This is a genomic window from Streptomyces sp. CC208A, assembly GCF_030010625.1.
Classification (GTDB): Bacteria; Actinomycetota; Actinomycetes; order Streptomycetales; family Streptomycetaceae; genus Streptomyces.
The window spans coordinates 56,217-169,216 of the sequence record NZ_JASCXN010000007.1 but is presented as its reverse complement, the minus strand read 5'-3'; the positions used below and the strand labels follow the sequence as shown (position 1 = coordinate 169,216).

Below are 113,000 nucleotides of genomic sequence, written 5' to 3'. Positions count from 1 at the left end.
GCAGCCGGTCCCGGTAGCTCCGCTTCAGCGCGGAGCTGCTGACCACCCCGCCGCGCCCGGCCCGGCCGTGCGCCCAGGCGCCGATGGCGTCGAGCCACGGCTCCCGGTCGGCGTCGTCCAGCGGCACGCCGGCCGACATCTTGGCCACGTTCGCCGCCGGGTGGAAGTCGTCGCCCTCCGCGTAGGGGAGGCCGAGTGCCTCGGCGACCAGCGGGCCGATCGTCGTCTTGCCGGTCCCGGCGACGCCCATGACGACGACGACCGGGGGAGCGGTGGGGCGGGAAGTGGTGCTCATGGGGGTGCCTCGCTGTCCTCTTCGACATCGGCGCCGTCCCGGCTGCCTCGCTGCCTTCACGACGTCGATCCGTCGCGCTCATGAAACCCATGGAGTACGACGTATTCAAGAGTCTGTGACATAAAAGTCGTACTTTTGATTCCCGAGGTGATCACCCGCGCGCCCCCGCATAGGCTGAGCCCCATGACGACACCGGCCCAGGGGCTCCACGCGCACGTCCTCGCCACCCTGGGCCTCGCCATCACCGCGGGGGAGTACCCGCCCGGCACCGTGCTGCGCACCGACGAGCTCGCCCAGCGCTTCGACGTCTCCCGGACCGTCGTCCGCGAGGTCGTCCGCGTCCTGGAGTCGATGCGCCTGGTGGAGTCCCGTCGCCGCGTCGGCGTCACGGTCCTGCCCACCGCGAGCTGGAACGTGTACGACCCCCAGGTCATCCGCTGGCGGCTCGCCGGCGCCGACCGCCCCCGCCAGCTCCGCTCCCTCACCGTGCTGCGCTCCGCCGTCGAACCCGTCGCGGCCGGTCTCGCCGCCCTGAACGCCACCCCCGCCCAGTGCCGCGAACTCACCGAGCAGGCCCTCGGCATGGTCGCCACCTCGCGCGGCCGGCAGCTGGAGGCGTACCTGGTCCACGACATCGCCTTCCACCGGATCGTCCTCGACGCCTCGGGGAACGAGATGTTCGCCCGCCTCGGCGACGTCGTCGCCGAGGTCCTCACCGGCCGCACCCACCACCACGTGATGTTCGAGGACCCCGACCCGGCCGCCGTCACCCTCCACGTCCAGGTCGCCGAGGCCGTCCGCGAACAGGACGCGGCCCGCGCCGAGGCGCTGACCCGCGAGATCGCCGTCGGCGCGCTCAAGGAGCTCGACGTCCTCGCCCCGTAGCGCGGGGGACGACTCCGCCTTACCCCCGCGTAACCTCTGAACTAGCTCAAATCAGGGCGTTCAGTGAATTCGATCACAGTCAGTGAGTGGTCCTTACCGTGAGGATGTCGGCTGGCCGCCCCGGGGTGACCCCCGCGAAGGGGCTCCGGGAGCCGGCCGGGTACCGCACAGACCCTCCTCACGAAGGCGAACAACTTCATGACTGACCGCGTCATCGCGGCCGAGCCGCTGTCCGCCGCTCCGGCGGACCCGGCCGCCTCCCCCCACGTGGACGCAGGCGACGCCGGATACCGCAAGGACCTCAAGTCCCGGCACATCAACATGATCGCCATCGGCGGCGCCATCGGCACCGGGCTCTTCCTCGGCGCCGGCGGCCGCATGGCCAGCGCCGGCCCCTCGCTCTTCATCGCGTACGCGGTCTGCGGCGTCTTCGCCTTCCTCGTGGTCCGGGCCCTCGGCGAGCTGGTGCTCTACCGCCCGTCCTCCGGCGCCTTCGTCTCCTACGCCCGCGAGTTCATGGGCGAGAAGGGCGCCTACACGGCCGGCTGGCTCTACTTCCTCAACTGGTCGACCACCGCCGTCGCCGACATCACCGCCGCGGCCACCTACGCCCACTTCTGGTCGATGTTCAGCGACGTCCCGCAGTGGATCCTCGCCCTGATCGCCCTCGCGGTCGTCCTCGCCGCCAACCTCATCTCGGTGAAGTACTTCGGCGAGATGGAGTTCTGGTTCGCCATCATCAAGGTCGCCGCGCTCGTCGCCTTCATGCTCGTCGGCATCTTCCTCGTCGTCACCTCGCACGACGTCGGCGGCTCCACCCCCGGCCTCGCCAACATCGCCGACCACGGCGGCATCTTCCCCAACGGCATGATGCCGATGCTCCTGCTCATCCAGGGCGTCGTCTTCGCCTACGCCTCCGTCGAGCTGTGCGGCGTCGCCGCCGGCGAGACCGAGAACCCCGAGAAGATCATGCCGAAGGCGATCAACTCGATCATGTGGCGCGTCGGCCTCTTCTACGTCGGCTCGGTGATCCTGCTCGCGCTGATCCTCCCGTACACCGCCTACTCCGCCGACCAGAGCCCCTTCGTCACCGTCTTCGACAAGCTCGGCGTCCCCGGCGCCGCCGGTGTGATGAACCTCGTCGTCCTCACCGCCGCCCTCTCCAGCCTCAACTCCGGCCTGTACTCCACCGGCCGCATCCTGCGCTCCATGTCGCTGGCCGGCTCCGCGCCCAAGTTCACCGGCGTCATGAACAAGGGCGGCGTGCCCTACGGCGGCATCCTGCTCACCGCGGGCTTCGGCGTCGTCGGCGTCGTCCTCAACGCCAGGATGCCCGAGGACGCCTTCGAACTGGTCCTGAACTTCGCCTCCATCGGCATCATCGGCACCTGGGCGATGATCATGATCTGCTCGCTGCTCTTCGTCCGCCGCTCCGAGCAGGGCAGGCTCGTCCGCCCCTCCTACCGGCTGCCCTGGGCCCCGTACACCCAGATCGTGACCCTGCTCTTCCTCGGCTCCGTCCTGGTCCTGATGTGGATGGACGGCGGCATCAGCCGCACCACCGTCAACTGCCTGCCGCTCATCGCCGCGGCCCTCGTCGGCGGCTGGTTCCTGGTCCGCGGCCGGGTCCGGCAGACCGCCGGCACCCGCGACTGAGCGACCCGACCGAGCGGCTGAGCGGCCCCGGCCGGGCGCTCCTCCCCTCGACTCCCCCCACGGGAGCGGCGGACCCCCGCAGGCAAGACCTGCGGGGGTCTCGCCTTTTATCAGGAGATAGTGGTACGCAGGAGGTTCACAAGATCCTCTCGGCCGAAGGGAAGCCAGCGATGCCACAGCACGTGCGGGGGGTCGTCGCCCCCGGCCGGAACGAGCCGGTGCGGATCGAGACCGTCGTCGTCCCCGACCCGGGCCCCGGCGAGGCCGTCGTGAAGATCCAGGCCTGCGGCGTCTGCCACACCGACCTCCACTACAAGCAGGGCGGGATCAACGACGACTTCCCCTTCCTCCTCGGCCACGAGGCCGCGGGAACCGTCGAGTCCGTCGGCGAGGGCGTCACCGACGTCGCCCCCGGCGACTACGTGATCCTCAACTGGCGGGCCGTCTGCGGCCAGTGCCGCGCCTGCCGCCGCGGCCGCCCCTGGTACTGCTTCGACACCCACAACGCGCGGCAGCGGATGACGCTGCTCGACGGCACGGAGCTCTCCCCGGCCCTCGGCATCGGCGCCTTCGCCGAGAAGACCCTCGTCGCCGCCGGCCAGTGCACCAAGGTCGACCCGGCCGTCGCCCCCGAGATCGCCGGCCTCCTCGGCTGCGGCGTGATGGCCGGCATCGGCGCCGCGATCAACACCGGGAACGTCTCCCGCGGCGACACCGTCGCCGTCATCGGCTGCGGAGGCGTGGGCGACGCCGCGATCGTCGGCGCCCGCCTCGCCGGCGCCGCGAGGATCATCGCCGTCGACATCGACGAGCGGAAACTGGCCAAGGCGAAGGAGATGGGCGCCACCCACACCGTCGACTCCCGTACCGCCGACCCCGTCGAGGCGATCCGCGAACTCACCGGCGGCTTCGGCGCCGACGTCGTCATCGAGGCCGTCGGCCGCCCGGAGACGTACCGGCAGGCCTTCTACGCCCGCGACCTCGCCGGCACCGTCGTCCTCGTCGGCGTCCCCACCCCCGAGATGAAGCTCGAACTCCCGCTCCTCGACGTCTTCGGCCGCGGCGGCTCCCTCACGTCCTCCTGGTACGGCGACTGCCTGCCGTCCCGCGACTTCCCGATGCTCATCGACCTGCACCGGCAGGGCCGCGTCGACCTCGGCGCCTTCGTCACCGAGACCATCGCCCTCGACGAGGTCGAGAAGGCCTTCGCCCGCATGCACGACGGCGACGTGCTGCGCTCGGTGGTGGTGCTGTGATGACCGCCCGCATCGACCACCTGGTCACCTCCGGCACCTTCAGCCTCGACGGCTCCACGTGGGACGTCGACAACAACGTCTGGATCGTCGGCGACGACACCGAGGCGATCGTCGTCGACGCCGCCCACGACCCCGCCGCGATCCTCACCGCCCTCGACGGCCGCACCCTGCGCGCCATCGTCTGCACCCACGCCCACGACGACCACGTCGGCGCGGCCCCCGCGCTCGCCGCCGCCACCGGCGCCCGCATCCTGCTCCACCCCGCCGACCAGCCGCTGTGGAAGCTCACCCACCCCGACCACACCCCCGACGGCGAACTCGCCGACGGACAGGTCCTCACCATCGCCGGCACCGACCTGAAGGTCCTCCACACCCCCGGCCACGCCCCCGGGGCGGTCTGCCTGTACGCCCCCGACCTGGGCACCGTCTTCACCGGCGACACCCTCTTCCAGGGCGGCCCCGGCGCCACCGGCCGGTCCTTCTCCGACTTCCCGACGATCGTCGACTCGATCCGCGAGAAGCTCCTCACGCTCCCCCCGGAGACGACCGTCCGCACCGGCCACGGCGACTCCACCACCATCGGCGAGGAGGCCCCGCACCTGGAGGAATGGCTCAGCCGAGGCCACTGAGCGAACCGAGCACATCGAGCGAGCCGAGCGAGAGGCGGCTCTCGAACCGCCTCTCCTCACCCGTGAACGGGTCGGCGAACTCCAGCGTCCGCGCGAGCAGCCGCAGCGGCCGCCGGTAGTCCTCCGGCCCGTCCTCCCGCACCACCGGATAGAGCGGATCGTCCAGGATCGGCAGCCCCAGCGCGTTCATGTGCACCCGCAGCTGATGCGTCCGCCCGGTCTCCGGCAGCAGCCGGTACCGCCCGAGCCCGCCCCGCCGCTCCACCAGCTCGATCCGGCTCACCGCGTTCGGCTCGCCCGGCACCTCCCGGGCGGCCGGCACCCCCCGCTCCTTCTCGATCCGGCTCCGCACCGTCACCGGCAGCCCCACCCCGGGGTCGTACGGCGCCACCGCCTCGTACTCCTTGCGTACCCGCCGCTCCTTGAACAGCAGCTGGTACGCCCCCCGGTCCTCGGGCCGCACCACGAACAGCACCAGGCCCGCCGTCAGCCGGTCGAGCCGGTGCGCCGGCTGGAGCGCCGGCAGCCCGAGCCCGGCCCGCAGCCGCGCCAGCGCCGTCTGCGTCACATGCCGCCCGCGCGGGGTCGTCGCCAGGAAGTGCGGCTTGTCCGCGACCACGATCCGCTCGTCCCGGCGCACGATCCCGATCTCGAACGGCACCGGTTCCTCGACCGGCAGGTCCCGGTGGAACCACAGCCACCGCCCCGGCTCGTACGGCTCCGAGCCCGCCGCCGCCCGCCCGTCGGCCCCCACGAACCGCCCCGCGTCCAGCATCGCGCCGATCCGCTCCGCACCGACCGCCGCCCCGTACCGCCCGAGCAGATACGCCCCCACGGTCGGCCAGGCCCCCTCCGGATCCTCCGGCAGCCGGATCCGTACCGGATCGATCCCCTCACGCTGCGGCAGCGGCGCGACCGGCACCCGCTTCCTTCTCACCGCTCCGCCTCACCACGGTCCGACATACGCCGAAGTCCCGGCCGATAGAGCTCGACCGGGACTTCTTCTGGTGTCCGAGGGGGGACTTGAACCCCCACGCCCGATAAAGGGCACTAGCACCTCAAGCTAGCGCGTCTGCCATTCCGCCACCCGGACAGGGTGTGTGTCTCGCGGCTCTGGGCCGTTCCGACGAGGGAAACCATAGCAAACAATCGGGGTGGCCGATCACCACCCCCCTCGCCCGCCGGACACCCTTGCGCCGCCTGGGCGGGGGCGCGGGAGGATGGGACGACCAGCAGAGCAGGCACAGGGGGCACGTCGTGGGAGGAAGCAGCGTGAGCGAGTCGAACACCGGCCGGACCGTCTCGGGCGAGGACGAGGTCGTCGACCTCTGCCGGGACCTCATCCGCATCGACACCAGCAACTACGGAGACCACTCCGGCCCCGGGGAGCGCGCCGCGGCCGAGTACGTCGCGGAGAAGCTCGCCGAGGTGGGGCTCGAACCGAGGATCATCGAGTCCCACAAGGGCCGGGCCTCCACCGTGGCCCGCATCGAGGGCGAGGACCCCTCCCGTCCGGCGCTGCTCATCCACGGGCACACCGACGTCGTGCCGGCCGACGCCGCCGACTGGACCCACCACCCCTTCTCCGGCGAGGTCGCCGACGGCTGCGTGTGGGGCCGCGGCGCCGTCGACATGAAGGACATGGACGCGATGACTCTCGCGGTCGTCCGCGACCGGCTGCGCAGCGGCCGCAAGCCCCCGCGCGACGTCGTCCTCGCCTTCCTCGCCGACGAGGAGGCCGGCGGCACCTACGGCGCCCGCCACCTCGTCGACCGGCACCGGGACCTCTTCGACGGCGTCACCGAGGCGATCGGCGAGGTCGGCGGCTTCTCCTTCACCGTCAACGAGAACCTGCGGCTCTACCTGGTCGAGACGGCCCAGAAGGGCATGCACTGGATGCGGCTCACCGTCGAGGGCACGGCCGGGCACGGCTCGATGACCAACTCCGACAACGCGATCACCGAACTGTGCGAGGCCGTCGGCCGGCTCGGCCGCCACCAGTGGCCGGTCCGCGTGACCAAGACCGTCCGCAGTTTCCTCGACGAGCTGTCCGACGCGCTCGGCACCCCGCTCGACCCCGAGGACATGGACGCCACCCTCGCCAAGCTCGGCGGCATCGCCAAGATGGTCGGCGCCACCCTGCGCAACTCCGCCGCCCCCACCATGCTCGGCGCCGGCTACAAGGTGAACGTGATCCCCGGCCAGGCCACCGCCCACGTCGACGGCCGCTTCCTGCCCGGCTACGAGGAGGAGTTCCTCGCCGACCTCGACCGGATCCTCGGCCCCAAGGTGAAGCGGGAGGACGTGCACGGCGACAAGGCCCTGGAGACCAGCTTCGACGGCGCCCTCGTCGACGCCATGCAGCTCGCCCTGCGCGCCGAGGACCCGATCGCCCGCGCCGTCCCGTACATGCTCTCCGGCGGCACCGACGCCAAGTCCTTCGACGACCTCGGCATCCGCTGCTTCGGCTTCGCCCCGCTCCAGCTGCCGCCGGACCTTGACTTCGCCGGCATGTTCCACGGCGTCGACGAGCGCGTCCCGGTCGACGGCCTGAAGTTCGGCGTGCGCGTCCTGGACCGTTTCCTCGACGCCTGCTGACCGGAGGGCCACCGAATTCGACCGTCCGTTTGCCCGTGCCCGGAAAGAGTGAATGACCCCGGGGGCTCGTAGCCCCCTCCCTTCCCCCTCGTTACAGGTGATGCGGTCCGCGGCTGGGTCCGCATTGTCAACTAGGAGGAATAATGATCAAGAAGGTCGTCGCTGCTGCGGCTGCCACGGGCGGTCTGGTTCTCGCGGGTGCGGGCATGGCCGTCGCCGACGCCGGTGCCCAGGGTGCGGCCATCGGTTCCCCCGGTGTCCTCTCGGGCAACGTCGTGCAGGTCCCGGTCCACGTGCCGGTCAACGTCTGCGGCAACACGGTCTCCGTGATCGGGCTGCTGAACCCCGCCTTCGGCAACACCTGCGTCAACGCCTGACGTTGTGCCCCGCCCCCTGAGGGGGTGAGCCGGTCCGGCCCCGGAGTGCGTGCCATGCACTCCGGGGCCGGTGGCCATTCCGCCCCGGGCACGGGCCCGGTGGCCCTCAACCCAAGCCGATCAGGCGAATGCCGAGAAGGCAGGTAAGCAAGCTATGCGACAGGTCACGCGCAAGAGCCTCATCACCGTCGCGGCGGCCGGAGGCGTCTTCGCGCTCGGCGGCGGTCTCGCTCAGGCGGATTCCGCCGCGAACGGTACGGCCGCGAACTCACCCGGCGTCGCGTCCGGGAACACCGTGCAGGTCCCGGTCCACGCCCCGATCAACGCCTGCGGCAACACCGTCAACGTCATCGGGGTGCTCAACCCGGCGATGGGCAACTCCTGCGCGAACATCCCCGCGCAGGCCGGCGCCGGCGCGTCCGGCGACGCGCACGCGAGCGACTCCCCGGGCGTGGCCTCCGGCAACACCGTGGTGGTGCCGGTCGACGTCCCCGTCAACGCGTGCGGCAACAGCGTCACGGGCATCGGCCTCGGCAACCCGGCCGCGGGCAACGACTGCGCCAACGCCGGGAACCCCGACACCGGCTACGGCGAGGAGGAGCCCGGCGGCTACGGCGAGGAGCCGGGCGGCTACGGGGAGACCCCGGAGACTCCCCGTACGCCGGAGACCCCCCGTACGCCGGAGACCCCCGGAACCCCCGGTACGCCGGAGACCCCGGGCACGCCCGGTACGCCGGAGACCCCCGGCACCCCTGGCACGCCGGAGACCCCGGGTACGCCCAGTACTCCGGGTACGCCCGGCACTCCCGGTGTGCCGCCCGGTCCGGGAGGCGGTGAGAACCACCCGGGCCCGCAGCTCACGCCGCCGCCGGCCACCCCGGACGCCCTCGCCGAGACCGGCTCGTCCGCGCCGCTCGGCGTGATCGTGCCGGCCGCCGCGGGGATGCTGCTGGCGGGCTCGCTGGTCTACCGCCGCTCCCGCCGCGGCGCCTGAGCCGTCCCGCCGACGGAACGCGAAGGGGCCCCGCATCGCGCGGGGCCCCTTTCACGTCCGTCACCAGGTGGCGCGGAGCTGACGGATGATCCGCCGCTTCAGCCGCACTCTGCGGCTGCCGTCCCGGCGCAGGGTGAGTCGGTCCAACTCCCAGTGCCCGTACTCGGCATGGTCGGTCAGAAGCCGCGCGGTCTCCTTTCGGGAGAGTCCGCGCGGCACGTACACGTCGACAAATTCGTATTCCGGCATCGCATCTATTGTGCGGGCACGGGCCCGGTACGGATAGCGTCTGTCCCATGTCTGATGCTGCGCAGCCCACCGCTGCCGAGGTACGTGCCGCCGCAGAGGCGGTCAAGACCGCACTGGACCGTCACCTCGCGGCGGTCGAACGCCGCACGGGAGACGACGACCCGGCGGTGTACGAGGCGTTCAACGCCCTCGCCACGGCCGCCGAGACCTATGACGAACTCCTCTACGACCGCTACGACGAGGTGACCCCCTTCGAGATCCCGGGGGCCGACGACGGGCTGCCGCCCTACGCCGGACCTGACGAACCACACGCTCTGAGCGTGCTGATCCGCCGCGACTACGCCGTGGCGGAGCCGCGGCGGCTGGTGGCCCAGGCCCGGCGCGTCACCGACCTCGACCACGACGAGGACGGGCCCCGCGGCACCGCCGCCGCGCTCGGGGTCCTCTTCGGGGAGTACGAGCCCGACGAGATCGCCTCCCGGCACAAGGAGTTCGGTCTGGAGGAGGGCGACTCCACGCTCTGGGTCACCGCGGCCGGGGACCTCCCGGAGCCGGGGGAGTGGCTGGCCGCCCCCTTCGAGCAGGCCGACCCGGAGCGGATCGTCTGCCGCTTCGACATCAGCTCCGTCTTCGACGACGAGGAGGACGACGAGGGCGACGACGAGACGGTCGGCGGCGCGGGGGGCCGAGGCACCGGCCGCTGACACGTACCGGGGAGGACGCCGGAGGGCTGGAACATCACGCGTGGATGTTCCAGCCCTCCGGCGTCCTCGCGGCGACCCTACTCCTCCTCGCCGGCGGCCAGCAGGCCCACCAGGAGCGGCCGCAGCCGGGTCGTCCGGGCCGGGGCGGGGACCTCGGCCACCGCGCGCGGCAGCGCCTGGTCCACTCCGTGGACCACCGACAGATGGCGCTCCGCGCGGCCGAAGGCCGTGTAGACCCACGGCCGGCTCAGCCCCGGCGCCGCGTCGCCCGGCAGCACCACGACCGCCGCGGGCCACCGCCCGCCGGCCGCCTGGTGCGCGGTCAGCGCCCAGCCGTGCCGCAGCGCCGACTCCACCCGTTCCTTCGGTACGACGACCTCGCCGTCCGGGGTACGCAGCCGCAGGCCCTCGGCGTCGGCCCCGAGGACCGTGCCCGTCACCGTCCGGCCGGGCACCGGCGCGTACGCCACCCGGTCGCCCGGGTCGTAGCCGCCGAAGCGGCCCGGACCCGGGTTCAGCCGCTGCTTCAGCGCCGTGTTCAGCGCTCGGGTCCCGGCCGCGCCGCCGTGGCCGACCGTGATCACCCGGGTCTGCTCGGCGGTCAGCCCGAAGGCGCGCGGCACCGAGTCCGCGACCAGCTGGACCGTGCGGTGCACGGCCTCGCCCGCGTCCCGCACCGGGACGATCACGACCTCCTTGCCGGGGGCCTCGACCTGGTTCAGCTCACCGATGCCGATGCCCGAGACCAGCTCGCCCAGCGGCCCCGGGTCGGGCCGGCGGGAGGCCACCCGGGGGCAGACGCGGGCCGCGAGCGCGTCCGCGAACACCGCGCCGGGACCGGCCGCCCCGAGGACCTCCGGATCGCCGCCGAGGACCAGCCGGCAGCCGTCCGGCAGGGCCTCGACGAGCATCGCGCCCGTCTCCACGTCCAGCTGGGGGGCGTCGAGGACCACCAGCAGGTCCAGGGCGAGGAAACCCTCCTCGTCCCGGCCGGGGCCGGCCGTCCCGGAGAGCAGCGCGGCGAGCGGCACCACCGTCCCGGCGGCGCGCTCCTCGTCGGTCGGCCGCTCCGGGTCGTGCACGGTGACCAGGACGCGCAGCCCGCGCTCCCGCGCGGTGGCCGCCAGGGCCATCGGCTCGGCGCGGGCGGCCTCGCCGCCGGTGTGCAGCACCAGACCGTGGCCCCCGACGGCCCGCTCCAGCTCGCCGCCGTCCCACTCCTCGGCGGTGACCGTGCGCACCAGGCGGGCCAGTCCGTCGGCGAGGCTCTCCTCGGCCAGCGCGTACCGGTCGAGGCCGAGCAGCGGGGGCTCCGCCGGACCGCCGTCCGCCGCGCGGTCCTCCTCGGACTCCTCCAGGGCTTCGTCGTCCTCCTGCGGCTCCTCTTCCTGGAAGAGCAGGACGGCGCCCTCGGAGACCGCGGTTCCGACGGCCTTCTCCGGGTCGGGGACCCCGTGCCCGGCGAGCCCGGTCCGTACCTCCTCGGCGGTGAGCGCGGTGTGGCCCTGGAGAGCCGCCCGGTCAAGCAGCCACACCGTCAGGGCGACCGCGCGGCGCGGGTCGTCCGGGCCGCAGGCCCCGCCGAGCAGCGCCCGCGCGAAGCCGTCGGCCTGCTCAGGACGCACCCCGGCGACGGCCAGCAGCCGCCACGGGTCCTCGGCCAGGGCCTCGGCGGCCTGCTCGCCGAGCGCGGCGGCGACCCGCCCGGCCAGTGCCTCGGGCGCGCCGCCGCGGGCCAGCACCTCGCGGATCCCGGCCAGCGCCCCCGCCGTGGGCGCGGACGGCGCCGCCGGGGCGGGCGGAGGGACGGGCGCCTCGGGCCGCGCGGGCCGGGGCGGCTCGGGCGCCGGCGCGAAGAAGGCGCCGCCGGACGCGGAACCGCCCTCCACGGCCCGCACGGCGGCGAGCAGGTCGGCGGCGGTGCCGCTCAGCTTCGCCCCGCCCACCACGGGCCCGGACTTCTCGGCCTTCCGCGCCTCGATCCTGGCCCGCAGCTCCCGCTGGGCCGCCAGCTCGGCCTCCGCCTCGCTCAGCTCCGGTGCCGCCTCCTCGGCGGCCGCGCCGCCCTCGCCGGCGGTCTCCGGCTCGGCGGACGGTGCCCCGTCCTCGTGGGCCACGTCCTCGGGTGCCTCGGGCACGGTCTCCCCGGCAGGCTCGGTCACAAGGTGCTCCAGTCGTGATCCGGATAGCGGTGCACGGGCGCGGACACATCGTCCAAAGCCCGGCAGATCTCGTCAGGAAGACTAAGGCCCTCCACCGACAGTGCCGCCGTGAGCTGGTGTGCCGTGCGCGCGCCGATGATCGGGGCGGTGACGCCGGGCCGGTCGCGGACCCAGGCGAGCGCCACGTGCAGGGGGCTGGTGGCGAGCCCGTCGGCGGCGGTGCTGACCGCCTCCACGATCCGGCTCGCGGCCTCGTCGAGGTACGGCTCCACGAACGGCGCCAGCGCCTCCGACGCGCCCCGGGAGTCGGCCGGGGTGCCGCTCCGGTACTTGCCGGTGAGCACCCCGCGACCCAGCGGGGAGGACGGAAGCAGTCCTATGCCGAGGTCGATCGCGGCGGGCAGCACCTCCCGCTCGACGCCCCGCTGGAGCAGCGAGTACTCGAGCTGGGCGCCGGCGAGCCGGGTCCGGTCGCCGGCCAGCTGCCAGGTGCCGGCCTTGGCGAGCTGCCAGCCGCAGAAGTTCGCCACGCCCGCGTAGCGCGCCCGCCCGCTGCGTACGGCGATGTCGAGCGCCTGGAGCGACTCCTCCAGCGGTGTGTACGGGTCGTAGGCGTGCAGCTGCCACAGGTCCACGTGGTCCGTGCCGAGCCGGGCGAGGGAGGCGTCGAGGGCGGCGAGCAGGTGGCCGCGCGACCCGTCGGTGCGCCGGTCCGGGTCCGGGACGCTGCCCGCCTTGGTCGACAGGATCAGGTCCTGCCGCGGCACGAGCCGCTCCATCAGCCGTCCGAGCAGATACTCCGCCTCGCCGCCGCCGTACACGTCGGCGGTGTCCACGAGCGTGCCGCCCGCGTCCCAGAACGCCCGCAGCTGCTCGCCGGCGTCGTGCTCGTCGGTGTCCCGCCCCCAGGTGAGCGTGCCGAGCCCGATGCGCGAGACGCGCAGGCCGGTACGTCCGAGATGCCTCTGCTCCATGGGCGGGACATTACTGGCCAGGGCACCACGCGGAGAGACCCTGTGGAGGGAACCTGTGGACAGAACCCGCGGACGACGGCGTGGCGGACGGCTCCTGACGGATCGGGGGACCGCGCGCTAGAGTCCGGAGCGAGAGACGTTACCGATGGGTAAGGGGTGCGTGGAATGCGGCTCGGCATCAACCTCGGCTACTGGGGCGCCGGCATGGACGGCGACAACCTGGCCGTCGCCCAGGAGGCCGACCGCCTCGGCTACGACGTCTGCTGGGCGGCGGAGGCGTACGGCTCGGACGCGCCGACCGTGCTCTCCTGGGTCGCCGCGAAGACCGACCGGATCGACGTCGGCTCGGCGATCATGCAGATCCCGGCCCGCCAGCCCGCGATGACGGCGATGACCGCCGCCACCCTGGACTCGCTCTCCGGCGGCCGCTTCCGCCTCGGCCTCGGCGTCTCCGGCCCGCAGGTCTCCGAGGGCTGGTACGGCGTGAAGTTCGACAAGCCGCTCGCCCGCACCCGCGAGTACGTGGAGATCGTCCGCAAGGCGATGTCCCGCGAGCGCCTCACCCACGAGGGCGAGCACTGGACGCTGCCGCTGCCCGGCGGCCCCGGCAAGCCGATCAAGCTGACCGTCCACCCGCAGCGCGAGCACATCCCGCTGTACATCGCCGCGATCGGCCCGAAGAACCTGGAGCAGACCGGCGAGATCGCCGACGGCGCCCTGCTGATCTTCCCCTCCGCCGACCACCTGGAGGAGACCGCCCTGCGCCACCTCCGGGCGGGCCGCGAGAAGGCCGGCCTGACCATGGAGGGCTTCGACGTCTGCCCGACGCTGCCGCTCGCCCTCGGCGAGGACGTCGACGCGCTCGCCGACGTCTTCCGCCCGTACACCGCCCTCTACGTGGGCGGCATGGGCAGCCGCAAGCAGAACTTCTACAACCAGCTCGCCCAGCGCATGGGGTACGAGAAGGAGGCCGCCGAGATCCAGGACAAGTACCTGGCCGGTGACAAGGAGGGCGCCGCGGCCGCCGTGCCCCGCACCCTCATCGACCAGACCGCCCTGCTCGGCACCGTGGACCGGATCGCCGACCGGATGGCCGCCTACGCGGCGGCCGGCGTCACCACCCTGACGCTCGCCCCGGCGGGCTTCACCCTCGACGAGCGCCTCGCCGCCCTGCGCGCCGGCGTCGACGCCCTGGAGCGGGCCGGCCTGGCGTAGGGGAGTCCCCACGGCCGTGGTGGGGGCTCGGGGGTCTTCCCCGCCACGGCCGTCATGCCGTTCAACGCGCCGCCGCGCCCCCGGTTACGGCCCGGCGGCTCACTCTTTCGGCCGATACCCGCGAGCCCTCCTGTTGCCCGCCGTCCCGGACCGCATTTGACTCGGTCTCGCCGGGCCCGCGGAGTGCGGGCGTCCGCATGGAGGTGGCAGCGATGCTCACGGCCAAGAGCCTGTTCCAGGAAATCATCGACGACGACGACGCCTTCCGGCTCTTCTGCTCGATCGCCGCCAGCGGCGAGTCGCAGGGCGGCTGGGAGAACGCCCGGATCGCGGCCCTCGTCGCCCCCGGCATGCGGGACCTCGCGCCCAAGATCGTCCGGCACGGGGCGGACGAGGACAAGCACGGCCGGATCTTCAAGGCCCTCCTGAAGAAGCGGGGCCTCGAACCCGTCCCCGTACCGCCCGAGACCGACTACACGATGCTCCTCGAACGGCGCGGCATCGGGCTCGCCCACGAGAAGCTGCGCGGCGACGAGCCCCTGACCGAACAGGACGTCGTCGTCTACCTCGCCCACAGCCGGGTCACCGAGCAGCGCGCCGCCGACCAGATGGACATGCTCGTCACGTACTTCGGCGACCATCCGGAGCTGGGCAAGGCCATCCACATGATCGACAACGACGAGGCCAACCACCTCGCCTACTGCCACGAGGAGCTGTTGCGGCTCGCCCGCGCGGGCCACGGCCGGCTCATCCAGAACACCCTGCGCGAGTCGGCGCTCGCCGAGATCCAGGTCTACCGCGACGTCAGCCTCGCCGTGATGCGCCACATGGGCCGCATCCTGGGCTGGTCCAGGGCCAAGAACACGGCCCTCGCCGCCGGCATCCACGGCATGTACGCGTACGAGCGCGCCGCCGGCTGGCACCGGATGATCGGCCTGCGGATGCCCGAACGGCTCGACGCCCTCGGCGGCCCGGCGACCCCCGCCCCCGCCTTCTGACACGGCCCGGGCACGGCGCGGCCGGATCGGAGCCGGTCGCGCTCAGAGCCAGTCGCGCCGCTTGAACAGCCGGTACAGGCCCACCTCGATCCCCGCCATCACCGCGATCACCGTGGGGTACGACCACATCCAGTGCAGCTCCGGCATGTGCTCGAAGTTCATGCCGTAGATCCCCGCCACCATTGTCGGGACGGCCGCCATCGCCGCCCACGCCGAGATCTTCCGCATGTCGTCGTTCTGCCGCACCCCCATCTGCGCGAGGTGCGCCGACAGCACGTCCGACAGCAGCCTGTCCAACCCCTCCACCTGCTCGTTGGCCCGCACCAGGTGGTCGGTGACGTCCCGGAAGAAGGGCTGTGAGTCCTCGTCCACGAACGGCACCGCGCCCGCCGTCAGACGGGTCATCGGCCCCGTCAGCGGCCCCGTCGCCCGCCGGAACTCCAGCACCTGGCGCTTCGCCGTGTAGATCCGTTCCGCCGTGTGCGACGTACCCGTCCCGCCCGGCGCGAAGACGTCGGCCTCCAGCTCCTCCAGGTCCACCTGGAGCTCGCCCGCCACGTCCAGGTAGTGGTCCACCACGGCGTCGCTCACCGCGTAGAGCACCGCCGTGGGCCCGTGCCGCAGCACCTCCGGCTGGGTCTCCAGGCGCTTGCGCACCTCCGCCAGGGGAGCGCCCTCGCCGTGCCGGACCGTCACCACGAAGGAGTCGCCGAGGAAGAGCATCAGCTCCCCGGTGGAGACCCGGTCGCTCTCCGGCTCGTAGAGCACCGGCTTGAGCACCATGAAGAGGGAGTCGTCGTAGACCTCCAGCTTCGGTCGCTGATGGGCCTTCAAGGCGTCCTCGACGGCCAGCGGGTGCAGCGCGAACTCCGAGGCCACGTGGTCGAACTCGGCCGCCGACGGCTCGTGGAGCCCCACCCACAGGAAGGCGTCGCGGGCGTCCCGCGCCTCGGCCAGGGCCCGGGAGAGGTCGCCGGGACCCTCCCTCCGGCGTCCGTCGCGGTACAGCGCTGAGTCGACGATCACGCGCCGTATTCTCCCCCCGCCCCGTCCGCCCCGCACGCGTGCCCCCGCTCACCGTCCGCACGCGCGCGTGCGGACCGCCCGCCGAACCGCCCCGGACGCGCGCGTGCACCGTAGGCTGGCCGACATGGCCACGCTGATCCTCGTCCGGCACGGACGCTCCACCGCCAACACCTCCGGGCTGCTCGCCGGCCGCACGCCGGGCGTGGCGCTCGACGAGCGCGGCGCCGCCCAGGCCGCCGCCCTGCCCGGCCGGCTCGCCGGGGTCCCGCTCGCCGCCGCCGTCTCCAGCCCGCTCCAGCGCTGCCGCGAGACCCTCCGGCCGCTCCTGGACGCCCGCCCGGACCTCCCGCTCCACATCGAGGAGCGGATCAACGAGTGCGACTACGGCGACTGGTCCGGCCGCAAGCTCAGCGAACTCAACGACGAACCGCTCATGGAGGTCGTCCAGGCGCACGCCTCCGCCGCCGCCTTCCCCGGCGGCGAGTCCATGCGCGCCATGCAGGCCAGGGCCGTCGAGGCGGTCCGCGACTGGAACGCCCGGATCGAGGCCGAGCACGGCGAGGACGCCGTCTACGCCCTCTGCTCCCACGGCGACATCATCAAGTCCCTCGTCGCCGACGCCCTCGGCCTCCACCTGGACCTCTTCCAGCGGATCCACGTCGACCCCTGTTCGCTCACCGTGATCCGCTACACCCGCCTGAGGCCCTTCCTGGTCCGCCTCGGCGACACCGGAGACCTCGCCGCCCTGGCCTCCCGCGAGACCCCCGACACCAGTGGGGCGGCCGAGGTCGGTGGCGGTGCGGGAGCACCCTGACACCCCCGCGCAGTAGGGTGGACTCGCCGCCGTAGTACGACAGTCGACAGTCAAGGGAGCCGGGAGAGTGTCCCGTCAGGTGTTCCTCTACGACCCACCGGAGCGTTTCGTGGCCGGCACGGTCGGGCTGCCTGGCCGCCGGACGTTCTTCCTCCAGGCGTCCGCGGCCGGCCGGGTCACCAGCGTCGCCCTGGAGAAGACCCAGGTCGCCGCCCTCGCCGAGCGCATCGACGAACTCCTCGACGAGGTGCTGCGCCGCACCGGGGGCAACGCCCCGGTCCCGGCCGTCGCCCCCGCCGACAACGCCGACACGGCCCCCCTCGACACCCCCGTCGAGGAGGAGTTCCGGGTCGGCACCATGGCCCTCGCCTGGGACGGCGAGGAACAGCGCATGATCGTCGAGGCCCAGGCCCTCGTCGAACTCGACGCGGACTCCGAGGAGGACCTCGCCGCCGCTGAGGAGCGGCTGCTCCAGGACGAGGAGAACGGCCCGCCGATGCTCCGCGTCCGGCTCAGCGGCGCCCAGGCCCGCGCCTTCGCCAAGCGGGCCCTGGACGTGGTCAACGCCGGCCGCCCGCCGTGCCCGCTGTGCAGCCTCCCGCTGGACCCGGAGGGCCACGTCTGCCCCCGCCAGAACGGATACCGCCGCGGAGCATGAGCAGCAGCCCCGACTTCCCGCCGGACGCCGAGCTGCTCGCCCGCGGTGAGCTGACCGTGCGGGGACAGGTCCGCGAGGCATCCAACGCGGTGCTCTACTGCACGGTCGCGTACGAGGGCCGCGAGGCCGCCTGCGTCTACAAGCCGGTCGCGGGGGAGCGCCCCCTGTGGGACTTCCCGGACGGCACCCTCGCCGAGCGGGAGGTCGCCGCGTACGAGCTCTCCGAGGCCACCGGCTGGGGCCTGGTCCCGCCGACGGTGCTGCGGGACGGCCCGTACGGCGAGGGCATGGTCCAGCTCTGGATCGAGGCCGACCCGGACGCCCGGCTGCTCGCCCTCACCGAGGACGAGGAGGCCGGCGAGGGCTGGAAGGCGATCGGCCCCGCCGAGGTGGGGGAGGGCCGCACCGCACTCCTCGTCCACGCCGACACCCCCGCGCTGCGCCGGCTCGCCGTCCTCGACGCGGTGATGAACAACGGCGACCGCAAGGGCGGCCATCTGCTCCCCGCCCCCGGCGGCCGGCTCTACGGCATCGACCACGGCGTCTCCTTCCACGTCGAGGACAAGCTGCGCACCCTGCTGTGGGGCTGGGCGGGCCAGGAGCTCCCCGAGGAGGCCACCGCCGTCCTCACGGCGCTCTCCGGCGCGCTGGCCCCCGGCGCGCCCCTCGCCACCCGGCTGGGGGAACTGCTCACGGCCGCCGAGGTGTCCGCCGTACGGGGCCGGGTGGCGGCGCTGCTGGCCTCCGGGCTCCACCCGGAACCCTCCGGGCAGTGGCCCCCGATCCCCTGGCCGCCGGTCTAGGCCGAGCCTTCCGGATCCCGGGGCCACCGCTCCAGGGACCGTAAGGTTTCGGCCACAGTCCCCGGGCGGTCATCGGACCCCTGGGGGGTATGCACAGACGGCGCTCACCCGCAAGAGCGCGTGATCGGACAAGATCCCGGATCCGGTTCGTATCCGGAACAGCTGTCCGGTTACGCTCGGGGACATGCATGCCTGGCCCGCTTCCGAGGTCCCCGCCCTTCCCGGCAAGGGCCGCGACCTCCGGATCCACGACACCGCGACCGGCGGACGAGTGACCCTCGCTCCCGGCCCCGTCGCCCGTATCTACGTCTGCGGCATCACGCCCTACGACGCGACCCACATGGGTCACGCGGCGACCTACAACGCGTTCGACCTCGTGCAGCGCGTGTGGCTCGACACCAAGCGGCAGGTGCACTACGTCCAGAACGTCACGGACGTGGACGACCCGCTCCTGGAGCGCGCCCTCCGTGACGACATCGACTGGGTCGCCCTCGCCGAGAAGGAGACCGCCCTCTTCCGCGAGGACATGACCGCCCTGCGGATGCTGCCACCGCGCCACTACGTCGGCGCGGTGGAGTCGATACCCTCCATCGTCCCCCTGGTCGAGCGGCTCCGGGACTCCGGCGCCGCCTACGAGCTCGACGGCGACATCTACTTCTCGGTCGAGGCCGACCCGCACTTCGGCGAGGTCTCGCACTACGACACCGAGCTGATGCGGCACCTCTCCGCCGAGCGCGGCGGCGACCCCGACCGGCCCGGCAAGAAGAACCCGCTCGACCCGATGCTGTGGATGGCCGCCCGCGAGGGCGAGCCCAGCTGGGACGGCGGCAGCCTCGGTCCCGGCCGCCCCGGCTGGCACATCGAGTGCGTCGCCATCGCCCTCGACCACATCGGCATGGGCTTCGACGTGCAGGGCGGCGGTTCCGACCTGATCTTCCCGCACCACGAGATGGGCGCCTCGCACGCCCAGACCCTCACCGGCGAGTTCCCCATGGCCAAGGCGTACGTACACGCCGGCATGGTCGCTCTGCACGGCGAGAAGATGTCCAAGTCCAAGGGCAACCTGGTCTTCGTCTCCGCGCTCCGCCGCGAGGGCGTCGACCCGGTCGCCATCCGGCTCGCCCTCCTCTCCCACCACTACCGCGCCGACTGGGAGTGGACCGACCAGGTCCTCCAGGACGCCGTCGACCGCCTCGGCCGCTGGCGCGCCGCGGTCTCCCGGCCCGACGGCCCGTCCGCCGACGCCCTCGTCGAGGAGGTCCGCGAGGCGCTCGCCGACGACCTCGACGCCCCGGCCGCGCTCGCCGCGGTCGACCGCTGGGCCGCCCGCCAGGAGGCGGACGGCGGCACCGACGAGTCCGCCCCCGGCCTCGTCTCCCGCACGGTCGACGCGCTCCTCGGCGTCGCGCTGTAAGCAGGCGGGCGCGCTGTAAGCAGGTGGGAAAAGAGAGGGAGGGACGGCCTCGGCCGTCCCTCCCTCTTTTCGCCCTCTTCGACCTCAGTCCTCGTCGCCCTCGCCGGGCTCCTCGGACCCCTCGCTCTCCTCAGGCCGCCCGGGCTGCTCCGGCTTCGGCGGGCGGGGCCGTCCGCTGCCCGGATCCCGCAGGTACGAGGTGTCCCCGCTCTCCGTCGCCACCCCCGGACCGGTCACCGGGCCCGGTCCCGTACCCGGCTCGCGCCGCCGCAGATAGCGCTCGAACTCGCGGGCGATCGCCTCGCCCGACGCCTCCGGCAGCTCCGCGGTGTCCCGGGCCTCCTCCAGCGTCTGCACGTACTCGGCGACCTCGCTGTCCTCCGCCGCCAGCTGGTCCACGCCCAGCTGCCACGCCCGCGCGTCCTCGGGCAGCTCGCCCAGCGGGATCCGCAGCCCGATCAGGTCCTCAAGGCGGTTGAGGAGCGCCAGCGTCGCCTTCGGGTTCGGCGGCTGGGACACGTAGTGCGGAACCGCCGCCCACAGGCTCACCGCCGGCACGCCCGCGTGGGTGCACGCCTCCTGGAGGATGCCGACGATCCCCGTCGGGCCCTCGTACCGGGTCTCCTCCAGGTCCATCGTCCGCGCCAGGTCCGGATCGGAGGTGACGCCGCTGACCGGCACCGGGCGGGTGTGCGGGGTGTCGCCGAGCAGCGCGCCGAGGATCACCACCATCTCCACGCCGAGTTCGTGGGCGAAGCCCAGCAGCTCGTTGCAGAAGGAGCGCCAGCGCATCGAGGGCTCGATGCCGCGCACCAGGACCAGGTCGCGCGGCTTCTCGCCGCCGACCCGGACCACCGAGAGCCGGGTCGTCGGCCAGGTGATCTTCCGGACGCCGTTCTCCAGGAACACCGTCGGGCGGTTGACCTGGAAGTCGTAGTAGTCCTCGGCGTCGAGCGCCGCGAAGACCTCGCCCTTCCATTCCCGGTCCAGATGAGCGACCGCGGTGGAGGCGGCGTCGCCGGCGTCGTTCCAGCCCTCGAACGCGGCCACCATGACCGGGTCGATCAGCTCGGGCATCCCCTCGAGCTCGATCACCCAGCGCCTCCTTCTTCGAAGTTCGTGTCGTACGGACCAACCTTACGGCTTTCCGGTCGCCCGGCCGCAGCCTTCGGGCGCGCCCGAAAACCCTTGCGGCCTTGATCGACTACCCACGAACCGGGCCCCGCACACGGCCCGCGGGACGGCACGCGAGAGGGGCGGTCCTCTCCCTCCCCGGAGAAGACCGCCCCTCGGTCCGTGGCGGCTACTCGGCGCGCAGCATCGCGTCGACCTCGGCGCGGATCTCGTCGGTGGCGAGACCGCGGATGGTCAGGGTGGTGCGGCGGCGCAGCACGTCGTCGGCCGTCTCGGCCCACTCGTGGTCGCGGGCGTAGGCGACCTGCGCCCAGATCTCGGGCGCGTCCGGGTGGATCCGGCGGGCCAGTTCGGGGTTCTCGTTCGCCATGCGGGCGATGTCGAAGGAGAGCGAACCGTAGTGCGTGGCCAGGTGCTTGGCGGTGTCGGCGGCCATCCGGGGGCCGGGGGCCGGGCCGTCGACGAGCAGCCGGTGGGCGACCGCGTTGGGGTTGGCGATGCCGGGCAGCGGCAGCCGCTTCGGAAGCGCGGAGACCGGCTCGTAGTCCTCGCCGAGCGGGTGGCCGGGCAGCGACTCCAGCTTCTTCATGATGGTGCGGCCGATGTGGCGGAAGGTGGTCCACTTGCCGCCGGCCACCGACAGCATCCCGCCGCGGCCCTCGGTGACGACCGTCTCGCGCTTGGCCTTGGAGGTGTCGCCGGGACCGCCCGGGAGCACCCGCAGACCGGCGAAGGCGTAGGTGATGAGGGAGCGGTCGAGCTGCTGGTCGCGGATGGAGAAGGCGGCCTCGTCCAGGATCTGGGCGATGTCCTTGTCGTTGACCGCGACCTCGCCCGGGTCGCCCTCGTACTCCTCGTCGGTGGTGCCGAGCAGGAGCATGTCCTCCCAGGGGAGGGCGAAGGTGATCCGGTACTTGTCGATCGGGGTGGCGAGCGCGGCCTTCCACGGAGCGGTCCGCTTGAGGACCAGGTGGGCGCCCTTGGAGAGGCGGATGGACGGGGCCGCGTTGGGGTCCTCCATCTTCCGCAGGTGGTCGACCCAGGGGCCGGTGGCGTTGAGGACGAGCCGCGCGGTGACGCCGAACTCCTCGCCGGACAGCCGGTCCCTGAGCTCGGCGCCGGTGACCCGGCCCTGGGTGAAGCGGAGCCCGGTGACCTCGGCGTGGTTGAGGACGACGGCGCCGGCGTCGACGGCCGCGCGGACCGTCATGAGCGCCATGCGGGCGTCGTTCATCTGGTCGTCGCCGTAGACGGCGACCGCCTTGAGGTTGTCGGTGCGCAGCTCGGGCACGTCCTGCGCCGCCTTGGCGGGGGAGAGGAGGTGGCCGACGCCGTCGCCGAAGGCGGAGAGGGCGGAGTACGCGAAGACTCCGGCGCCCAGCTTGGCGGCGCCGTGCGGGCCGCCCTTGTAGACGGGCAGGTAGAAGGTGAGCGGGTTGGACAGGTGGGGGGCGACCTGGCGGGAGACGGCGCGCCGCTCGAAGTGGTTCTCGGCGACGAGCTTCACGGCGCCGGTCTGCAGGTAACGCAGGCCGCCGTGGAGGAGCTTGGAGGAGGCCGAGGAGGTGGCGCCGGCGAAGTCGCCGGCGTCCACCAGGGCCACCCGCAGACCGGCCTGCGCGGCGTGCCAGGCGGTGGAGATGCCCAGGATGCCGCCACCGATCACCAGGAGGTCGTACGTCGCCTTGGCAAGCTGCTCTCTGGTCTCGGCGCGGGTCGGAAGCGAACCGGCGGCCGGGTGCGTTCCGAGGGCGGGGACGGTCTGCGGGGTGGTCATCTCGGTCTACTCCTCGTCACTTCTCTTCTTCGAGCCAGCCCATGGAGCGCTCCACGGCCTTGAGCCAGTTCTTGTACTCGCTGTCGCGCTTGTCGGCGTCCATGCGCGGGGTCCACTCCGCGGCACGGCGCCAGTTGGCGCGCAGGGCGTCGGTGTCGGGCCAGAAGCCGACGGCGAGACCGGCGGCGTAGGCGGCACCGAGGCAGGTGGTCTCGGCGACCATGGGGCGCACCACGGGGGCGTCCAGGAAGTCCGAGAGGGTCTGCATCAGCAGGTTGTTGGAGGTCATGCCGCCGTCGACCTTGAGCGCGGTCAGCTCGACGCCGGAGTCCTTGGTCATGGCGTCGGTGATCTCGCGGGTCTGCCAGGCGGTGGCCTCCAGGACGGCACGGGCGATGTGCGCCTTGGTGACGTACCGGGTGAGGCCGGCGATCACACCGCGGGCGTCGGAGCGCCAGTACGGGGCGAAGAGGCCGGAGAAGGCGGGCACGAAGTAGGCGCCGCCGTTGTCCTCCACCGAGGAGGCCAGGGTCTCGATCTCGGCGGCGGACTTGATCAGGCCCATCTGGTCGCGCATCCACTGGACGAGCGAGCCGGTGACGGCGATGGAGCCCTCCAGGGCGTAGACCGGCTTCTGGTCGCCGATCTGGTAGCCGACCGTGGTCAGCAGGCCGCTGTAGGAGTTGATGATCTTGTCACCGGTGTTCATCAGCATGAAGGTGCCGGTGCCGTACGTGGACTTGGCCTCGCCCTCGGCGAAGCAGGTCTGGCCGAAGAGGGCGGCCTGCTGGTCGCCGAGCGCGGAGGCGACGGGGACGCCGTCGAGGATGCCGCCCTTGACCGTGCCGTAGACCTCGGCGGAGGAGCGGATCTCGGGGAGGACGGCGGCGGGGATGTCGATGGACTGCAGGATCCGCTCGTCCCAGGCCATCTCGTGGAGGTTCATCAGGAGGGTGCGGGAGGCGTTGGTGACGTCGGTGACGTGGACGCCGCCCTGGGTGCCGCCGGTGAGGTTCCAGATGACCCAGGAGTCCATGGTGCCGAAGAGGATGTCGCCGCGCTCGGCGCGCTCGCGCAGGCCCTCGACGTTGTCGAGGAGCCAGCGGACCTTGGGGCCGGAGAAGTAGGAGGCGAGCGGGAGGCCGGTCTCGCGGCGGAAGCGGTCCTGGCCGACGTTGCGGCCGAGCTCCTTGCAGAGGGCGTCGGTGCGGGTGTCCTGCCAGACGAGCGCGTTGTGGACGGGCTCGCCGGTGTTCTTGTCCCACATCAGCGTGGTCTCGCGCTGGTTGGTGATGCCGATGGCCTTGACGTCGGCGGCGGTGATGCCGGCCTTGACGATGGCGCCGGCGACGACCTCCTGGACGTTGGTCCAGATCTCGGTGGCGTCGTGCTCGACCCAGCCCGGCTTCGGGAAGATCTGCTCGTGCTCCTTCTGGTCGACCGAGACGATCCGGCCGTCCTTGTCGAAGACGATGCAGCGGGAAGAGGTGGTGCCCTGGTCGATCGCGGCGATGAACGGCCCCGCGCCGTGGGATGCGGTGGCGGCGGTGTGTGCGTCGGTCACGGTGTGCTCCAAGGGAAGTCTGGAAGAAGGACGGCTCAGGCGAACGCGATGTTGTAGATACCCGCGGCGAGGGAGCCACCCACCAGGGGGCCGACCACCGGGATCCAGGCGTAGCTCCAGTCGGATCCGCCCTTGTTGGGCAGCGGGAGCAGGGCGTGCACGATGCGCGGACCGAGGTCGCGGGCGGGGTTGATGGCGTAACCGGTCGGGCCGCCGAGCGAGAGGCCGATGCCGACCACGACGAGCGCGGTGATCAGGGCGCCGAGCACGCCGAGGCCCTTGCCGCTGTCGTTCAGGCCCTGGGTGAGCACCGCGAGGACCAGCACGGCCGTGCCGATGATCTCGGTGGCCAGGTTCTGCCAGACGACCCGGATCTCCGGGCCGGTGGAGAAGACGCCGAGCACCGGACCGGCGCCGCCGTTGTCGTGCGGGCCTTCGACGGCCTTCTTCGCGGGGTCGCCCACGATCTCCGGGTCGGTCAGATGGGCCTGGAACTGGCCGTAGTACGCGATCCAGACGAGGAAGGCACCGAGCATGGCGCCCAGCAGCTGGCCGGCGAAGTAGACCGGGACGTTGCTCCAGTCCCCGTCCTTGATCGCGATGCCGACGGTGACCGCCGGGTTGAGATGGGCGCCCGAGAGGGAACCGGTCATGTAGACGGCGGTCATGACCGCGAAGCCCCACCCGAAGGTGATCGCGAGCCAGCCGGCGTTCTGCGCCTTGGAGCGCTTGAGCACGACGGCGGCCACCACGCCACCGCCGAGCAGGATGAGTACGGCGGTCCCGATGACCTCGCCGATGAAGATGTCGGAGCTGGACACCCGCGACTCCTTTGTCCTACGTCCAGGGGAAGGCGGACCCCGGTTCGGCCCGGGGGTCCGCGCCCTCGTGTGAGGGCGTCCACGGCCCTTGGCACTGCCCCACTCTAGCGTGTATTGCCGGTAGGTGTTCGACAATGCCGACCGATGAACGGAAGTTTTGCCCCGGGGTTAACAGCACGTCAAGGGTCTGGGAAACGAAAAACCCGCCGATAACGCGATCGTTACCGACGGGTTCGCTCTCCGTACGGGCCGGTTCACCGGACCCGGTGGCGCGGGCTCAGAAGCGGCCCGCCCCCAGGTCCCTGGAGACCGCCCGGGCGCAGTCCCGCACCGCCGCCACCAGCTCCGGGCGCAGCTCGCCGCCCGGACAGACCCGCTCCACCGCCCCGGTGACCGCCACCGCGCCCACCGGCATCCGGCGCCGGTCGTGGATCGGTGCCGCCACCGAGGCCACGCCCTCCCAGGTCTCCTCCACGTCCGCCGCCCAGCCGCGCGCCCGCGTCATGTCGAGCAGCGACTCGAAGTCCTCCAGGCCCGTGACCGTACGCGGCGTGAACGGCTCCCGCGCCACCTCCACGGCCTCGCTGTGCGCCACCGGGTCGTACGCCGACAGCACCTTCCCGAGCGCCGTGGAGTGCAGCGGCTGCATCGCCCCCACCTCCAGGACCTGGCGGCTGTCGTCCGGCCGGAAGACGTGGTGCACGATCAGCACGCCCTGCTGGTGCAGCACCCCCAGGTGCACGCTCTCCCCGCTGGACCGCGCCAGGTCGTCCGTCCACACCAGCGCTCGCGCCCGCAGCTCGTGCACGTCCAGATAGCTGTTGCCGAGCCGCAGCAGCTCGGCGCCCAGCTGGTACCGGCCCGAGGCCGCGTCCTGCTCCACGAAGCCCTCCGCCTGGAGGGTGCGCAGGATGCCGTGGGCCGTGCCCTTGGCCAGTCCCAGCGAGGACGCGATGTCGGACAGGCCGAGCCGGCGCTCGCCGCCCGCGAGCAGTCGCAGCATGGCCGCCGCCCGTTCAAGCGACTGGATGTTCTTCGCCATGGCCCGGCCCTTCTCCCTCACGTACCGCACACATATCGATGTTCGACAATGCTGAACACTATCGGTCGATGCCGACCTTGCTTCGCACCTGACAGTGTCCTCGAAGAAGGGGCCTTACCGGGAGTCCTCGCACACAGGATGCCGTCCGCCACGTGGGACGCCGTGTCCGCCCCGGTCGAACCATGGTTACGCTGGGCCCGTGCACCCTGCGCCCAGGGTGCAAAGCCGACAGCCGTCGCATTCCAGGGAGCCCCTTCATGGCCTCGTCGCCCACCCCTTCCGTCTCCGCCGACAGCCGGAGCCGCGCCGCCGCCCTCCGCGAAGCCCTCGCCAGCCGCGTGGTCGTCGCCGACGGAGCCATGGGCACCATGCTCCAGGCCCAGGAGCCCACCCTGGAGGACTTCCAGCAGCTGGAAGGCTGCAACGAGATCCTCAGCCTCACCCGGCCCGACATCGTCGCCTCCGTCCACCGCGAGTACTTCGCCGCCGGTGTCGACTGCGTCGAGACCAACACCTTCGGCGCCAACCACGCGGCCCTGGGGGAGTACGACATCTCCCACCGCGTCCACGAGCTGTCCGAGGCCGGCGCCCGGGTGGCCCGCGAGGTCGCCGACGAGTTCACCGCCGCCGACGGCCGCCAGCGCTGGGTCCTCGGCTCCATCGGCCCCGGCACCAAGCTGCCGACCCTCGGCCACGCCCCGTACACCGTCCTGCGCGACGCCTACCAGCAGAACGCCGAGGGCCTGCTCACCGGTGGCGCCGACGCGCTCATCGTGGAGACGACGCAGGACCTGCTCCAGACGAAGGCGTCCGTCATCGGCGCCCGCCGCGCCCTTGAGGCGCTCGGTGTGGATGTGCCGCTGATCGTCTCGGTGACGGTGGAGACGACGGGCACGATGCTGCTCGGCTCCGAGATCGGGGCGGCGCTGACGGCGCTGGAGCCGCTCGGCATCGACATGATCGGCCTGAACTGCGCCACGGGTCCGGCCGAGATGAGCGAGCACCTGCGCTACCTGGCGCGCAACGCCCGCATCCCGCTGTCGGTGATGCCCAACGCCGGCCTGCCGGTGCTCACCTCCGACGGCGCGCACTACCCGCTCTCACCGGCCGAGCTCGCCGACGCCCAGGAGGCCTTCGTCCGCGACTACGGCCTCTCCCTGGTCGGCGGCTGCTGCGGTACGACCCCCGAGCACCTGCGCCAGGTCGTCGAGCGCGTCCGCGACCTCACGCCCGCCCCGCGCGACCCGCGCCCCGAGCCCGGCGCCGCCTCGCTCTACCAGACCGTGCCGTTCCGGCAGGACACCTCGTACCTGGCGATCGGGGAGCGGACGAACGCGAACGGGTCGAAGAAGTTCCGCGAGGCCATGCTCGACGGGCGCTGGGACGACTGCGTGGAGATGGCCCGGGACCAGATCCGCGAGGGCGCGCACATGCTGGACCTGTGCGTGGACTACGTCGGCCGGGACGGCGTGGCCGACATGGAGGAGCTGGCCGGCCGCTTCGCCACCGCCTCCACCCTGCCCATCGTGCTCGACTCCACCGAGGTGGAGGTGATCCGGGCCGGCCTGGAGAAGCTGGGCGGCCGGGCGGTCATCAACTCGGTCAACTACGAGGACGGCGACGGCCCCGACTCCCGCTTCGCCAAGGTCACCCGCCTGGCCCAGGAACACGGCGCGGCGCTGATCGCGCTGACCATCGACGAGGAGGGCCAGGCCCGCACGGTCGAGAAGAAGGTGGAGATCGCCGAGCGGCTGATCGCCGACCTGACCGGCAACTGGGGCATCCGCGAGTCCGACATCCTCATCGACACCCTGACCTTCACCATCTGCACCGGCCAGGAGGAGTCCCGGGGCGACGGCATCGCGACGATCGAGGCCATCCGCGAGCTCAAGCGCCGCCACCCCGAGGTGCAGACCACCCTCGGCCTGTCGAACATCTCCTTCGGCCTCAACCCGGCCGCCCGGATCCTGCTCAACTCCGTCTTCCTCGACGAGTGCGTCAAGGCCGGCCTGGACTCCGCGATCGTCCACGCCAGCAAGATCCTGCCGATCGCCCGCTTCGACGACGAACAGGTCACCACCGCTCTGGACCTGATCTACGACCGGCGCGCGGAGGGCTATGACCCGCTGCAGAAGCTGATGGCCCTGTTCGAGGGCGCCACCGCCAAGTCGCTGAAGGCGGGCAAGGCCGAGGAGCTGGCGGCGCTGCCGCTGGAGGAGCGGCTCAAGCGGCGGATCATCGACGGCGAGAAGAACGGCCTGGAGGCCGACCTCGACGAGGCGCTGACCACCACGCCGGCCCTCGACATCGTCAACAACACCCTCCTTGACGGCATGAAGGTGGTCGGCGAGCTGTTCGGCTCCGGCCAGATGCAGCTGCCGTTCGTGCTGCAGTCGGCCGAGGTGATGAAGACCGCGGTCGCCCACCTCGAACCCCACATGGAGAAGTCCGACGCCGAGGGCAAGGGCACCATCGTGCTCGCCACCGTCCGCGGGGACGTGCACGACATCGGCAAGAACCTCGTCGACATCATCCTGTCCAACAACGGCTACAACGTCGTCAACCTCGGCATCAAGCAGCCCGTCTCCGCCATCCTGGAGGCCGCCGAGGAACACCGGGCCGATGTCATCGGCATGTCCGGCCTGCTGGTCAAGTCCACGGTGATCATGAAGGAGAACCTGGAGGAGCTCAACCAGCGCGAGCTGGCCGCCAAGTACCCCGTCATCCTCGGCGGCGCCGCCCTCACCCGGGCCTACGTCGAACAGGACCTCCACGAGCTCTACCAGGGCGAGGTCCGCTACGCCCGCGACGCCTTCGAGGGCCTCCGCCTCATGGACGCGCTCGTCGCCGTCAAGCGCGGCGTCCCCGGAGCCGTACTCCCCGAACTGAAGCAGCGCCGGGTCGCCAAGGGCGCCGCCGCCCTCCAGGTCGACGAGCCCGAGCCCGGCGGCCGCTCCGACGTCGCCACCGACAACCCCGTGCCCACCCCGCCGTTCTGGGGCACCCGCGTGGTCAAGGGCATCCCGCTCAAGGAGTACGCCTCCTGGCTCGACGAGGGTGCCCTCTTCAAGGGCCAGTGGGGCCTCAAGCAGAACCGGGCCGGCGACGGACCGACGTACGAGGAGCTGGTGGAGACCGAGGGCCGGCCGCGGCTGCGCGGCTGGCTGGAGCGGCTGCACACCGGGAACCTCCTTGAGGCGGCCGTCGTGCACGGCTACTTCCCGTGCGTCTCCAAGGGCGACGACCTGATCATCCTGGACGAGGCCGGCAACGAGCGGACCCGCTTCACCTTCCCCCGCCAGCGCCGCGGCCGCCGCCTCTGCCTCGCGGACTTCTTCCGCCCCGAGGAGTCCGGCGAGACCGACGTCGTCGGGCTCCAGGTCGTCACCGTCGGCTCGAAGATCGGCGAGGCCACCGCCGAGCTCTTCGCCTCCGACTCCTACCGCGACTACCTGGAGCTGCACGGCCTGTCCGTGCAGCTGGCGGAGGCGCTCGCCGAGTACTGGCACGCGCGCGTGCGCGCCGAGCTGGGCTTCGGCGGCGAGGACCCCCAGCACATCGAGGACATGTTCGACCTCAAGTACCGCGGTGCCCGCTTCTCGCTCGGCTACGGCGCCTGCCCCGACCTCGAGGACCGGGCGAAGATCGCCGAACTCCTGCGGCCGGAGCGGATCGGTGTGCACCTCTCGGAGGAGTTCCAGCTCCACCCCGAGCAGTCCACCGACGCCATCGTCATCCACCACCCCGAGGCGAAGTACTTCAACGCCCGGTGACCGGTCGCTGACGCTCGGGCGCAAATATCCGCGCCCGCGGTGATCGCGACGTACACTTGTCGGTCCAGTGCAGGCCGGTCCTCCTCCCCGTACCGGGAGTGGGGGCCGGCCTTTCCGTCTCTCCATGGAGGTGTGCCGGATGACCAGTACGGTCCCCGCGTCCCTGTTCAACGCCGATGGCAGCTCCGCCCTCCAAGCGGTCTTCCTCGACATGGACGGGACCCTCGTCGACACGGAGGGCTTCTGGTGGGACGCCGAGGTCGAGGTCTTCGCCGAGCTCGGACACCGCCTCGACGAGGCGTGGCGGGACATCGTGGTCGGCGGCCCCATGACCCGCAGCGCCGGGTACCTCATCGAGGCCACCGGCGCCGACATCACCCTCGCCGAGCTGACCGTGCTGCTCAACGAGCGGTTCGAGCAGCGCATCACCCGCGGCGTCCCGCTCATGCCCGGCGCCGAGCGGCTCCTCGCCGAACTCGCCCGCCACTCCGTCCCCACCGCCCTCGTCTCCGCCTCCCACCGGCGGATCATCGACCGCGTCCTGGAGTCCGTCGGCCGCGACCGCTTCCACCTCACCGTCGCCGGCGACGAGGTCGGCCGCACCAAGCCCCACCCGGAGCCCTATCTGACCGCCGCCCGCGGCGTCGGCGCCGACCCCGCCCTGTGCGCCGTCATCGAGGACACCGCGACCGGTGTCGCCGCCGCCGAGGCGGCCGGCTGCCGGGTCGTCGCCGTGCCCTCCGTCGCGCCGATCCCCGCCCTGCCCGGCCGGGTCGTGGTCCGCTCGCTCGAAGAGGTCGACGTGCCGTTCCTGCGGACCCTCGTCTCAGGAATCTGATCCCGCCCGAGATCCATCCGCCCGAGATCCATTTGAGCTTTCCCTGAGCTTTCCCCGGCATTCCCCGCAGGCGATTTCCGTGCGTACGCGCGCGCGTACTCCACGCGTTCTCCCCCGCTTTCCGTCACGCTTCCGTCGCGCCTCTGTCGCGCAATGGGTTCAGGCCATCACTCGAATTTCCGCCACGTGACCTTGGTCACCCAGCGTGCGCGCCGAGGGGTGGCCTGACCCCCTCTCCCACCCGGAACGCGAACGCCCGACGCCCCCTTGTGTCCTGGTTCGGCCGCTCCCGTCCCTCTCGTGTGCCGCATGACTATCGAAGCGGACGCATCCATGATCACCCTGCGATTACCCTCCACCGGCCACCCCGTCCGGCAATAGCGGCGCCGCCCACTAATCTTTCGCGAGTACTTCGCCGCTATCACCGCGTGCTCCGGCGCATACCCCCGTCGCCGAGAACACAGGACCGATCGCAACTTCCCGGCCCGATCGCTCCCGCCCCGACCGGGCGGCCAGCGGCGGAGTGTCGTCGTGACCGCTGTACCCCAGGCCGGCTGAGGAGAACGTCCCTTGATGAACCGCAAGACCTTGGTGCTGCCGGCCGTGGCCGGACTGCTCGCCCCGCTGCTCGCCGCGTGCGGCACGGGAGAGGGCGACAGAGCCATCGTCGTCGGAACCACCGACCAGTTCGTCGCCACCGAAGAGGCCCCCGCCCCCCTCGACCCGGCCTACGCCTACGACACCGGTGCCTGGAACATCCTCCGCCAGACCGTGCAGACCCTGGTCCACGTCCCCCGCGGCGGCGGCGAGCCCGTCCCCGAGGCCGCCGAGAGCTGCGGCTTCTCCGACACCGCCAGCGAGAGCTACCGCTGCGTGCTGCGCCCCGGCCTCACCTTCGCCGACGGCACCCCCGTCACCGCCGAGGACGTCAAGTTCTCCATCGACCGGGTCCGGAAGATCAACTCCGACAACGGCGCCGCCGGCCTCCTGTCGACCGTCGACACCGTCGAGACCAAGGGCGACCGCGAGGTCGTCTTCCACCTCAACGCCCCCGACGCCACCTTCCCGTACAAGCTCTCCACCCCCGTCGCCGGCATCCTCAGCAAGGACAAGTACGCCGCCGACGAGCTCCGCGAGGGCTTCCAGGTCGACGGCTCCGGCCCGTACACCCTCAAGGCCGAGCAGGAGGGCGACCAGGCCACCCGCTTCGTCTTCTCCCGCAACCCCCACTACAAGGGCGACGTCACGCTCCGCAACGAGCGGGTCGAGCTCCGCGCCTACGCCGACGCCGGCACCATGGGCAAGGCCCTGGAGAGCAAGGACATCGACATGATGGCCCGCTCCCTCTCCCAGGAGCAGATCCGCGACCTCACCGAGAGCCCCACCGACGGCATCCGCGTCTCCGAGGTCCCCGGCCTGGAGATCCGCTACCTCGGCTTCAACACCAAGGCCCCCGCCGTCGAGGAGAAGGCCGTCCGTCAGGCCATGGCCGCAGTCGTCGACCGCGGCGCCCTCGTCAACCGGGTGTACGGCCCCACCGCCGAGCCGCTCTACTCGCTGATCCCCTCCAGCATCACCGGCCACGCCACCCCCTTCTACGAGGAGTACGGCGAGGGCGACGCCGAGCGCGGCGCCGCCATCCTCCGGAAGGCCGGCGTGAAGACCCCGGTCAAGCTCACCCTCCACTACACCACCGACCACTACGGCGCCGAGACCGCCCAGGAGTTCGAGACGCTGAAGAACCAGCTCGTCGCGAGCGAACTCTTCGACGTCACCGTCAAGGGCTCCGCCTGGTCCGAGTTCCGGCCCGCCCAGAGGCGCGGCGACTACGCCGTCTACGGCCTCGGCTGGTTCCCCGACTACCCGGACCCGGACAACTACGTCGCGCCCTTCCTCGACAGCGGCAACTTCCTCGGCACCCCCTACGTCAACAAGACCGTCCGCGAGCAGCTCATCCCGCGCTCCCGCCGACAGGCCGACCGCACCGCCGCGAACCCCGTCTACCGGCAGATCCAGAAGATCGTCGCCCAGGACGTGCCCGTCCTGCCGCTCTGGCAGGGCAAGCAGTACGTCGCCGCCCGCGACGACATCAACGGTGTCGAGTACGCCCTCAACACCTCCTCGGACCTGCTGCTCTGGGAGCTGAGCCGCGGCACCACCGCCTGACCCCTTCGTTGTACCGGCCGCGCAGCAACGCGCGGCCGGCCTGGCAAGAGATCAAGAGGCAAGTTCAGTGAAGACGCACCACAAGTGGCTGACCGCCCCGCTCGCAGCGGGCCTCTCCGCCGCCCTCCTCGGCGGTTGCGGCACCGAGCAGGGAACGGGCTCGGGCGGCGCCGACTCCGTCCGGGTCGGCATGTCCGACGAGATCCTGGCGACCGACCCCGCCGCCGGTTACGACCCCGGCTCCTGGCTGCTGTTCAACAACGTCTTCCAGTCCCTCCTGGCCTTCCCGAAGGGCGGCTCCCTGCCCGAGCCCGAGGCCGCCGAGAAGTGCGGCTTCGACGAGGGCAGCACCGTCTACACCTGCACCCTCCGCCCCGGCCTGAAGTTCTCCAACGGCAACCCGCTCACCTCCGAGGACGTCAAGTTCTCCTTCGAGCGCGCCCTGAAGATCGCCGACCCCGACGGGCCGGAGCCGCTGCTCTCCACCATCGACACCATCGAGACCCCCGACGAGCGGACCGTCGTCTTCCGCCTCAAGGTCCCGGACGCCACCTTCCCCAGCAAGATCGCCTCCGGCGCCGGCTCCATCGTCGACCACCGCGAGTACCCCGCCGACGCGCTCCGCACCGACGGCAAGGCCGTCGGCTCCGGCCCGTACAAGCTGGACTCCTTCAGCGACACCGAGGCCGTCTTCTCCGCCAACACCGGCTACCAGGGCACCGCGACGCGCCGCAACGACCGCGTCACCCTCAAGCTCTACGGCGGCGACCGCACCGCCCTCGCCAAGGCCTTCGCCGACGGCGAGGTCGACGTCGCCTACCGAGGCCTGTCCGACGCCGACATCGCCGATCTGGAGGCCTCCACCGGCGACCGCAACGTCCAGGTCGTCCAGGGCAGCAGCGCCGAGGTCCAGCACCTCGTCTTCAACATGAAGGACCCGGTCGCCGGCAAGCTCGCCGTCCGCAAGGCGATAGCCCACCTCGTCGACCGCGACGCCCTCGTCGAGGACATCTACAAGTCGACCGCCACGCCGCTCTACTCGATCGTCCCGGCCGGCATCAACGGCCACAACACCGCCTTCTTCGACACCTACGGCAGCCCCGACGCCGCCAAGGCCAAGAAGGCCCTGCGCGACGCCGGCATCAAGGACAAGATCACCCTCACCCTCTGGTCCACCCCCAGCCGCTACGGCCCCTCCACCGATGCCGAGCTGAAGGCCATCGCCGCCCAGCTCAACGCCAGCGGCCTCTTCACGGCCGACGTCAAGTCCGTCCCCTTCGACCAGTACGAGAAGGACATCGAAGCCGGCAAGTACGGCGTCTACGTCAAGGGCTGGGTCCCCGACTACCCCGACGCCGACAACTTCACCGCCCCGTTCTTCGGCGAGGGCAACGTCCTCTCCAACCACTACGAGAACACCGAGATCACCGGCACCCTCCTGCCGAAGACCGCCGCCACCGCCGACCGCTCCGCCACCGACAAGGAGTACGGCGAGATCCAGGACGCCGTCGCCGAGGAACTCCCCCTCATCCCGCTCTGGCAGGGCAAGCAGTACGCCGTCTCCCGCGAGGGCGTCACCGGCCTCGAATGGACCCTCGACGCCTCGACCGTCTTCCGCTTCTGGGAGATCCGCAAGAGCTGACCCCCGAGGGAGTACGCGAGAGGGCCCGGCGCACGTCGAACGCGCCGGGCCCTCCGCCGTACCGCCGTCCGCTACTGGCCGTTGCCGCCCGGACGCACCAGACCGCTCTCGTACGCGTACACCGCCGCCTGCACCCGGTCGCGCAGGCCCAGCTTGGTCAGCACATGCCCCACGTGCGTCTTCACCGTCGTCTCGCTGACGAACAGATCCGCCGCGATCTCCGCGTTCGAAAGCCCGCGGGCCACCAGCTTCAGCACCTCCACCTCACGGTCGGTCAGCGTGCCCAGCGTGTCCGGCACCTGCTCCTCACCCGTCGGCAGATGCGCCGAGTACTTGTCGAGCAGCCGCCGCGTGATCGACGGGGCCAGCATCGCCTCGCCCGCAGCCACCACCCGGATCGCCTGCACCAGCTCGTTCGCCGGGGCGTCCTTCAGGAGGAAGCCGCTCGCCCCCGCCCGCAGCGCCTCCACCACGTACTCGTCCAGGTCGAAGGTGGTCAGCACCAGCACCTTCGCCGGCCCGTCCCGGCCCGGCCCCGTGATCTGCCGGGTCGCCTCCACCCCGTCCATCCGCGGCATCCGGATGTCCATCAACACCACATCAGGCTGAAGCGCCCGCACCTGCTCCAGCGCCTGCAGACCGTCACCGGCCTCACCCACCACCGCGATGTCCTGCTCCGCCTCCAGAATCATCCGGAAACCGGTGCGCAGCAGCGGCTGGTCGTCGACCAGAAGGACGCGAATCGTCACAGGGGCTCCTTCACGAGGCGGGCCGGTCGCCGCCCATTCTGCCCTGCCCCGATTCGCCCGACTCCGGCGGGCGCGCGGAGACGATCTCCAGCGGGTACGCCGGGGGAGTCCCCCCGAACTCCGGGCAGACCGCCTGGTGATCGCACCAGCCGCACAGCTTCGTCGGCCGCGGCCGCCAGTCGCCCGTCTCCGTCGCCACCCGGATCGCGTCCCACAGCGCCAGCAGCTTCCGCTCCACCCGCCGCAGGTCCGCCTCCACCGGGTCGTACGTCAGCACGTCCCCGCTGCCCAGGTAGACCAGTTGCAGCCGGCGCGGGATCACACCCTTCAGCCGCCATACCACGAGCGCGTAGAACGTCATCTGGAACAGCGCGCCCTCGCTGTACTCCGGCCGCGGCGCCTTCCCCGTCTTGTAGTCGACGATCCGCACCTCGCCCGTCGGCGCCACGTCCACCCGGTCGATCACCCCGCGCAGCCGCAGCCCCGACTCCAGCTCCGTCTCCACGAACAGCTCGCGCTCGGCCGGCTCGAGACGCGCCGGATCCTCCAGCGTGAACCAGCGCTCCACCAGCGCCTCGGCCTCCGCCAGCCACTGGCCGAGACGCTCGCCCGCCGGATCGTCCGCGAACAGCTCGCCCAGCTCCGGCCGCGACGCGAGCAGCCGGTCCCACTGGCCCGGCACCATCGCCTTCGCCCGCGGCACCGTCCGCTCCGCCGCCGGATCGTCGAAGAGCCGCTCCAGGACCGCGTGCACCAGAATCCCCCGCGTGGCCGCCGCACTCGGCTTCTCCGGCAGCCGGTCGATCACCCGGAACCGGTACAACAGAGGGCACTGCATGAAGTCGCTCGCCCGCGACGGCGACAACGCCACGGGCGCCCGGGGCCCCTCCGGGAGCCGCTCGCTCGTACTCATGACACAGACCCTACGACCCGCCACCGACACCGAGCCGCATACCATCGAGACATGACCCGTCGCGCAGCATGATCGACCCGTGACGCACGGCGCGGTCGCCCCGGCGACGAGAGGAACCCGTGAACCAGGACGAGCCCAAGCCGCAGCGGACCGAGGAACCCGGCGGCGGGATCCTCATGGGCCGGCCCTTCGGCGTGCCCGTCTACGTCGCCCCCAGCTGGTTCCTCGTCGCCGCCCTCATCACCTGGGTCTTCGGCGACCAGATCGAGCGGGTCCTGCCCGAGCTCGGCGCCGCCCGCTACCTCGTCTCCCTCTTCTTCGCCGTCGCCTTCTACGCCTCCGTCCTCGTCCACGAACTCGCCCACACCCTCGCCGCCCTCCGCTTCAAACTCCCCGTGCGGCGCATCCAGCTCCAGTTCTTCGGCGGCGTCTCCGAGATCGAGAAGGAGTCCGAGACCCCCGGCCGCGAGTTCGTCCTCGCCTTCGTCGGCCCCCTCCTCTCCCTCGCCCTCGCCGGCCTCTTCCACCTCGCCATGCAGGCCGTCGAACCCGGCACCGTGCCCGGCGTCCTCCTCGCCGGCCTGATGATCTCCAACCTCATCGTCGCGGTCTTCAACCTGCTCCCCGGCCTCCCCCTCGACGGCGGCCGGATGCTCCGTGCCGTCGTCTGGAAGATCACCGGCAAGCCCATGAGCGGCACCATCGCCGCCGCCTGGGTCGGCCGCGCGCTCGCCGTCACCGTCCTCATCGGCCTCCCCCTCCTCACCCGCACCGGCTGGCTCGGCAACTCCACCGCCGACATCGACGGCTTCACCACCGTCACCGACGCCCTCCTCGCCGCCATCCTGGCCGCCATCATCTGGACCGGCGCCGGCAACAGCCTCCGCATGGCCCGCCTCCGCGAGCACCTCCCCGAGCTCCGCGCCCGCGCCCTCACCCGCCGTGCCATCCCCGTCGGACCCGACACCCCCCTCTCCGAGGCCCTCCGCCGCGCCAACGAGGCCGGCGCCCGCGCCCTCGTCGTCGTCGACGGCACCGGAGACCCCACCGGCATCGTCCGCGAGGCCGCCATCGCCGCCGTGCCCCAGCACCGCCGCCCCTGGGTCGCCGTCTCCGCCCTCACCCAGGACCTCGGCCCCGGTATGCGCGTCCCCGCCGAGCTCACCGGCCAGCCCCTCCTCGACCACCTCCGGGCCACCCCCGCCACCGAGTACCTCGTCGTCGAGGGGACGGGCGAGATCTACGGAGTCCTCTCCACCACCGACGTCGAACGCGCCTTCGTGAAGGCCATGGCACGACCCTCTTCGTGACACCGGTACACCGGTACACCGGTACACCGGCTTCCGAGCCGAAGGAGCGCGCCGGCACCGAAAGGGAGAGCGCGCGCAGGCCGCGAGGGACGAGCGGCCGAGCACGGTCGACCGTCGGCGCCGGCTGGAGCGCGCGGGAGGGGAGGACGCCCTTGATAAGGTGCTCACATGTCCGAACCGACCGGTGCCGCCCGCCGACGCGGGCCCTTCAAGGTCGGGGACCAGGTTCAGCTGACCGACCCCAAGGGCCGCCACTACACGTTCACGCTCGAAGAGGGAAAGAACTTCCACACCCACAAGGGTTCCTTCCCCCACGACGAGCTGATCGGCGCTCCCGAGGGCAGCGTTGTCCGCACCACCGGAAACGTCGCCTACCTCGCGCTGCGCCCCCTGCTCCCCGACTACGTCCTGTCCATGCCCCGCGGCGCCGCCGTGGTCTACCCGAAGGACGCGGGACAGATCCTCGCCTTCGCCGACATCTTCCCCGGCGCACGCGTCGTGGAGGCCGGTGTGGGTTCCGGCTCGCTCAGCAGCTTCCTGCTCCGCGCCATCGGCGACAGCGGCATGCTGCACTCCTACGAGCGCCGCGAGGACTTCGCCGAGATCGCGAAGGGCAACGTCGAGCGCTACTTCGGCGGCCCCCACCCGGCGTGGCAGCTGACCGTCGGCGACCTCCAGGACAACCTGACCGACACCGACGTCGACCGGGTCATCCTCGACATGCTCGCCCCGTGGGAGTGCCTGGAGGCCGTCTCCAAGGCCCTCGTCCCCGGCGGCATCCTCTGCTGCTACGTGGCCACCACCACCCAGCTCGCCCGCACCGTGGAGTCCATCCGCGAGATCGGCTGCTACGCCGAGCCGCAGCCCTGGGAGTCCATGATCCGCAACTGGCACGTCGAGGGCCTGGCCGTCCGCCCCGATCACCGCATGATCGGCCACACCGGCTTCCTCGTCACCGCCCGCCGCCTCGCGGACGGCGTCGAGCCCCCGATGCGCCGCCGCCGCCCCGCCAAGGGCGCGTACGGCGAGGACTACGAAGGCCCCAACAAGGGCTGACACACCGACAGCGACACGGCGACGCCGCCGCCCCTTCCACCCCGCCACGCGGGGAACCGGGCGGCGGCGTCGCCGCGTTCGGCACCCCTGTCCGACCACCCCGGCTGTTCCGCCGCCCTGTGACGTGTGGCACGATGCCCGCAACCCCTCGGCACGACCCTCACAGGAGACGTCTCGCGTGCAGCCCTCCGCCGCCCCGGACCCCGTGGACCTCGCACACACCCACGCCCGGCCGCTGCACTGGCTGGCCACCGCCACCGCGACCGCCGCGGTCGTCGCCCTCGCCGGAGCCCTGACGCCCCGCACCGCCGAAGCCGGCTCCGCGACCGCCGCCTCCGCCCCCGCGGCCCCCGGCCCCGCCGCCGCACCCGACGCCGGAACGGCCGACTACCCGATCCCATGCGGGGGAGCGCCCCACCGGATCGCCCAGCGCGCCACCGGTGACCTGGACGGCGACGGGAAGCCCGAGACGATTGCGGTCGTACACTGCGAAGCCGGATCCGGAACCCCGCCCGCCGGCCTGTACGTCCTCACCCACGGCCGCGGCGACACCGCCTCCGCGCGCGTGGTGGCCACCCTCGTCGACCCGCGCGAGCAGCGCAGCGTCACCGGTCTGGCGATCCGTGACGGCGCCGTCCGCGCCACCCTGCTCGGCTACTCGTCCCCCGACGTCCCCAGCTGCTGCCCCGACGAGAAGGAGCAGGTCACCTGGGAGTGGACCGGCGGCGCCTTCGTCCGCTCCACGGGCGCGGCCGCGCGGGGCGCCTGACGCGTCACTCCGCGTCGGGGCCGTACACCTCCACGCCGTCCCGGACCCGCCGCACGTGGATGCAGTCGCCCGGGCACTCCTTCGCCGAGTCCACCACGTCCTGGAGCAGCGGCAGCGGCACCGGGGTCGTCGCCCCGGCCTCCTGGAGCAGCTCGTCGTCCGCGCTCTTCACATACGCGAGCCCGTCGATGTCCAGTTCGAAGACCTCGGGAGCGTACTGCGCGCAGATCCCGTCCCCGGTGCACAGGTCCTGGTCGATCCAGACCTCCAGGGCCTCCTCGGCCCCGGCGGCCGGCGCCTCGTGCTGCACGCTCATCTCTTCTGCCGTTTCTGCTCCGCGGACAATTGGGGCCGCCACCGACGGGTGTTGACCGGTAACGACGATACAACTGCCCGCTTTCGGAGCGTGAAGGGTGGGTATTCCCCTGGCGAGAGGGGAAGCGCAAGGGTGAAGATCGGACACGCCCCGGAGTCTTTTTGATCTAGGGGTTTCAATCATCACCCACGCAGGTAGGGTCAGGATGCGTCCAGCTCCCCTTGGAGGAGGTGAGGACCGTGGCAGCCCACGACGACGACATCAACCGCGGCATCCGGCCGGGGCGGGGGTCTGAAGACCCTGCCGGCCAGGTTGCCTATCTCGAGCAGGAAATCGCCGTCCTGCGCCGCAAGCTCGCCGACTCTCCGCGACACACGAGGATTCTCGAAGAGCGGATCGTCGAGCTGCAGACCAACCTGGCCGGCGTGTCCGCGCAGAACGAAAGGCTGGCGAACACGCTCCGTGAGGCGCGCGACCAGATCGTGGCCCTCAAGGAGGAGGTCGACCGGCTCGCGCAGCCGCCGGCCGGCTTCGGTGTCTTCCTGCAGGCGAACGAGGACGGCACGTGCGACATCATCACCGGGGGCCGCAAGCTCCGGGTGAACGTGAGCCCCAGCGTCGAGCTCGAAGAGCTCCGGCGCGGCCAGGAAGTCATGCTCAACGAGGCGCTCAACGTGGTCGAGGCCATGGAGTTCGAGCGTTCCGGGGACATCGTCACCCTCAAGGAGATCCTGGAGGACGGCGAGCGCGCCCTGGTGATCGGGCACACCGACGAGGAGCGGGTGGTGAGGCTCGCCGAGCCTCTGCTGGACGTCACCATCCGCCCCGGCGACGCCCTGCTCTTCGACCCCAGGTCCGGCTACGTCTACGAGGTCGTCCCGAAGAGCGAGGTCGAGGAGCTCGTCCTCGAAGAGGTCCCGGACGTCGACTACGACAAGATCGGCGGTCTGGGCAACCAGATCGAGCTGATCCGCGACGCGGTCGAGCTCCCGTACCTCTACCCCGACCTGTTCAAGGAGCACGAACTGCGGCCGCCCAAGGGCATCCTGCTCTACGGGCCGCCCGGCTGCGGCAAGACGCTCATCGCCAAGGCCGTCGCCAACTCCCTGGCCAAGAAGGTCGCCGAGGTCACCGGCCGGCCCGCGGGGAAGTCCTACTTCCTCAACATCAAGGGCCCCGAACTCCTCAACAAGTACGTGGGCGAGACCGAGCGGCACATCCGCCTGGTCTTCCAGCGGGCCCGCGAGAAGGCGAGCGAAGGCACCCCCGTCATCGTCTTCTTCGACGAGATGGAGTCGCTCTTCCGCACCCGCGGATCCGGCGTCAGCTCGGACGTGGAGAACACCATCGTCCCCCAGCTGCTCGCCGAGATCGACGGCGTCGAGGGCCTGGAGAACGTGATCGTGATCGGCGCCTCCAACCGCGAGGACATGATCGACCCCGCGATCCTGAGGCCCGGCCGGCTCGACGTCAAGATCAAGATCGAGCGCCCGGACGCCGAGGCCGCGAAGGACATCTTCGCGAAGTACCTCACCGCCAACCTTCCGCTCCACCCGGACGACGTCTCCGAGCACAGCGGCTCCAAGGCCGCCGCCGCCCAGGGAATGATCCAGTCCGTCGTCGAGCAGATGTACGCCGAGTCCGAGGAGAACCGCTTCCTCGAAGTCACGTACGCCAACGGTGACAAGGAAGTCCTCTACTTCAAGGACTTCAACTCCGGCGCGATGATCCAGAACATCGTCGACCGGGCCAAGAAGATGGCCATCAAGGCATTCCTCGACCACAACCAGAAGGGCATCCGCGTCTCCCACCTCCTCCAGGCCTGCGTGGACGAGTTCAAGGAGAACGAGGACCTGCCGAACACCACAAACCCGGACGACTGGGCCCGGATCTCCGGAAAGAAGGGCGAGCGGATCGTCTTCATCCGCACCCTCGTCACCGGAAAGCAGGGCGCGGACACCGGACGCTCCATCGACACGGTGGCCAACACCGGTCAGTACCTGTAAAAGCGCACACCGGCTGCGGATGTCCGGAAACCGGGCATCCGCAGCCGTCGCATTCACCCAGGAAAAACTTCCGGCCACGCCGGGAAATACCGTAAGTGATCTCCCCACCAGCGCGGAGCCGTCCTAGGCTCTTCGGTACCGCCGAGTCGCGCACTGAGCGCCGCCGGGCAAGGAGGGCCGCATGACCGTACGGCGAGTAATGGGCATCGAGACGGAGTACGGGATCTCCGTTCCCGGACACCCGAACGCCAATGCCATGCTCACCTCGTCCCAGATCGTCAACGCCTACGCCGCGGCGATGCACCGGGCGCGCCGCGCCCGCTGGGACTTCGAGGAGGAGAACCCGCTGCGGGACGCCCGCGGCTTCGACCTCGCCCGCGAGGCCGCCGACTCCAGCCAGCTCACCGACGAGGACATCGGCCTGGCCAACGTGATCCTCACCAACGGCGCCCGGCTCTATGTGGACCACGCCCACCCCGAGTACAGCGCCCCCGAGGTCACCAACCCGCGCGACGCCGTCCTCTGGGACAAGGCCGGCGAGCGGATCATGGCCGAGGCCGCCGAGCGCGCCGCCCAGCTCCCCGGCGCCCAGCCCATCCACCTCTACAAGAACAACACCGACAACAAGGGCGCCTCCTACGGCACGCACGAGAACTACCTGATGAAGCGGGAGACCCCCTTCTCGGACATCGTGCGCCACCTGACGCCCTTCTTCGTCTCCCGCCAGGTCGTCACCGGCGCCGGCCGGGTCGGCATCGGCCAGGACGGCCGGGAGAACGGCTTCCAGATCAGCCAGCGCGCCGACTACTTCGAGGTCGAGGTCGGCCTGGAGACCACGCTCAAGCGGCCCATCATCAACACCCGCGACGAGCCGCACGCCGACGCCGAGAAGTACCGCAGGCTGCACGTGATCATCGGGGACGCCAACCTCTCCGAGATCTCCACCTACCTCAAGCTGGGCACCACCGCCCTCGTCCTCTCCATGATCGAGGACGGCTTCATCACCGTCGACCTCGCCGTCGACCAGCCCGTCCGCACCCTCCACCACGTCTCGCACGACCCCTCGCTCCAGTACCTGATCACGCTGCGCAGCGGCCGGACACTCACCGCGGTGCAACTCCAGATGGAGTACTTCGAGCTGGCCAGGAAGTACGTGGACGAGCGGTACGGGACGGACGCCGACGAGCAGACCAAGGACGTCCTGTCCCGCTGGGAGGACGTGCTCGGCCGGCTGGAGAACGACCCGATGAGCCTCGCCGGCGAGCTGGACTGGATCGCCAAGCGGGAGCTCATGGAGGGCTACCGGCGCCGTGACGGCCTGGACTGGGACGCGGCCCGGCTGCACCTGGTCGACCTCCAGTACGCGGACGTACGGCCCGAGAAGGGCCTGTACAACCGCCTGGTGAGCCGCGGGCGGATGAAGCGGCTCCTGGACGAGTCCGAGGTGGAGCGGGCCGAGACGGCGCCCCCGGAGGACACCAGGGCCTACTTCCGCGGCCGCTGCCTGGAGCAGTACGCCGACGACGTCGCCGCCGCCTCCTGGGACTCGGTGATCTTCGACCTGCCGGGCCGGGACTCGCTCCAGCGGGTCCCCACCCTGGAGCCCCTGCGCGGCACCAAGGCCCACGTGGCGGCCCTCCTGGACCGCTGCCGCACGGCGGAGGAACTCGTCAGGGTCCTTTCCGGCCACTGAGCCGGGACCCGGCCGAGACCTGAAACGGGACCGGGAAGGGGGCCTGAAACGCCCGGTCCCTGGGAATCATGGAAGCAGTGCCCGGACGTTGCGGAAATGCGGGGGCCGATGTCAGTCCCGGCTTGTAGGGTCTGATCTTGCAGGACCCGACAGCACTTGTCCGAGCGATCCGATTCGAGCGGGGTGAGGAAATGGCGACCAAGGACACCGGCGGCGGACAGCAGAAGGCGACGCGTTCCACGGAAGAGGTCGAGGAGACCACCACGGAGGCGAGCTCCGACCTCAAGGAACGCCAGGAGAAGCTGAGCGACGACGTGGACTCCGTCCTCGACGAGATCGACGACGTGCTCGAGGAGAACGCGGAGGACTTCGTGAGGTCCTTCGTGCAGAAGGGCGGCGAGTAGCCGCACCCCCCCAGTCGTTCCCGTCCCCGGAGCCCCGGAAGAAGCCGTGGGCCCGGGGACGGATGACAGGCCGTCGCACGGGTAAGGTCCGTACACAGCAATCAAGATCGGCCCGCGCGTGCCAGGGGCGGGCCCTTCTCACCCACCCGGAAGGAATCGCGTGGAAGCCAACCCTCGTAGCATCGGGCGTCTGCCGGCGGCCTTCCTGACGCCGGGCTCCTCCTCGTTCATGGACTTCCTCGCCGACCACTCGCCGGAGCTGCTCCCGGGAAACCGGAAGCTGCCGGAGGGGATCGTCGAGGCCCCGCACGGCACCACCATCGTGGCCGCGACGTTCCCGGGGGGCGTCGTGCTCGCGGGTGACCGGCGGGCCACCATGGGCAACATGATCGCGCAGCGGGACATCGAGAAGGTGTTCCCGGCCGACGAGTACTCGGCCGTCGGCATCGCCGGCACCGCCGGCCTCGCCGTCGAGATGGTCAAGCTCTTCCAGCTGGAGCTGGAGCACTTCGAGAAGGTCGAGGGCGCCACCCTCTCCCTGGAGGGCAAGGCGAACCGTCTCTCCACCATGATCCGCAGCAATCTCGGCATGGCCATGCAGGGCCTCGCCGTGGTGCCGCTCTTCGCGGGCTGGGACGAGAGCCGGGAGAAGGGCCGCATCTTCTCGTACGACGTGACCGGCGGCCGCTCCGAGGAGCACGGGTACGCCGCCACCGGCTCGGGTTCGATCTTCGCCCGCGGCTCCATGAAGAAGCTGTACCGCGAGGACCTGACCGAGCAGCAGGCGACCACGCTGGTCGTGCAGGCGCTGTACGACGCGGCGGACGACGACTCGGCGACCGGTGGCCCGGACCTGGCCCGCCGGATCTTCCCGATCGTCACCGTCATCACCGACGAGGGTTTCCGCAGGCTCTCCGAGGCGGAATCCTCCGAGCTGGCCCGTTCGGTCACCGAGCGGCGTCTGGAACAGCCGGACGGACCGCGCGCCGCCCTGCTCTGATCCGTACGTCGCCCCCTCACAGCCCAGAAGAAAGGGACGAGCGCCGGTGTCCACACCGTTCTACGTCTCCCCCCAGCAGGCCATGGCCGACCGCGCGGAGTACGCCCGCAAGGGCATCGCGCGGGGCCGCAGCCTCGTGGTCCTCCAGTACGCCGACGGCATCGTCTTCGTCGGTGAGAACCCCTCCCGCGCCCTGCACAAGTTCAGCGAGATCTATGACCGGATCGGCTTCGCCGCCGCCGGCAAGTACAACGAGTACGAGAACCTGCGGATCGGCGGCGTCCGCTACGCCGATCTGCGCGGCTACACCTACGACCGGGACGACGTCACCGCGCGCGGCCTGGCGAACGTCTACGCGCAGACGCTGGGCACCATCTTCTCCAGCGCGGGCGAGAAGCCGTACGAGGTGGAGCTGGTCGTCGCCGAGGTCGGCGAGGAGCCGGCCGGCGACCAGATCTACCGGCTGCCGCACGACGGCTCCATCGTGGACGAGCACGGCTCGGTCGCGGTGGGCGGGAACGCGGAGCAGATCAGCTCCTTCCTGGACCAGCGGCACCGGGACGGGATGTCCCTCGCCGAGGCGCTGAAGCTGGCCGTGCAGGCCCTCTCCCGGGACACCAACGGCACCGAGCGGGAGATCCCCGCGGAGCGCCTGGAGGTGGCGGTCCTGGACCGGACCCGCCCGCAGCAGCGGAAGTTCAAGCGGATCGTCGGACGCCAGCTCTCCCGGCTCCTGGAGGCGGACAACGCGGCCCTGGCGAAGACGGACGAGCCCTCGGACGAGGCGGACGAGACGTCCGAGGAGTAGGCACGGGGACGCCCGGAGGGGCCCGGTCCACCAGGACCGGGCCCCTCGGCGTTCCGGGCGGGCTCAGACGGCCGGTGCCGGGCCCGTGGAGCCGCGGGGGACCAGTTCCACGGGGAGGACGTCGGAGCGGGGCTGTTCGCCCGCGAGGACGGCGAGGAGGGCCTCCATGCCGCGGCGGCCGAACCGCTCGGCGGGCAGCCGGACCGTGGTGAGCTCCGGCTCGACCGCCGTCGCCAGGGCCATGTCGTCGAAGCCGGTGACCGACAGGTCCTCGGGGACCCGCAGTCCCAGCCGCCGCGCGGCCTTGCAGACGCCGGCCGCGAGGAGGTCGTCGTCGCAGATCACCGCCGTGGGCCGGGGCCCGGGCGCGGCGAGGGCCGGTTCGGCGATCTCCCGGGCGGCCGCCACGGTCAGCGGGGAGTGGACGGTACGCACCTCCGCGCCCCGCAGGGCGTGGGCGAGGGCCGCGGCCCGGACGTCGAAGGTCCAGGAGGGCGCCGCCGAGGCCAGGTGCAGGAAGCGGCGGTGGCCGAGGGCCAGCAGATGGGCGGTGACCAGCCGCATGCCCTCGGCGACGTCGAGGTTGACGTGGGCGGCCGCGCCGGGCCCCGCCGGGTCGCTGTCGAGCATGACCAGGGGCAGGTCGCTGCCGCGGAAGGCCTCCAGGGCGTCGGTCGCCATCGAGGAGGCCAGCACCCCGTCCAGGGCCGCAGGGGCCGAGGCGAAGGGGTCGCGGGCGGGGCCGACCCCGTCGGGGGAGGGATAGAGCACCACGCCGAAGCCGTGGTCGGCGGCGACCGCCGCCGCGCCGGTGTACACGTGGGCGAAGAACTCGTTGGTGAGGGCGGGGACCACGAGCAGCGCCGTACGGGTGCGGCCGAGGCGCAGGTTGCGGGCGGCGAGATTGGGCCGGTAGCCGAGCTCGCGAGCGGCGGCCCGGACGGTGCCGGCGGTGCGCTCCGAGACCCGGCCCCGCCACTTGTCGCCCAGGACCAGGGACACCGTGGCCTGTGATACCCCGGCCGCGCGGGCCACGTCCCGGCTGGTGGGGCGGCCGGCGGTGCTGGGCTCGGGGGTGTGCACGGGGCCTCCGCGTCGGGCGTGCTCGGTCGGTTCCGGGCCGCGGGGTGGACCCGCGTCCCGGCGCCATGGTACGTATGAACGCGGAAGTTATACGTAAAACCTCGGCGTGAGCCGACGGAGGGGAGACCGCATGGCCACCGAGGCCACGGCACACGGCGGCTACCGCGACATCCTGCGGGCGCCGCACGCGCTCCGCCTGCTCACCGGCACCCTGGTCGGCCGGCTGCCCAACGGCACAGGGCCCGTCGCCATGACCCTCTTCGTCCGCGACCAGGGCGGCGGCTACAGCCTCGCGGGCGGCCTGGTCGCCGCGTACGGCCTCGCCAACGCCGTCGGGCAGCCGCTCCTCGGCCGGGCCGTCGACCTCAAGGGCCAGCCCCGCGTCCAGTTCCCCGCCGCCGTCCTCTCCGCCCTCGGCATGGCCCTCTTCGCCCTCGCCGGCATCGGGAACCTCCCCCTCGCCTACGCCGCCGTCGTGCTCGCCGGGCTCTTCACCCCGCCCCTGGAGGGCGGTCTGCGCGCCCTGTGGCCGAGCGTCCTGGGCCGCGAGGACCGGGTCCACCGCGCGTACGCCCTCGACGCGGTCGCCCAGGAGGTCATGTTCACCGTCGGCCCGCTCCTGGTGACCCTCCTCGTCGCCCTGTGGTCGCCCGCCGCCGCCCTCCTCGTCCTCAATCTCCTCGGGGTGCTCGGCGCGCTCTCCGTCGTCCTCTCCAAGCCCTCCAGGGCCTGGCGCTCCGCGCCCCGCGAGGCCCACTGGCTCGGTGCGCTGCGCTCGCCCGGACTGCTCGCCCTGCTCGGCTCGTTCTTCTTCGTCGGCCTCGCCCTCGGCTCCATCACGGTGGCCGCCGTCGCCTACGCCGACGACCGCGGCGCCCCGTCCGTCTACGGCTGGCTGATGGCCGCCCTCGGCCTCGGCGCGCTCATCGGCGGCGTCCTCTACGGCGCCCGCCGGTGGGCGGGCGCCCCCGAACGGCGGCTGCGCGCCCTGGTGGCCCTCCTCGCGCTCTGCTATCTGCCCCTGATGCTCACCCCGGGGCCGGTCTCCATGGCCGCCCTCGCGGCCCTCTCCGGAGTCTTCCTCGCCCCCGTACTGGCCTGTGCCTTCATCGTGGTGGACCGGCACGCCCCGGCCGGCACCGTCACCGAGGCCTTCTCCTGGCTGGTCACCACCTTCGGCGTCGGTGCCGCCCTGGGCTCGGCCGCCGCGGGCCCCGCCCTCGAACTCGCCGGAACCACAGCCGGGTTCGCCGTGGCCGGCGCGGGCGGCCTGGTCGCCCTCCTGGTGCTGCTCGCCACCGGCCGGGTCCTGGACGACCCCGACGCGCCCGGACGCCGGACACGACACGCCGCGAGCGGGGGCGCCGCCGGCCCCGTACACACGGAAAAGAACGCCCTCTGACCGCCCTCTGACCGGAAAACAAGCGAAACGGGAACGCCCAACCCGGTTTCAGCACAGGCCGTCAGGCGTAATGTTCAGACATGGACCGCCGCATTTTCGGGCTGGAGAACGAGTACGGCGTCACGTGCACGTTCAGGGGACAGCGCCGACTGTCTCCTGACGAAGTGGCGCGGTACCTCTTCCGCCGAGTCGTGTCATGGGGCCGCAGCAGCAACGTCTTCCTGCGGAACGGTGCCCGTCTGTACCTCGACGTGGGTTCGCATCCGGAATACGCCACACCGGAATGCGACGACGTGATCGAACTCGTCACCCACGACAAGGCCGGCGAGCGCATTCTCGAAGGTCTGCTCGTGGACGCCGAACGCCGCCTGCACGAGGAGGGAATCGCGGGCGACGTCTATCTCTTCAAGAACAACACCGACTCCGCCGGAAACTCCTACGGCTGCCACGAGAACTATCTCGTCGCCCGCCACGGCGAGTTCTCCCGGCTCGCGGACATCCTCATCCCGTTCCTGGTCACCCGTCAGCTGATCTGCGGCGCGGGCAAGGTCCTCCAGACCCCGCGCGGCGCCGTCTACTGCGTCTCCCAGCGCGCCGAGCACATCTGGGAGGGCGTCAGCTCCGCCACCACCCGCTCCCGGCCCATCATCAACACCCGGGACGAGCCGCACGCCGACGCCGAGCGCTACCGCAGGCTCCACGTCATCGTCGGCGACTCCAACATGTCGGAGACGACCATGCTGCTCAAGGTCGGCGCCACCGACCTCGTGCTGCGCATGATCGAGGCCGGCACCGTGATGCGCGACCTGACCCTGGAGAACCCGATCCGGGCCATCCGCGAGGTCAGCCACGACATCACAGGACAGCGCAAGGTGCGCCTGGCCAGCGGCCGCGAGGCCTCCGCCCTGGAGGTGCAGCGCGAGTACTTCGAGAAGGCGTCCGACTTCGTCGACCGGCGCGGCATCCGCTCCGGCACGGTCGCCCAGGTCCTCGAACTGTGGGGCCGCACGCTCGACGCGATCGAGCAGGAGGAGCTGGACCGCATCCAGACGGAGATCGACTGGGTGATGAAGTACAAGCTCATCGAGCGGTACCGCACCAAGCACAACATGACCATGTCGAACCCGCGGGTCGCCCAGATAGACCTCGCGTACCACGACATCCACCGCCGTCGCGGGCTGTACTACCTGCTCCAGAAGAACGGGCAGGCGGCCCGGGTCTGCAACGACGTGAAGATCTTCGAGGGCAAGTCCGTGCCCCCGCAGACCACCCGCGCCCGGCTCCGCGGCGACTTCATCCGCCGGGCCCAGGAGCAGCGCCGGGACTTCACCGTCGACTGGGTCCACCTCAAGCTCAACGACCAGGCACAGCGCACGGTCCTGTGCAAGGACCCCTTCCGCTCGGTCGACGACCGGGTGGAGAAGCTGATCGCCGGGATGTAGGACGATCGGAAGAACGAACCGGGCCCCGCGCGTGTGACGCGCGGGGCCCTGGACGTCACGGGCGGGTCCCCTAGAGTGTCCGGACCACTACTGTGCCGTCTGAGATCTGAGGAACACGTGCGCCGACTTGCCGGCCTTCTCGTCGTCCCGCTGCTGCTGCTCACCACAGCGGCCTGCGGCAGCGAAACCAAGGGCTCCGATAACGCCTCGATGACCAACGGGCTCCCCTCCATCACCGCGGGCGCGAAGTTCGGCGAGAAGCCGACCCTCGCGAAGGGCGAGGGCGAACCGCCGAAGGAACTCAAGGTCAACGTCATCAGCGAGGGCGACGGCCCGGAGACCAAGGACGGCGACGCCCTCCAGGTCAACTACCTCGGTCAGACCTGGGACTCGACGACCCCCTTCGACAACAGCTTCGACCGCGGCGAGCCGTTCACCCTCACCCTCGGCGCCGGCCAGGTCATCAAGGGCTGGGACCAGGGCCTGAAGGGCCAGAAGGTCGGCAGCCGCCTGGAGATCGGCATCCCGCCGGAGCTCGGCTACGGCGAGAAGGGCTCGCCCCCGAGCATCAAGGGGGGCGCCACCCTCGTCTTCGTCGTCGACATCCTGAAGGCGACCACCATCCCGAAGTCCGCCACCGGCACCGACGTCGCCCAGGAGAACAAGGACCTGCCCAAGGTCGGCACCAACACCGACGGCAAGGCCCCCTCGCTGACCGTGCCCAAGACCGACCCGCCGGAGACGCTCGTCTCGAACTACGTCATCGAGGGCGAGGGCGAGGCCGTCAAGTCCACCGACACCCTCACCGTCCAGTACCAGGGCGTGCTCTGGAAGGACGGCAAGAAGTTCGACAGCTCCTACGACCGCGGCGCCCCGGCCACCTTCCAGCTCGCCGGCGTCATCCCGGGCTGGAGCAAGGGCCTGGAGGGCAAGAAGGTCGGCAGCCGCGTGCTGCTCGTCGTCCCGCCGGCCGACGGCTACGGCGACCAGGCCCAGGGCCCGATCCCGGCGAAGTCGACGCTCGTCTTCACCGTGGACATCCTGGCCAAGCAGTAGTCGGGTCCCCGCGCGCCCCGGCCCGCCGAGAGGTAGGTTGTCGGGGTCGCGCGGATCATCGTCCGCGCGGTTCCACCCGTATGAGGAGCACACTGCAGTGAGCATCGAGAAGCCCGAGGTCGACTTCCCGGGCGGCGAGCCGCCGGCCGACCTGGAGATCAAGGACATCTGGGAGGGCGACGGCGAGACCGCCGCCGCCGGTGACGACGTCCAGGTCCACTACGTCGGTGTCTCCTTCAGCACCGGCGAGGAGTTCGACGCCTCCTGGAACCGCGGCGCCGCGCTGCCCTTCCGGCTCGGCGTCGGCCAGGTCATCGAGGGCTGGGACAAGGGCGTCCAGGGCATGAAGGTCGGCGGCCGCCGCCAGCTGGTCATCCCCGCCCACCTCGCCTACGGCGACCGCGGCGCCGGCGGCAAGATCGCCCCCGGCGAGACGCTGATCTTCGTCTGCGACCTGATGGCCGTGAAGAAGCGCTGACCGACCCGCGCCCCTGTCGAGGGCCTCCGCCTCCATGGCGGGGGCCCTCGGCTTTTGTCCGGACACCCCGGGGCGGTACGGTCGGACGTCCGAGAACGGAACCGGGGAAGAGGGTGCAGGGCGTCGATGGCGATTGCCAAGGCCGAGCGGCTGATGAATCTCGCGCTGTGCCTGCTCGGGACGCGCCGCGCGCTCAGCAAGCGCGAGCTGCGCGGCTCCATCGAGGCGTACATGGAGGCCAGCGGCGACGAAGCCTTCAACCGCATGTTCGAGCGGGACAAGGACGATCTCCGCGAGCTCGGCCTCGTCATCGAGACCGTCGAGAACCTCGACGGCGAGACCGGCTACCTCGCCCGCCGCGACTCCAACCGCCTCCCGCCCATCACCCTGGACGCCGAGGAGGCCGCCGCGCTCGGCCTCGCCGCCAAGGTCTGGCAGCAGGCCCGCCTCGCCGGTGCGGCCAGCGGTGCCCTCCAGAAGCTGCGCGCCGCCGGCATGCCCGAGGCCGAGGACGCGTACGACCTCCACCCCAGCGCCCTCGAACCCCGTATCCCGGTCCACGAGGCCGCCTTCGAGCCGCTGATGCTCGCCTGCCGCGACCGGCGCCCCGTCGTCTTCGACTACCGCAAGGCCAACGCCGCCCGCCCCGAGCCCCGCCACGTCGAGCCCTGGACGCTGGAGTGCTGGCGCGGCCACTGGTACCTGGCCGGCTGGGACCGCGACCGGGGCGCCGAGCGCGTCTTCCGCCTCTCCCGCATCACCGGCAGGGTCCGCTCCCGGGCCGGCGCCTTCACCGCGCCCGTGCCCGACGTCGTCACCGTCCGCGAGACCGTGGAGAGCTGGGCGGGGGAGACCGCCACCCGCACCGCCCGGATCCGGCTGCGCGCCGGCTGCGGCTACCCGCTGCGGGCCCGCGCCACCGAGGTGAGCGAGGGCACCGACGGCTGGGACGAGCTGGAGATCCCGTACGGGCACGGCCTCGACGCCTGGCTCGTCGAGTTCGGTCCCGACGTCGTCGTACTGGAACCGGCCGACCTGCGGGCCGACGTGGTGGAGCGGCTGCGCGCCGTCGCCAAGGGCTGAGGGGGAGACGAACCGCATGGCTGCCAACGCGATCGACCAGACGAGGCGGATGCTCTCCCTCGTCACCTACCTCCGCGAGCGCCCCGGCGCCCACGTCGCCGACGTGGCCCGCGCCTTCGGCATCACCGAGGACGAGCTGATCTCCGACCTCGACGTGCTGCCCATGTGCGGCACCAGCTTCCGGGGCGGCGACCTGCTCGACATCGACACCGACGGCGACCGGATCTGGTGGCACAACCCCGACGATGTCGCCGAGCCGCTACGGCTCGCCGCCGACGAGGCCACCGCGCTGCTCGTCGCCGCCCGCGCCGTCGCCACCCTGCCCGGGCTGCGCGAGGGCGACCGGGACGCGCTGGTCCGCGCCACCGCCAAGCTGGAGGCCGCCGCCGGGGAGGCGGCCGGCGCCAGCGCCCGCCTGTCGGTCACCTTCGAGTCCGAGGGCGGCGTCTTCGCCGAGGTCGACCGGGCCATCTCCGAGCGCAAGCGGCTCTGGCTGCGCTACTACTCGCCGGCGCGCGACGAGCTCACCGAGCGCGAGGTCGACCCCATCCGCCTCTTCGCCGTCGGCCACACCTACATGGAGGCGTGGTGCCGGCTCTCGGAGGCGCGCCGCACCTTCCGGCTCGACCGGGTCGCCGAGATCCGGATCCTGGAGGAGGCCGCCGCGCCGCCGGAGATCGAGCTGCGGGACCTGTCCGAGGGGCTGGTCCAGCCCTCGGCCGACGACCCGGAGGTGGTGGTCGAGGTCGGCCCCGGCGGCCGCTGGGTCGCCGAGTACTACCCGCACGACCGGGCCGAGGAGCTGACCGACGGCGGGCTGCGGATCACCCTGCGCACCCCCGACCCGGCCTCGCTGAAGCGGCTCGCGCTGCGGCTCGGCAGCGACGGGCGGATCGTCTCGCCGGCGGGTCTCGCGGACTCCGCCCGGGAGGCGGCGGCCGCGGCGCTCGCCGCGTACGAGGGCGTGTGAGCCGTCCTCGTACCGTTCGCGGCGGGGGCGTGTGAGCCGTCCTCGTACCGTTCGCGGCCGGGAGGTGGCGGGTGCCATGAAGGTCCAGGGAGTACGAGGCAGAGAGAGTTGAGGGAAATGTCCGTGATGCCCGATCTGTCGGCGTCGGTGGCCCCGGTCCTCTTCAAGGCCGCCTGCCCCGACTGCCGCTGCCGCTTCGAACTCGCCGCCGGCGCCCTGCGCCTGGCCATCGGAGCCAGCCACCGCACCACCTTCTACTCCTTCACCTGCCCCGAGTGCGGCAGCGCCGTCCGCAAACCCGCCGGCGAACGCATCGTCGAACTCCTCACCGGCGGCGGCGTCCGCACCCTCCGCCTGCACACCACCGCCTGACCGGCCCCCACCCCCCAAGGGCTAGGCTCGGCACATGTTCTGGCCCATGCTCGCGATCGCCCTCGGTTTCCTCGGCATCGCCGTCCTCGGCGTCCTCGCCGTCAAGGTCTTCCTGGAGGTCCAGCGCCTCGGCCGCCAAGTGGCCGTCACCACACAGCGGATCCAGCGCGCCGCCGAGGAACTGGAGACCGCCGCCGGCGGACTGGCCCGAACCGGCCGCTCCCTCCCCTGAGTCCAGGGCCGCACACCGCGCCGATGTGGCCTGATCAGGGCCCCTCGGGCGCAATCGCGAGTACGCACGGGCATTGCCCGACGTTTACTCCTGCGGGTTACGATCGCAGACAGCGCGGTGGCCGGACGCATGTCCGACCGGCCGGGCACGCACCCATGCCGCCTCGGTGAGAAGAGAGACCACAGTCATGTTCCGTCAGATCGGTCCCCTTGAGATCAGCCTCATCCTGCTGGTCGTCGTGCTCCTCTTCGGCGCCAAGAAGCTCCCGGAGATGGCGCGCTCCCTGGGCAAGTCGGCCCGCATCCTGAAGAGCGAGGCGAAGGCGATGAAGGCGGAGGGCCAGGAGTCCGCCCCCGCCGCTCCCGCCGAGACCCCGGCCGAGCAGGCCGCCCCCGCCCCGCGCACCATCAAGGCCGCCCCCGGCGACGTCACCGGCGCCCGCCCCGTGACCGAGGCGTCGGACTCCACCCAGCGCTGACCCGCACGCGCCAGCGCTGAACCGTTCGCCCCGCACGTACGCCGCACCGCGGCCTGCCCGCACGAGATGAGGACGTGGGTTGCCCAAGTCTGCCCGCATGAAGAAGGAGAAGGATCCCGAGGGGCGGATGCCTCTCGCCGATCACCTCCGTGAGCTGCGCAACCGTCTCGCGAAGGCGATGCTGGCGATCGTCGTCACCTCCGTGGTGGCCGCGTTCTTCAGCCAGCAGCTGATGGACCTTCTGTCGTCCCCCGTACCGAAGTGTCCCCCGGACACCTCCATCTCCGACAACACGGGCGGACGCTGCGTCATCATCGCCTACCAGACCATGCTCTCCCCCTTCACCTCCACGGTGAAGGTGGTCATGCTGGCCGGCCTCATCGCCTCCACCCCGATCTGGCTCTACCAGCTCTGGGCCTTCGTCGCGCCCGGCCTCCACAAGAACGAGAAGAAGTACACGTACTGGTTCGCCGCCATCGCGGTCCCCCTCTTCGTGGCCGGCGCGTACACCGCGTACCTCATCATGCCGCTCAGCGTGCGCGTCCTCATCAGCATCACGCCCGACGTCGCGTCGAACTTCCTCTCCCTCGACGACCTCCTGGACTTCACCACCCGGATGGTCCTCGTCTTCGGCCTCGCCTTCGAGCTGCCGCTGCTGCTGATCATGCTCAACCTCACCGGCGTGGTCACCGGCAAGCGCATGGCCGGCTGGTGGCGCGCCATGGTCATGGGCACCTTCGTCTTCGGCGCCGTCGCCACCCCGTCCACCGACCCGCTCGGCATGATCGCCCTCTCCGGACCGATCATCGTCCTGTACTTCACCGCCGTCGGCATCGCGCTCCTCAACGACCGGCGACGGGCCCGCGGCAACCCCGACGCCCAGCTCTCCGACGACGAGGCCTCGGTGCTCGACCTCACCCCCGAGCCCGTCGGAGCCCCGGACCCCGGATCCGCCGCCCGCGCCCTGCCCGAGCAGGCGTCGGGCGAGTCCGACGGGGCCCGCGCCCACCGCACGAGCGGCTACGACGACATCACCTGATCCCGCCGCCGTACCGGTGATCGCGGCGGCAGGCCGATCTTGTAGGGTCCCCCCAGACTCCGTCCGGGGGGACCCGCCATGTCCAGCGACATCACGCTCTTCGTCAACCCCGCCGCCGGCCGCGGCCGCGGCGTCCACGCGGCCCGCCCCGCCGCCGACGCCCTCCGCGCCGCCGGTCACTCGGTCCGCACCCTCCTCGGCCTCGACGCCGCCGACGCCCTGCGCCGCGCCCGCGAGGCCGTCGCCGACGGCACCGGCGCCCTCGTCGCCGTCGGCGGCGACGGCATGGTCTCGCTCGCCCTCCAGGCCGTCGCCGGCACCGGCACCCCGCTCGGCGTGATCGCCGTCGGCACCGGCAACGACTTCGCCCGCTCCCTCGGCCTCCCCGTCCGCGCCCCCGCCGACGCCGCCCGCCTCACCGCCGCACTCCTCCGCGACGGCGCGGCCCGCACCGTCGACCTCGGGCGGATCACGACCCCCACCGGACCCCGCTGGTACGGCACCGTCCTCGCCTCCGGCTTCGACTCGCGGGTCAACGACCGCGGCAACCGGATGCGCCTCCCCGTCGGCCGCTTCGCGTACGACCTCGCGATCCTCGCCGAACTCGCCGCCTTCCGCGCCGTCCCCTACCGGCTCGTCCTCGACGGCGACCGCACCGTCGAGACCGACGCCACCCTCGTCGCCGTCGGCAACGGCACCTCCTACGGCGGCGGCATGCGGATCTGCGCCGGCGCACGCCTCGACGACGGCCTCCTCGACGTCACCGTCGTCGGCGACGTCGGCCGCGCCACCCTCCTCAAGGTCTTCCCCCGCGTCTACCGGGGCACCCACCTCGACCACCCCGCCGTCACCACGCACCGCGTCCGCTCGATCACCCTCCACGCCCCCGCCACCACCGGCTACGCGGACGGCGAACCGCTCGGCCCGCTCCCACTGACCGTCGAGTGCGCCCCCGGGGCCCTCACGGTCCTGGCACCGCCCCCGCTCCCGTGACCCGGCCGTGAGGCGGTCCGCGAGCCCCGTCGATCCCCTCGATAAAGATCGCGTCACTGTCAGAGGGGGCGGGTAGGCTCGATGACAAGATGACAGAGGACCTCACCCCAGCCGAGGCGTACGCCGCCGCACGCGTACGCAACGCAGAGCAGGCCACCGCACTGGCCCCCTTCCGGGAGATGTACGAGTTCGGTCTGGACCCCTTCCAGATCGAGGCGTGCCAGGCTCTCGAAGCGGGCAAGGGCGTGCTCGTCGCCGCCCCCACGGGCTCCGGCAAGACCATCGTCGGCGAGTTCGCCGTCCACCTCGCCCTCACCCAGGGCCGCAAGTGCTTCTACACGACCCCCATCAAGGCGCTGTCGAACCAGAAGTACACCGACCTCGTCAAGCGGTACGGCCCCGACAAGGTCGGCCTGCTCACCGGCGACAACAGCGTCAACGGCGACGCGCCGATCGTCGTCATGACCACCGAAGTCCTTCGCAACATGCTCTACGCGGGGTCCCAGGCCCTCTCCGGCCTCGGCTACGTGGTCATGGACGAGGTCCACTACCTCTCCGACCGCTTCCGCGGCGCCGTCTGGGAGGAAGTGATCATCCACCTCCCCGAGTCGGTCACCCTCGTCTCCCTCTCCGCCACCGTGTCCAACGCCGAGGAGTTCGGCGACTGGCTCGACACGGTCCGCGGCGACACCGAGGTCATCGTCTCCGAGAGCCGTCCCGTCCCGCTCTGGCAGCACGTCCTCGCCGGCCGCCGGATGTACGACCTCTTCGAGGAGGAGACCGACCACGGCGGCCGCGGCGCCTCCCGCCGCGAGGTCAACCCCGACCTCCTCCGCCTCGCCCGCACCGAGAACACGCGCACGTACACCCCCCGCGACCGGCGCCGCGGCAAGATGGTCCGCGAGGCCGACCGCGAGCGCGAGCGCCGCCAGCGCTCCCGCATCTGGACCCCCGGCCGCCCCGAGGTCATCGACCGGCTCGACGCCGAGGGCCTCCTCCCCGCCATCACCTTCATCTTCAGCCGCGCCGGCTGCGAGGCCGCCGTCCAGCAGTGCCTCTACGCCGGCCTGCGGCTCAACGACGACGCCGCCCGCCTCCGCGTCCGCGAGATCGTCGAGGCCCGCACCGCCGCCATCCCCGACGAGGACCTGCACGTCCTCGGCTACTACGAGTGGCTGGAGGCGCTGGAGCGCGGCATCGCCGCCCACCACGCCGGCATGCTCCCCACCTTCAAGGAGGTCGTCGAGGAGCTCTTCGTCCACGGACTCGTCAAGGCCGTCTTCGCCACCGAGACCCTCGCCCTCGGCATCAACATGCCGGCCCGCTCGGTCGTCCTGGAGAAGCTGGTCAAGTGGAACGGCGAGCAGCACGCCGACATCACCCCCGGCGAGTACACCCAGCTCACCGGACGCGCCGGCCGCCGCGGCATCGACGTCGAGGGCCACGCCGTCGTCCTCTGGCAGCGCGGCCTCGACCCGGAGCACCTCGCCGGCCTCGCCGGCACCCGCACCTATCCGCTGCGCTCCAGCTTCCGGCCCTCGTACAACATGGCGGTCAACCTGGTCGAGCAGTTCGGCCGGCACCGCTCCAGGGAACTCCTGGAGACCTCCTTCGCCCAGTTCCAGGCGGACCGCTCCGTCGTCGGCATCTCCCGCCAGGTCCAGCGCAACGAGGAGGGACTCGCGGGCTACCGCGAGGGCATGACCTGCCACCTCGGCGACTTCGAGGAGTACGCGCGGCTCCGCCGCGACCTCAAGGACCGTGAGACGGAGCTGGCCAAGCAGGGCGCCGCCCAGCGGCGCGCCCAGGCCGCCGCCTCCCTGGAGAGGCTGAAGCCCGGCGACGTCATCCACGTGCCGACGGGCAAGTTCGCAGGGCTCGCCCTCGTCCTCGACCCCGGCCTCCCGGCAGGACGCACCAACGGCCACCGGGGCTTCGAGTACCACGACGGGCCCCGGCCGCTCGTCCTCACCGCCGAGCGGCAGGTCAAGCGGCTCGCCTCCATCGACTTCCCCGTCCCGGTGGAGGCCCTGGAGCGGATGCGGATCCCCAGGACCTTCAACCCGCGCTCCCCGCAGTCCCGCCGCGACCTCGCCTCCGCGCTGCGCTCCAAGGCCGGGCACATCAACCCCGAGCGGCACCGCAAGCAGCGCTCCGGCGCCGCCGACGACCGCGAGATCGCCCGCCTGCGCACCGCCATCCGCGCCCACCCCTGCCACGGCTGCGACGAGCGCGAGGACCACGCCCGCTGGGCCGAGCGCTACCACCGCCTCCAGCGCGACACCAGACAGCTGGAGCGGCGCATCGAGGGCCGGACGAACACCATCGCCCGCACCTTCGACCGGATCGTCGCGCTCCTCACCGAACTCGACTACCTCCGCGGCGACGAGGTCACCGGCAACGGCAAGCGGCTCGCCCGGCTCTACGGCGAGCTCGACCTGCTCGCCAGCGAGTGCCTGCGCGAAGGCGTCTGGGAGGGGCTCGCCCCCGCCGAGCTCGCCGCCTGCGTCTCCGCCCTCGTCTACGAGGCCCGGCAGGCCGATGACGCCGTAGCGCCCAAGGTGCCTGGCGGTCAGGCCAAGGCGGCGCTCGGCGAGATGGTCCGCATCTGGAGCCGGCTCGACGCCCTGGAGGAGGAGTTCAAGATCAACCAGGCGGAGGGCGTGGGCCAGCGCGAGCCCGACCTCGGCTTCGCCTGGGCCGCCCACCAGTGGGCCTCCGACAAGAGCCTCGACGAGGTGCTGCGCGAGGCCGAGATGCCCGCCGGCGACTTCGTCCGCTGGTGCAAGCAGGTCATCGACGTCCTCGGACAGATCGCCGCCGCGGCACCGAAGGAGAACAGCACGGTCGCGAAGAACGCGCGCAAGGCCGTGGACGCGCTGCTGCGCGGAGTGGTGGCGTACAGCTCGGTCGGCTGACGCCTCGCCACATCCCGTGGGAAGGGCCCGTGATGGAGGACATCACGGGCCCTTCCGTACGCACCCCGCCGGTTGTCCACAGGTGGTTGTCCACAGGGCTGGCGCAGTGTCGGAGCCTTCCGCTTGCATGGACTCGCACGCAGGGAGAGCGAGTTGGGGGAGGGGACGCACATGACCACACGCGCCGACACCGATACCGGAGCCGAGATCGAACCCGATACCGGGCCCGGGGCCGGATCCGACAGCGCCACGCCGCCGGAAGGGGCCGAGGCCGGCATCACCATCGTCGAAGGACCGCGCGGAGTGCCGCTGCTCGGCAACCTCCCGGCCTTCGGCAAGGACCCCCTCGCCTTCTTCGAACGGCTGCGGGAGCGCGGCGACTTCGTCCGCTGGCGGTTCGGCGCAAGCCCCGCCCTCTTCATCGCCCACCCGGACGCCATCGGCGAACTGCTCACCGAGATCGAGCACACCTTCGACCAGCCCGACCTGGGCGTCGCCCTCCGTACCCTGCTCGGCGACGGAGTCGTCGTCGCCAAGGGGCGCGACTGGCGCCGCAAGCGCTCCCTGGTCCAGCCGTCCGTCCGCCCCAAGCAGGTCCGCTCCTACGCGGCCACCATGGCGGAGTGCGCCGTCGCCCTGGCCGACCGCTGGACCGACGGGCAGCGGGTCGACATCAAGAAGGAGATGGCCGCCCTCACCCAGCTCATCGCCGTCCGCACCGTCTTCGGGGCGGACACCGCGGCCGACGCCGAGGCGATCGGCCGGGCCATGGACGTCGCACAGCAGGAGATCGGGGCGGAGCTCAGCGGCATCGGAGCCCTCCTGCCCGACTGGGTCCCCACCCCGGGCCGGGCCCGCATCAGGAAGGCCACCGCGGTCATCGACGCCGAGGTCTCCCGCCTGGTCTCCCACCACCGCGACGGCGGCGAGGACCGCCCGGACCTCCTCAGCCGGCTCCTCACCGCCCGCGACGAGACCGGCGCCCCGCTCTCCGACCGGGAGATCAGGGACGAGACGGTCACGCTCTACGTCGGCGGCCACGAGACCACCAGCTCCACCCTCGTCTGGGCCTGGTACCTGCTCTCCCGCGACGAACGGGTGCGGCAGGCGCTGACGGAGGAACTGGACCGGGTCCTCGCCGACCACGAGCCCGGCTACGACGACTACGCGTCGCTCACCTACACCCAGGCCGTGGTCAAGGAGAGCCTGCGGCTCTACCCCACGATCTGGCTCCTCACCGGCATCGCCAAGGAGGGTGCCACCCTCGGCGGCACACCGATTCCGCCCGGCACCCGCATCTGGTCCAGCCAGTGGGCCACCCACCGCGACCCCCGCTGGTACGGCGACCCGGAGGCCTTCCGCCCCGAGCGCTGGCTCACCGACGACGAGGGCCGGCCGGCGGAGGAGATTCCCGAATACGCCTGGTACCCCTTCGGCGGCGGCCCCCGCGTCTGCCTCGGCACCCGCTTCGCCCTCGTCGAAGCGGTCCTCGTCCTCGCGACCCTGGCCCGCCGCTACCACCTGGACATCGAAGCCGAGGAGATACGCCCGGTCCCGGGCCTCACCCTCCAACCGGACCGCGAGGTACGGGCCCGGGTGCGGGCGCGGTGACACCCACGCGGTGAGACGGCGGCGCCGGAGACGTCACGGCGCTACCAGGGCGAGCGCCAGGGCCCGCAGATCATCCGCGCGCAGGACGCGGCCCCCGGAGGGAGAGGAGGGTGGCTGCCGCGGTGAGGGTGGTGAGGGCGGCTGCTGTGGTGAGGGTGGTGGTGTCGGGGTGGAGGAGGGGCTGGCCTCGGAGGGCCTGCCAGATGAGGAGGGCGAAGGTGGCGGCGTAGGCGGCCGAGGCGGTGAGGACGAGGCGGAGGCGGACCTGGGGGTCGGCGAGGCGGGGGAGGCGGGGGGCCAGGGCGGTCAGGACGAGGAGGAGCAGCGGCAGGAGTTGGAGGGCGTGCATGCCGAAGAAGTGGGCGACGCGCAGGTCGCCGCCGGTGGCGGCCCAGCCGGTGACCGGGAGCGTGGGGCCGCCGTCGGGGACGCCGACGCTGTGGGCGCCGACGATCGCCGGGTCGGTGGCGGCGCGCTGCTCGGGGGTCGGCTGGACCATCAGGAAGCCGGCGGCGGCCCCCGCGAGGGCGATCAGGGAGGAGAGGCGGACCGCCCAGGCGGTGGCGCGGTCGAGGAAGCGGGTGCGTAGCAGGAGGACGGCGATGGCCAGGGCGCCCAGCCAGAGGACCACCACGGTGAGGCCCATGGCCTGGAAGACGGCGGCGTCGAACGGGGTCTCCTGGTTGAAGTGGCTCTGCCTGCCACGGATCACTTGGAGGGTGATCAGCGCCATCTCCAGGGCGCTGGCGGTCATGACGACGGTGCCGGCCCACCAGCCGACCCGTCGGCCGCGCGGCAGGAGGCTCAGCATCCAGGCGAGCGACAGCGAGTAGGCGACGAACGAGACGGCGAACTTGAAGGGCTTCGACCAGATCGGGACACCGACGAGGATCCGGTCGTCGAAGAGGATCCCGCCCGCGCTGATCACCGCGAAGACGGCCATCGCCGCGGCGAACCAGAGCAGGGGTCGGTGCAGGCGGCCGTTGGCGGGCGGGGTCGGAGGTGTCGGGGCGGTGGTGGGCGCGGGCGTGGACGGGCGTGTGGACATACGGATCCCCCCGTAGTCAGTATGGATAGTGGCGCTTACCGCTATCTGATAGTGCCACTATCTATGATGGAGGGGAGTCCGGCAAGGCCGGGAGTGGAGTGGAAAGGTGAACACGCGGTGCGCATCGGTGAGTTGAGCCGCAGGACCGGGGTCTCGGTGCCCACGATCAAGTTCTACGTGCGGGAGGGGCTGCTCCCGGCCGGTCGGCTGACGAGCCCGAACCAGGCCGCGTACGAGGAGACGCATGTGCGGCGGCTCCGCCTGATCCGCGCCCTGATCGACGTCGGCGGGATGTCCGTGGCGGCCGTCGGCGAGGTGATCGCGGCCGTCGACGATCCCGACCGGCCCCTTCATGACCTGCTGGGCGAGGCAGCCCGACGGATCGGGCCCCACTCCGATGAAGGGGCTTCGGGGGGTGAGCCCTCCGGAGGTGAGGACGAGGACGAGGGCGGGGGCCTTGGGTCGGCCGAGGCGCGCAAGCGGGTCGAGACGCTGATCGACGAGCGGGGCTGGCGCTGTCGTACGGAGAGTCCGGCGAGTCAGGCCCTGGCGGTCGCCCTCACCGCCCTCGACTCCGTCGGCCACGGGCGGTTCGCCGAGGTGCTCGACGTCTACGCGGACGCGGCCGAACAGGTCGCCCGGGTCGACCTGGAGTACGTCGCGCACCACGTGGCCCGCGAGGATCTCGTCGAGAGCGTCGCCGTCGGCACCGTCCTCGGCGACGCGCTCTTCTCCGCGCTCCGCCGCCTCGCCCACATCGACGCCTCGGACCGCCTCTTCGGCGGCGGGGCGGAGTGAGCGCGGGGAGGGGGGAGGGAAGGGGGGAGGGGGAAGGGCGCGCCGGCCTTTCCCCCTCATGTCATGACGTCATGGTCGGTCAGGCAGCCTGCGGGGGCTCCTGCTCCCGCTCCACCTGCTCGTTCCACTCGCGCTTGATCGCGCGCCAGGCTTCGTCCGTCTTGCCCAGGCGCCAGTACCCCGAGATGGACAGGCGCTCGCGCGGTACCTGACGTTCCATGCGCAGGTGGCGGCGGAGTTCCTTCACGAAGCCGGCCTCGCCGTGGACGAAGGCGTGGACGTCGCCCGCCGGGAAGACCAGGGTGCGTACGGCCTCGACCAGGGCCTCGCCGACCGGGCGGCCCGAGCGGTGCAGCCAGGTCACCTCGACGCCCGGCGCGGTCGCGAACTTCTGCTCGTCGGCCGCGTCCTCGATCTCGACGAAGGCGTGCGCCCGCGCGCCGACGGGCAGCCGCTCCAGGGCCACCGCGATCGCCGGCAGTGCGCTCTCGTCGCCGACGAGGAGGTGCCAGTCCGCCGCCGGGTCCGGGGCGTAGCCGCCGCCGGGGCCGAGGAACCGTACCGTCTCGCCGGCCTGGGCGCGGGCCGCCCACGGGCCCGCCAGGCCCTCGTCGCCGTGGACCACGAAGTCCACGGTCAGCTCGCGCCGGTCCGGGTCCCAGGCGCGCACGGTGTAGGTGCGGGTGGTCGGCCACTGCTCGCGCGGGTACTCGGCCCGGATCCGCTCCATGTCGAAGGGCTCCGGGTAGGTCACGCCCTCGGGGGCGAAGAGCAGCTTCACGTAGTGGTCGGTGAAGGCGCCGGCGTCGAAGCCGTCGAGCCCCGGGCCGCCGAGCACGACCCGCACCATGTGCGGGGTGATCCGCTCGGTGCGCACCACGTGCGCTTCGGTGGCCCGGGGGGCCTTGCGGGCCGGCTGCTCTGCCACGGCGGACTCTCCTGACTGCCTGGGGGTGATGCGGTGCGGCACACCTGAGACTTAGGTATGCCTAAGTTAGCACCCCGCCGGTGGTCACCTTCCGGTACGGCCGCCCGCGAGCACCGGCAGCAGTCGGCCGACCGCCCCGCCGAGGCCCCAGCGGGCCGCCAGCGCCTCCAGGGCGGCGGGATCGCGCGGGGCCGCCGGAAGGGCCGGGTCGAACTCCGGCAGGAGCACGTCCCGCGCCACCCGGACCACCGTCGGCGCCACGTCCAGGTAGGCCGCCGCCTCCACGATCCCGCGCCGCTTGGCCGGGGTGAGCTTCGAGGCGGGGTCCCCGGCCGCCGCCCGCACGCCCGCCAGGTCGCCGTACTCGGTGATCAGCTGCGCGGCCGTCTTCTCGCCGATGCCCTTGACGCCGGGCAGGCCGTCGCTGGCGTCGCCGCGCAGGGCGGCGAAGTCCGCGTACTGGTCGGGCCGCACCCCGTACTTCGTGCGGATCAGCTCCGCGTCCACCAGGTCGCAGTCGCCGACGCCCTTGCGCGGGTACAGCACCCGGACCGCCCGCTCGTCGTCGACCAGTTGGAAGAGGTCCCGGTCGCCGGTGACGATGTCCACCGGGCCCTTCGCCCGCTCCGTCAACGTGCCGATGACGTCGTCCGCCTCGTACCCCGCCGCCCCGATCCGGGCGATGCCGAGCGCCGCGAGGACGTCCTCGATCACCGGCACCTGCGGGGAGAGCGTGTCCGGGATCTCCTCCTCGTCGGGGCCGGTCTCCGTCTCCTCGGCCACCCGGTGCGCCTTGTACGAGGGGATGAGGTCCACCCGCCACTGCGGCCGCCAGTCGTCGTCCCAGCAGGCCACCAGGTCGTCCGGCCGGTGGTCCTGGACCAGCCGGCCGATGAAGTCGAGCAGGCCCCGCACGGCGTTCACCGGCGTCCCGTCCGGGGCCCGGACCGAGTCCGGCACGCCGAAGTACGCGCGGAAGTAGAGGCTTGCGGTGTCCAGGAGCATCAGGCGTCGCGTCACACCCCGATCATGCCGCACCCCACCGACACCGCGGCGGAAGCGACGGGATCGCCCACGCCCGGAGACCTTGCCGACACGGAACCACCCGCGCCCGGAGACGCTCACCGAACGGGAGGGAGCGGTCGCCCGAGGTGACCGACGGCCCCCCTTCCCGGCCCCCTTCCGGCTCCCTTTCCGCCACGACGAGAAACCCCGGCCCAAAGCTGCGTAAGGTTCAGGTAACCGGCCGGTACGCGACGAGGCAGCCAGCAGAGGGAGGGAGCCGCCATGGACGAGAAGGAAGCACCCCGCGTGGGCGCGGCCGTCAAGAGGCGCCGACGGGCCCTCCAGCTCACCCTGGCCGTCGTCGCCTCCCGCAGCGGCCTCTCCGTGCCCTTCCTCAGCCAGATCGAGAACGAGCGCGCCCGCCCCAGCCGCCGCTCCCTCGAACTGGTCGCCGAAGCCCTCCAGACCACCGCCGCGGAACTCCTCGCCGTCGCCGAGGCCGCCCGCACCGTCGACGCCGTCCGTGCCGACGAGGGCGCCGAGGCCATGCCGGAGGGCGTACGGCGCCTGGTCCGCGGCCGACACCAGCTGCACGCCCTGGAGTTCACCGGCGAACAGGACGCAGGGCGTGAATTCCAGCACCGCAACGACGAGTTGCTGTACGTCGCCGACGGCGCCGCCGAGGTCGAGGCGGAGGGCCGCGCCCACCGGCTCGGCCGCGGCGACACGCTCTACCTCTCCGGCGGCGTCCGGCACCGCTGGCGCGCCACCGAGCCCGGCACCCGCCTCCTCGTCGTCGCGGTCGCCGACCACGTCGAGGTCGAGGAGGAATGACCCATGGAATGGCCCACGGAATGGCCCACGGCGTGACCCACGGCGTGACCCAGCTCAGGGGCCGGACCCCGCGGATCGTCTCCCTCGTGCCCTCCCTCACCGAGGCCGTCGCCGTCACCGCGCCCGGGCTTCTCGTCGGTGCCACCGACTGGTGCAGCCACCCCGCGGGGCTCGGCGTCGCCCGGATCGGCGGCACCAAGAACCCCGACGTGCCCGCGGTCCTCGCCCTGCGCCCCGACCTCGTCCTCGCCAACGAGGAGGAGAACCGGGCCCCCGACCTGGCCGCCCTGCAAGGCGGCGGCGCCGAGGTCCTCGTCACCGAGATCCGCACCCTCGACCAGGGGCTGACCGTCCTCGGCGACGTCCTCGCCGCCTGCGGCGCGCCCCGTCGCCCCCGCTGGCTGGCGGAGGCGGAGGACGCCTGGGCCGCCGTCGAACCGGTGGGGGAGGGGATCACCGCCGTCGTACCGGTCTGGCGGCGGCCCTGGATGGTGCTCGGCCGGGACACCTTCGCCGGCGACCTCCTCGCCCGCCTCGGCGTCCGCAACCTGTACGCGGACCACCCCGAGCGCTACCCGAAGGTCCCGCTCGACGAGCTGACCGCGGCCCGGCCGTGTCTGGTGGTGCTCCCGGACGAGCCGTACCGCTTCACCGCCGACGACGGCCCCGAGGCGTTCCCCGGGGCCGCGGCCGCGCTCGTCGACGGGCGGATGCTCACCTGGTACGGGCCGTCCCTGGCGCGGGCGCCCCGGCTCCTCGCACGGGCCCTGCGAGCAGCGCTCCGCTGACGAGACCGCGCACGGTGTGGACGCCGGCCACCAGCCAGGCCGCGGCGAGGAACGCGTACAGGGCGATGGCCAGCCAGCGGAAGGCGTCGAGGCCGGTGTGGCGGGCCAGCCCCTCGGCGCCGGTGACGCAGGTGCCGACGGGGAAGGTGAAGGCCCACCAGGTCATCGCGAAGCCCATCCCCGCGCGCCGGGCCCGCACCACCATCGCCCCGGCCAGCGCCAGCCACAGCAGCGCGAAGCCCATGACGGGCACGCCGTAGAGGACGGCGAAAGCGGCGAAGCCGTGCGCGTAGGTGCCCGGCAGCACCCCGGCGGCGGCGTCGGCGAAGCCGTTGGCGGCGGTGGTCGACTGGCCGAGCGGGCCGAGGACCAGGAAGAGCGTGGGGGTGAGGGCGAGCGGCAGCGGCCCGTCCAGGACCAGCCGGCCGAAGACGAGCGGCAGCATCACCAGGGTGGCGAGCAGGCTGATGCCGAACATCGCGTAGCAGGCGATCAGGAGGGTCTGCCGGGCCTGGCCCTCGGGCAGGTGGGGGAGGAGCAGCGGGCCGAGCGCGGCGGAGACCATGGGCGCGACGACCGGCAGCAGCCAGACCGGGGAGGCCTGCTCGATCCGGTGCCGGACCACCATCAGGTACGGCACGGCCACGGCGGCCACCAGGCCCACCGCCGTGCCGGTGGTGAACAGGACGGCGTCGAGCGTGACCGCCGCCGGCAGGCCCAACCAGTCCTTGCCGAGCGTCAGGGCGCCGCCGCCGACGGCGAGCAGCGCCATCGACAGACAGCCGTAGAAGGGCGCGGTCGCCGGATCGAGGAGGTGGGCGCGGGCCTGGTCGCGGTGGCGGAGCCAGTGCGCGGCCCTGGCCGTGAGCAGGGTCAGCAGCATCGCGAGGGAGAGCGCCCAGACGGCGGTGCAGACGGTACGGAGACCGGGCACGGTGACGGGGAGCGCGGCGCCCGCGGTGCCGACGACGGAGGTGCCCATCACGGAGGCGTACCAGTTCGGCCCGAGGTGACGGACCGAGCGGGAGACGCGGGCGCGCGGGGTGGTGGCGCCGAGGAGGGGGCGGGAGGGTGCGAGGCTTGCCATGGCTCCACCGTCGCCGTTCCGGCCCGCCCCCACCAGGGATCATGCGGCTATGACGTCATAAGCTGGCCTTATGAGCAGGGAGCATGGGGGCAGCGGGGGCGGTACGGGTCCGGAACGGGGCACGGGGGGAACGACGGCCGGGGCCGCCTTCCTGGCGACGGGAAGCGGTGGTACGAAGGCGGGCGCCGGCCGCGAGTCGGGCACCGCGCACCTCTCCCACCGCGTCCCGGACCTCGGCGCCCTCGAACTCCTCCTCGCCGTCGCCCGGCACGGCAGCCTCGGCGCCGCCGCCCGAGACGTCGGCATCACCCAGCCCGCCGCGAGCAGCCGGATCCGCTCCATGGAACGGCAGCTCGGCGTGGCGCTGGTCGACCGCTCCCCGCGCGGCTCCCGGCTCACCGACGCGGGCGCGCTGGTCACCGACTGGGCGCGGCGGATCGTGGAGTCCGCCGAGGCCTTCGACGCGGGGGTGCAGGCGCTGCGCGGGCGCCGGGACTCGCGGCTGCGGGTGGCCGCCTCGATGACGATCGCCGAGTACCTCCTTCCGGGGTGGCTGATCGCGCTGCGCGCCGAGCGCCCGGACACCGCCGTGTCGCTCCAGGCGGGGAACTCGGCGATGGTCGCGGAGCGGCTGCTCGCGGGGGAGGCGGACCTCGGGTTCGTCGAGGGCCTGGCCGTGCCGGACGGGCTCGACGGCACGGTCGTCGCCCACGACCGGCTCGCCGTGGTCACCGCGCCCTCCCACCCGTGGGCGCGCCGCCGCGGCCCGGTCGGCGCGGCCGAGCTGGCGGCGACGCCGCTGGTGCTGCGGGAGGAGGGCTCGGGCACCCGGCAGGTCCTCGACGCGGCCCTCGCCGGGCACGGCGGCCTCGCCCGCCCGCTCCTCGAACTGGCCTCCACCACCGCGGTGAAGGCGGCGGCGGTCAGCGGCGCGGGCCCGGCGGTCCTCAGCGAGCTGGCGATCGCCGAGGAGCTGTCGTCCCGCCGGCTGGTCGCCGTGCCGGTCGAGGGCGTGCGGCTCAGCCGCGATCTGCGCGCCGTCTGGCCGACGGGCCACCGCCCCACGGGCCCGGCCCGCGACCTGCTCTCCCTGACGAGGGCCCGGCCGGGCGGCTGAGGCAGGCTACAGCCGCGGCGCCCGGTGGGTGACGCGCCCGTCGACCGCCGTGAGGAGCACCGGGACGTCCGGGAGCTCCGCGGCCGGCGTGGTGAGCGGGTCGGCGGCCAGGACCGTCAGGTCGGCGCGGTGTCCGGGCGCGAGCCGGCCGGCGGTCCGCTCCTCGCCCGCCGCGTACGCCGGGCCGGTCGTCAGGCCGCGCAGCGCCTCCAGCGCGGTCAGCGCCTGCCCGGGGCCGTGCGGCGGCTGCGTGAGGTCGCGGGTCGGGCGGCGGTGCACGGCGCCGGCGAGCACGCCGAGCGGCGGGAACGGCGCGATCGGCCAGTCCGAGCCGAGGACCACGGTCGCCCCGGAGTCCACCAGGTCGCGGCAGCGCCAGGCGCGTCCGGCACGCTCCTCTCCTAGCCGGCGCGACCAGTTGTCGGTGTGGTCGGCGCGGGTGAAGTCGCAGCAGTGGGTGGGCTGCATGGAGGCGGTCACGCCCAGTGCGGCGAAGCGGCCCAGGGTGTCGTCCGGCACGGTCTCGATGTGCTCGATCCGGTGGCGCACCGCCGGGTCGCCGCCGGTCGCCCGCGCCTTCTCGACGGCGTCGAGGGCGTGGCGTACGGCCGCGTCGCCGATGGCGTGGGTCGCCGTCGGCACCCCGGCCCGGTGCAGGGCGCCGACGATCCCGGTGTACGCCTCGGGGTCCGGCCAGAAGGCGTGCGTGGACTCGCCGTGGTGGTCGGGCCTCTCCAGCCACGCGGTGCCGTTGTCGATCGTGCCGTCCATCCCTGTCTCGGCAGGGAATCCCGGCCTTTAGGCCGGAAGGGAACGCCGTCCTTGGAGCGGGGGCGCGAAGCGCCGGAGTTCGCTGCGCCTCCGCTGTGACGGTCAGGCGGGCCGCTTCTGGTTCTCGATGTAGTCCTTGACGGCCTGGAGCAGTGCGCCGCCGCAGGATCCGGCGAAGGAGGAGCCGGGATCAGAAGCGGCCGTGCTGGGTGGCGCGGTTGACGCGGCTGGTGAACTCGGCCCGCAGGTACCGGGAGCTTATGCCCTTGGGGCTGTTGACCAGGTTCGACAGGGCGACCTTCGGCGGGTGGCGCACCAGGAGGTGCACATGATCGGCCTCGCCGTTGGCCTCGATCAGGTGGGCCTCGAAGTCCTGGCAGACGTTGCGCATGATCCTTCGTAGCCTTCAAGTATGACGCCACCCGGGTGTGAATATATGAGTTTTGTTCTTGATGCGGCGATATGTGTCAAGCGTGGATACGATCTTCAGAGCTGACCGGGAGGGGGGTGGGTCGGGTGATCCGTGCGTACAAGTTCCTCATGCGGCCCACCGTGGGCCAGAGGGCCGCACTGACGGCGATGCTCGCCGACCACTGCTCGCTCTACAACGGGGCCTTGCAGGAACGCCGCGACGCCTACCGCCACAGCTCGAAGACCAGCATCAAGTACGGGCAGCAGTCCGCGCAGCTCAAGGACATCCGGGCCTTCGACCCGGAACGTCAGGGACGTTGGTCATTCTCCTCGCAGCAGGCGACGCTTCGCCGCCTGGACAAGGCGTTCGCCGCGTTCTTCCGCCGTATCGAAGCCGGGGACACGCCCGGATACCCACGCTTCCGTGGGGTCAACTGGTTCGACACCGTCGACTTCCCCAGGGACGGCGACGGCTGCCGCTGGGGCTCCACCCCGCACGACCCCGTCACCCGTGTCCGCTTCCAGGGCGTGGGTCACGTCAGGGTCAACCAGCACCGGCCGGTGGCCGGCAAGGTCAAGACCGTGTCGGTCAAGCGCGAGGGAAAGCGCTGGTACGTCGTCCTGGCCGCCGAACGGCCAGAGCCCGAGCCGCTGCCCGCGACCGGCAGCGTGGTCGGAATCGACCTGGGCATAGCCAACTTCCTCACCGACTCGAACGGTGAGTTCGTGCCCAACCCGTGTCACGGGCGCAAGGCTGCCGCGAAGCTCGAAGCCGCACAGCGGGCGCTGTCCCGCTTTCCCCGTGTGCGCCGCGACAAGCGCACGAAGAACCACCAGCGGGCCGTCCAGAAGGTTGCCGGCCTGCACCGCAAGGTCCGCCGTCAGCGCCTGGACCACGCGCACAAGACCGCGCTTGACCTCGTGCGCGAGCACGATGTCATCGCGCACGAAGACCTCAAGATCCGCAACATGGTCAAGGCGCCCGCACCCAAGCCGGACCCCGACCAGCCGGGCGGCTTCCTGCCTAACGGGGCCGCAGCCAAGACCGGACTCAACCGTTCTATCTCGGATGCCGGATGGGGGGTGTTCCTGACGATCCTGCACGCCAAGGCTGAAAGCGCTGGGCGGGAAGTGATCGCCGTGGACCCTCGCAATACCTCCCGCGAGTGCCCCGAATGCGGGCACACCGCCAAGGGGAACCGGCCCACACAAGAGAAGTTCCGCTGCGTTGGCTGCGGCCACCAGGCACGTGCTGACCACGTTGGGGCACTCAACGTTCTACGGGCCGGGCTGGTCCGTCGCGACGCCCAACCGGCATAGCGAGAAGCCACCCCCTTCAGGGGGTGGAGGAGTCACGAAGAGCTTCACGCCGGCGACCCGCCACAGGGCGCCGCCCCGGACTCGGCGGACGCCTGGTCGAAGGTGCGCGGGCCGTCGATGCCGGCGGGTGCGAGGGCGCGGTGGGAGGCGAGCGCGGAGTGCGCGTCGAAGAGCAGCAGGAAGGCGGGGACGCCGTCGAGGACGGTGCCGAGGGGGGGCGATGCCAGCCGGCTCGTCGCCGAAGACGTTCGGGTCGCGTCCCCAGGCGAACAACCAGTCGATGCAGGAGAGTTTGCGGACCTCGCGCGCGAGCGCTTCCCGTACGCCGGCGAGGTCGGCGCAGCCGGAGAGGTCGAGTCCTCCGGTCAGTTCGGCGCCGGTGACGGGGTGGAGGTGGCCGTCGACGAGGCCGGGGGCGACGACGGCGCCCTTCAGGTCGACGACGGTCGCCGCCCCGGCGAGCTCCCGTATCCTGCGGTCGTCGCCGAGCGCGGCGATCCGCCCGTCTTCGCCCACGTCGAGCGCGCTCCCCGGGAGGAAGGCCCCGGCCCCGGGGGCGAGCAGGCGGGCGGAGTGGAGGACGAGTCGGGTGGACACGGTGCGGCTCCTTGCGGTGGTGGTACGGGGAGAGTGAGCCCCTCACCTCCGTACGGCCGCCGCCACCAGGCCGCGCGCCAGCCGCGGGTCCTCGCCCATCTCCGGATGCCACTGCACCCCGAGGACCCAGGCCGGCCCCGGCAGTTCCACCGCCTCCACCGTGCCGTCCTCCGCGTACGCCGAGGGCACGAGGCCCGCGCCGAGCCGGTCCACGGCCTGGTGGTGGTAGGTCGGCACCTCGGCGGGCTCGGGGGCGAGGGACCCGTAGAGCGTCCCCGGCACCGGCTTCACCAGGTGCCGCCCCATCACCCCCACCGCCTCCACGTGCCCGTCCACATGCTGCGTCAGCGTCCCGCCCAGCGCCACGTTGAGCAGCTGCATCCCCCGGCAGACGCCAAGCAGCGGCGTGCCGGAGGCGAGCGCCGCGTCGATCAGCGCCAGCTCCCAGGCGTCCCGCTCCCGCGCCGGCGGACCGGTCCGCGGATCGGGCGCGGCCCCGTACCGCACGGGCTCCACGTCCGCCCCGCCCGCCACCACCAGGCCGTCCAGCCGGGCCAGCACCGCGGCCGCCGTGCCGGGCTCGTCCGGCGGCAGCATCGCCACGAGGCCCCCGCCCTCCCGTACGTACGCCGGGTACCGCGCGGGCAGCAGCGCCGCCGGCATGTCCCACACCCCCCAGCGCGCCCGGTCGAGATAGGTCGTCACACCGATGAGCGGCTTGGTCACGGGGCTGCCTCCTGGGGGCCGAGGGACGTGCGCCGACTGTAGAACGCAATGGGGCGGTGACGTACCTTTCACGCCAGGAAGCCGCGCAGCAGCGCCGCCGTCCCCGCGCAGTGCTCCCGCATCACCTCGCGCGCCGCGTCCGCGTCCCCCTCCAGGACCGCCTCCACCAGCGCGGTGTGCTGCCGCTGCGAGTGCTCCAGGTTGCGTACGAGGAGGGGGATGCAGTCGAGCAGGTCGGTGACGGTCGCGCGGACCGCCGCGTACCGGCCCGTCAGGCTGGGGGAGCCGCAGAGTTCGGCCAGCGTGAGGTGGAGCAGCGTGTCCTGGCGGCGGTAGTCGGCCAGCGGCGCGTCATGCGTGGCCGCCAGCGCCTCCCGCAGCCGCCGCGCGCCCGCCGCGTCCAGGCCGTGCGCGGCGCAAAGCCCGGCGGCGCCCACCTCCAGGACCTCCCGGAAGCGCAGCGTGTCCTCCATGTCGACCGCGGCGATCCGGCGGCGCAGCTCCGCCTCGTCGGGCCCCTGCGTCCGGGGCAGCACGAACGTTCCGCCGTACCGGCCGCGCCGGCTCTCCACCAGGCCCTGCTCCTGGAGCACCTTCAGGACCTCGCGCAGCGTCACCCGGCTGATCCCCATCCGCCCGGCCAGCTCCCGCTCGGCGGGCAGCCGTTCGCCGGCCGGGACCAGGCCGAGGCGGACCACCTGGAGGACCTGCTCCAGGGCCTCCTCGAAGCCGTTCCCCGCCCGGACCGGACGCAGCACGGGCGTCAACCGGTCGGCCGGACCGGCCGGTTCACTCGTACGGATCACCTTCTCCTCGCCCCTTCCCCGCGTACTTCCCAAGCAATGGTCTCCCCCCATACCTTATGACCCCCGGCAGGCCGAACGAGGAGAGTCGTCCCGTGGCAGACCGCACACCCCCGCTGACCGTCGAGGAACTGCGCGCGCTCGTGGCGGGCGGCGAGATCGACACCGTCGTCCTGGCCTTCCCGGACATGCAGGGCCGGCTCCAGGGGAAGCGGTTCGCCGCCCCCTTCTTCCTCGACGAGGTCCTCGCCCACGGCACCGAGGGCTGCAACTACCTCCTCGCCGTCGACACCGAGATGAACACCGTCGACGGCTACGCGATGTCCTCCTGGGAGCGCGGCTACGGCGACTTCGCCATGCGCCCCGACCTCGCCACCCTGCGCCGCATCCCCTGGCACGAGGCCACCGCCCTGGTCACCGCCGACCTGACCTGGGCCGACGGCAGCCCCGTCGTCGCCGCGCCCCGCCAGATCCTCCGCCGCCAGCTCGACCGCCTCGCCGCCCACGGCCTCACCGCCCACGTCGGCACCGAGCTGGAGTTCATCGTCTTCAAGGACACCTACGAGCAGGCCTGGGACGCCGGCTACCGGGGCCTCACCCCCGCCAACCAGTACAACGTCGACTACTCCGTCCTCGGCACCGGCCGCGTCGAACCCCTCCTGCGCCGCATCCGCAACGAGATGGCCGCCGCCGGACTCACCGTCGAGTCCGCCAAGGGCGAGTGCAACCCCGGCCAGCACGAGATCGCCTTCCGCTACGACGAGGCCCTGGTCACCTGTGACCAGCACGCCGTCTACAAGACCGGCGCCAAGGAGATCGCCGCCCAGGAGGGCGTCTCCCTCACCTTCATGGCCAAGTACGACCAGCGCGAGGGCAACTCCTGCCACATCCACCTCTCCCTCCGGGACGCGACGGGCACCAACGCGATGGCCGGGGACGACCCCCACTCCATGTCGCCGGTCATGCGCTCCTTCCTCGCCGGACAGCTCGCCGCCCTCCGCGACCTCACCCTCCTCCTCGCCCCCAACATCAACTCCTACAAGCGGTTCCAGCCCGGCTCCTTCGCCCCCACCGCCGTCGCCTGGGGCCCCGACAACCGCACCTGCGCCTTCCGCGTCGTCGGCCACGGCCCCTCCACCCGCTTCGAGAACCGGGTGCCCGGCGGCGACGTCAACCCCTACCTCGCCGTCGCCGCGATGATCGCCGCCGGCCTCCACGGCATCGAGCGGGGCCTCGAACTCCCGCCCCCCTGCACCGGGAACGCCTACACCGCCGACCACGCCCACGTCCCCACCACCCTGCGCGAGGCCGCCGAACTCTGGGAGACCAGCGAGATCGCCAAGGAGGCCTTCGGCGCCGAGGTCGTCGCCCACTACCACAACATGGCCCGCGTCGAACTCGCCGCCTTCGACGCGGCGGTCACCGACTGGGAACTGCGCCGCTCCTTCGAACGCCTCTGAGAGGACCGAGCCCCTTGCCCACCGCACTCCGGGTACTGAACCCGGCGACCGAGGAACTCGTCGCCACCGTCCCCGCCGCCACCCCCGCCGACGTCGACGCCGCCGTGGTCCGGGCCGCCGCCGCGCAGACGGCGTGGGCCGCCGCGGCCCCCGCCGACCGCGCCCGGCTGCTCCGCCGGTTCGCCTCCGCCGTCGACGCCCACACCGAGGAACTGGCCCTCCTGGAGGTCCGCGAGGCCGGCCACACGATCGGCAACGCCCGCTGGGAGGCGGGCAACGTCCGCGACCTCCTCGACTACGCCGCCGGGGGAGTCGAGCGCCTGAACGGGCGTCAGATCCCCGTCCCCGGCGGCCTCGACCTCACGATCCTCGAACCCCTCGGCGTCGTCGGCGTCATCGCCCCCTGGAACTTCCCCCTGCCGATCGCCGCCTGGGCCACCGCCCCGGCCCTCGCCGCCGGCAACGCCGTCGTCCTCAAACCGGCCGAGGCCACCCCCCTCACCGCCCTCCGCCTCGCCGAACTCGCCCTGGAGGCCGGCCTCCCCGAGCACCTCCTCCAGGTCCTCCCCGGCGAGGGCCCCGTCGCCGGGAACGCCCTCGTCGAGCACCCCGGCATCGCCAAGATCGTCTTCACCGGTTCGACCCGGGTGGGGAGGCGGATCATGGCGAAGGCCGCCGACCGGGTGAAGCGGCTCACCCTCGAACTCGGCGGCAAGAGCCCCAACATCGTCTTCGCCGACGCGGACATCGAGGCGGCGGCCGCCGCGGCCCCCATGGCCTTCCTCGACAACAGCGGCCAGGACTGCTGCGCCCGCACCCGCATCCTCGTGCAGCGGAGCGCGTACGACCGCTTCCTCGCCCTCCTCACCCCCGCCGTCGAGGAGATCGCCGTCGGCGACCCGATGGACGAGCGCACGCAGATGGGCCCGCTCATCTCCCGCGCCCAGCTCGACCGGGTCCGCTCGTACGTCCCCGAGGGCGCCGGGGCCATCGTCGGCAAGGCGCCCGAGGGGCCCGGCTTCTGGTATCCGCCGACCGTCCTCACCGGCGTCCCCGAGGACGCCCCCTGCGCCGTCGAGGAGATCTTCGGCCCCGTCGCCGTCGTCCTCCCCTTCGAGGACGAGGCCGACGCGATCCGGCTCGCCAACGCCACCGAGTACGGCCTCTCCGGCTCCCTCTGGACCCGTGACGTCGGACGCGCCCTGCGCGCCTCCCGCGCCGTCCGGGCCGGCAACCTCTCCGTCAACTCCCACTCCAGCGTCCGTTACTGGACCCCGTTCGGCGGCTTCCGCCAGTCCGGTCTCGGCCGGGAGCTCGGCCCCGACGCCCTGACCGCCTTCACCGAGACCAAGAACGTCTTCATCAGCACGGAGGGCCCCGCACTGTGACCACGCGCACCGAAGAGACCATCTGCCGCCGGCTCGTCGGCCGCACCGCCGTCATCACCGGCGCCGGCAGCGGCATCGGCCTCGCCACCGCCCACCGCCTCGCCTCCGAAGGGGCGAACGTCGTCTGCGGCGACATCGACGAGCGGGCCGGGAAGGCGGCCGCCGAGGTCGTCGGCGGCACCTTCGTCAAGGTCGACGTCACCGACCCGGAGGAGGTCGAGGCGCTCTTCCGCACCGCCTTCGAGACCTACGGCTCCATCGACATCGCCTTCAACAACGCGGGCATCTCCCCGCCCGACGACGACTCCATCCTGACCACCGGCCTGGAGGCGTGGAAGCGCGTCCAGGACGTCAACCTCACCTCCGTCTACCTCTGTTGCAAGGCCGTCCTGCCGTACATGCGGCGCCAGGGGAAGGGCTCCATCATCAACACGGCCTCGTTCGTGGCGGTCATGGGCGCGGCGACCAGCCAGATCTCGTACACCGCCTCCAAGGGCGGCGTCCTCGCCCTCTCCCGCGAACTCGGCGTCCAGTTCGCCCGCGAGGGCATCCGCGTCAACGCCCTCTGCCCGGGACCCGTCAACACCCCGCTGCTCCAGGAGCTGTTCGCCAAGGACCCCGAGCGGGCCGCCCGCCGGCTCGTCCACATCCCGGTGGGCCGCTTCGCCGAGGCGGACGAGATCGCGGCCGCCGTCGCCTTCCTCGCCAGCGACGACGCCTCGTTCGTCAACGCCTGCGACTTCCTGGTCGACGGCGGCCTCTCGGGTGCCTACGTCACCCCGCTGTAGCGGTCAGAGGAAGGTCCGGCCCTCGCCCCGGTAGGTGGGCACCGTGTCCACCACCCGGTCGCCCTCCACCAGGTGCAGCGCCTCGAACCGCTCGCACAGCTCGCCGGCCTTCGCGTGCCGGAACCACACCTTGTCGCCGATCCGCAGATCGTCGGCCGGCGAGCCGAGCAGCGGGGTCTGCACCTCGCCGGCCCCCTCCCGGGGGTCGTAGCGCAGCCCCTCCGGCAGGTACGGGACGGGCAGCCGGTCACAGCCGGCCGCGCCGGACGCCGGATAGCCGCCGCCGAGCACGGCGACGACCCCGACACCGGGCCGGCGCACCACCGGCTGCGCGAAGAGCGCCGCCGGCCGGCCGCTGAAGGACGAGTAGTCGTCGAAGAGCCTCGGCACGTAGAGTCCGGAGCCGGCGGCGATCTCCGTGACGGCCGCCTCGGCCGCCGTGTGCTGCACGCTGCCGGTGCCGCCGCCGTTGACGAACTCCAGGTCCGGCGCCACCGCCCGTACGGCTCCGACCACCGCCGCCCGCCGCTCGGCCAGCTCCCGGCGCGCCACCGCCTGCATCGCCCTGACCGCCCGCGACCGCAGCGGCCGGCCGCTCACCGCGTCCCCGACGCCCGCCACGTGCCCCTCGTACGCCATCAGCCCGGCCAGCCGGAACCCCGGCCGCCGGATCACCGACCGGGCCAGCTCCGCCAGCTGCGGCGGGGTCCGCAGCGGCGACCGCCGGGCCCCGATCCGCACCCGGCCGCCCAGCAGCCGCAGCGCCGTGTCCATCTCCAGACAGACCCGCACCTCCTCGGCACCGCCGGCCCGGGCCGCGTCGATCAGATCGAGCTGGGCCACGTCGTCGACCGTCACGGTCACGGCGGCGGCGAGCTTCGGATCCCGGGCGAGCTCCGCGAAACCCGCCCGGTCCGCCGACGGATAGGCGAGCAGGACGTCCTCGAACCCGGCCCGCGCCAGCCACAGCGACTCGGCGAGCGTGAACGACATGATCCCGGCGAAGCCGTCCCGGGCCAGCACCCGTTCGAGCAGCGCCCGGCACCGCACCGACTTGCTCGCCACCCGGATCGGCTTCCCCGCGGCCCGCCGCACCAGATCGTCCGCGTTGGCGTCGAACGCCTCCAGATCGACGACCGCCAGGGGCGCGTCCAGAGCGGCGGTGGCCCGGTCGTACCGGGCCAGGTCGGCGGCACGGGGAGTCATGGCCCGAGCTTGCCAGACCGTCAGGGGGGTGGGTACCCCTGAGTTCCCGCCCGGCGGGGAACAACCCGTAGAGTGACGGGCATTGTCGGCAGGAGCATGGGGACGGGATGACCAGCGAGCAGAACCCCCGCACGCCCCGCGTCACCGAGACCCTCCCCCTTCCCGCGACCCCGCCGGAGCCCACGCCCCCCACGCCCCCGAAGAGCGCCCTCTCCTCCCTCCCCACCCACCTCACCCCATCCCCCCGGCGCTCACCCGACACACCCCCCCAGCCCCCGGCGCCCGCGCCCCAGCGCTCGTCCGGTACGCCCCCGCTGCCGCCGGCCCGCCCGCCGCAGCGTCCGGCGGCCACCCCGGCCACGCCCCCGCCGCAGCGTCCGGCGGACCCGGCCCACCCGGAGGCCGCCCCGCCCGCGCCGCAGCGTCCGTCCGGTACGTCTCCGCTGCCGCCTGCCCGGCCGCCGCACCGCCCGGAGGCCGTCCCGCCCGCGTCTCCGGCACCCGCGCCGCAGCGTCCGTCCGGCGCGGCCGCGCCGTCCCCGGCCGGACCGCCGCCTCGCCCGGCCACTCCTCCGGCGCCTGCCGCGGCCCCGCCGCGCTCGTCCGGTACGTCCCCGCTGCCGCCGGCCCGGCCGCCGCACCGTCCGGCGGCCACCCCGGCCACGCACCCGGCGCCCGCCGCCACCGCGGCGCACCCCCCGGCCCCCCGGCGTGCGGAGCCCGGTCACCCCTCCCGTACCCCTGCCGGAGGCGGAAAGGGCTGGACGGCGGTCCCCGCCGTCGAGACCGCCACACCGCTGCGGCCCGTGCGCCTCCCGGCGTACGGCGTGGGCGAGGCCGCCGTCGAGACGACCACGCGGCTGCGGCCGATACGGGAGCGGCGGCGGGGGAGACCGCTCGCCGTCGGAACCTGTGTGGTGCTCGGGCTCGGGCTCATCGGCGGGGCCCTCGCCGGGGTGTGGCTCGCCGCTTCCGGGGGCGGGAAGCCCGCCGAGCCGGCCGAGTACGCCGTGGCCAAGGAGCTGTGGCACAACGCGCCCGTCGACACCCTCTTCCCCCGCACCCTCACCGCCCCCCAGGCGGGACCCGGGCCCTCCGCCCGTACCTGGACCCGGGTGGTCGTCGCCCCGGACGCGCCCTGCGCCGCCGGCTCCCTCGCCCCCCGGCTCCTCGACACCCTGCGGCCCCTCGGCTGCGAGCGCGTGCTGCGTGCCACGTACACCGACGCCACCGCCAGCAGCGTCCTCACCGTCGGCCTCGTCTTCACCCGTGCCGACGTCACCGCCCAGCGCGACCTGGACGGCCGGAAGCTCGCCGCCCGCCTCGGCCAGGACGTGCCGCCCGCGCTGCCCGGGGCCGGGACCGTCGCCGCCGGGTTCGGCCCGGCCCAGCGGGCCGGCTGGTGGGTGACCGCCCCCGCCGACCTGCCCGTCGTCGTCACCGCCGTCTCCGGCTTCGCCGACGGCCGCGCTCTCGACCGCCCGGTCCGCGCCGACGAGGCGATGAAGAAGGGCCGCACGGACGCCGTGGCCCAGTCCGGCCTCGGCCACGAGGCCCTCGGCATCGCCGAGCGGCTGGAGAAGCAGCTCCGCACCACCGCCCAGGCCGCGGCCAAGGAGAAGGAGGGGCAGCGGTGAGCCGGTCCCGTACCCGTACCCGTGTCCATACGGCGGTCACCGCGCCCGCCGCCGTCCTCCTCGCCGCCGCCTTCTCCGTGCTCCCCGCCGCCGCACCCGCCCACGCCGACGCCATCCGCGACCGTCAGTGGGGCCTCGACACCCTCCGTACCGCCGAGGCGTGGCGCACCACCAAGGGCGAGGGCATCACCGTCGCCGTCCTCGACACCGGCGTGGACGCCGACCACCCCGACCTGGTCGGCTCCGTCATGGAGGGCAAGGACTTCATCGGCTTCGGCGCCGCCCAGGGCGACCCCACCTGGGCCCGGCACGGCACCGCGATGGCCGGGATCATCGCCGGGCACGGCCACGGCTGGGCCGACGGCAGCGGCGTCCTCGGCGTCGCCCCCGGCGCCTGGATCCTGCCTGTCCGGGTCATCCTCGAAGGCAAGGACAAGGCCCGGGACAGGGCCCGCAAGACCCGGGGCACCGCCCTCGCCGAGGGCATCCGCTGGGCCGCCGACCACGGCGCCGACGTCATCAACCTCTCCCTCGGCGACGACTCCGAGTCCGCCCACCCGGACCCCGGCGAGGACGCCGCCGTCCAGTACGCCCTCGCCAAGGGCGTCTCCGTCGTCGCCTCCGCGGGCAACGGCGGCGAGAAGGGCGACCACATCTCCTACCCGGCCGCCTACCCCGGCGTCATCGCCGTCACCGCCGTCGACCGCTCCGGCGCCCGTGCCTCCTTCTCCACCCGCCGCTGGTACGCCACGGTCAGCGCCCCCGGCGACGACATCGTCATCGCCGACCCCGACCGCCGCTACTACGAGGGCTGGGGCACCAGCGCCGCCGCCGCGTTCGTCTCCGGCGCCGTCGCCCTCGTCCGCTCCGCCCACCCCGACCTGACCCCCGCCCAGATCAAGAAGCTCCTCGTCGACACCGCCCGCGACCGGCCCGAGGGCGGCCGCAGCGACGCCAAGGGGTACGGCACGGTCGACCCGGCCGCCGCCATCGAGGCCGGCGCCGCGCTGAAGGGCGGCGACCCGAAGAACGCCACCGCGGGCCACCGCGGCCCCTACTTCGGCCCCGGCCCCCTCCCGGCCCCCGAGGAGAGCGGCACCCCGGGACTCCTCGCCCCCCTCGCCGGGGGCCTCGGCGTCCTCCTCCTGCTGGCCGCCGTCGTCCTCCACCGGACCGGCCGCCCCCGCTGACGGCCCGGCGGCCGGGGCCCCGCCCCCGCCGGATAGGCTCGGGGCGTGGAGCTCAAGAACATTCCGGACCCCGGTTTCTCCGACGACGACGGCACCGCCGACCCGGCGCTCGCCGCGGCCCTCGCGGCCTGGGCGGAGGACCGCACCGCACACGGCCCCGTCCTGGAGGCCCTGCGGGACGCCCGGCTCCTCGTCCCCGTCGTCGCCGTCCTCGGCGAGGTGGAGACCGACCCGGTGACGGGCCTGAAGCAGGAGAAGACCAGCGACATGGCGGTGCCGACGCTGACCGCCGGCGACCGCCGCGGCCTGCCCGCCTTCACCTCGACCGCCTCGCTCGCCCTGTGGGACCCGGCGGCCCGGCCCGTCGCCGTCCCGCTCCACCAGGCGCTCGCCGCCCTCGTCCACGAGAAGGCCGACACCCTCGTCCTCGACATGGCGGGGCCGGTGCCCTACCAGGTGAGCGGTCCCGCCCTGTTCGCCCTCGCCGAGGGCCGCACCAGCGTCGACCCGCTCGACGACCCGGCGGTGCGGGACGCGGTCCGCGCCGCGGTCGCCGCCGAGCCCGCCGTCCTCCGCGCCCACCTGGGCCCCGGCACCGCCGACGGCACCCTCGCGCTCGTCCTCGCCGAGGACGCCGCCCCCGCCGAGACCGCCCAGCGCGTGGCCCGCGTCCTGGCCGCCGACGAAACACTGAGGGCCCGCCTGGTGCGGGGCCTCGACCTGGCACTCCTGCCGGCCACGGCCACCCCTCCGGGCGAGCCCTTCTACGTAAAGAGTCAGACGGCTCCTGGGAAAGCGCCGGACGCCTCCTAGCCGTACACCGCCCCCGTGGCTGCGGTCTTCCGGGGGGCGACCCCCGTACCCCCGCGGCCCTTCGGGCCTGGGTCCTAGCCGTACACCGCCCCCGTGTACTTCTCGCCCGGTCCCTGGCCCGGCTCGTCCGGGACGATCGAGGCCTCGCGGAAGGCGAGCTGGAGGGACTTCAGGCCGTCCCGCAGCGGGGCCGCGTGGAAGGACGAGATCTCCGTCGTGCTGGCGTCGAGCAGGCCCGCGAGCGCGTGGATCAGCTTGCGCGCCTCGTCGAGGTCCTTGTGCTCGTCGCCCTCCTCGGTGAGGCCGAGCTTGACCGCGGCGGCGCTCATCAGGTTGACGGCGACGGTCACGATCACCTCGACCGCCGGGACCTCCGCGATGTCACGGGTCATGGCCTCGAAGTCGGGGTTCTCGCCGGAGGCGTCGGCGGCGGTCGGGGACTCGTTCTGAGGGGTCTCGCTCATGCCCCACACGATAAGCGGGCGCACGGTTCGCGCCGACCGCCGGGTCCTGCTAACCTTGTGTAATGACCGGCCGGACACCTGCGTGCCCGGCCCACAAGTGGAGGCTCCGATCTCCCACCTGGCCGCCCGCGAGGGCGGCGGGTCACCGGTCAGACGGTCCCCATCGTTCCGTACGGACGATGGAACCGTCCGATGCGCGCCCCGCGGTCGACGCGGTGGTGCTCCGGTTTTCCTTGGAGCCCCGCCTGTGTCCCGTCGGGGCATTTTTCGTGCACCCGCTCGGTTGGTCCCCATGAAGTGAAGTGACGTGTCCGTCCGCCATGGCGGTCGCGTGGTGCTACCGAGGAGGATCCATCAGCGCCGAGCCCCGCATCAACGAGCGGATTCGCGTTCCCGAGGTGCGTCTTGTCGGCCCCAGCGGCGAGCAGGTGGGCATCGTCCCCCTTGCCAAGGCCCTGGAGCTCGCGCAGGAGTACGACCTCGATCTGGTCGAGGTCGCGGCGAACGCCCGTCCGCCCGTGTGCAAGCTCATGGACTACGGGAAGTTCAAGTACGAGTCGGCCATGAAGGCCCGTGAGGCGCGCAAGAACCAGGCGCACACGGTCATCAAGGAGATGAAGCTCCGGCCGAAGATCGACCCGCACGACTACGACACCAAGAAGGGCCACGTCGTCCGCTTCCTCAAGCAGGGCGACAAGGTCAAGATCACGATCATGTTCCGTGGTCGTGAGCAGTCCCGGCCCGAGCTCGGTTACCGCCTGCTGCAGCGCCTCGCCGAGGACGTCCAGGAGCTGGGCTTCATCGAGTCCAACCCGAAGCAGGACGGCCGGAACATGATCATGGTTCTCGGCCCGCACAAGAAGAAGACCGAGGCCATGGCCGAGGCGCGCGAGGCCCAGGCCGCGCGCAAGGCGGAGCGCCAGGGCACCGCGCCCGAGGCGGCTCCGGCGGCCGGTGCCGAGGAGGCTTCGGCCGACACGTCGGCCGAGAACGCCGAGGCGTGATCCCAGGGGGCCGCCCCAGCGGCGGCCCCCGGGTCCCGCCCGGTACCACCAAACGAAGAATTGACGCTCCCGGCTGTCCGGTGCCCGCACCGGGGGAGCGCCACTGACGAGGAGATAACGGCGCTATGCCGAAGAACAAGACGCACTCCGGTGCCAAGAAGCGCTTCAAGGTCACCGGCTCCGGCAAGATCCTGCGCGAGCGCGCCGGCAAGCGCCACCTGCTCGAGCACAAGTCGTCCAAGCTGACGCGTCGCCTCACCGGCAACGCCGAGATGGCCCCGGGTGACTCCGCCAAGATCAAGAAGATGCTGGGCATCTGATCCTGATCTCCCGCCCTCGGCCTCCGAGGGCATCCGGCCAAGACCGGGACCCATCCGTTTTCCGGGTCGTGTGAACACACCACGACCCCGCTACAAGGAGTAAGAAGTGGCACGCGTCAAGCGGGCAGTCAACGCCCACAAGAAGCGTCGGGCGATCCTCGAGCAGGCCTCCGGCTACCGCGGTCAGCGTTCGCGCCTGTACCGCAAGGCCAAGGAGCAGGTCACCCACTCGCTGGTCTACAACTACAACGACCGCAAGAAGCGCAAGGGCGACTTCCGTCAGCTGTGGATCCAGCGCATCAACGCCGCTGCCCGCCAGAACGGCATGACGTACAACCGCCTCATCCAGGGTCTGAAGGCCGCCAACATCGAGGTGGACCGCAAGATCCTCGCCGAGCTGGCCGTCAACGACTCCAACGCGTTCGCCGCGCTGGTCGAGGTCGCGCAGAAGGCCCTCCCGGCCGACGTCAACGCCCCGAAGGCCGCCGCCTGATCCTCCAGGCCGCAGTGCTTCCGCCCGGACCCGCAGGCCCCGCGCCTGCGGGTCCGCCGCGTTGACACCCCCGTACCACCCGAGCCGAGCCGAGACAGAGAGCCCCAGGCACATGTCCACCCCCGAGCTGATCTCCCCGCGTTCCCCGCGCGTCGTCGCCGCCCGGCGGCTCGCCAAGCGCAACTTCCGGGGCAAGGACCGCCTCTTCCTCGCCGAAGGGCCGCAGGCCGTCCGTGAGGCCGTCGCCCACCGCGGCCCGGACGGGACCCCCACCCTCGTCGAGCTCTTCACCACCGTCGAGGCCGCCGAGCGGTACGCCGACATCGTCGACGCCGCCCGCGCCGCCGGCGCCCGCGTCCACCACGCCTCCGACGCCGTCCTCGCCGAGGTCTCCCAGACCGTCACCCCGCAGGGCCTCGTCGGCGTCTGCCGCTTCCTCGACTCGCCCTTCGAGGCGATCCTCGCCGCCCGGCCGAAGCTCGTCGCCGTCCTCGCCCACGTCCGCGACCCCGGGAACGCCGGCACCGTGCTCCGCTGCGCCGACGCCGCCGGCGCCGACGCGGTCGTCCTCACCGACGCCTCCGTGGACCTCTACAACCCCAAGTCGGTCCGCGCCTCCGTCGGCTCCCTCTTCCACCTCCCCGTCGCCGTCGGCGTCCCCGTCGAGCGGGCCGTCGCCGGCCTCAAGGGCGCGGGCGTCCGCATCCTCGCCGCCGACGGCGCGGGCCGCGACGACCTCGACGACGAGCTTGACGCCGGCACCATGGGCGGCCCCACCGCCTGGATCTTCGGCAACGAGGCATGGGGACTGCCCGAGGAGACCCGGGCGCTCGCCGACGCCGTCGTCCGCGTCCCCATCCACGGCAAGGCCGAGAGCCTCAATCTCGCCACCGCCGCCGCGGTCTGCCTGTACGCCTCCGCCCGCGCCCAGCGCCCCCGCCGCGGCGCCTGAACCGGCACGGACCCGCGCCCGCCGGCGTACCCGACCGTCGGGAACCGGCCACGCGGTGTGCCCTTCCGGCTGCCACCGGTCACCCTCGCCCAGTAGAGTGACGCACTCGGGGCCCACTGCGGTGACACGGAGGGGTGGGAGACGGGGATGACGGCCGGCACGGACAGTCCCGCGCGGTCCGCGCAGCGGCACGGCGAAGGGGCGCACGCCTCCGGGCCGTGGCCCGGGATCGACCCGGACGACCTGCCCGACGGGCTCGTCGTCGCCGACGAGCGGGGCCGCGTGATCTGCTTCAACGCCGCCGCCGGCCGCATCACCGCCGTCCCCGCCGCCGAGGCGATCGGCCTGCCGCTCGACCAGGCCCTCCCCCTGGAGGACCTCAAGGGCCACCGCTGGTGGAGCCTCACCGACCCGTACGGCGGCCTCGCCATCCGGCGCGGCCAGCCCGAGCGGAACCTGCTGCTGCCCGGCGGCCGCGAGGTCCTCGTCTCCGTCCGGTACGTCCGCGAGCACCCCACCGGACCCGTCCACCGGGTCGTCGTCTCGCTGCGCGGCACCGAGGCCCGCCGCCGCTCCGAACGCAGCCACGCCGAACTCATCGCCACCGTCGCCCACGAACTGCGCTCCCCGCTCACCTCGGTGAAGGGCTTCACCGCCACCCTCCTCGGCAAGTGGGAGCGGTTCACCGACGAGCAGAAGCGGCTCATGCTGGAGACCGTCGACGCCGACGCCGGCCGGATCAAACGGCTCATCGCCGAACTCCTCGACATCTCCCGCATCGACGCGGGACGGCTCGAGGTGCGCCGCCAGCCCGTCGACATCGCCGCCGCCATCGGCCGCCACATCCAGGTGCACACCACCGGCGGCCAGGCCCCCGACCGCTTCTTCGTCCGGATCCGGCCAGGACTGCCCGCGCTCTGGGCCGACCCCGACAAGATCGACCAGATCCTCGGCAACCTCCTGGAAAACGCGGTGCGCCACGGCGCCGGAACCGTCACCATCGAGGTGGCGCCCCGCACCGCGGGCGACGGCACCGGCGAGGAGGGGACGGAGGTCACCGTGCGCGACGAGGGACCCGGCATCCCCGAGGAGTCCATGAACCGCGTCTTCACCCGCTTCTGGCGCGGCAGCAAGCGCGGCGGCACCGGCCTCGGCCTCTACATCGTCAAGGGCCTCGTCGAGGCCCACGGCGGCACCATCACCGTCGGACGCGGCCCGCGCGGCGGCGCCGAATTCCGATTTACCCTGCCCGTCGGCACCCCGGCCCACCTCGTCTGACGTCTCACCCATCGAGACCCGACGGGATCGGAAGCACCCGGGGGCCCCACGGGCTCATCCGCCTCCCCGCACCCCGTTAGACTCGACCTTTGGCACGTTTGCGCCCTTGTCGTCGAGCGGGGGTCGCCCCAGCCAAGCCCAACGGAAGACACGGGAAGAGATGTCGGCACCCAATAAGTCGTACGACCCGGTCGAGGTCGAAGCCTTGAAACCGGAAGAGATCGAGCGCATGCGGGACGAGGCGCTCGCCGCCTTCGCGGCCGCGGGCGACCTCGACGCGCTCGCGCACGCCAAGACCGCGCACACCGGCGGCACCTCGCCGCTCGCCCTCGCCAACCGCGAGATCGGCGCGCTGCCCCCGCAGGCCAAGGCCGCGGCCGGCAAGCTCGTCGGCCAGGCCCGCGGCGCCGTCTCCAAGGCGCTCGCCGCCCGCCAGGCCGAGCTGGAGGCCGAGCGCGACGCCCGTGTCCTCGTCGAGGAGGCCGTCGACGTCACCCTGCCGTACGACCGGATCCCGGCCGGCGCCCGCCACCCGCTGACCACCCTCATGGAGCGCGTCGCCGACGTCTTCGTGTCGATGGGCTACGAGGTCGCCGAGGGCCCCGAGGTCGAGGCCGAGTGGTTCAACTTCGACGCCCTGAACTTCGTGCCGGACCACCCGGCACGGCAGATGCAGGACACCTTCTTCGTCCAGGGCCCGGAAGGCACCTCCGGCGACGAGTCCGGTGTCGTGCTGCGTACGCACACCTCGCCGGTCCAGGCCCGCACCCTCATCGACCGGGAGCCCCCGGTCTACGTGGTGTGCCCCGGCCGCGTCTACCGCACCGACGAGCTCGACGCCACGCACACCCCGGTCTTCCACCAGATCGAGCTGCTCGCCGTCGACGAGGGCCTCACCATGGCCGATCTCAAGGGCACCCTCGACCACATGGTCCAGGCGCTCTTCGGCCCGGACATGAAGACCCGGCTCCGCCCGAACTTCTTCCCGTTCACCGAGCCGTCCGCCGAGATGGACATGCTCTGCTACGTCTGCCGCGGCGAGTCCGTCGGCAACCCCGACCGCCCCTGCCGCACCTGCGGCAGCGAGGGCTGGATCGAGCTCGGCGGCTGCGGCATGGTCAACCCGAAGGTGCTCGTCGCCTGCGGCGTGGACCCGGAGAAGTACAGCGGCTTCGCCTTCGGCTTCGGCATCGAGCGGATGCTGATGTTCCGGCACAACGTGGAAGACATGCGAGACATGGTCGAGGGTGACGTCCGGTTCACCCGGCCGTTCGGGATGGAGATCTGATGCGGGTCCCGCTTTCTTGGCTGCGGGAGTACGTCGACCTGCCGGCGACCGAGACCGGCCGTGACGTCCAGGCCAAGCTCATTTCCGCCGGCCTCGAGGTCGAGACCGTCGAGCAGCTCGGCGCCGGCCTCACCGGCCCGCTGGTGGTCGGCAAGGTCCTCACCATCGAGGAGCTGACGGAGTTCAAGAAGCCCATCCGCTTCTGCACCGTCGACGTCGGCCATGCCAACGGAACCGGCGAGCCTCAGGAGATCATCTGCGGCGCCCGGAACTTCGCCGTCGGCGACAAGGTCGTCGTGGCCCTGCCCGGCGCCGTTCTCCCCGGCGACTTCCGTATCGCCGAGCGCAAGACGTACGGCAAGGTCTCGCGCGGCATGATCTGCTCCAGCGAGGAGCTGGGCATGGGCGAGGACCCCGACCACGGGATCATCGTCCTGCCGCCGGAGCACGAGGTCGGCCTCGACGCCACCGCCCTCCTGGAGCTGTACGACGAGGTCCTCGACATCGCCGTCACCCCGGACCGCGGCTACTGCCTCTCGATGCGCGGCGTCGCCCGCGAGACCGCCATCGCGTACGGGCTGCCGCTGCGCGACCCGGCGCTCCTCGACGTGCCCGCCCCGAACTCGTACGGCTACCCGGTCCAGATCGCCGACCCGGTCGGCTGCGACCGCTTCACCGCGCGCACGGTCGTCGGCCTCGACCCCGAGGCCCGGTCGCCGATCTGGCTGCAGCGCCGCCTGCAGAAGGTCGGCGTCCGCTCGATCTCGCTCGCCGTCGACGTCACCAACTACGTGATGTTCGAGCTCGGCCAGCCGCTGCACGCCTACGACCGCACCCGGATCGACGGTCCGATCGGGGTCCGCCGCGCCGCCGCCGGCGAGAAGATCACCACCCTCGACGGCACCGTGCGCGTCCTCGACTCCGGGGACCTGGTCATCACCGACAACCGTGGGCCGATCGGCCTCGCGGGCGTCATGGGCGGCGCCGACACGGAGATCGCCGACCCGGTGACCGACCCCGAGACCGGCGCCGTCACCGGCACCACCGAGGTCGTCATCGAGGCCGCGCACTTCGACGCGATCTCGATCGCCCGCACCGCCCGCCGCCACAAGCTGTCCTCCGAGGCGTCCAGGCGCTTCGAGCGCGGAGTCGACCCGCAGGCCGCCGCCGCCGCGGCGCAGCGCACGGTCGACCTGCTCGTGCTGCTCGCGGGCGGTACCGCCGAGGCCGGCGTCACCGAGATCGCCGTGCCCTCCGCGCCCCACAGCATCACCATGCCGGCGAACCACCCCGACAAGGTCGCGGGCGTCGCGTACGGCCGTGAGACCGTCGTCCGCCGCCTCCAGGAGATCGGCTGCGACGTCTACGGCCAGGACGAGCTCGTCGTCACCGTCCCGTCATGGCGTCCCGACCTCTACGTGCCGAACGACCTCGCCGAGGAGGTCATCCGCCTGGAGGGGTACGAGAACCTGCCCTCCACGCTGCCGAAGCCCCCGGCCGGCCGCGGCCTCACCGAGCGCCAGCGCGTCCACCGCCGGGTCGGCCGCGCCCTCGCCGGCGCCGGCTACGTCGAGGCGCTGAACTACCCCTTCATGGGGCAGCAGGCCCTCGACCAGCTCGGTCTCGACGCGGACGACGCCCGCCGCGAGGTCGTCACCCTCGTCAACCCGCTGTCCGACGAGGAGCCCGCGCTCCGCACCACGCTGCTCCCCGGCCTGCTCGCCGCGCTGCGCCGGAACGACAGCCGCGGCAGCCACGACCTGGCGCTCTTCGAGACCGGTCTGGTCTTCCGCCCGGAGGGCGAGCCGAAGGTCGCGGTCCGCCTGCCCGTGGACCGCCGTCCCACCGACGAGGAGATCGCCGGCGTCAACGCCGCGCTGCCCCGGCAGCCGCGCCGCGCCGCCGTCGTCCTCGCCGGTGCCCGCGAGCAGTCCGGCTGGTGGGGCAAGGGCCGCCCGGCCGACTGGGCCGACGCGATCGAGGCCGCCCGCACGGTGGCCGCCGAGGCCGGCGCGGAGCTGCTGATCGAGGCCGACCAGCACGCCCCGTGGCACCCGGGCCGCTGCGCCGCCTTCCACGTGGAGATCGACGGGGTCAAGACCCTCGCCGGCCACGGCGGCGAGCTGCACCCGCGCGTCGTGAAGGCGCTGGGCCTGCCGGCCCGCTCCTGCGCGATGGAGCTGGACCTGGACGTCCTGGAGCGGGCGAGCACCGGACTTGTGAAGGCCCCGCGCATCTCCGCCTTCCCGGTCGCCACCCAGGACGTCGCCCTGGTCGTCGACCAGGCCGTCCCGTCCACCGAGGTCGAGCGGTACCTGACCGAGGGCGCGGGCGAACTCCTGGAGTCCATCCGCCTGTTCGACGTCTACACCGGCGACCAGGTCGGCGAGGACAAGAAGTCCCTGGCGTACGCGCTGCGGTTCCGCGCCGCGGACCGCACCCTCACCGTCGAGGAGGCCACCGCCGCCCGCGACGCCGCGGTCGCCCTGGCCGCCGAGCACACGGGCGCCGTCCTGCGCGGCGCCTGACACCACGGCGACACACCACGAGAGGGCCGTCCCGGGAACCGTTCCCGGGGCGGCCCTCCGCCGTTCCCGGGCCCGGCCGTGTGCGTACGCAGGGCCGACGATCGGTGCTCCGTTCGCGTGGCGCGGCCCTGGCGTGGGGCGGCGCGCCGGGGGCGCTCACTCCTTCGGGTGAGATCGCCGGGGGGTGTTCCCCCGTGCTCCGTACGGTCGGCAGAATCGACGCGGCCACAGGGGCGGACCTGTGTGCCGCAGGGCCTTCGGGCGCTGTCGGGGCTCGGGAAGGGCCGTACATGATCCGTACCAGCCGTAGCCGCCGCAGCCGGACGAGGGCCGCCCTCGGGTCCCGGCTCCGGGGCGCCGCCCCGCTCGCCCTGCCCGTCGGCTGGGGTGCCGTGGCCGTGGCGTGGAAGTTCGGCTGTCCGCTGGCCCGGCAGCCGGGGCTGCCCCTGCAGATCGTGACCAGCGTCGTCTTCCTGGCCGTCGGCACGGGGCTGGTCCTCGGCGTGCGGCGGCGGTCGCGGCGCGAGCTGGCGGTGGTGCGGGCCGTGGCGGAGGCGACCCAGCAGGTGCTGCTGCGCCCGCCGCCCGCCCGGCTCGACGGACTCGCCCTGGCCGCCGGGCAGTTGTCGGCCGCGCGCGGTGCCTCGGTGGGCGGCGACCTGTACGAGGCGGTGGCGACGCCGTACGGGGTGCGGATCGTCGTCGGGGACGTGCGGGGCCACGGGCTCGCCGCCCTGGGCGCCGTCGTCGCCGTCCTGGGGAGCTTCCGGGAGGCCGCCCACGACGAGGCCGAACTCGGCGGTGTGCTCCGGCGGTTGGAGCGGTCGCTGCAACGGCACCTGCGGGAGCGGGCGCGCGACGAGCACCCGGCCGGGGGTGGCGGCGCGCCCGAGCACCCGGTGGCCGAGGAGTTCGTGACGCTGCTGCTCCTGGAGATCCGCGCCGACGGTCGGCTCGCCGTCCTCGACTGCGGCCACCCCGCCCCGTATCGGCTCGGCGCCCGGACGGAGCGGCTGCCCGTGGGCGAGCCGCTGCCGCCGCTCGGCGTCCTGCCGCTGCCGGCCGTGCTCGTCCCGTACACCGGGGCGCGGCTGCTGCCCGGCGAGACGCTGGTGCTGCACACGGACGGGGCGGAGGAGGCCCGCGACCACCGCGGCCGGTTCTTCGCCCTCGACGCGGCGCTCGCCCGGAGCGCGGGACTGCCGCCCGAGTCCGTCGTCCGGCGGGTGCACCGGGCGCTGCTGCGGCACACCGGCGGCCGGCTCGACGACGACGCGGCCCTGCTCGTCGTCCGCGACGACCGCGTCCGCGTACCGGCGCAGCCCGCCGAACCCGGGCTGCGCCGTCCCCGGCCCGCTCCCTCCACCCACTGCTGAGCGGAGGGCCCGGGGGTACGGGCGCCACCCGCCCCGCCACGGAGTGTCGGGCAGATCGGCGGGGCGGGTGGCGCGGGACCGGGCGACCGCACTGTACGAGGGGGAGCCGGCGGCCCGGCCGTTCCTCGCCTTTCCGGCGAGAAGCCCAGTCAAGCGGTACGGCTCCACCGACGGCAGCGCGCACGGACCGGAAGAACGGGTACTTCGTTCACACCCCGTGCGAAAACGCACCGGCCGAATCCGGCCACCGCTACGCTGAGTCCACCGAGCGACCGGAGGGGCCATGCAGCCCAACACCCTGCTCGACGCCCTCCTGGACGAGGCGGGCGTCTCCAACGCCGGGCTCGCGACCCGAGTGAACCGGGCCGGACGGGCCAGGGGACTTGCCCTGCGTTACGAACACACCGCCGTGGCACGGTGGTTGAAGGGACAGCGACCACGCGGCCAGGTGCCCGACCTGATCTGCGAGGTGCTGGCGGAGCGGCTGCGGCGGCCCGTCACCCTCGACGACATCGGGTTCGGCGTGCCCGGCGGCCCGTCCGCGCCCGGCACCCCGCTGTCCGGCTTCGTCGACCGGGCCACCGCCCTGTGGCGCTCCGACGAACAGCAGCGACCGTCCCTCGCGACCGCGCCCGCGGTGACCGGCACGCCCGCGGTGATGCCGGTGTGGGAGTGGGAGAACCCGCCGGAGGACACCGACGTCTCCCGCACCGGCCTCACCCGGGTGGAGCCCGCCGACATCGCCCTGCTCAGCGCGGCCCGCGCGCACTACGAGCAGATGTACCGCAAGGCCGGCGGCATCGCGACCCGCGCCCGGATCGTCGGCTTCCTCACCACCGAGGCCGCGCCCCGGCTGCGCGGCTCCTACAGCGACGCCCTGGGCCGCTCCCTGCACCGGGCCACCGGGGGACTGGTGGCGGTGGCCGGGATCTGCGCCTACGACGCCGACGCGCACGGGCTCGCGCAGCGCTACTTCCACCAGGCGCTGCGGCTCGCCAAGGCCAGCGGGGACCGGGCCTTCGGCGCCTATGTGATCGCGCTGATGGTCAACCAGTCGCTGCTGCTCGGGGAGTTCCGGCAGGCGGTGGCCTTCGCGGAGGCGGCGCTGCGGGCGTCCGGCGGGGCCATCACCCCGGCCCTCGCGGCCGATCTGACGGCGATGCAGGCGAAGGCGTACGCCCGGCTCGGCGACGGGAGGACGGCGCTCGACTGCATCCGGCGCGCCGAGGCGGCGGCGGACCGGATCGCGCCGGCGGCGGAACCGGCCGAGACCGGCTACGTACAGCCCGGTCTCGTCAACGTCCAGGTCGCCGAAGCCCTCCTCAGTATGGGTGATCTCCCAGGGGCGTACGAGCACGCGGCGCGGGCGGCCGGGGCGCCCTCGCACGACCGGGGCCGGGTGCACCGCCTCGCGCTGCTCTGTCAGGTCGAACTGCGCCAGGGGGAGGCGGACTCGGCGGCGCGCACGGCGGTCGAGATGACGGAGCGGGCGCGCGGGATGGAGTCGCGGCGGCTGCGGGACCGGCTGCGGCAGGCCCGGGAGCACCTGCTGGCCAGTGACGCGGGGGACGCCAGGGAGGCGGCGGAACTGATCGACGGGGCCCTACGCGTTCCCCTGTGAGCCTCTGACTGCTGCGATATTGCCACCGAACACGCGCCTACCAGTCGGAAGGTGGCAAGAACGTGCAGTGGACGAAACTGAGTGAACACTCCGTCTACGAGAACCGCTGGTTCCGGGTGAACCTCGCGGACGTCGAACTCCCGGACGGCCGTCACCTCGACCACTATCTGATCCGGCTCCGCCCCGTCGCCGTCGCGACCGTCGTCAACGACGCCGACGAGGTCCTGATGCTCTGGCGCCACCGTTTCATCACCGACAGCTGGGGCTGGGAGCTGGCCGCCGGCGTCGTCGAGGACGGCGAGACCCCCGAGAACGCCGCCGCCCGCGAGATGGAGGAGGAGACCGGCTGGCGGCCGGGGCCGCTGCGCCACCTCCTCACCGTCGAGCCCTCCAACGGGCTCAGCGACGCCCGGCACCACCTCTACTGGACCGACCGGGCCACCTGGACCGGCCCGCCGGTCGACGGCTTCGAGTCCTCGCGGCGCGCCTGGGTGCCGCTGAAGGAGGTCCCGGAGCTGATCGCCCGCGGCGAGATCCCGGCCGCGAACATGGCCGCGGGGCTGCTGATGCTCCGCCACCTGCGGCTCGGCTGACAGCCTCGGGGAGGAGGAAAGGCGAACGGCCCGTACCTGTGCGGGAGTACGGGCCGTTCCGGTCGCGGAGAGCGACATTCAGGGGACGCCGGAGGCGTCGGGGGAGGTCAGTAGACGTAGAAGCCCGACCCCGTCTTGCGGCCCAGCCGGCCCGCGTCGACCATCCGCTGGAGCAGCGGGGGAGCGGCGTACAGGGGCTCCTTGAACTCGGAGTACATCGAGTCGGCGATCGAGGCGATCGTGTCGAGACCGATGAGGTCCGAGAGCTTCAGCGGGCCCATCGGGTGGGCGCAGCCGTACTCCATGCCGTTGTCGATGTCCTCGCGGCTCGCGATGCCGGACTCGAACATCCGGATCGCGGAGAGCAGGTACGGCACGAGCAGCGCGTTCACGACGAAGCCCGAGCGGTCCTGGGCGCGGATCGCGTGCTTGCCGAGCACCTTCTCGGCGAAGCCCTGCGCCCGGCTGATCGTGCCCTCGGAGGTGGTGAGGGCGGGGATCAGCTCGACGAGCTTCTGCACCGGGGCCGGGTTGAAGAAGTGGATGCCGATGACGTGGTCGGGGCGGGAGGTGGCCACGGCCAGCTTCACCAACGGGATGGAGGAGGTGTTCGAGGCCAGGATGGCGTCGGGCCGGGTCAGGACCCGGTCGAGCACCTGGAAGATCTCGGTCTTGACCTGCTCGTTCTCCACGACCGCCTCGATGACGAGGTCGCGGTCGGCGAACTCGCCCAGGTCGGTCGTGAAGGTCAGGCGCGCGAGCGCCGTGTCCCGCTCCTCCTCGCTGATCTTGCCGCGTTCGGCGGCCTTGGTCAGAGAGTTGAGCAGCCGGGTGCGGCCGATCTCCAGCGCCTCGCCGGTGGTCTCGGCGACCTTCACCTCAAGGCCGCTCCGGGCACACACCTCTGCGATGCCCGCGCCCATCTGGCCGCAGCCCACCACTCCGACGCGCTCAATGTCGGCCATGGAGTCCGTCACCTCGTGCCTTTCGCTGTTCCCTGGCGGCGGGCCCCCGTGTGATTCCGGTGCGCCTGCCTCGACCCCATGACGTTACTCCGATTCGCGCGATGATCGATCGGTCGGGAAGGGGGCATGCTGGGCCTGGAGGTGTGACGTATCCGACAGCTGAGGGGTACAAGTGCGGCCTATCGGGAGAAGAGGGTTCGTGACGACCGCCACGGGAGCGGCATTCGCCACAGTGGGGGCGGATGCTCCGGGCGCCGCCGCGGAGCGCCGCGGGACACGGAAGAGGGAGCCGGATCCGGAGCCGGAGCGGGTACGGGAGCAGGCGGCGCGCGCGGGCGGCTTCCGGGGCATGTGGATGGCGACCGTCGCCAACCGCGACTGGCCGTCCCGCCCCGGCCTGGGCGCCGACGCGCAGCGGGCGGAGCTCCTCGCCCACCTGGACCGGGCCGTGGAGCGCCGGCTCAACACCGTCGTCCTCCAGGTGCGGCCCACCGCCGACGCCCTGTGGCCCTCGCCGTACGAGCCCTGGGCGCAGTGCCTCACCGGCACGCAGGGCCGCGACCCCGGCTGGGACCCGCTGGGCACGGCCGTCACCGAGGCCCACGGGCGGGGCCTGGAACTGCACGCCTGGTTCAACCCGTACCGGGTGGCGAACCACACCGACCCCACCCGGCTCACCGCCTCCCACCCGGCCCGGCGCCACCCCGACTGGACCGTGCCCTACGGTGGGAAGCTCTACTACAACCCCGGCCTCCCCGAGGTCCGGCGCTTCGTCCAGGACGCCATGCTCGACGCGGTGCGCCGCTACGACGTCGACGCGGTCCACTGGGACGACTACTTCTACCCGTACCCGGTCGCGGGGGAGACCTTCGCCGACGACGACGCCTACGCCCGGTACGGCGGGGACTTCCCCGACCGCGCGGACTGGCGGCGGCACAACACCGACCTGCTGGTCTCGGAGACGGCCGCCCGCATCAAGGAGCTCAAGCCGCGGGTGGCCTTCGGCATCAGCCCCTTCGGGGTGTGGCGGGACATCGCCGACGACCCGGGGGGCTCGGACACGCGCGCCGGCGTGGCCACGTACGACGACCTCTACGCGGACACCCGCAAGTGGATCCGGAAGGGCTGGATCGACCACGTCGTACCGCAGCTGTACTGGCACATCGGCCACCCCGACACCGACTACGCCACGCTCCTCGACTGGTGGGACGCGACGGTACGGGGGACCGGCGTCGGCCTCTACATCGGCGAGGCGCTGTACAAGGCGGGCGCGGCCGGTCAGCCCGAGGCGTGGCAGGACCCGGGGGAGCTGTCACGGCACCTCGCGCTGGCCGCCCGGCGGCCGGGCGTCGGCGGGCACTGCTTCTTCGCGGCGAAGGAGGTCGCGGAGGACCGCAACGGCGCGCTCGCCGCCGCCGTGGCCGACCACTATCAGGCCCGCACCCGGCCGCCGGGGCGGCCGGAGAACGCCTAGCTCTTCTGACCACGGTGGCGGACGACGGTGTCGGGGCCGGGGGACATCAGGGCCTCGTGGCCGTCGTCGTCGAACTTGACCCGGTACGGGGGAGTGCCGTTCTCCCCCAGCACCTGAAGGACCTGGGCCGTACGGTCGTGCTGACCGACGGTCCGGCCGTGCACCAGCAGCTTGTCGCCCACACTCGCCTGCATCGGGAAACCTCCTCGCGCGCGTAGGGCCTCTGCCTGTCATTGTGACCCAGGTCATGGCCGCCCGTCGCGCCGGCTCTCGACGGTCAGCTCTTGGCACGCTGGGTCACCGCGATGCAGACCAGCACGCCGACCGCCGCGAGCGGCGCGGCCAGCGGCAGGGACTCACCGAGCAGGAAGACCGACCAGAAGAGGGTGAGCAGCGGCTGGGCGAGCTGGAGCTGGCTGGCGCGCGGGATGCCGATCGCGGCCATTCCCCGGTACCAGACGTACAGGCCGAAGAAGGTGGAGCCGGCGGCCACCCAGGCCAGGCCGGCGATCCCGTGGGCGGTGAGGTGCACCGGCTCGAAGGCGAGCGCCACCGCGGAGGCCGGGACCATCAGCGGCAGGCAGAACACCAGCGCCCAGCCGATCACCTGCCAGCCCGGCATCAGCCGGGCGAGCCGGCCGCCCTCGGTGTAGCCGGCGGCGCAGACCAGCAGCGCCCCGAAGAGGTAGAGGTCACCCGTGGAGAGCGTGCCGCCGCTCTGCTGGACGGTGAAGGCGAGGACGACGGCGGCGCCGGAGACGGCCGCGACCCAGAAGGTACGGGAAGGGCGGCGGCCGGTCCGCAGGGCGGCGAAGGCGGCCGTGGTGAGCGGCAGCAGGCCCACCACGACGGCGGCGTGCGAGGTCGTCGAGGTCTGGAGGGCGAGCGTGGTCAGCAGCGGGAAACCGACCACCACCCCGCCCGCGACCACCGCGAGCCCGGCCCGGTGGCGCCGCTCCGGCAGCGGCACGCGGCCCGCCAGGAGGAAGGCGCCGGCGATCAGCGCGGCGAGCGTGGAGCGGACGGCCACCAGCGACCACGGGCCGAAGCTCTCCAGGCCCCACACCGTCGACGGGAAGGTCAGCGAGAAGGAGACCACGCCGAGCAGGGCGAGCAGGGTGCCCGAGGTGCGGGAGGGCGAGACACCCGCCACCGCCGCGGAAGCACTTCCGGCCGGGGCGTCGACCGCTATCGTCATCGGAGTAGTAGCGCTATTCTGTGCTCTCATGCATGAGCGTAGCAGTGTGGCCGAACTGGCAAAATCCCTGAAAGCGGAGCTCGACCGCTACTCACCCGGTGGAAAACTGCCGTCGAGCCGGGCGCTCGTCGAGCGCCACCGCGTCTCCCCGGTGACCGTCACCCGCGCCCTCGCCCAGCTCGCCGCCGAGGGCCTGGTCGTCACCCGCCCCGGTGCCGGCGCCTTCAAGGCCGAGACCCGCGCCCCCGCCGCCACCGGTGACACCTCCTGGCAGGAGCTCGCCCTCAGCGCCGACGCCGCCACCGAACTCGTCCCCCGGGCCGTCGACGCCTCCGGCGTCCTCGTCACCCTCGCCGCGCCCCCGCCCGGCGTCGTCGAGTTCAACGGCGGCTACCTCCATCCCTCCCTCCAGCCCGAGCGGGCCCTCTCCGCCGCCCTCGCCCGGGCCGGCCGCCGCCCCGGCACCTGGGGTCGGCCGCCCACCGACGGCCTCACCGAGCTGCGCGAGTGGTTCGCCCGTGAGATCGGCGGCGGCGTCACCGGCGCCGAGGTCCTCATCACCGCCGGCGGCCAGTCCGCCCTCACCACCGCCCTGCGCGCCCTCACCGCGCCCGGCACGCCCGTGCTCGTCGAGTCGCCCACGTACCCCGGCATGCTCGCCGTCGCCCGCGCCGCCGGACTGCGCCCGGTGCCCGTCCCCACCGACACCGACGGCATCCGCCCCGACCTCCTCGAAGCCGCCTTCCGCGCCACCGGGGCCCGCGTCCTCGTCTGCCAGCCCCTCTTCCAGAACCCCACCGGCGCCCTCCTGCCCCCGGACCGCCGCCGCGAGGTCGTCCGCATCGCCCGCGCCGCCGGCGCCTTCGTCGTCGAGGACGACTTCGCCCGCCGGCTCGTCCACGAGGACGCCGGGCCGCTGCCGCCACCGCTCGCCGCCGACGACCCCGACGGTGTCGTCGTCCACGTCTGCTCGCTCACCAAGATCACCTCGGCGAGCCTCCGCGTCGGCGCCCTCGCCGCCCGCGGACCCGTCCTCGAACGCCTCCGCGCCATCCAGGTCGTCGACAGCTTCTTCGTCCCCCGCCCCCTTCAGGAAGCCGCCCTCGAACTCGTCGGCTCCTCGGCCTGGCCCCGCCACCTGCGGACCGTCTCCCAGGAGCTGAAGGCCCGCCGCGACACCCTCACCGCCGCCGTCGCCCTCCGCCTCCCCGAACTCGCCCTGCCCCACGTCCCCTCCGGCGGCTACCACCTCTGGCTCCGCCTCCCCGACACGCTCCAGGAGGCCGCCCTCCTCTCCGCCGCCCTGCGTGCCGGTGTCGCCGCCGCCCCCGGCCGCCCCTACTTCTGCGCCGAACCCCCGGCCGGTCACATCCGGCTGAGTTTCGCGGGTGTCGCCGGGCCCACGGAGCTCGCGGAGGGCGTCCGCAGGCTCCGGACCGCCGTGGACGAACTCCTTCCGTGAACCGCGCCGGGAGCGGGGCGCGGGCGCGGGGGTGACGGCGTACGGCGTACGGAGGGTGCCCGGGAGCGGCGTACGGAGGGCGCCCGGGAGCGGTGTACGGAGGGCGCCCAGGACCGGCGCCCGGGGCGGCACGGAAAACCCGCCTGACACATGCCGTACCCCCTGGCATCCTGCGCCCATGAGCGAGACCACCCTCATCGTCCCTGTCCTCCCCGTCGTCCTGCACGAGACGTACGAGATCTCGGCCGACCCGGCCCGCCTCGACGCCGCCCGTGTCCACCAGTGGCTCTCCACCGACGCCTACTGGGCCCACGGCCGGCCCCGGGAGAAGCAGGACCGGGCCATCGCGGGCTCGCTCAACTTCGGCGCCTACCACCGGGACACCGGCGAGATCGCCGCCTACGCGCGCGTGGTCACCGACTACGCCACCTTCGCCTGGCTCTGCGACGTCTACGTCGACCGGCCGGCCCGCGGCACAGGCCTCGGCACCGCCCTCGTCGCCGCCGTCCGCGACCACCTGGAGCCGTACGGGCTGCGCCGGATCATGCTCGCCACCGACGACGCCCACGGCGTCTACGAGAAGGTCGGATTCACGCCACTGCGGAATGCGGACAAGTGGATGGCTCTCGGACAGCAGTGAACCGGGGCCTCCGGGTCCTCCGTCCCCACCCCTTGACCCGGCGCCCCACCGGCCTCACGATCGCGGCCATGGGTCTTCGGGTCACGCTGGTCGCGGCGGCGCGCAGCTCCTCCCTGCTCGCCGAACGCTTCGACGACGACCGGCCGCTCGACGAGGCCGGCTGGTACGAGGTGCAGCAGGCCGCGCCCGCGCTCCTCCCGCTCGGCGCGGCCGAACTCCGCTACTGCTCCCCGACCCCGCGCAGCCGCGCCACCGGCACCGCCCTCGGCTACGCCCCGCTCGCCCAGCCCGCCCTGCGCGACTGCGACATGGGCCGCTGGCGCGGCCTCACCCTCGCCGAGGTCGCCGCCCTCGAACCGGCCGCCGTCGACGCCTGGCTCGCCGACGCCCGCTCCGCCCCGCACGGCGGCGAACCCCTCCTCGCCTTCATCTCCCGCATAGGGGGCTGGCTCGACACCCGCCCCGCCGACGCGGCCACCGCCGCCGACGTCACCGTGGTCGCCGTCGCCGAACCCTCCGTCGTCCGCGCCGCCCTCGTCTACGCCCTCCGGGCCGCCCCGGCCACGTACTGGAACGTCGACGTCCGCCCCCTGTCGACCGTCACCCTCACCGGCCGTCCCGGCGCCTGGCACCTCCACCTGGACGCCCCGGCCCTCCGCTGAGCCGCCCCGCCGGGCCGGGCGGGGCGACCGGGGCCGACCGGCTAGCCTGGGGGCACGATGAACCGTTTGACCACGCCATGGGGCGACGTCACGCTCACCCGCCACCCCGAGGACCCGCGCGATCCGCTGCGTGCCTGGGACGCGGCCGACGAGTACCTCCTGGGCCACCTGGCCGAGACCGGCACCGACCTCTCCGGCACCGTCGCCGTCCTCGGCGACCGCTGGGGCGCCCTCGTCACCGCGCTCCACGCCGCAGGTCCCGGGGAGCTCGTCCAGATCTCCGACTCGTACCTCGGCCGCGAGGCCACCCGCACCAACCTGGCGCGGGCCGGTGCCGCCCCCGACGCCGTCCGGCTGCTCACCACCCAGGACCCGCCGCCCGAGCGGATCGACGTCCTCCTCGTCCGCGTCCCCAAGAGCCTCGCGCTCCTGGAGGACCAGCTCCACCGGCTCGCCCCCGCCGTCCACGAGGGCACGGTGGTCGTCGGCACCGGCATGGTCAAGGAGATCCACACCTCCACCCTGACCCTCTTCGAGCGGATCCTCGGCCCCACCCGCACCTCCCTCGCGGTGAAGAAGGCCCGGCTCGTCCACACCACCCCCGACCCGGCCGCCGGGCCCGGCCCGAACCCCTGGCCGTACCGGTACGCGCTCCCCGCCGACACGCCCGCGCCCGGCCTCGCCGGCCGTACGGTCGTCAACCAGGCGGGCGTCTTCTGCGCCGACCGCCTCGACATCGGCACCCGCTTCCTCCTCGGCCACCTGCCCCGCGGCCTCGGCCGTGCCCGCGTCGCCGACCTCGGCTGCGGCAACGGCGTCGTCGGCCTCGCCGTGGCCCTCGCCGAACCCGACGCCGAACTGCTCTTCACCGACGAGTCGTACCAGGCCGTCGCCTCCGCCGAGGAGAACTTCCGCACCCACGCGGGGGAGGGCAGGAAGGCCGATTTCACCGTCGGTGACGGCCTCGCGGACGTCCCCGCCGACTCCCTCGACCTCGTCCTCAACAACCCGCCCTTCCACAGCCACCAGGCCACCACCGACCGCACCGCCCGCCGGATGTTCTCCGACGCGCGGCGCGCGCTGCGCCCCGGCGGCGAGCTGTGGGTCGTCGGCAACCGGCACCTCGGCTACCACGTCACCCTCCGCCGCATCTTCGGCAACAGCGAACTGGTCGCGAGCGACCCGAAGTTCGTGGTGCTGCGGGCGGTCAGGCGCTGACGGCCGGCGCCTCGTTCCTCCGGCCTCGTCCCTCCTGCCTCATTCCTCCGGGAAGGCCAGGTCCAGGGCCCGGACGTGCTCCTCGCCGGTCGTGATGTCGAGGCTGAGGATCCGGTCCCGGCGGAACCCGAACGCCACCGCCGAGACCGCCTTCCCGCCCAGGAACGCCACCACTCCGACCGAGCCCTCCACCAGCGCGGGCCGGACCAGGGCCTCCGGCCACGCCGTCGCGGTGGCCGCGACGGCCACGGCCGCGGCCCCGTGCACCGGCCCCCGCTCCGTGTACGCGACGGCCTCCGGGGCCAGCAGGCCGGCCAGCGCGGCGGCGTCACGCGCGCGTACGGCGGCCAGAAAGCCCTCCACGAGCGCCCGCCGCCCCGCCTCCTCCCCGCTCTCGCCCCGCAGCCGTGTCCGGGCCCGCCGCGCCCCACGGGCGGCCTCGGCGGCGGAGCCGCCCATCACCCGGGCGGTCTCCCCGGGCGGCAGCCCGAAGACGTCGTGCAGAAGGTACGCGAGCCGCTCGCGCGCCCCGAGCCGATCGAGCACGGCGAGAAACCCCACCAGAACGGCCTCCTCAAGGCCCTCCGCAACAGGCACAGGCACAGGAACAGGCGCGGAAACCGCCGCCACGCGCGCGTGCCCCCGCCCGCCACTGTCCCCGTCCCCGTCTCCGGCGAGGCACGCCCGGGCGACCAGTGCCGTCAGCCAGAGCCGTACCACCGCCGCCGGGTCCGCGCCGAGGCCGGCCCGGACCCGGCGGAGAACGGCCTCCGCCTCCCGCTCCGCCCCGGCGCCCAGAACCCGCAGGGCCACGCCCCGCAACCGCTCCTCGTCGGCGTCGAACCGCGCGCCCAGCGCGGTCACCACAGCGTCGTCGTCCATGGGTCTCACTTCCCGTCAGGTGCCTTCACCGACCTGACGGCCCGACCGCGGCCGTTGTGACGCCGAGCGCCCGTCTCGGCGAGGACCAGGCAGACCCCCGCGACCGTCACGAGCCCCGACACCCCAGGCCCGACGTAGCCGGGCCCGTGGCCGATCGGGTGGCTCCTGCCGTCCCCCTCGCACGCAGACGTACCGGGGCGGCAGGTACTCGACCCGATGACCCACGACGTCCGCCGCGGTCTTCGGGTCGTCCGCCACCCGGCAGGAGCGGGGCGGGAAGGCGTCGGTACCGCTGTCGTCGGTGACGAGCACCGCAAGCCCGACCACGAGCAGCCCCCAGGCGTACGACGACGAGCAGCACCGTCCGCCGACCTCACCGGGAAAGCCCCTGGAGGACCATGACGGAGCCCACGGTTCCGGCGGGGGAGCCGCCCCGTCAGCCCTCCGGTGTCGCCGCCTCCAGCGCCGCGAGCTCGCGGTCGGCGCGTTCGGTGACGAGGGTGAGGACGCGGCCGGCGGCGGCCAGGTCCTCGGCGGGGATGTCGGCCCAGACGCGGGCGGTGAGCGGAGCGGTCTCGGAGGCGACGGTGGTGAGCAGGGCGCGGCCCGCCTCCGTGGGGAGCAGGTGCGGGCCGTCCGCGACGAGGAGGTCCCGTGCCCGCAGGGCGTCGAGGGCGGCCAGGGTGTCGGCCGGGTCGGCCTTGAGGGTGGCGCGGACCTGGGCGGCCAGCTCGTCCGGGGTCCGCGGCGCGTCGGCGGTCACGGCCGCGCGCAGCGCGATCTGCTGCGGGAAGGTGACGCCGTGCCGGGCCAGGACGTGCTCCAGGAGGCCCCGGGCGGCGTAGTGGGCCAGGCCGAGCATGCGGGAGTCGGCGGCGGTGGTGACGGTGGTGGTCATGGTGTTGCCCCCTGAGTGGTGTGGTGAGTGGGCCCGTCGTTCCCCCGCGCGCTCTCGTCGGGCGCGGAGGGAACGAGGGGTACGTCGAGCAGGGTCGTCAGTTCCTCTGTGAAGGCCCGCGTCCGCGGGGCGTCCAGGCCGCCCAGCGGCTCCAGCAGCTGCTGGAGCAGGTCCTGCACCACGTCGATGGCCTTCCGCGTGACGGCCCGGCCCTCCTCGGTGAGGGCGAGCTGCACGGCGCGCGGGTCGCGCGGGTCGCGGGTGCGCTCGATCAGGCCGGCCGCCTCCAGGGAGCGGGCCAGCTTCGACACGTACAGCGCCTCCAGGCCCGTGTGGTCCGCGAGCCGCCGCTGACTGGGCCGCTCCCCGGCCCGCTGCATGCCGTGCAGCGACGCCACCAGCGAGTACTGCGCGTGGGTGAGGCCCAGCGGGGCCACCGCGCGGTCGACCGCGACCCGCCACTTGTTGGCGAGCCGCCACACCAGAAAGCCGGGCGTGGGGCCCGGGGAACCCTTGCTCATGGCGGATACAGTACATGGCTACCATGTCCATGGCTACTGAATTCCGCGCGTCCGCGCGGCATCCTGGAGAGGAGGGTCGCGGACGTGTCGTTGCATAAAAGTGCAGCGCTGCGTATAGTCATGCCATCCATGAGGAGGGTTTCGATGACGGTACGAGCAGCAGTCGCAGGCGCGAGCGGATACGCGGGAGGGGAGCTCCTGCGCCTTCTCCTCGCCCACCCCCACGTCGAGATCGGCACGCTCACCGGCCACTCCAACGCCGGACAGAGGCTCGGCGGCCTCCAGCCCCACCTGCTGCCGCTCGCCGACCGCGTCCTCGCGCCCACCACCGCCGAGGAGCTGGCCGGGCACGACGTCGTCTTCCTCGCCCTCCCGCACGGCCAGTCCGCCGCCGTCGCCGAGCAGCTCGGGGACGAGGCCCTCGTCGTCGACATGGGTGCCGACTTCCGTCTGAAGGACCCGGCCGACTGGGAGACGTACTACGGCTCCCCGCACGCCGGCACCTGGCCCTACGGCCTCCCCGAACTGCCGGGTGCCCGCGCCGCGTTGGAGGGGTCCAAGCGCATCGCGGTGCCCGGCTGCTACCCCACCGCCGTCTCGCTCGCCCTCTTCCCGGCGTACGCGGGCGGGCTCGCCGAGCCGGAGGCCGTGATCGTCGCCGCCTCCGGCACCTCCGGCGCCGGCAAGGCCCTCAAGCCGCACCTGCTCGGCAGCGAGGTCATGGGCAACATGACCCCGTACGGCGTCGGCGGCGGCCACCGGCACACCCCCGAGATGATCCAGAACCTCAGCGGCCCGGCCGGCGAGCGGGTCACCGTCTCCTTCACCCCCATCCTGGCCCCGATGCCCCGCGGCATCCTCGCCACCTGCACCGCCGCCGCGAAGCCCGGCGTGACCGCCGAGGCCGTCCGCGCCGCCTACGAGAAGGCGTACGCCGACGAGCCCTTCGTCCACCTCCTCCCCGAGGGGCAGTGGCCCGCCACCGCGTCCGTCCACGGTTCCAACGCCGTTCACATCCAGGTCGCGTACGACGCGAACGCGCACCGGATCATCGCGATCAGCGCCATCGACAACCTCACCAAGGGCACCGCCGGCGGCGCGGTGCAGAGCATGAACATCGCCCTCGGCCTTCCCGAGGACACCGGACTCTCCACGATTGGAGTCGCTCCATGAGCGTCACCGCAGCGCAGGGATTCACGGCGGCGGGCATCGCCGCCGGGATCAAGCAGAACGGCAACCCGGACCTGGCCCTCGTGGTCAACGCCGGGCCGCGCCGCGCCGCCGCGGGAGTCTTCACCTCCAACCGCGTCAAGGCCGCCCCGGTCCTCTGGTCCCAGCAGGTCCTCGCCGACGGCGAGCTGACCGCCGTCGTCCTCAACTCCGGCGGCGCCAACGCCTGCACGGGACCGCAGGGCTTCCAGGACACCCACGCCACCGCCGAGAAGGCCGCGGACGTCCTCGGCATCGGCGCCGGCGAGGTCGCCGTCGCCTCCACCGGCCTCATCGGCGTCCTCCTCCCGATGGACAAGCTCCTCCCCGGCGTCGAGCGGGCCGCCGCCGAACTCTCCGCGCACGGCGGCGAGAAGGCCGCCATCGCCATCAAGACCACCGACACCGTCCACAAGACCGCCGTCGTCTCCCGCGACGGCTGGACCGTCGGCGGCATGGCCAAGGGCGCGGGCATGCTCGCCCCCGGCCTCGCCACCATGCTCGTCGTCCTCACCACCGACGCCGACGTCGACGCCGAGGGCCTGGACGGCGCCCTGCGGAACGCCACCCGGCTCACCTTCGACCGGGTCGACTCCGACGGCTGCATGTCCACCAACGACACCGTCCTCCTGCTCGCCTCCGGCGCCTCCGGCGTCACCCCCGCCCAGGACGACTTCGCCGAGGCCGTCCGGGAGGTCTGCGCCGACCTCGCCCGCCAGCTCATCGGCGACGCCGAGGGCGCCAGCAAGGACATCCGCATCGAGGTGATCAACGCGGCCACCGAGGACGACGCCGTCGAGGTCGGCCGCTCCATCGCCCGCAACAACCTCCTCAAGTGCGCCATCCACGGCGAGGACCCCAACTGGGGCCGTGTCCTCTCCGCCATCGGCACCACGAGCGCCGCCTTCGAACCCGACCAGCTGAACGTCGCCATCAACGGCGTCTGGGTCTGCAAGAACGGCTCCGTCGGCGAGGACCGGGACCTGGTGGACATGCGCTACCGCGAGGTCCGCATCACGGCGGACCTCGCGGCAGGAAGTGAGTCCGCGACCATCTGGGCGAACGACTTGACGGCCGATTACGTCCACGAGAACAGCGCCTACTCCTCTTGACGTGCCCGCTTGGTTGTCGCGGGTCCTCGTCGTCACCGACGAGGGTTCCTGTTTCACAGGCGGCCGCTTGGCCCGGACGAGTCCGGGTCGAGTCTTACGTCGCCTCCGCAGGCCAGCACCGCCCGCCCGGCGGCTGACCCCATCCTTCCGGAAGTCGGATATGTCGGCCAATCACTCAGAAGAGCGAATGTCCTCCACACGCAAGCACACCGCCCTCCCCAAGGCCCAGACGCTGATCGAGGCGCTGCCCTGGCTCACCCGCCACCACGGCAAGACCGTCGTCATCAAGTTCGGCGGCAACGCCATGATCGACGACGAGCTGAAGGCCGCCTTCGCGCAGGACGTCGTCTTCCTGCGCCACGCCGGCCTCAAGCCGGTCGTCGTGCACGGCGGCGGCCCCCAGATCAGCGCCGCCCTCGACAAGCACGGCATCATCAGCGAGTTCAAGGCCGGTCTGCGGGTCACCACCGAGGACGCCATGGACGTCGTACGGATGGTGCTCGCCGGCCAGGTCCAGCGCGAGCTCGTCGGTCTGCTCAACCAGCACGGCCCGCTCGCCGTCGGCCTCACCGGCGAGGACGCCCACACCATCACCGCCACCAAGCACCAGCCGGAGATCGACGGCGAACGGGTCGACATCGGCCGCGTCGGCGAGATCACCGCCATCGACACCGGCGCCATCCAGGCGCTCCTGGAGGACGGCCGCATCCCGGTCGTCTCCTCCATCGCCCGATCCCAGGACGACGGACATGTCTACAACGTCAATGCTGATACGGCGGCTGCGGCACTCGCTGCGGCGCTGGGCGCCGAGACCCTGATGGTCCTGACCGACGTCGAGGGACTCTACGAGGACTGGCCGAACAGCGACGAGGTCATCAGCCGGCTCACCGCGAGCGAGCTGGAGAAGCTGCTGCCCGAGCTGTCCAGCGGCATGGTCCCCAAGATGGAGGGCTGTCTCCACGCCGTCCGCAACGGCGTCACCACCGCCCGCGTCATCGACGGGCGCGTCCAGCACTCCATCCTGCTTGAGATCTTCACCGACGAGGGAATCGGCACGATGGTCGTGCCGGACGGACAGGGGGAAGCATGAGCGGCAACGAGGACCTGACCCAGCGGTGGCAGGGCTCCCTCATGGACAACTACGGCACCCCCCGGCTGCCGCTCGTCCGCGGCGAGGGCGCCAAGGTCTGGGACGCCGACGGCAAGGAGTACCTGGACTTCGTCGGCGGCATCGCCGTCAACGCCCTCGGCCACGCCCACCCGGCGGTCGTCGAGGCCGTGTCGAAGCAGGTCGCCACCCTCGGCCACGTCTCCAACCTCTTCGTCGCCGAACCGCCGGTCGCCCTCGCCGAGAAGCTCCTGACGCTCTTCGGCCGCCCCGGCAGGGTCTTCTTCTGCAACTCCGGCGCCGAGGCCAACGAGGCCGCGTTCAAGATCGGCCGGCTCACCGGCCGCACCCACATGGTCGCCACCACCGGCGGCTTCCACGGCCGCACCATGGGCTCCCTCGCCCTCACCGGACAGCCCGGCAAGCAGGCCCCATTCCTGCCGCTCCCCGGCGACGTCACCCACGTCCCGTACGGCGACGCGGAGGCGCTGAAGAAGGCGGTGACCGAGGAGACGGCCCTCGTCGTCATCGAGCCCATCCAGGGCGAGAACGGCGTCGTCGTCCCGCCGCCCGGCTACCTCAAGGCCGCCCGGGAGATCACCCGCGCCACCGGCACCCTCCTCGTCCTCGACGAGGTGCAGACCGGCATCGGCCGCTGCGGCCACTGGTTCGAGCACCAGGCCCACGAGGGCGTCGACCCCGACGTCGTCACCCTCGCCAAGGGGCTCGGCGGCGGCCTGCCGCTCGGTGCCACCGTCGCCTTCGGCCCGGCCGCCGAGCTCTTCGCCCCTGGCCACCACGGCACCACCTTCGGGGGCAACCCGGTCGCCTGCGCCGCCGGACTCGCCGTCCTGGACGTCCTCGGCACCGACGCCGCCCTCGACCACGTCAAGGCCGTCGGCGAGCGGCTGCGTTCCGGAATCGAGTCCCTCGGCCACCCGCTGGTCTCCCATGTCCGTGGTGCGGGCCTCCTGCTGGGTATCGTGCTCACCGAGCCCCTCGCGCCCCAGGTGCAGCAGGCGGCTCAGGACGCCGGCCTCCTGGTGAACGCGCCCGCCCCCGACGTCGTACGGATCATGCCTCCGCTGGTCCTCACCGACGCCGAGGCGGACGCCTTCCTCCGGGCGCTCCCGGCGGTCCTGCACGAGGCGTACAAGGCGCACGAGGCGAACGGGCAAGGACGAACCGGAGAATGAGGCGACGATGACCGACGCGCAGGGGAACGAGCACGGAGGGCCGTCGGTCCCGCAGACCCGCACCGCACGCCACCGCAGGATCGTCGACATCCTCAACCGGCAGCCGGTGCGGTCGCAGAGCCAGCTCGCCAAGCTCCTCGCGGACGACGGGCTGAGCGTCACCCAGGCGACGCTCTCCCGCGACCTCGACGAGCTCGGCGCGGTGAAGATCCGCAACACCGGCGGTGAGCTGATCTACGCGGTCCCCAGCGAGGGCGGCTTCCGCACCCCGCAGGCCCCGCTCGGCGAGTCCGCGAAGGAGGAGCGCATGCGCCGCCTCTCCGGCGAACTCCTCATCTCCGCCGAGGCGTCGGCCAACCTGGTGGTGCTGCGGACCCCGCCGGGCGCCGCCCAGTTCCTCGCGTCCGCCATCGACCAGGCCGAGCTCCACGCCATCCTCGGCACCATCGCGGGCGACGACACCCTGCTGCTCATCTCCCGCGACCCGGTCGGCGGCCAGGCCCTCGCCGACCACCTGCTGCGCCTGGCCCAGAAGGGCAATTGAGCGCCGCTCGAAGGCTGTTCAGTACCCCAGGATCGCCGTCGGCCCCCGCCGGGTGCCGACGGCGATGTGCGGCCGCCGCTCCGGCTCCGCCCAGGCGAGGATCGCCCGCATCGCGTCCGCCGGGACGGAGACGCAACCGGCCGTCGCCCCGCGCCCGTCGACGTGCAGGAAGATCCCGGCGCCGCGCATCCGCACCGGGCGGGCGTAGTTGAAGCCGATGACGAGCGCGTGCGCGTACTGGGTGCCGTACGCGGTGATGTGCTCGGCCTCCCCGGCGCGGCAGTCCTCCGGCAGCCCCTCGACCCAGCGGTTGTACGCGGCCGAGTCGTTGTCCTGGCACCACCAGGAGCGCTCGGTGGCCCGGACGTACGGGTACGCCGTCCCGGCCGGTGCGGGCCGGACCCCGAAGGCGAACGGCAGGTCGTACAGCCCCGTCGGCGTGGTGTTCGTCCCCTGCCGCCGAGCGGCCCCCTCGACCAGCCCGTTCGCCCCGAACCGAGCCGGCGCCGACCCCACCCGCACCCACCGCCCGCCCCGCCGGTCCCACCAGGTGACGGTCCCCGTGGTGGCGGAGGCGTCGGCGGCCACGGCGGTGATCAGCTGGGACCCGCCCCCGGTGTCCGCCATCCGCGCGGGCAGCGGGGCGGGCGAGGACGCGGACGCCGTCGCCGGCGCGAGGAAGAGCAGCACCGCGCCGAGCGCGAGAAGGGTACGCATGACGCGACGCTAGGCGTCCCGCCCGCCCCCGGCCACGCTACTGACCCGAGTGGGGGAGCGGCGGCAGCGGGAGTGGCAGCGCCGGCAGCCCGTCGAGGCTGGTGGCGATGTGCTCCTTGCGCTCGCAGTAGGCGTTGAACTGATCGTCCGTCTGGCGGTTGAAGTAGTCCGCGTGCAGCGAGCGGTCCTCCTGGTACTCCATCAGCGGGACGGCGAAGCCGCAGGAGTCGCTGATCCGCCGGGCGTGCACCAGGATGATCGCCCGCGCGCTGACCTGGTTCTCGACCGTCTCCGCGGGGAAACGGGCGAAGAGTTCGGGCCAGCGGGGGTCGTCCCGCAGTACCACCTCGCCGGTGCCGTGCACCCGCACCACGGTCGGCGGGCCGGAGAACGAGGTCCACATGAGGGTGATCCGCCCGTTGTCGGGCTCGCGGAGATGGGCGATGGTCTCGGCGGTGCTGCCGCCGAAGTCGATGTAGGCGAGGGTCAGTTCGTCAAGGACGACGAGGGTGCCCCGGCGGCCCTTGGGAGAGAGGTTCACATGTCCGTCGCCGGACAGGGGCGCGGTGGCGGTGAAATAGACGGGCTGGGCCTCGATGAAGTCGCGAAGACGCCCGTCGATACGTTCGTATGTTTTACCCATGGGGTCATTCTCTCCTCGGGTCGCCCCGCCGAGAGGGCCCGTCCCGGCGGGTGGAACTCACCCGGACCGCGACCCGGCGGCAGCCCCTCCGGCCCTACCGTCTGGACGGGGGTGCGGCCTCCCGTCGCCCCCGCTCCGTGGTCCGGTCCCATGGTCCCCGCCCCCGAGCCCTGGTGGGTCGTCGGTGCGCCGACCGGGAGGAGTCGATTGACGAATCATGCGGAGTTCTGCATACTCATGCATCAAGGGTTTCGGTATCGAGGCGAGGAGCAACCAGAAGTGAGCAGCAACAACGGTGACGTCCGGCTCTGGGGCGGGCGCTTCGCCGACGGTCCGGCCGAGGCTCTCGCGAAGCTCTCCGCCTCGGTCCACTTCGACTGGCGCCTCGCGCCGTACGACATCGCCGGATCCCGGGCCCACGCGCGCGTGCTCCACAAGGCCGGGCTGCTCACCGGGGACGAGCTGACCCGCATGCTGGCGGGGCTCGACCGGCTGGAGGCGGACGTCGCCGACGGGTCCTTCACCGGCACCATCGCCGACGAGGACGTCCACACCGCCCTGGAGCGGGGCCTCCTGGAGCGGCTCGGTGCCGAGCTCGGCGGCAAGCTGCGGGCCGGCCGGTCCCGCAACGACCAGGTCGCGACCCTCTTCCGGATGTACCTGCGCGACCACGCCCGGATCATCGGCGGGCTGATCGCCGACCTCCAGGACGCGCTCGTCGGCCTCGCCGAGGCGCACCCGGACGTCGCCATGCCGGGCCGGACCCACCTCCAGCACGCCCAGCCGGTGCTCTTCGCCCACCACGTGCTCGCCCACGCCCAGGCGCTCTCCCGGGACGCCGAGCGGCTGCGCCAGTGGGACACGCGGACGGCGGTCTCCCCGTACGGCTCCGGCGCCCTCGCCGGCTCCTCCCTCGGGCTCGACCCGGAGGCCGTCGCCAAGGATCTCGGTTTCGAGCGCGGCTCGGCGGGCAACTCGATCGACGGCACGGCCTCGCGCGACTTCGTCGCCGAGTTCGCCTTCATCACGGCGATGATCGGCGTCAACCTCTCCCGGATCGCGGAGGAGATCATCATCTGGAACACGAAGGAGTTCTCCTTCGTGACCCTCCACGACGCCTTCTCCACCGGCTCCTCGATCATGCCGCAGAAGAAGAACCCGGACATCGCCGAGCTCGCCCGGGGCAAGTCCGGCCGCCTCATCGGCAACCTGTCCGGCCTGATGGCCACCCTCAAGGCCCTGCCGCTCGCCTACAACCGCGACCTCCAGGAGGACAAGGAGCCGGTCTTCGACTCCTGCGACCAGCTGGAGGTCCTGCTCCCCGCCTTCACCGGCATGATGGCCACGCTCACCGTCAACCGGGAGCGCATGGAGGAACTGGCCCCGGCGGGCTTCTCCCTCGCCACCGACATCGCCGAGTGGCTGGTCAAGCAGGGCGTGCCGTTCCGGGTCGCCCACGAGGTCGCCGGCGAGTGCGTCAAGGTCGCCGAGTCCGAGGGCAAGGAGCTCGACGACCTGACGGACGAGCAGTTCGCCAAGATCTCCGAGCACCTGACCCCCGAGGTCCGCACGGTCCTCAACGTCCCCGGCGCCCTCGCCTCCCGCAACGGCCGCGGCGGCACCGCCCCCTCCGCCGTCGCCGCCCAGCTCGTCGAGGTCAAGGCCGACCTGGTCATCCAGCACGCCTGGGCCGACGCCAAGAAGTAGCCCCCAGGAAGCACTCCTCCTCCCGAAAGGCCCCTTACGGGGCCTTTCGGTGTTTCCGGGGTGGGCGTATCGAGTCGATCCAGTCCCGGATGAGACATTGATGTCTCACTCGGTGTATGGTCGTCTCATGTCAGTCGACCGCACCCAGGTGCTCCACGCCGCCGCCGCCCTGCTCTCCCGCAAGGCGACCGCCACCATGGACGAGGTCGCCCGGGCCGCCGGGATCGGGCGGGCCACCCTGCACCGGCACTTCGCCGGGCGGGACGCGCTCGTGCGAGCCCTTGAGCAGATGTGCATCGAGGAGACCGAGGCGGTCCTGGAGGCGGCCCGGATCGAGGAGGGGCCCGCCGACGAGGCGGTCCGCAGGCTCGTCGCCGCCTCGCAGCCCGTCGCCCCGCTCCTCTCCTTCCTCGTCACCGAGAACCAGCTCTTCGAGGGCGAGGGACAGAACGAGGGCTGGGCCCGCCTCGACGCCCGCCTCGCCGCGCTCTTCCGGCGCGGTCAGGAGGAGGGCACCTTCCGGATCGACCTGACCCCCGCCTGGCTGTGCGAGGCCCTCTACGGGCTGATCAGCTCGGCGGCCTGGGCCGTCGCCGACGGCCGGGTCGCCGCCAACGACTTTTCTCACATGATCGCCGAGCTGCTGCTCGGCGGAGCGCGCAGGAGCGTGGAGAAGTGATCACCGAAACCGTCCGCCACGACAAGGACAACGGAGAAGGCCATACCGAGGGCGTCCGCCGTCCCGGCCGGTGGCTCGCCCTTGCCGCACTCGTCCTGGCCGTGCTGCTGGTGGCCGTGGACGCCACCGTGCTCGGCCTGGCGACCCCGTTCCTCTCCGAGGACCTCAAGCCGACCGGCACCCAGCTGCTCTGGATCGGCGACGTCTACTCCTTCGTCATCGCCGGCCTGCTGGTCTCCATGGGCAGCCTCGGCGACCGCATCGGCCGCAAGAAGCTCCTCCTCGTCGGCGCCGCCGCGTTCGGCGCCGTCTCGGTCCTGAACGCCTACGCGTCCAGCCCCGAGATGATGATCGCCGCCCGCGCGCTCCTCGGCGTCGCCGGCGCGACCCTGATGCCGTCCACCCTGGCCCTCATCCGCAACCTCTTCCACGACCCGCGCGAGCGCAGCCTCGCCATCGGCATCTGGGGTGCCATGGCCTCGGCCGGCGCCGCCGTCGGACCGCTCGTCGGAGGCTTCCTGCTCGGACACTTCTGGTGGGGCTCGGTCTTCCTCATCAACCTGCCCGTGATGGCCGTCCTGGTCGTCATCGGCGCCAAGCTGATCCCCGAGTCGAAGAACCCGGACCCGGGCCCGTGGGATCTGCCCAGCGTCGGCCTCTCCCTCGTCGGCATGATCGGCGTCGTCTACGCGGTCAAGGAACTGGCCTCGCACGGGCCCACCCTCGACGTGGCCGTCGCCGCGCTCGTCGGCGCCGGCGGCCTCACCTGGTTCGTACGCCGCCAGCTGACCCTGCCGGCCCCGCTCCTGGACATGCGCCTCTTCCGTAACCGCGGCTTCTCCGGAGCCGTACTCGCCGACCTGCTGACCATCCTCGGCCTCGCCGGCC

105 protein-coding genes, 1 tRNA gene and 2 pseudogenes (2 of these 108 cut by a window edge) are annotated in these 113,000 nt (G+C 72.7%); 73 read left to right on the top strand and 35 right to left on the bottom strand.

Translation table 11 applies throughout. The features are described 5' to 3' along the window. Nucleotides 1-295, bottom strand: partial view of a gluconokinase gene (locus tag QK442_RS11185; RefSeq protein ID WP_282693724.1) — the 5' portion only. The gene continues 233 nt to the left of window position 1, outside the view; 295 of the gene's 528 nt are visible here — the first part of the coding sequence; the start codon lies at nt 293-295; its stop codon lies off the left edge, out of view. A 183-nt stretch (nt 296-478) separates the two neighbouring features. On the opposite strand from QK442_RS11185, the gene QK442_RS11180 reads away from it, so the two are divergent. From QK442_RS11180 to QK442_RS11165, 4 genes are all read left to right on the top strand, one after another. Then, nucleotides 479-1,180: an FCD domain-containing protein gene (locus QK442_RS11180; protein WP_282693723.1), complete on the top strand. Its 702-nt coding sequence runs from the start codon at nt 479-481 to the stop codon at nt 1,178-1,180. 198 nt (nt 1,181-1,378) lie between these two features. Then, a complete protein-coding gene (locus QK442_RS11175) occupies nt 1,379-2,836 on the top strand; it encodes an amino acid permease (RefSeq protein ID WP_282693722.1) in 1,458 nt (485 codons plus the stop codon). 170 nt (nt 2,837-3,006) lie between these two features. Next, on the top strand, nt 3,007-4,092 hold the full coding sequence (locus QK442_RS11170) for an S-(hydroxymethyl)mycothiol dehydrogenase (RefSeq protein ID WP_282693721.1): 1,086 nt from the start codon (nt 3,007-3,009) through the stop codon (nt 4,090-4,092). Continuing rightward, nucleotides 4,092-4,721, top strand: coding sequence for an MBL fold metallo-hydrolase (locus tag QK442_RS11165; protein ID WP_282693720.1), 630 nt, complete (start codon nt 4,092-4,094; stop codon nt 4,719-4,721). The genes QK442_RS11170 and QK442_RS11165 overlap by 1 nt, the downstream gene beginning before the upstream one ends. Here QK442_RS11165 and QK442_RS11160 read toward each other — a convergent pair. Both QK442_RS11160 and QK442_RS11155 read right to left on the bottom strand, forming a co-directional pair. Then, a complete protein-coding gene (locus tag QK442_RS11160; protein ID WP_282693719.1) occupies nt 4,705-5,658 on the bottom strand; it encodes an RluA family pseudouridine synthase in 954 nt (317 codons plus the stop codon). The two genes, QK442_RS11165 and QK442_RS11160, sit on opposite strands and share 17 nt — an antisense overlap. A gap of 68 nt (nt 5,659-5,726) precedes the next feature. Then, nucleotides 5,727-5,814, bottom strand: a tRNA-Leu gene (locus QK442_RS11155). A gap of 179 nt (nt 5,815-5,993) precedes the next feature. Between QK442_RS11155 and QK442_RS11150 the strand changes: the two genes are divergently transcribed. The 3 genes from QK442_RS11150 to QK442_RS11140 all read left to right on the top strand — a co-directional run bounded on the left by QK442_RS11150 (nt 5,994) and on the right by QK442_RS11140 (nt 8,690). Then, nucleotides 5,994-7,319 (top strand): M20/M25/M40 family metallo-hydrolase, encoded by a 1,326-nt coding sequence (locus tag QK442_RS11150; protein ID WP_282693718.1) that lies wholly within the window; start codon nt 5,994-5,996, stop codon nt 7,317-7,319. Nucleotides 7,320-7,462: 143 nt separating this feature from the next. Continuing rightward, nucleotides 7,463-7,696, top strand: a complete 234-nt coding sequence (chpH, locus tag QK442_RS11145) for a chaplin ChpH (protein ID WP_015032475.1) — start codon at nt 7,463-7,465, stop codon at nt 7,694-7,696. A gap of 154 nt (nt 7,697-7,850) precedes the next feature. Next, on the top strand, nt 7,851-8,690 hold the full coding sequence (locus QK442_RS11140) for a chaplin (RefSeq protein WP_282693717.1): 840 nt from the start codon (nt 7,851-7,853) through the stop codon (nt 8,688-8,690). A gap of 60 nt (nt 8,691-8,750) precedes the next feature. Here QK442_RS11140 and QK442_RS11135 read toward each other — a convergent pair whose 3' ends face one another. Next, entirely contained in the window at nt 8,751-8,939 is a 189-nt protein-coding gene (locus QK442_RS11135) for a DUF5703 family protein (protein ID WP_282693716.1), read from the bottom strand. Nucleotides 8,940-8,986: 47 nt separating this feature from the next. On the opposite strand from QK442_RS11135, the gene QK442_RS11130 reads away from it, so the two are divergent. After that, entirely contained in the window at nt 8,987-9,643 is a 657-nt protein-coding gene (locus QK442_RS11130; protein WP_282693715.1) for a hypothetical protein, read from the top strand. A 77-nt stretch (nt 9,644-9,720) separates the two neighbouring features. Here the strand turns inward: QK442_RS11130 and QK442_RS11125 are convergent, their stop codons facing one another. Together QK442_RS11125 and QK442_RS11120 are read right to left on the bottom strand one after the other, a co-directional pair. Then, nucleotides 9,721-11,805 (bottom strand): ATP-dependent RecD-like DNA helicase, encoded by a 2,085-nt coding sequence (locus tag QK442_RS11125; protein WP_282693714.1) that lies wholly within the window; start codon nt 11,803-11,805, stop codon nt 9,721-9,723. Beyond that, complete coding sequence (locus QK442_RS11120; protein WP_282693713.1) at nt 11,802-12,779, bottom strand: aldo/keto reductase; 978 nt, start codon at nt 12,777-12,779, stop codon at nt 11,802-11,804. Before QK442_RS11120 ends, QK442_RS11125 begins: the two co-directional genes overlap by 4 nt. Nucleotides 12,780-12,944: 165 nt before the next feature. Between QK442_RS11120 and QK442_RS11115 the strand changes: the two genes are divergently transcribed. Beyond that, the gene (locus QK442_RS11115; protein WP_282693712.1) at nt 12,945-13,994 is read left to right on the top strand and encodes an LLM class F420-dependent oxidoreductase; all 1,050 of its coding nucleotides are present in this window, start codon (nt 12,945-12,947) and stop codon (nt 13,992-13,994) included. A gap of 212 nt (nt 13,995-14,206) precedes the next feature. Beyond that, complete coding sequence (locus tag QK442_RS11110) at nt 14,207-14,992, top strand: ferritin-like domain-containing protein (RefSeq protein ID WP_282693711.1); 786 nt, start codon at nt 14,207-14,209, stop codon at nt 14,990-14,992. Between the two features lie 42 nt (nt 14,993-15,034). Here the strand turns inward: QK442_RS11110 and corA are convergent, their stop codons facing one another. Then, nucleotides 15,035-16,027 (bottom strand): magnesium/cobalt transporter CorA, encoded by a 993-nt coding sequence (gene corA / locus QK442_RS11105; RefSeq protein ID WP_282693778.1) that lies wholly within the window; start codon nt 16,025-16,027, stop codon nt 15,035-15,037. Between the two features lie 115 nt (nt 16,028-16,142). On the opposite strand from corA, the gene QK442_RS11100 reads away from it, so the two are divergent. The 4 genes from QK442_RS11100 (at nt 16,143) to mshC (ending at nt 19,707) form a co-directional block, all read left to right on the top strand. Then, nucleotides 16,143-16,832, top strand: a complete 690-nt coding sequence (locus QK442_RS11100) for a histidine phosphatase family protein (RefSeq protein ID WP_282693710.1) — start codon at nt 16,143-16,145, stop codon at nt 16,830-16,832. Between the two features lie 67 nt (nt 16,833-16,899). Beyond that, nucleotides 16,900-17,490: a DUF3090 domain-containing protein gene (locus QK442_RS11095; protein ID WP_282693709.1), complete on the top strand. Its 591-nt coding sequence runs from the start codon at nt 16,900-16,902 to the stop codon at nt 17,488-17,490. Then, nucleotides 17,487-18,293, top strand: coding sequence for an SCO1664 family protein (locus QK442_RS11090; protein ID WP_282693708.1), 807 nt, complete (start codon nt 17,487-17,489; stop codon nt 18,291-18,293). Before QK442_RS11095 ends, QK442_RS11090 begins: the two co-directional genes overlap by 4 nt. A 184-nt stretch (nt 18,294-18,477) precedes the next feature. Further along, nucleotides 18,478-19,707, top strand: a complete 1,230-nt coding sequence (gene mshC, locus QK442_RS11085) for a cysteine--1-D-myo-inosityl 2-amino-2-deoxy-alpha-D-glucopyranoside ligase (RefSeq protein ID WP_282693707.1) — start codon at nt 18,478-18,480, stop codon at nt 19,705-19,707. An 84-nt stretch (nt 19,708-19,791) separates the two neighbouring features. Here the strand turns inward: mshC and QK442_RS11080 are convergent, their stop codons facing one another. From QK442_RS11080 to QK442_RS11060, 5 genes are all read right to left on the bottom strand, one after another. Next, nucleotides 19,792-20,802 carry a PAC2 family protein gene (locus QK442_RS11080; RefSeq protein WP_282693706.1) on the bottom strand — a complete coding sequence of 337 codons (1,011 nt, stop codon included), beginning with the start codon at nt 20,800-20,802 and terminating at the stop codon, nt 19,792-19,794. Nucleotides 20,803-21,010: 208 nt separating this feature from the next. Further along, nucleotides 21,011-22,618, bottom strand: a complete 1,608-nt coding sequence (locus tag QK442_RS11075) for a glycerol-3-phosphate dehydrogenase/oxidase (protein WP_282693705.1) — start codon at nt 22,616-22,618, stop codon at nt 21,011-21,013. A gap of 16 nt (nt 22,619-22,634) precedes the next feature. Further along, nucleotides 22,635-24,182, bottom strand: coding sequence for a glycerol kinase GlpK (gene glpK / locus QK442_RS11070; RefSeq protein ID WP_282693704.1), 1,548 nt, complete (start codon nt 24,180-24,182; stop codon nt 22,635-22,637). Between the two features lie 35 nt (nt 24,183-24,217). After that, nucleotides 24,218-25,003: an MIP/aquaporin family protein gene (locus QK442_RS11065; protein WP_282693703.1), complete on the bottom strand. Its 786-nt coding sequence runs from the start codon at nt 25,001-25,003 to the stop codon at nt 24,218-24,220. Nucleotides 25,004-25,280: 277 nt separating this feature from the next. Beyond that, a complete protein-coding gene (locus QK442_RS11060; protein ID WP_282693702.1) occupies nt 25,281-26,045 on the bottom strand; it encodes an IclR family transcriptional regulator in 765 nt (254 codons plus the stop codon). 257 nt (nt 26,046-26,302) lie between these two features. Here QK442_RS11060 and metH point away from each other — a divergent pair, with 257 nt between their 5' ends. From metH to QK442_RS11040, 4 genes are all read left to right on the top strand, one after another. Further along, nucleotides 26,303-29,818, top strand: a complete 3,516-nt coding sequence (metH, locus tag QK442_RS11055) for a methionine synthase (protein ID WP_282693701.1) — start codon at nt 26,303-26,305, stop codon at nt 29,816-29,818. 139 nt (nt 29,819-29,957) lie between these two features. After that, the gene (locus tag QK442_RS11050; RefSeq protein ID WP_282693700.1) at nt 29,958-30,656 is read left to right on the top strand and encodes an HAD family phosphatase; all 699 of its coding nucleotides are present in this window, start codon (nt 29,958-29,960) and stop codon (nt 30,654-30,656) included. Nucleotides 30,657-31,229: 573 nt separating this feature from the next. Then, nucleotides 31,230-32,822, top strand: coding sequence for an ABC transporter substrate-binding protein (locus QK442_RS11045; RefSeq protein ID WP_282693699.1), 1,593 nt, complete (start codon nt 31,230-31,232; stop codon nt 32,820-32,822). 67 nt (nt 32,823-32,889) lie between these two features. Beyond that, nucleotides 32,890-34,464: an ABC transporter substrate-binding protein gene (locus tag QK442_RS11040; protein ID WP_282693698.1), complete on the top strand. Its 1,575-nt coding sequence runs from the start codon at nt 32,890-32,892 to the stop codon at nt 34,462-34,464. Nucleotides 34,465-34,535: 71 nt separating this feature from the next. On the opposite strand, the gene QK442_RS11035 is transcribed toward QK442_RS11040, so the two are convergent. Together QK442_RS11035 and QK442_RS11030 are read right to left on the bottom strand one after the other, a co-directional pair. Continuing rightward, a complete protein-coding gene (locus QK442_RS11035; protein WP_282693697.1) occupies nt 34,536-35,213 on the bottom strand; it encodes a response regulator transcription factor in 678 nt (225 codons plus the stop codon). 10 nt (nt 35,214-35,223) lie between these two features. Further along, nucleotides 35,224-36,126 carry a RecB family exonuclease gene (locus QK442_RS11030; protein WP_282693696.1) on the bottom strand — a complete coding sequence of 301 codons (903 nt, stop codon included), beginning with the start codon at nt 36,124-36,126 and terminating at the stop codon, nt 35,224-35,226. Between the two features lie 176 nt (nt 36,127-36,302). On the opposite strand from QK442_RS11030, the gene QK442_RS11025 reads away from it, so the two are divergent. The 3 genes from QK442_RS11025 (at nt 36,303) to QK442_RS11015 (ending at nt 39,261) form a co-directional block, all read left to right on the top strand. Beyond that, complete coding sequence (locus QK442_RS11025; protein WP_282693777.1) at nt 36,303-37,436, top strand: site-2 protease family protein; 1,134 nt, start codon at nt 36,303-36,305, stop codon at nt 37,434-37,436. Between the two features lie 168 nt (nt 37,437-37,604). Next, the gene (locus QK442_RS11020) at nt 37,605-38,492 is read left to right on the top strand and encodes a tRNA (adenine-N1)-methyltransferase (RefSeq protein ID WP_282693695.1); all 888 of its coding nucleotides are present in this window, start codon (nt 37,605-37,607) and stop codon (nt 38,490-38,492) included. Between the two features lie 178 nt (nt 38,493-38,670). Further along, nucleotides 38,671-39,261, top strand: a complete 591-nt coding sequence (locus QK442_RS11015) for a hypothetical protein (RefSeq protein ID WP_282693694.1) — start codon at nt 38,671-38,673, stop codon at nt 39,259-39,261. A gap of 4 nt (nt 39,262-39,265) precedes the next feature. Here QK442_RS11015 and QK442_RS11010 read toward each other — a convergent pair whose 3' ends face one another. After that, nucleotides 39,266-39,577: a ferredoxin gene (locus QK442_RS11010; RefSeq protein WP_282693693.1), complete on the bottom strand. Its 312-nt coding sequence runs from the start codon at nt 39,575-39,577 to the stop codon at nt 39,266-39,268. Nucleotides 39,578-39,816: 239 nt separating this feature from the next. Here QK442_RS11010 and arc point away from each other — a divergent pair, with 239 nt between their 5' ends. The 5 genes from arc to prcA all read left to right on the top strand — a co-directional run bounded on the left by arc (nt 39,817) and on the right by prcA (nt 45,488). Beyond that, entirely contained in the window at nt 39,817-41,583 is a 1,767-nt protein-coding gene (gene arc / locus QK442_RS11005; protein ID WP_282693692.1) for a proteasome ATPase, read from the top strand. Between the two features lie 181 nt (nt 41,584-41,764). Next, a complete protein-coding gene (gene dop / locus QK442_RS11000; RefSeq protein WP_349239643.1) occupies nt 41,765-43,276 on the top strand; it encodes a depupylase/deamidase Dop in 1,512 nt (503 codons plus the stop codon). Between the two features lie 191 nt (nt 43,277-43,467). Continuing rightward, on the top strand, nt 43,468-43,680 hold the full coding sequence (locus QK442_RS10995) for a ubiquitin-like protein Pup (RefSeq protein ID WP_015032443.1): 213 nt from the start codon (nt 43,468-43,470) through the stop codon (nt 43,678-43,680). Between the two features lie 160 nt (nt 43,681-43,840). Then, complete coding sequence (gene prcB / locus QK442_RS10990; protein WP_282693690.1) at nt 43,841-44,680, top strand: proteasome subunit beta; 840 nt, start codon at nt 43,841-43,843, stop codon at nt 44,678-44,680. 46 nt (nt 44,681-44,726) lie between these two features. Continuing rightward, nucleotides 44,727-45,488: a proteasome subunit alpha gene (prcA, locus tag QK442_RS10985; RefSeq protein ID WP_282693689.1), complete on the top strand. Its 762-nt coding sequence runs from the start codon at nt 44,727-44,729 to the stop codon at nt 45,486-45,488. Between the two features lie 63 nt (nt 45,489-45,551). Here the strand turns inward: prcA and QK442_RS10980 are convergent, their stop codons facing one another. Beyond that, nucleotides 45,552-46,571 (bottom strand): LacI family DNA-binding transcriptional regulator, encoded by a 1,020-nt coding sequence (locus QK442_RS10980; protein ID WP_282693688.1) that lies wholly within the window; start codon nt 46,569-46,571, stop codon nt 45,552-45,554. 130 nt (nt 46,572-46,701) lie between these two features. On the opposite strand from QK442_RS10980, the gene QK442_RS10975 reads away from it, so the two are divergent. From QK442_RS10975 to QK442_RS10915, 13 genes are all read left to right on the top strand, one after another. Beyond that, on the top strand, nt 46,702-47,973 hold the full coding sequence (locus QK442_RS10975; RefSeq protein ID WP_282693687.1) for an MFS transporter: 1,272 nt from the start codon (nt 46,702-46,704) through the stop codon (nt 47,971-47,973). A gap of 80 nt (nt 47,974-48,053) precedes the next feature. Beyond that, on the top strand, nt 48,054-49,415 hold the full coding sequence (pafA, locus tag QK442_RS10970; RefSeq protein WP_282693686.1) for a Pup--protein ligase: 1,362 nt from the start codon (nt 48,054-48,056) through the stop codon (nt 49,413-49,415). A gap of 117 nt (nt 49,416-49,532) precedes the next feature. After that, entirely contained in the window at nt 49,533-50,471 is a 939-nt protein-coding gene (locus QK442_RS10965) for an FKBP-type peptidyl-prolyl cis-trans isomerase (protein WP_282693685.1), read from the top strand. 97 nt (nt 50,472-50,568) lie between these two features. Next, nucleotides 50,569-50,949, top strand: coding sequence for an FKBP-type peptidyl-prolyl cis-trans isomerase (locus QK442_RS10960; protein WP_282693684.1), 381 nt, complete (start codon nt 50,569-50,571; stop codon nt 50,947-50,949). Nucleotides 50,950-51,075: 126 nt separating this feature from the next. Continuing rightward, complete coding sequence (locus QK442_RS10955) at nt 51,076-52,032, top strand: WYL domain-containing protein (protein WP_282693683.1); 957 nt, start codon at nt 51,076-51,078, stop codon at nt 52,030-52,032. Nucleotides 52,033-52,048: 16 nt separating this feature from the next. Next, nucleotides 52,049-53,002 (top strand): WYL domain-containing protein, encoded by a 954-nt coding sequence (locus tag QK442_RS10950; protein WP_282693682.1) that lies wholly within the window; start codon nt 52,049-52,051, stop codon nt 53,000-53,002. A gap of 126 nt (nt 53,003-53,128) precedes the next feature. Then, nucleotides 53,129-53,374, top strand: a complete 246-nt coding sequence (locus QK442_RS10945) for a hypothetical protein (RefSeq protein ID WP_282693681.1) — start codon at nt 53,129-53,131, stop codon at nt 53,372-53,374. 34 nt (nt 53,375-53,408) lie between these two features. Beyond that, nucleotides 53,409-53,606 carry a hypothetical protein gene (locus QK442_RS10940; protein WP_282693680.1) on the top strand — a complete coding sequence of 66 codons (198 nt, stop codon included), beginning with the start codon at nt 53,409-53,411 and terminating at the stop codon, nt 53,604-53,606. Between the two features lie 187 nt (nt 53,607-53,793). Further along, nucleotides 53,794-54,084 carry a Sec-independent protein translocase subunit TatA gene (gene tatA / locus QK442_RS10935; protein WP_282693679.1) on the top strand — a complete coding sequence of 97 codons (291 nt, stop codon included), beginning with the start codon at nt 53,794-53,796 and terminating at the stop codon, nt 54,082-54,084. A 127-nt stretch (nt 54,085-54,211) separates the two neighbouring features. Further along, nucleotides 54,212-55,123, top strand: a complete 912-nt coding sequence (gene tatC / locus QK442_RS10930; protein ID WP_282693776.1) for a twin-arginine translocase subunit TatC — start codon at nt 54,212-54,214, stop codon at nt 55,121-55,123. 78 nt (nt 55,124-55,201) lie between these two features. After that, the gene (locus QK442_RS10925) at nt 55,202-56,116 is read left to right on the top strand and encodes a diacylglycerol kinase (protein ID WP_282693678.1); all 915 of its coding nucleotides are present in this window, start codon (nt 55,202-55,204) and stop codon (nt 56,114-56,116) included. A gap of 89 nt (nt 56,117-56,205) precedes the next feature. Then, nucleotides 56,206-59,034, top strand: a complete 2,829-nt coding sequence (locus QK442_RS10920; RefSeq protein WP_282693677.1) for a DEAD/DEAH box helicase — start codon at nt 56,206-56,208, stop codon at nt 59,032-59,034. A 171-nt stretch (nt 59,035-59,205) separates the two neighbouring features. Then, nucleotides 59,206-60,645 (top strand): cytochrome P450, encoded by a 1,440-nt coding sequence (locus QK442_RS10915; protein WP_282693676.1) that lies wholly within the window; start codon nt 59,206-59,208, stop codon nt 60,643-60,645. A 70-nt stretch (nt 60,646-60,715) separates the two neighbouring features. Here the strand turns inward: QK442_RS10915 and QK442_RS10910 are convergent, their stop codons facing one another. Beyond that, a complete protein-coding gene (locus QK442_RS10910; RefSeq protein WP_282693775.1) occupies nt 60,716-61,588 on the bottom strand; it encodes a hypothetical protein in 873 nt (290 codons plus the stop codon). A gap of 222 nt (nt 61,589-61,810) precedes the next feature. Here QK442_RS10910 and QK442_RS10905 point away from each other — a divergent pair, with 222 nt between their 5' ends. Beyond that, nucleotides 61,811-62,491, top strand: coding sequence for a MerR family transcriptional regulator (locus QK442_RS10905; RefSeq protein ID WP_282693675.1), 681 nt, complete (start codon nt 61,811-61,813; stop codon nt 62,489-62,491). Between the two features lie 79 nt (nt 62,492-62,570). Here QK442_RS10905 and QK442_RS10900 read toward each other — a convergent pair whose 3' ends face one another. Both QK442_RS10900 and QK442_RS10895 read right to left on the bottom strand, forming a co-directional pair. Then, nucleotides 62,571-63,419, bottom strand: a complete 849-nt coding sequence (locus QK442_RS10900) for a siderophore-interacting protein (protein ID WP_282693674.1) — start codon at nt 63,417-63,419, stop codon at nt 62,571-62,573. Between the two features lie 84 nt (nt 63,420-63,503). Then, nucleotides 63,504-64,424, bottom strand: coding sequence for a 5'-3' exonuclease (locus tag QK442_RS10895; protein ID WP_282693774.1), 921 nt, complete (start codon nt 64,422-64,424; stop codon nt 63,504-63,506). Between the two features lie 282 nt (nt 64,425-64,706). On the opposite strand from QK442_RS10895, the gene QK442_RS10890 reads away from it, so the two are divergent. Beyond that, on the top strand, nt 64,707-65,258 hold the full coding sequence (locus QK442_RS10890) for a cupin domain-containing protein (RefSeq protein WP_282693673.1): 552 nt from the start codon (nt 64,707-64,709) through the stop codon (nt 65,256-65,258). A 20-nt stretch (nt 65,259-65,278) separates the two neighbouring features. Then, complete coding sequence (locus QK442_RS10885; protein WP_282693773.1) at nt 65,279-66,046, top strand: helical backbone metal receptor; 768 nt, start codon at nt 65,279-65,281, stop codon at nt 66,044-66,046. Here the strand turns inward: QK442_RS10885 and QK442_RS10880 are convergent. Beyond that, nucleotides 65,973-67,133 (bottom strand): TDT family transporter, encoded by a 1,161-nt coding sequence (locus tag QK442_RS10880; RefSeq protein WP_282693672.1) that lies wholly within the window; start codon nt 67,131-67,133, stop codon nt 65,973-65,975. The genes QK442_RS10885 and QK442_RS10880 overlap by 74 nt on opposite strands. 70 nt (nt 67,134-67,203) lie before the next feature. Here QK442_RS10880 and QK442_RS10875 point away from each other — a divergent pair, with 70 nt between their 5' ends. After that, a complete protein-coding gene (locus tag QK442_RS10875) occupies nt 67,204-68,250 on the top strand; it encodes a LysR family transcriptional regulator (protein WP_282693671.1) in 1,047 nt (348 codons plus the stop codon). A 6-nt stretch (nt 68,251-68,256) separates the two neighbouring features. On the opposite strand, the pseudogene QK442_RS10870 reads toward QK442_RS10875, so the two are convergent. After that, nucleotides 68,257-69,021 (bottom strand): annotated as a pseudogene (locus tag QK442_RS10870) (amidohydrolase family protein); the annotation flags it as partial. A gap of 190 nt (nt 69,022-69,211) precedes the next feature. Then, nucleotides 69,212-69,412 carry an IS200/IS605 family transposase gene (gene tnpA, locus QK442_RS10865; protein WP_282693670.1) on the bottom strand — a complete coding sequence of 67 codons (201 nt, stop codon included), beginning with the start codon at nt 69,410-69,412 and terminating at the stop codon, nt 69,212-69,214. A gap of 125 nt (nt 69,413-69,537) precedes the next feature. On the opposite strand from tnpA, the gene QK442_RS10860 reads away from it, so the two are divergent. Continuing rightward, nucleotides 69,538-70,752 carry a transposase gene (locus QK442_RS10860; protein ID WP_282693669.1) on the top strand — a complete coding sequence of 405 codons (1,215 nt, stop codon included), beginning with the start codon at nt 69,538-69,540 and terminating at the stop codon, nt 70,750-70,752. Between the two features lie 86 nt (nt 70,753-70,838). Here the strand turns inward: QK442_RS10860 and QK442_RS10855 are convergent. From QK442_RS10855 to QK442_RS10845, 3 genes and pseudogenes are all read right to left on the bottom strand, one after another. Further along, nucleotides 70,839-71,349, bottom strand: a pseudogene (locus QK442_RS10855) (amidohydrolase family protein); the annotation flags it as partial. 42 nt (nt 71,350-71,391) lie between these two features. Beyond that, nucleotides 71,392-72,075 carry a gamma-glutamyl-gamma-aminobutyrate hydrolase family protein gene (locus tag QK442_RS10850; RefSeq protein WP_282693668.1) on the bottom strand — a complete coding sequence of 228 codons (684 nt, stop codon included), beginning with the start codon at nt 72,073-72,075 and terminating at the stop codon, nt 71,392-71,394. 68 nt (nt 72,076-72,143) lie between these two features. Next, complete coding sequence (locus QK442_RS10845) at nt 72,144-72,878, bottom strand: FCD domain-containing protein (RefSeq protein WP_282693772.1); 735 nt, start codon at nt 72,876-72,878, stop codon at nt 72,144-72,146. A 95-nt stretch (nt 72,879-72,973) separates the two neighbouring features. Here QK442_RS10845 and QK442_RS10840 point away from each other — a divergent pair, with 95 nt between their 5' ends. From QK442_RS10840 to QK442_RS10830, 3 genes are read left to right on the top strand one after another with little or no spacing between them, the layout of a single operon-like run. Continuing rightward, on the top strand, nt 72,974-74,338 hold the full coding sequence (locus QK442_RS10840) for a glutamine synthetase family protein (RefSeq protein ID WP_282693667.1): 1,365 nt from the start codon (nt 72,974-72,976) through the stop codon (nt 74,336-74,338). Nucleotides 74,339-74,352: 14 nt separating this feature from the next. After that, entirely contained in the window at nt 74,353-75,726 is a 1,374-nt protein-coding gene (locus QK442_RS10835) for an aldehyde dehydrogenase family protein (protein ID WP_282693666.1), read from the top strand. Next, entirely contained in the window at nt 75,723-76,514 is a 792-nt protein-coding gene (locus tag QK442_RS10830) for a 3-oxoacyl-ACP reductase (RefSeq protein ID WP_282693665.1), read from the top strand. Before QK442_RS10835 ends, QK442_RS10830 begins: the two co-directional genes overlap by 4 nt. 3 nt (nt 76,515-76,517) lie before the next feature. Here the strand turns inward: QK442_RS10830 and QK442_RS10825 are convergent, their stop codons facing one another. Further along, on the bottom strand, nt 76,518-77,720 hold the full coding sequence (locus tag QK442_RS10825) for an amino acid deaminase/aldolase (protein ID WP_282693664.1): 1,203 nt from the start codon (nt 77,718-77,720) through the stop codon (nt 76,518-76,520). An 806-nt stretch (nt 77,721-78,526) separates the two neighbouring features. On the opposite strand from QK442_RS10825, the gene QK442_RS10820 reads away from it, so the two are divergent. From QK442_RS10820 to QK442_RS10810, 3 genes are read left to right on the top strand one after another with little or no spacing between them, the layout of a single operon-like run. Next, entirely contained in the window at nt 78,527-79,357 is an 831-nt protein-coding gene (locus tag QK442_RS10820) for a hypothetical protein (RefSeq protein ID WP_282693663.1), read from the top strand. Further along, the gene (gene mycP, locus QK442_RS10815) at nt 79,354-80,547 is read left to right on the top strand and encodes a type VII secretion-associated serine protease mycosin (RefSeq protein ID WP_282693662.1); all 1,194 of its coding nucleotides are present in this window, start codon (nt 79,354-79,356) and stop codon (nt 80,545-80,547) included. The genes QK442_RS10820 and mycP overlap by 4 nt, the downstream gene beginning before the upstream one ends. Before the next feature lie 45 nt (nt 80,548-80,592). Continuing rightward, nucleotides 80,593-81,360 (top strand): SseB family protein, encoded by a 768-nt coding sequence (locus QK442_RS10810; RefSeq protein ID WP_282693661.1) that lies wholly within the window; start codon nt 80,593-80,595, stop codon nt 81,358-81,360. A 74-nt stretch (nt 81,361-81,434) separates the two neighbouring features. On the opposite strand, the gene QK442_RS10805 is transcribed toward QK442_RS10810, so the two are convergent. Continuing rightward, nucleotides 81,435-81,824 (bottom strand): DUF1844 domain-containing protein, encoded by a 390-nt coding sequence (locus QK442_RS10805; RefSeq protein ID WP_282693660.1) that lies wholly within the window; start codon nt 81,822-81,824, stop codon nt 81,435-81,437. Nucleotides 81,825-82,144: 320 nt separating this feature from the next. Between QK442_RS10805 and infC the strand changes: the two genes are divergently transcribed. The 10 genes from infC to QK442_RS10755 all read left to right on the top strand — a co-directional run bounded on the left by infC (nt 82,145) and on the right by QK442_RS10755 (nt 93,277). Further along, complete coding sequence (gene infC / locus QK442_RS10800) at nt 82,145-82,828, top strand: translation initiation factor IF-3 (RefSeq protein WP_282693659.1); 684 nt, start codon at nt 82,145-82,147, stop codon at nt 82,826-82,828. 125 nt (nt 82,829-82,953) lie between these two features. Then, entirely contained in the window at nt 82,954-83,148 is a 195-nt protein-coding gene (gene rpmI, locus QK442_RS10795) for a 50S ribosomal protein L35 (protein WP_041128339.1), read from the top strand. A 106-nt stretch (nt 83,149-83,254) separates the two neighbouring features. Continuing rightward, a complete protein-coding gene (gene rplT, locus QK442_RS10790; protein ID WP_189976603.1) occupies nt 83,255-83,641 on the top strand; it encodes a 50S ribosomal protein L20 in 387 nt (128 codons plus the stop codon). Between the two features lie 112 nt (nt 83,642-83,753). Beyond that, complete coding sequence (locus tag QK442_RS10785) at nt 83,754-84,593, top strand: RNA methyltransferase (RefSeq protein WP_282693658.1); 840 nt, start codon at nt 83,754-83,756, stop codon at nt 84,591-84,593. Nucleotides 84,594-84,740: 147 nt separating this feature from the next. Further along, a complete protein-coding gene (locus QK442_RS10780; protein WP_282693657.1) occupies nt 84,741-85,871 on the top strand; it encodes an ATP-binding protein in 1,131 nt (376 codons plus the stop codon). A 160-nt stretch (nt 85,872-86,031) separates the two neighbouring features. Further along, nucleotides 86,032-87,159 carry a phenylalanine--tRNA ligase subunit alpha gene (gene pheS / locus QK442_RS10775; RefSeq protein ID WP_282693656.1) on the top strand — a complete coding sequence of 376 codons (1,128 nt, stop codon included), beginning with the start codon at nt 86,032-86,034 and terminating at the stop codon, nt 87,157-87,159. Further along, the gene (gene pheT, locus QK442_RS10770; RefSeq protein WP_282693655.1) at nt 87,159-89,687 is read left to right on the top strand and encodes a phenylalanine--tRNA ligase subunit beta; all 2,529 of its coding nucleotides are present in this window, start codon (nt 87,159-87,161) and stop codon (nt 89,685-89,687) included. The genes pheS and pheT overlap by 1 nt, the downstream gene beginning before the upstream one ends. Before the next feature lie 290 nt (nt 89,688-89,977). Then, a complete protein-coding gene (locus QK442_RS10765) occupies nt 89,978-91,063 on the top strand; it encodes a PP2C family protein-serine/threonine phosphatase (RefSeq protein ID WP_282693654.1) in 1,086 nt (361 codons plus the stop codon). 283 nt (nt 91,064-91,346) lie between these two features. Beyond that, nucleotides 91,347-92,684, top strand: coding sequence for a transcriptional regulator (locus QK442_RS10760; protein WP_282693653.1), 1,338 nt, complete (start codon nt 91,347-91,349; stop codon nt 92,682-92,684). Between the two features lie 62 nt (nt 92,685-92,746). Continuing rightward, on the top strand, nt 92,747-93,277 hold the full coding sequence (locus tag QK442_RS10755) for an NUDIX hydrolase (RefSeq protein WP_282693652.1): 531 nt from the start codon (nt 92,747-92,749) through the stop codon (nt 93,275-93,277). Nucleotides 93,278-93,384: 107 nt separating this feature from the next. Here QK442_RS10755 and QK442_RS10750 read toward each other — a convergent pair whose 3' ends face one another. Continuing rightward, a complete protein-coding gene (locus QK442_RS10750; protein WP_282693651.1) occupies nt 93,385-94,242 on the bottom strand; it encodes a 3-hydroxybutyryl-CoA dehydrogenase in 858 nt (285 codons plus the stop codon). Nucleotides 94,243-94,441: 199 nt separating this feature from the next. Between QK442_RS10750 and QK442_RS10745 the strand changes: the two genes are divergently transcribed. Next, nucleotides 94,442-95,716, top strand: coding sequence for a family 10 glycosylhydrolase (locus QK442_RS10745; RefSeq protein ID WP_282693650.1), 1,275 nt, complete (start codon nt 94,442-94,444; stop codon nt 95,714-95,716). Here the strand turns inward: QK442_RS10745 and QK442_RS10740 are convergent. Next, entirely contained in the window at nt 95,713-95,910 is a 198-nt protein-coding gene (locus QK442_RS10740) for a DUF1918 domain-containing protein (protein ID WP_282693649.1), read from the bottom strand. The genes QK442_RS10745 and QK442_RS10740 overlap by 4 nt on opposite strands. An 83-nt stretch (nt 95,911-95,993) precedes the next feature. Continuing rightward, nucleotides 95,994-96,944, bottom strand: a complete 951-nt coding sequence (locus tag QK442_RS10735; RefSeq protein WP_282693648.1) for a DMT family transporter — start codon at nt 96,942-96,944, stop codon at nt 95,994-95,996. Between QK442_RS10735 and QK442_RS10730 the strand changes: the two genes are divergently transcribed. The 4 genes from QK442_RS10730 (at nt 96,943) to QK442_RS10715 (ending at nt 100,896) form a co-directional block, all read left to right on the top strand. Next, complete coding sequence (locus tag QK442_RS10730) at nt 96,943-98,376, top strand: PLP-dependent aminotransferase family protein (RefSeq protein ID WP_282693647.1); 1,434 nt, start codon at nt 96,943-96,945, stop codon at nt 98,374-98,376. The genes QK442_RS10735 and QK442_RS10730 overlap by 2 nt on opposite strands. A 178-nt stretch (nt 98,377-98,554) precedes the next feature. Then, nucleotides 98,555-99,016 carry a GNAT family N-acetyltransferase gene (locus QK442_RS10725; protein WP_282693646.1) on the top strand — a complete coding sequence of 154 codons (462 nt, stop codon included), beginning with the start codon at nt 98,555-98,557 and terminating at the stop codon, nt 99,014-99,016. A 68-nt stretch (nt 99,017-99,084) separates the two neighbouring features. Continuing rightward, a complete protein-coding gene (locus tag QK442_RS10720; protein WP_282693645.1) occupies nt 99,085-99,678 on the top strand; it encodes a phosphoglycerate mutase family protein in 594 nt (197 codons plus the stop codon). A gap of 57 nt (nt 99,679-99,735) precedes the next feature. Beyond that, entirely contained in the window at nt 99,736-100,896 is a 1,161-nt protein-coding gene (locus tag QK442_RS10715; protein ID WP_282693644.1) for a methyltransferase, read from the top strand. Between the two features lie 39 nt (nt 100,897-100,935). Here the strand turns inward: QK442_RS10715 and QK442_RS10710 are convergent, their stop codons facing one another. The 3 genes from QK442_RS10710 to QK442_RS10700 all read right to left on the bottom strand — a co-directional run bounded on the left by QK442_RS10710 (nt 100,936) and on the right by QK442_RS10700 (nt 103,197). Beyond that, on the bottom strand, nt 100,936-101,778 hold the full coding sequence (locus QK442_RS10710) for a sigma factor-like helix-turn-helix DNA-binding protein (protein WP_282693643.1): 843 nt from the start codon (nt 101,776-101,778) through the stop codon (nt 100,936-100,938). Nucleotides 101,779-102,214: 436 nt separating this feature from the next. Beyond that, entirely contained in the window at nt 102,215-102,676 is a 462-nt protein-coding gene (locus QK442_RS10705) for a MarR family transcriptional regulator (protein WP_282693642.1), read from the bottom strand. Beyond that, complete coding sequence (locus QK442_RS10700) at nt 102,673-103,197, bottom strand: MarR family transcriptional regulator (RefSeq protein ID WP_282693641.1); 525 nt, start codon at nt 103,195-103,197, stop codon at nt 102,673-102,675. The genes QK442_RS10705 and QK442_RS10700 overlap by 4 nt, the downstream gene beginning before the upstream one ends. Before the next feature lie 144 nt (nt 103,198-103,341). Here QK442_RS10700 and argC point away from each other — a divergent pair, with 144 nt between their 5' ends. From argC to QK442_RS10675, 5 genes are all read left to right on the top strand, one after another. Continuing rightward, nucleotides 103,342-104,370: an N-acetyl-gamma-glutamyl-phosphate reductase gene (argC, locus tag QK442_RS10695; RefSeq protein ID WP_282693640.1), complete on the top strand. Its 1,029-nt coding sequence runs from the start codon at nt 103,342-103,344 to the stop codon at nt 104,368-104,370. Further along, the gene (gene argJ, locus QK442_RS10690) at nt 104,367-105,518 is read left to right on the top strand and encodes a bifunctional glutamate N-acetyltransferase/amino-acid acetyltransferase ArgJ (RefSeq protein ID WP_282693639.1); all 1,152 of its coding nucleotides are present in this window, start codon (nt 104,367-104,369) and stop codon (nt 105,516-105,518) included. Before argC ends, argJ begins: the two co-directional genes overlap by 4 nt. A 187-nt stretch (nt 105,519-105,705) precedes the next feature. After that, on the top strand, nt 105,706-106,608 hold the full coding sequence (argB, locus tag QK442_RS10685) for an acetylglutamate kinase (protein ID WP_282693638.1): 903 nt from the start codon (nt 105,706-105,708) through the stop codon (nt 106,606-106,608). Continuing rightward, the gene (locus QK442_RS10680; protein ID WP_282693637.1) at nt 106,605-107,822 is read left to right on the top strand and encodes an acetylornithine transaminase; all 1,218 of its coding nucleotides are present in this window, start codon (nt 106,605-106,607) and stop codon (nt 107,820-107,822) included. The genes argB and QK442_RS10680 overlap by 4 nt, the downstream gene beginning before the upstream one ends. A gap of 7 nt (nt 107,823-107,829) precedes the next feature. Next, nucleotides 107,830-108,366, top strand: coding sequence for an arginine repressor (locus QK442_RS10675; RefSeq protein WP_282693636.1), 537 nt, complete (start codon nt 107,830-107,832; stop codon nt 108,364-108,366). A gap of 18 nt (nt 108,367-108,384) precedes the next feature. Here the strand turns inward: QK442_RS10675 and QK442_RS10670 are convergent, their stop codons facing one another. Further along, entirely contained in the window at nt 108,385-109,083 is a 699-nt protein-coding gene (locus tag QK442_RS10670) for a L,D-transpeptidase family protein (protein WP_282693635.1), read from the bottom strand. Between the two features lie 37 nt (nt 109,084-109,120). Beyond that, nucleotides 109,121-109,726, bottom strand: a complete 606-nt coding sequence (locus QK442_RS10665; protein ID WP_282693634.1) for a pyridoxamine 5'-phosphate oxidase family protein — start codon at nt 109,724-109,726, stop codon at nt 109,121-109,123. A 279-nt stretch (nt 109,727-110,005) separates the two neighbouring features. Here QK442_RS10665 and argH point away from each other — a divergent pair, with 279 nt between their 5' ends. The 3 genes from argH to QK442_RS10650 all read left to right on the top strand — a co-directional run. After that, nucleotides 110,006-111,433: an argininosuccinate lyase gene (gene argH / locus QK442_RS10660; RefSeq protein ID WP_282693633.1), complete on the top strand. Its 1,428-nt coding sequence runs from the start codon at nt 110,006-110,008 to the stop codon at nt 111,431-111,433. Nucleotides 111,434-111,560: 127 nt separating this feature from the next. Beyond that, the gene (locus tag QK442_RS10655) at nt 111,561-112,112 is read left to right on the top strand and encodes a helix-turn-helix domain-containing protein (RefSeq protein WP_282693632.1); all 552 of its coding nucleotides are present in this window, start codon (nt 111,561-111,563) and stop codon (nt 112,110-112,112) included. Continuing rightward, on the top strand, nt 112,112-113,000 hold the 5' portion of the coding sequence (locus QK442_RS10650) for an MFS transporter (RefSeq protein ID WP_282693771.1). It continues 668 nt past the right edge of the window; the window shows 889 of its 1,557 coding nt (coding positions 1-889); it begins with the start codon at nt 112,112-112,114; its stop codon lies off the right edge, out of view. The genes QK442_RS10655 and QK442_RS10650 overlap by 1 nt, the downstream gene beginning before the upstream one ends.

What these genes read in the sequence shown, in the direction of transcription:
- QK442_RS11120 (WP_282693713.1), bottom strand. Translation starts at nt 12,779, where the DNA reads ATGGAGCAGAGGCATCTCGGACGTACCGGCCTGCGCGTCTCGCGCATC.
- QK442_RS10955 (WP_282693683.1), top strand. Translation starts at nt 51,076, where the DNA reads ATGGCGATTGCCAAGGCCGAGCGGCTGATGAATCTCGCGCTGTGCCTG.
- QK442_RS11130 (WP_282693715.1), top strand. Translation starts at nt 8,987, where the DNA reads ATGTCTGATGCTGCGCAGCCCACCGCTGCCGAGGTACGTGCCGCCGCA.
- QK442_RS10940 (WP_282693680.1), top strand. Translation starts at nt 53,409, where the DNA reads ATGTTCTGGCCCATGCTCGCGATCGCCCTCGGTTTCCTCGGCATCGCC.
- QK442_RS10780 (WP_282693657.1), top strand. Translation starts at nt 84,741, where the DNA reads ATGACGGCCGGCACGGACAGTCCCGCGCGGTCCGCGCAGCGGCACGGC.
- QK442_RS10730 (WP_282693647.1), top strand. Translation starts at nt 96,943, where the DNA reads ATGCATGAGCGTAGCAGTGTGGCCGAACTGGCAAAATCCCTGAAAGCG.
- QK442_RS10920 (WP_282693677.1), top strand. Translation starts at nt 56,206, where the DNA reads ATGACAGAGGACCTCACCCCAGCCGAGGCGTACGCCGCCGCACGCGTA.
- rpmI (WP_041128339.1), top strand. Translation starts at nt 82,954, where the DNA reads ATGCCGAAGAACAAGACGCACTCCGGTGCCAAGAAGCGCTTCAAGGTC.
- QK442_RS11020 (WP_282693695.1), top strand. Translation starts at nt 37,605, where the DNA reads ATGTCCGAACCGACCGGTGCCGCCCGCCGACGCGGGCCCTTCAAGGTC.
- QK442_RS10950 (WP_282693682.1), top strand. Translation starts at nt 52,049, where the DNA reads ATGGCTGCCAACGCGATCGACCAGACGAGGCGGATGCTCTCCCTCGTC.
- QK442_RS10895 (WP_282693774.1), bottom strand. Translation starts at nt 64,424, where the DNA reads ATGCTCCTGGACACCGCAAGCCTCTACTTCCGCGCGTACTTCGGCGTG.
- QK442_RS10740 (WP_282693649.1), bottom strand. Translation starts at nt 95,910, where the DNA reads ATGCAGGCGAGTGTGGGCGACAAGCTGCTGGTGCACGGCCGGACCGTC.
- QK442_RS11115 (WP_282693712.1), top strand. Translation starts at nt 12,945, where the DNA reads ATGCGGCTCGGCATCAACCTCGGCTACTGGGGCGCCGGCATGGACGGC.
- QK442_RS10725 (WP_282693646.1), top strand. Translation starts at nt 98,555, where the DNA reads ATGAGCGAGACCACCCTCATCGTCCCTGTCCTCCCCGTCGTCCTGCAC.
- QK442_RS10925 (WP_282693678.1), top strand. Translation starts at nt 55,202, where the DNA reads ATGTCCAGCGACATCACGCTCTTCGTCAACCCCGCCGCCGGCCGCGGC.
- QK442_RS10715 (WP_282693644.1), top strand. Translation starts at nt 99,736, where the DNA reads ATGAACCGTTTGACCACGCCATGGGGCGACGTCACGCTCACCCGCCAC.
- mshC (WP_282693707.1), top strand. Translation starts at nt 18,478, where the DNA reads ATGCATGCCTGGCCCGCTTCCGAGGTCCCCGCCCTTCCCGGCAAGGGC.
- QK442_RS11100 (WP_282693710.1), top strand. Translation starts at nt 16,143, where the DNA reads ATGGCCACGCTGATCCTCGTCCGGCACGGACGCTCCACCGCCAACACC.
- QK442_RS10875 (WP_282693671.1), top strand. Translation starts at nt 67,204, where the DNA reads ATGAGCAGGGAGCATGGGGGCAGCGGGGGCGGTACGGGTCCGGAACGG.
- QK442_RS11180 (WP_282693723.1), top strand. Translation starts at nt 479, where the DNA reads ATGACGACACCGGCCCAGGGGCTCCACGCGCACGTCCTCGCCACCCTG.
- QK442_RS11010 (WP_282693693.1), bottom strand. Translation starts at nt 39,577, where the DNA reads ATGAGCGTGCAGCACGAGGCGCCGGCCGCCGGGGCCGAGGAGGCCCTG.
- QK442_RS11030 (WP_282693696.1), bottom strand. Translation starts at nt 36,126, where the DNA reads ATGAGTACGAGCGAGCGGCTCCCGGAGGGGCCCCGGGCGCCCGTGGCG.
- QK442_RS11170 (WP_282693721.1), top strand. Translation starts at nt 3,007, where the DNA reads ATGCCACAGCACGTGCGGGGGGTCGTCGCCCCCGGCCGGAACGAGCCG.
- QK442_RS10710 (WP_282693643.1), bottom strand. Translation starts at nt 101,778, where the DNA reads ATGGACGACGACGCTGTGGTGACCGCGCTGGGCGCGCGGTTCGACGCC.
- chpH (WP_015032475.1), top strand. Translation starts at nt 7,463, where the DNA reads ATGATCAAGAAGGTCGTCGCTGCTGCGGCTGCCACGGGCGGTCTGGTT.
- QK442_RS11135 (WP_282693716.1), bottom strand. Translation starts at nt 8,939, where the DNA reads ATGCCGGAATACGAATTTGTCGACGTGTACGTGCCGCGCGGACTCTCC.
- QK442_RS11050 (WP_282693700.1), top strand. Translation starts at nt 29,958, where the DNA reads ATGACCAGTACGGTCCCCGCGTCCCTGTTCAACGCCGATGGCAGCTCC.
- QK442_RS10750 (WP_282693651.1), bottom strand. Translation starts at nt 94,242, where the DNA reads ATGGCCGACATTGAGCGCGTCGGAGTGGTGGGCTGCGGCCAGATGGGC.
- pheT (WP_282693655.1), top strand. Translation starts at nt 87,159, where the DNA reads ATGCGGGTCCCGCTTTCTTGGCTGCGGGAGTACGTCGACCTGCCGGCG.
- QK442_RS10785 (WP_282693658.1), top strand. Translation starts at nt 83,754, where the DNA reads ATGTCCACCCCCGAGCTGATCTCCCCGCGTTCCCCGCGCGTCGTCGCC.
- argC (WP_282693640.1), top strand. Translation starts at nt 103,342, where the DNA reads ATGACGGTACGAGCAGCAGTCGCAGGCGCGAGCGGATACGCGGGAGGG.
- QK442_RS10945 (WP_282693681.1), top strand. Translation starts at nt 53,129, where the DNA reads ATGCCCGATCTGTCGGCGTCGGTGGCCCCGGTCCTCTTCAAGGCCGCC.
- QK442_RS10995 (WP_015032443.1), top strand. Translation starts at nt 43,468, where the DNA reads ATGGCGACCAAGGACACCGGCGGCGGACAGCAGAAGGCGACGCGTTCC.
- QK442_RS11060 (WP_282693702.1), bottom strand. Translation starts at nt 26,045, where the DNA reads ATGGCGAAGAACATCCAGTCGCTTGAACGGGCGGCGGCCATGCTGCGA.
- QK442_RS10975 (WP_282693687.1), top strand. Translation starts at nt 46,702, where the DNA reads ATGGCCACCGAGGCCACGGCACACGGCGGCTACCGCGACATCCTGCGG.
- QK442_RS10680 (WP_282693637.1), top strand. Translation starts at nt 106,605, where the DNA reads ATGAGCGGCAACGAGGACCTGACCCAGCGGTGGCAGGGCTCCCTCATG.
- QK442_RS11165 (WP_282693720.1), top strand. Translation starts at nt 4,092, where the DNA reads ATGACCGCCCGCATCGACCACCTGGTCACCTCCGGCACCTTCAGCCTC.
- QK442_RS10760 (WP_282693653.1), top strand. Translation starts at nt 91,347, where the DNA reads ATGCAGCCCAACACCCTGCTCGACGCCCTCCTGGACGAGGCGGGCGTC.
- tatC (WP_282693776.1), top strand. Translation starts at nt 54,212, where the DNA reads ATGCCTCTCGCCGATCACCTCCGTGAGCTGCGCAACCGTCTCGCGAAG.
- QK442_RS10655 (WP_282693632.1), top strand. Translation starts at nt 111,561, where the DNA reads ATGTCAGTCGACCGCACCCAGGTGCTCCACGCCGCCGCCGCCCTGCTC.
- QK442_RS10915 (WP_282693676.1), top strand. Translation starts at nt 59,206, where the DNA reads ATGACCACACGCGCCGACACCGATACCGGAGCCGAGATCGAACCCGAT.
- QK442_RS11045 (WP_282693699.1), top strand. Translation starts at nt 31,230, where the DNA reads ATGAACCGCAAGACCTTGGTGCTGCCGGCCGTGGCCGGACTGCTCGCC.
- QK442_RS10880 (WP_282693672.1), bottom strand. Translation starts at nt 67,133, where the DNA reads ATGGCAAGCCTCGCACCCTCCCGCCCCCTCCTCGGCGCCACCACCCCG.
- QK442_RS10665 (WP_282693634.1), bottom strand. Translation starts at nt 109,726, where the DNA reads ATGGGTAAAACATACGAACGTATCGACGGGCGTCTTCGCGACTTCATC.
- argB (WP_282693638.1), top strand. Translation starts at nt 105,706, where the DNA reads ATGTCCTCCACACGCAAGCACACCGCCCTCCCCAAGGCCCAGACGCTG.
- QK442_RS11075 (WP_282693705.1), bottom strand. Translation starts at nt 22,618, where the DNA reads ATGACCACCCCGCAGACCGTCCCCGCCCTCGGAACGCACCCGGCCGCC.
- metH (WP_282693701.1), top strand. Translation starts at nt 26,303, where the DNA reads ATGGCCTCGTCGCCCACCCCTTCCGTCTCCGCCGACAGCCGGAGCCGC.
- tnpA (WP_282693670.1), bottom strand. Translation starts at nt 69,412, where the DNA reads ATGCGCAACGTCTGCCAGGACTTCGAGGCCCACCTGATCGAGGCCAAC.
- QK442_RS10735 (WP_282693648.1), bottom strand. Translation starts at nt 96,944, where the DNA reads ATGAGAGCACAGAATAGCGCTACTACTCCGATGACGATAGCGGTCGAC.
- QK442_RS11175 (WP_282693722.1), top strand. Translation starts at nt 1,379, where the DNA reads ATGACTGACCGCGTCATCGCGGCCGAGCCGCTGTCCGCCGCTCCGGCG.
- QK442_RS10765 (WP_282693654.1), top strand. Translation starts at nt 89,978, where the DNA reads ATGATCCGTACCAGCCGTAGCCGCCGCAGCCGGACGAGGGCCGCCCTC.
- QK442_RS11025 (WP_282693777.1), top strand. Translation starts at nt 36,303, where the DNA reads ATGGGCCGGCCCTTCGGCGTGCCCGTCTACGTCGCCCCCAGCTGGTTC.
- tatA (WP_282693679.1), top strand. Translation starts at nt 53,794, where the DNA reads ATGTTCCGTCAGATCGGTCCCCTTGAGATCAGCCTCATCCTGCTGGTC.
- infC (WP_282693659.1), top strand. Translation starts at nt 82,145, where the DNA reads ATGGCGGTCGCGTGGTGCTACCGAGGAGGATCCATCAGCGCCGAGCCC.
- QK442_RS10885 (WP_282693773.1), top strand. Translation starts at nt 65,279, where the DNA reads ATGGCCCACGGCGTGACCCACGGCGTGACCCAGCTCAGGGGCCGGACC.
- QK442_RS10675 (WP_282693636.1), top strand. Translation starts at nt 107,830, where the DNA reads ATGACCGACGCGCAGGGGAACGAGCACGGAGGGCCGTCGGTCCCGCAG.
- dop (WP_349239643.1), top strand. Translation starts at nt 41,765, where the DNA reads ATGACCGTACGGCGAGTAATGGGCATCGAGACGGAGTACGGGATCTCC.
- pheS (WP_282693656.1), top strand. Translation starts at nt 86,032, where the DNA reads ATGTCGGCACCCAATAAGTCGTACGACCCGGTCGAGGTCGAAGCCTTG.
- QK442_RS10890 (WP_282693673.1), top strand. Translation starts at nt 64,707, where the DNA reads ATGGACGAGAAGGAAGCACCCCGCGTGGGCGCGGCCGTCAAGAGGCGC.
- pafA (WP_282693686.1), top strand. Translation starts at nt 48,054, where the DNA reads ATGGACCGCCGCATTTTCGGGCTGGAGAACGAGTACGGCGTCACGTGC.
- QK442_RS10720 (WP_282693645.1), top strand. Translation starts at nt 99,085, where the DNA reads ATGGGTCTTCGGGTCACGCTGGTCGCGGCGGCGCGCAGCTCCTCCCTG.
- QK442_RS10705 (WP_282693642.1), bottom strand. Translation starts at nt 102,676, where the DNA reads ATGACCACCACCGTCACCACCGCCGCCGACTCCCGCATGCTCGGCCTG.
- QK442_RS10805 (WP_282693660.1), bottom strand. Translation starts at nt 81,824, where the DNA reads ATGAGCGAGACCCCTCAGAACGAGTCCCCGACCGCCGCCGACGCCTCC.
- QK442_RS10670 (WP_282693635.1), bottom strand. Translation starts at nt 109,083, where the DNA reads ATGCGTACCCTTCTCGCGCTCGGCGCGGTGCTGCTCTTCCTCGCGCCG.
- QK442_RS10825 (WP_282693664.1), bottom strand. Translation starts at nt 77,720, where the DNA reads ATGACTCCCCGTGCCGCCGACCTGGCCCGGTACGACCGGGCCACCGCC.
- QK442_RS11090 (WP_282693708.1), top strand. Translation starts at nt 17,487, where the DNA reads ATGAGCAGCAGCCCCGACTTCCCGCCGGACGCCGAGCTGCTCGCCCGC.
- QK442_RS10910 (WP_282693775.1), bottom strand. Translation starts at nt 61,588, where the DNA reads ATGGCCGTCTTCGCGGTGATCAGCGCGGGCGGGATCCTCTTCGACGAC.
- QK442_RS11140 (WP_282693717.1), top strand. Translation starts at nt 7,851, where the DNA reads ATGCGACAGGTCACGCGCAAGAGCCTCATCACCGTCGCGGCGGCCGGA.
- argJ (WP_282693639.1), top strand. Translation starts at nt 104,367, where the DNA reads ATGAGCGTCACCGCAGCGCAGGGATTCACGGCGGCGGGCATCGCCGCC.
- QK442_RS11110 (WP_282693711.1), top strand. Translation starts at nt 14,207, where the DNA reads ATGCTCACGGCCAAGAGCCTGTTCCAGGAAATCATCGACGACGACGAC.
- QK442_RS10700 (WP_282693641.1), bottom strand. Translation starts at nt 103,197, where the DNA reads ATGAGCAAGGGTTCCCCGGGCCCCACGCCCGGCTTTCTGGTGTGGCGG.